Raw genomic sequence first — 115,343 nt, 5'->3', positions numbered from 1 at the left:
CCAGCCCGCCGAGCACCGCCCCGGCGGTCATCAGCGCCACCCCGACGACCAGCGGCACCCGGATGCCGGCCAGGTCGGCCACCCGCCCGTAGACCGCCGTGGCCACCGCGAGCATCAGGGCGTAGAGGCTGATCACCCAGGAGACCCCGCCGGTGCTCAGGTCGAGGTCCGCGGCGATCGCCGGCAGCGTCACGGCGACGGCCGCGGAGCCCATGCCGGCGAGGCCGAAGAGCAGTCCGACGAGCGCAGCGATCCGGCCGGCGTCCGTCGATGAGCCCATGACCGAGCGCCAACTCCGCATCGATGCCGGGTGTTCCCGCGGGCGGTCGTGAGAGCCGCTAAGGGCTAGGGTCTGGGCCCATGACCCGACGCGTCTTCACCGGTGGCCAGGTCCTCGACGGCACGGGCAGCCCGGCGGCGGCCGCCGACGTCCTGGTGGAGGACGGCCGCGTCCTCGAGGTCGGGTCGGGGCTGTCCGGCGACGAGGTGGTCGACTGCAGCGGCGCCACCGTGCTGCCGGGGCTGTTCGACGCCCACGTGCACGTGATGGTCAGCGGCGTGGACACGCTGCGGCACCTGCAGACGCCGTTCAGCTACAGCTTCTTCGAGGCGGTGCACAACCTGCGGCGCACGCTCGTCCAGGGCATCACCTCGGTGCGGGACGCGGGCGGCGCCGACCTGGGTGTCGCGCAGGCGGTCCGCGACGGGCTGATCGCCGGGCCGCGGATGCAGATCGCCATCAGCATGCTGTCCCAGACCGGCGGGCACGGCGACGGCTGGCACGTCTGCGGCGCGGAGCTGCCACTGATGGGGCCGCACCCGGGCCGGCCGGCGACCGTGGTGGACGGCCCCGACGAGATGCGCCGCACCGTGCGCGAGCTGCTGCGGGCGGGCGCCGACGTGCTGAAGGTGGCCACCAGCGGCGGCGTGCTGTCCGCCCGCGACGACCCGCGGCACCCGCACTTCCGGCCGGCGGAGCTGGCGGTGCTGGTCGAGGAGGCCGAGGCCGCCGGCGTCGCGGTGATGGCGCACGCCCAGGGCGCCGAGGGGATCAAGGCCGCCGTCCGGGCCGGCATCCGCTCCATCGAGCACGGCATCTACCTCGACGACGAGGCCGTCGAGCTGATGCTGGAGCACGGCGCCTGGCTGGTGCCGACGCTGGCCGCGCCGCGGGCGGTGCTGACCGCCGTCGCCGCCGGTGCGTCGCTGCCCAGCTCGGTGATCGAGAAGGCGCGCACCGTGCGGGCGGCCCACGACGAGTCCATCTCGCGTGCCGTCGCCGCGGGCGTGAAGATCGCGATGGGCACCGATGCCGGCGTCGGGCCGCACGGTGACAGCCTCGTCGAGCTGGGCCTGATGGCCGACTGCGGGATGACCCCGGAGCAGGCGTGGCACGCGACCACGCTGTCGGCCGCGCAGCTGCTCGGCGTCGACACGGAGCTGGGCAGCCTCGAGCCGGGCAAGCGGGCGGACGTCGTCGTCCTGGACGGCGACGCCCGGGACCTCACCGGGCTCGCCGGCCGGGTGCGTCAGGTGTGGCGGGACGGCGAGCTGGTGGCCGAGGGCGGCGCCGTCGTCGAGCGCGGGATCGTCCCGCAGCGCTGACCCCGGGAGCCCCGGTGCCGCTGGGGCACCGGAGCCCCCGGGGCGCTCGGCGCCTGCGGCGGTCGTCGCTCAGCGGCGCTGGTGGTCCTCGCCGGCAGCGGCCTGGGCGCGCTGCTCGTCCTCCTCGACGGCCGACGGCCGGCCCGGCTCACCGGTGTCGGTGGCCTGCGGGTCGACGGCGGCACCCTCGGCGTCCATGAGCTGACCGCGCGTCTTGATCAGGCTGGCGACGGTGGCGATGACCAGGACGCCCAGGATGATCGACAGCGACAGCCAGATCGGGATCTCGGGCACGGACTCGATGTGCTCACCGCCGTTGATGAACGGCAGCTCGTTGGTGTGCAGCGCCTCCATGACCAGCTTGACGCCGATGAAGGCCAGGATGACGGCGAGGCCGAGCGACAGGTAGATCAGCCGCTTGAGCAGGCCGCCGAGCAGGAAGTAGAGCTGCCGCAGGCCCATCAGCGCGAAGATGTTCGCGGTGAAGACGATGAACGGCTCGCGGGTGAGGCCGAAGATCGCCGGGATGCTGTCCAGCGCGAAGATCAGGTCGGTGGTCCCGAGGGCGAGGATCACCACGATCATCGGCGTCCAGACCTTCTTGCCGTTCTCCGTCGTGCGGAGGTGCGCCCCGTGGTAGTCCTGGGAGATCGGCAGCACCTTGCGCATCCGGCGGATGAACGCGTTCTCCTCGTACTCCTCGTCCTCGTCCCGGTGCCGGACCAGGTTGATGGCGGTGTACACGAGGAACGCACCGAAGATGTAGAACACCCAGGTGTAGCGCTCGATGACCGCGGCGCCGAGCAGGATGAAGATGCCGCGCAGCACCAGGGCGATGATGATCCCGATCATCAGCGCTTCCTGCTGCAGCTTCCGGGGCACGCCGAAGCGGGCCATGATGATCACGAAGACGAACAGGTTGTCCACCGAGAGCGAGTACTCGGTGAGCCAGCCTGCGTAGAACTCGGTGGCGAACTGCCCGTTCGTCACCGCGAGGATCACCACGCCGAAGATCAGCGCGAGGGCCACGTAGAAGGCGACCCAGAGGCCCGCCTCCTTCATGGAGGGCTCGTGCGGGCGGCGGACGACGATGGCGAGGTCGGCGAGCAGCAGGACCGTCAGGCCCACGAACGTCGCGATCTCGAACCAGACGGGGAGCTCCACGGGGTTGGACTCTACGGGGACGGCGCCGGGTGCACCGCCCAACCACATGGACCCCGGCGGACGTCACACCCCCGCAGTCGCCACGGGCCGGGGACGTCGTCGACGTCCCCGGCCCGCCGGTGCGGAGCGGTCAGTCGGTGCGGCTGACGTCCGCCCGCCGCGCGCCGGAGCGGGCCGGCACGTCGCCGGGCATCGGCTGCGACGAGCCGTCCACGGTCACCGGCTGGGCGGACCCGTCGGTGGCCGGGCCGGCGGACGACAGGTCGGCGGGCGCGGTCTCGCGCGCCAGCCGGCGGGCCCGGGTCCGCTTGTCGTGCCGGAGGCTCGCCACGGTGGTGACCAGCAGCGTCACCAGGATCACGCCCAGGGACAACCAGGTGGGGATCTCCGGGATCAGGGTGACGTGCTCGCCGCCGTTGACGAAGGGCAGCTCGTTGGTGTGCAGCGCGTGGATGACCAGCTTGGCGCCGATGAAGGCGAGGATCACGGCCAGGCCGTAGGCCAGGTAGACGAGCCGGTCGAGCAGGCCGTCGATGAGGAAGAACAGCTGGCGCAGACCCAGCAGCGAGAAGGCGTTGGCGGCGAAGACCAGGTACGTCTCCTGGGTGAGGCCGAAGATCGCCGGGATCGAGTCGACGGCGAAGATGATGTCGGCGCTGCCGATGGCGATCAGCGCGATGGCCAGCGGGGTGATGAACCGCTTGCCCTGCAGGGTCACGGTCATCTTGTCGGAGTGGTACTCGTCCGTCGTCGGGAGGACCTTGCGGGTCAGCCGGAGGAGGGCGTTCTCCTTGTACTCCTCGTCGCTGCTGTGCCCCCCGCTCTTCGCCTGGACGTAGGCGGTGTAGATCAGGATGGCGCCGAAGAGGTAGAAGACCCAGCTGAAGTTCTCGATGGCGGCGGCGCCCACCAGGATGAAGACCGTGCGCAGCACCAGGGCGAACGTGATGCCGAAGAGCAGCACCTTCTGCTGCAGCTCCCGGGGCACCCCGAAGCTGGCCATGATCAGCACGAAGACGAACAGGTTGTCGACCGAGAGGCTCTTCTCGGTGATGTAGCCGGCGAAGTACTCCCCGCCGTACTGGGCGCCGGCGAAGACGAACACCAGGATGCCGAAGACGACGGCGATGCCGACGTAGACCGCCGACCAGGTGGCGGCCTCGCGGAGCGAGGGGGCGTGCGGTGTGCGCACGTGGCCGACGAAGTCGAAGGCGAGCATGCCGATGATCGCGGCGACGGTGATCGCCCAGACCCAGAACGGGACGTCCATGTAGTTCCTCCGGTTGACAGCAGGTGTCAGTACCGGAGGTCTCTCCCGTCGGCCACCAGCGGCCGACCGACAGCGCCGGAGGTCATCGGACCTCGTGTTGACGACGATGCCGCGGGGGATACTCCCCTCCACGAAACCCACCGCACAGGCGTCATCGCCGGAGCGCTGGTGGCTTCACAGGGGTAGACGTCCCAGCCCGCCGGTTTGTTCCCGGCTCCGGCGTCGACCGCACATCATCGGCAGGAGGAGGACCGCGCCCCCCTGAGCCCTCGCGCGCTCGCACCGGACCTCGGGGCGAGGCGGGCGAGGCCGGCGAGGGGCGGGGGCACGGTCAGGCCCCGTGCCGGGCCTCGCCGCGAGCTCGCGAGCGGTGGGGGGCACGAGGGTCCTTCAGGCGTGGGCGGCGTCCAGCTGGCGCAGCTCCTTCTTGAGCTCGGTGAGCTCGTCGCGCAACCGGGCGGCCACCTCGAACTGCAGCTCGCGGGCGGCGGCGAGCATCTGCTCGTTCATGGTGGCGATCATGTCGGCCAGCTCGTTGCGCGGCAGGCCCTGGACGTCGATCGCGCCGGCCTTCTTGGCCTTCGAGGACAGCCCCGGGACCGGCGCCTTGCCGCGGGACTGCTGCCGACCGGATCCACCGAGCAGCTCGGTCGCACCCTCCGCGTCCTCGGCGGCGGCGTAGATGCCGTCCAGGATGTCGACGATCTTCTTCCGCAGCGGCTGCGGGTCGACCCCGCGCTCCGTGTTGTAGGCGATCTGCTTCTCCCGCCGCCGGCTCGTCTCCTCGATCGCCTGGGCCATCGACGGGGTGATCTTGTCGGCGTACATGTGCACCTGGCCGGACACGTTGCGCGCCGCGCGGCCGATCGTCTGGATCAACGACGTCCCGGAACGGAGGAAGCCCTCCTTGTCCGCGTCGAGGATGGCCACCAGCGACACCTCGGGGAGGTCGAGCCCCTCCCGCAGCAGGTTGATCCCGACCAGCACGTCGTACTCGCCCTGCCGCAGCTCCCGGAGCAGCTCGACCCGGCGCAGTGTGTCGACCTCGGAGTGCAGGTAGCGGACCCGGATGCCCAGCTCGAGCAGGTAGTCGGTGAGGTCCTCGGACATCTTCTTGGTCAGCGTGGTGACCAGGACCCGTTCGTCCTTCTCGGTGCGCAGCCGAATCTCGTGCACCAGGTCGTCGATCTGGCCCTTGGTCGGCTTGACCACCACCTCGGGGTCGACCAGGCCGGTCGGCCGGATGACCTGCTCGACGAACTCGCCGCCGGTGCGTCCCAGCTCGTAGTGCCCCGGGGTGGCCGAGAGGTAGACGGTCTGACCGATGCGGTCGGTGAACTCCTCCCACTTCAGCGGGCGGTTGTCCATCGCCGAGGGCAGCCGGAACCCGTGGTCGACGAGGGTGCGCTTGCGGCTCATGTCGCCCTCGTACATGCCGCCGATCTGCGGCACGGTCACGTGCGACTCGTCGATGACCAGCAGGAAGTCGTCGGGGAAGTAGTCGATGAGACAGGCGCCGGCCGAGCCGGGGGCCCGGCCGTCGATGTGCCGCGAGTAGTTCTCGATGCCCGAGCAGAAACCGACCTGCCGCATCATCTCGATGTCGTAGGTGGTGCGCATGCGCAGCCGCTGGGACTCCAGCAGCTTGCCCTGGCGGTCCAGCTCGGCCAGCCGCTGCTCCAGCTCGGCCTCGATGGTGGCGATCGCCCGCTCCATCCGGTCGGGGCCGGCGACGTAGTGGGTGGCCGGGAAGACGAACAGCTCGTCGACCTCGCGGATCACCTCACCGGTGAGCGGGTGCAGGTAGTACAGCCGCTCGATCTCGTCGCCGAACATCTCGATCCGGCAGGCCAGCTCCTCGTAGACCGGGAAGACCTCGATCGTGTCGCCGCGGACCCGGAACGTGCCGCGGGTGAAGGAGAGGTCGTTGCGGGTGTACTGCTCGGTGACCAGGGTGCGCAGCAGGTCGTCGCGGTCCCGCTGCTCCCCCACCTTCACCTTGAGCGCGCGCTCCACGTACTCCTGCGGCGTCCCCAGGCCGTAGATGCACGAGACCGTGGACACCACGATGACGTCGCGCCGGGTGAGCAGGCTGTTGGTGGCCGAGTGGCGGAGCCGCTCGACCTCCTCGTTGATCGAGGAGTCCTTCTCGATGTAGGTGTCCGTCTGCGGGACGTAGGCCTCGGGCTGGTAGTAGTCGTAGTAGGAGACGAAGTACTCCACCGCGGCGTCGGGCAGCAGCTCCCGGAACTCGTTGGCCAGCTGGGCCGCCAGCGTCTTGTTCGGCGCCATCACCAGCGTCGGCCGCTGCACCTGCTCGATCAGCCAGGCCGTCGTCGCCGACTTCCCGGTGCCGGTGGCACCCAGCAGGACCGTGTCGGTCTCCCCGGCGTTGACCCGCTCGGCCAGCGCCTTGATCGCCGCCGGCTGGTCGCCGGAGGGCTGGAACTCGCTGACGACGCGGAAGCGCCCGCGGGTGGGGCGGATCTCCGTGGAGGTGGGCACGGGACGACGGTACGACGGGGCTACGACACAACGGCAGGATCGCGCCCCGGGAGGGCTCTGGTGACGCTGCTCCCACCTCGCCGGGACAGGTGTGCCCCCGCCGCGCAGGGGGCACTGGTCCAGCAGAGTTCCGCCCGCCGCGCCTGCGGCACGCTCCCCGGCCCCTGACGAGGGGCCGCCACTGCAGGAGGAAGACACCACCCATGACCACCCAGGTGTGGCCCGGTCAGGCCTACCCCCTCGGCGCCACCTACGACGGCACGGGCACCAACTTCGCCGTCTTCAGCGAGGTGGCCGAGAAGATCGAGCTGTGCCTCTTCGACGACGCGGGCAACGAGGAGCGCATCCGGCTCCCCGAGATGGACGCCCACGTCTGGCACGCCTTCCTCCCCGGCATCCAGCCCGGACAGAAGTACGGCTTCCGGGTGCACGGCCCGCACGACCCCGCGCAGGGCCACCGGTGCAACCCGAACAAGCTGCTGCTCGACCCCTACGCCAAGGCCATCGACGGCGAGATCGACTGGGACGAGGCGGTCTTCGGCTACCGCTTCGGGTCCGGCGCGAAGAACGACGACGACTCGGCGGCGCACATGCCGAAGTCCGTCGTCGTCAACCCGTTCTTCGACTGGGGCGTCGACCGCCCGCCGCGCACGCCCTACCACAAGACCGTCATCTACGAGGCCCACGTCAAGGGCCTGACGATGACCCACCCGCGGGTGCCCGAGGAGCTGCGCGGCACCTACGCCGGCATCGCCCACCCCGCCGTCATCGAGTACCTCACCGAACTCGGCATCACCGCGATCGAGCTCATGCCGGTGCACCAGTTCGTGCAGGACGACACGCTGCAGCAGAAGGACCTGCGCAACTACTGGGGCTACAACACGATCGGGTTCTTCGCCCCGCACAACGAGTACGCCAGCAGCACCGAGGGCGGCCAGCAGGTCCAGGAGTTCAAGGGCATGGTGCGCGCCCTGCACGAGGCGGGCATCGAGGTCATCCTCGACGTGGTCTACAACCACACCGCCGAGGGCAACCACATGGGCCCGACGCTGTCCTTCAAGGGCCTGGACAACTCCGCCTACTACCGCCTGGTCGAGGACGACAAGCAGTACTACATGGACACCACCGGGACCGGGAACTCGCTCAACGTCCGGCACCCGCAGTCGCTGCAGCTGATCATGGACTCGCTGCGCTACTGGGTCACCGAGATGCACGTCGACGGCTTCCGATTCGACCTGGCCTCCACCCTGGCCCGCCAGTTCCACGAGGTCGACCGGCTGTCGGCGTTCTTCGACCTGTGCCACCAGGACCCGATCGTCAGCCAGGTGAAGCTGATCGCCGAGCCCTGGGACATCGGTGACGGCGGCTACCAGGTCGGGAACTTCCCCGCCCTGTGGACGGAGTGGAACGGCAAGTACCGCGACACCGTCCGCGACTTCTGGCGGGGCGAGGAGGCGACCATCGGCGAGTTCGCATCGCGGATCACCGGCTCGGCGGACCTCTACCAGCACTCCGGGCGGCGGCCGGTGGCCAGCATCAACTTCGTCACCGCGCACGACGGCTTCACGCTCAACGACCTCGTCTCCTACAACGAGAAGCACAACGAGGCCAACGGCGAGGGCAACAACGACGGCGAGAGCCACAACCGCAGCTGGAACTGCGGCGTCGAGGGCGAGACCGACGACCCGCAGATCCTGGCCCTGCGCGCCCAGCAGCGGCGCAACTTCATCGCCACGCTGATGCTCAGCCAAGGCGTGCCGATGCTGCTGCACGGCGACGAGCTGGGCCGCAGCCAGGGCGGCAACAACAACGGCTACTGCCAGGACTCCCCGCTCACCTGGATCAACTGGGACGACGTCGACGAGGGCCTGCTGGAGTTCACCAAGCTGGTGACCAAGCTGCGCACCGACCACCCGACGTTCCGCCGCCGGCGGTTCTTCCACGGCCGGCCGGTGGCCCGCGAGGAGGGCGACCCGGTGCAGGACATCGCCTGGATGACCCCCGGCGGCGAGCTGATGACCGGCGAGGACTGGGACGCGGGCCACGCCAAGTCGCTGGCCATGTACCTCAACGGGCACGGCATCCGCTCCACCGACGAGCGCGGCGAGGACATCGTCGACGACTGCTTCTACCTGGCGTTCAACGCGTACCACGAGCCGATCGAGTTCACCATGCCCCCGGCCGAGTACGCCGAGGGCTGGACGGTCGTGGTGGACACCGCCGAGCTCGGCCAGGTCGAGCCGGTCGAGGTCAAGTCCGGCGACCGGCTGACCCTGGCCGCCCGGGCCACCGTCGTCCTGCGCGCCACGGCATGACCGGGCCGACTCCTGGGGCCTCCGGCGGCGACCGCCGCCGGGGGGTCCCGGCCGGCACCTACCGGCTGCAGGTCACCGCCGACTTCACCCTGGACGACGCGGCGGCGGTGTCGGGCTACCTGGCCGACCTCGGGGTGACCCACGCCTACTCGTCCCCGCTGCTGCGCTCCGCGGCGGGCAGCACCCACGGCTACGACACCACCGACCACGCGCACATCGACGAGTCGCGCGGCGGGCAGGCCGGCCTCGACCGGTTCGTCGCCGCACTGCACGACGCCGGGCTCGGCCTGGTGCTGGACCTGGTGCCCAACCACATGGGCGTGTCCGACGCGCACGAGTCGGGCTGGTGGTGGGACCTGCTGAAGCACGGCCGGGACAGCGCGCACGCCGACGCCTTCGACGTCGACTGGGACTTCGGCGGCGGCCGGGTCCGGGTGCCGGTGCTCGGCTCGGGCGACGACCTGCCCAAGCTGGAGCTGGTGCAGGTCGACGGCGAGTGGGAGCTGCACTACTACGACAACCGGTTCCCGGTGGCCCCGGGGACGGCGCAGGCAGGGGACGACCCGGTCGCCGTCCACGACCGGCAGCACTACGACCTGGTCGACTGGCGGCGGGCGGACTCGGAGCTGAACTACCGCCGCTTCTTCGCGATCAACACCCTCGCCGGGCTGCGCACCGAGGACCCGGCGGTCTTCGACGCCACGCACGAGCTGGTGGTGCGGCTGGTGGAGTCCGGCGCCGTCGACGCGCTGCGGATCGACCACCCCGACGGCCTGGCCGACCCGAAGGGGTACCTGGACCGGCTGGCCGGGGCCACCGGCGGCCGCTGGACGGTCGTGGAGAAGATCCTCGAACCCGGCGAGCAGCTCCCCGCCAGCTGGGCAGCAGCCGGGACGACGGGGTACGACGCGCTCGCCGAGGTGGACGAGGTGCTGGTCGACCCGGCCGGCGGAGCGGCGCTGACCGCGCTGGACACCGAGCTGGCGGGCAAGCAGGTGGACTACGCGCAGCTGGTGCACGACTGCAAGCGCGAGGTGACCGACGGCATCCTCGGCTCGGAGGTGGCCCGGCTGGCGCGGATCGTCGGCGAGCTGCCGGGGGTCTCCCCCGCCGAGCTGACCGAGGGCCTGGCCGAGCTGCTGGCCAGCTTCCCGGTGTACCGCAGCTACCTCCCCGACGGCCGCGAGCACCTGGACGGGACGGTGCGCGCGGTCCGGGAGCGGCGGCCGGACCTCGCCGACGCGGTCGACGCCCTGCACCCGCTGCTGGGCGCCGCCGGCACGGAGCTGGCGACCCGGTTCGAGCAGACGTCGGGTCCGGTGATGGCCAAGGGCGTCGAGGACAGCGCCTACTACCGGTGGGCCCGGTTCGTGGCGCTCAACGAGGTCGGCGGCGACCCGGCCCGGTTCGGGACGACGGTCGAGGAGTTCCACGCCGCCCAGCAGCTGCGGGCGCAGCGGCTGCCGGAGTCGATGACGACGCTGTCGACGCACGACACCAAGCGCAGCGAGGACGTCCGGGCCCGGCTGGCCGTGCTGGCCGAGCTGCCCACCGAGTGGGCGCAGCTGGTGCGCGGCTGGCTGGACCGGCACCCACTGGCCGACCGGTCGCTGGCGCACCTGGTGTGGCAGAACCTGGTCGGGGCCTGGCCACTGTCCCGGGAGCGGGCGCACGGCTACGTCGAGAAGGCCGCCCGCGAGGCGGGCACCTCGACCACCTGGACCAACCCCGTCCAGGAGTTCGAGGACCAGCTGCACGCGCTGGTCGACGCCGCCTTCGACGACCCGACGACGCACGCCGAGATCGAGCGGTTCGTCGAGCGGATCGCGCCGGCCGGTCGGTCGAACTCGCTGTCCCAGAAGCTGCTGCAGCTGACCATGCCCGGGGTCCCGGACGTGTACCAGGGCACCGAGCTGTGGGACCTCTCGCTGGTCGACCCGGACAACCGGCGTCCGGTCGACTACGGCCTGCGCCGCTCGCTGCTGGCCCGGCTCGACGAGGGCTGGGTGCCGCCGGTGGACGACACCGGCGCCGCGAAGCTGCTGGTCGTCTCCCGGGCGCTGCGGCACCGGCGGGACACCCCGGACGCGTTCAGCGGCTACACCCCGGTGCAGGCCACCGGCACCGCGGCCGAGTCGGTCGTCGCCTTCGACCGCGGCGCCGCGGTGACGGTGGTGACCCGGCGGCCGGTTCACCTGGCCGGGACGGGGTGGGGCGACACCGCCCTGCAGCTGCCCACCGGTGCCTGGCGCGACCTGCTCACCGGCACCCGGGTGGTGTCCGACGCCTCCGGCGCACCGGTGGGCGAGCTGCTCACCCAGTTGCCGGTGGCGCTGCTCGTCCGCTGAAGGACCCCGTCCTCCCCACCCCTCGCAGGCTCGGGGCAGTGCCCTGGACGGGGCCATACGGGCGTCCGGACTCCCGCGGCACGTCACATGTGGTCACGGGCCGGGGACGCTGCGGCGTTCCCGGCCCGGCCTGTCGCGCGCCGTCCTGGGCCGATGCCCGGAGGGGACGCCGCAGAAGAAGCGGAACCGGCGAGTCTCGTTCACAGTGGGTTCGCGCCCGGGCCGTACCGGACGGGCGTGAGGCACCGGACCGCCCAACCCCGTCCGCCGGCAGCCTGACTCCGACACCACCCAGGACGGGGGCGGGGAACCCACCTATCGACGCGCGCACGCGCGTCTCGGGGTGAAGCCGCACCGTGCCCTCTCCGAGGACGCGGCGGCCGGGCACCGATTCGCCCGAACCCGACAGCTAACCCCGCAGGCGGTGATCGGAGGATCACCCATGTCCAAGCTCTCCCTCAGCCATGCCCGCCGCACGGCGCTGCGCGCCGGCACGGTCGCCCTCGGCACCGCCGCCGTCGGGATCGGCGTGCTCGCCGCCCCGGCATCGGCGTCCGAGTACGACTGGACCGCCGTCGCCCAGTGCGAGTCCGGTGGCAACTGGCAGATCAACACCGGCAACGGCTACTACGGCGGGCTGCAGTTCAGCTCCTCGACGTGGACCGGCCACGGCGGCGGCGAGTTCGCCGCCCGGGCGGACCTCGCCAGCCCGGAACAGCAGGTCACCGTCGCCGAGCGGGTCCTGAAGACGCAGGGCGTCGGCGCCTGGCCGACCTGCGGCAAGCAGCTGCGCCCCGGCACCACGCCGGCCGCGGCACCGGCGCTGGCACCGGCCCCGGCACCGGCCGCTGCCCCCGCGGCGTCGGGGGGCACCTACACGGTGGTCGCCGGCGACACGCTCGGGAAGATCGCCGCGGCGCACGGCACGACGTGGCAGCAGCTGCACGCGCTCAACAGCGCCACGGTGCCCAACCCGCACGCCATCCAGGTGGGCCAGCAGCTGACGCTGTGAGTCGAAGGACCCCCTCGTCCCCCACCGCGAGCGTGCGAGCGGTGGGGGCGAGGGGGTCCTCCACCTAGAACCGGATCGCGTCGATCACCTTCACCCGCACGGCGAGCAGCGCGGGCAGCAGGCCGGCCAGCGCGCCGACCCCCGCCGCAGCGACCAGCCCCTCGACGGCGGCCTGCACCGGAAAGCCGGGCTCGTCGGCGATCGGGATGCCGCCGTTCAGCCAGTCCGCGAGCGGCAGGTTGCGGACCACCACCACGGCCAGGGCCACCGCGGCCAGTCCGGCGAGCACCGTGGCGACCACGCTCTCCAGCATGATGGCGCTGAAGACCCGCGCGGACGTGGCGCCGAAGCTGCGCCGGATGCCGATCTCCCGGATCCGCTGGCGGACCGCCATCATCCCGACGTTGAACACCCCGAGCCCGCCCAGCAGCAGCACCACCGCCCCGACTCCACGGACGGCCAGCCGCAGGGTGTCCAGGGCGTCGGCCAGGCCGGGCGAGTCCTGCCGGAAGGCCTGCACCTCCAGCCCGGGCAGCAGCAGCGGCAGGTCGCTCTGCACGGCCGCGATGACCGCGTCGGCCTGGTCCTCGGGCACCCACAGCTCCAGGGACGGCGGCTGGCCGGCGAACGGGTCGGCCGACGACGCCGCGGCGGCGTCCATCCCGGAGCGGTCCACCCGGTACACCGTCGGCTGGGGGTAGCCGTCGCGGATGACGCCCACCACCGTGGCGGTCAGCGGCCGGGGCCCGCCCAGCACGACGGTCCGGGGCTCGGTGAGCTCACCGCCGCCCAGCATGTCCACCATGAACTCGTTGACGACCAGCGCCGGGGACAGCGCCGTCCGGTCGCCCTCGCGCAGCCAGCGGCCGGCCACCGGCTCGATCCGGTGCAGCGGCCCGTAGGACGGCGACACCTCGATCACCTGCAGGCTCTGCGTGCCGCCCGGCAGCCGGAACAGGCCCTCGCCGTACTTGACCGTGGCGTAGGCAGTGACGCCGTAACGGTCCAGCAGGCCCCCGACGGCGGTGTCCCACGCCCCGGCGTCCGGCGGCATGCCGGTCGCCGGGTCGTAGGCGCTGAGCCCGATGGTCGCCGCCCGGCCGGCCCCCCGCTCGGCCTGCTCCTGCTGCACCTGGGCGACGATCAGGCCCAGCGCGGTCACCGACGTCATGGCGAAGACGGCGAGGAACACCCCCACCAGGGACAGCACGACCCGCGCCTTGTGGACCCGGACCTCGCTCCACGCCTCGGCCAGCACCCCGAGGACGCCGGTCACGGGACGACCTCCGCCGCGACGGTCTCCAGCGGCGACAGCCGACCGGCCTCCAGCCGCAGCCGCCGGTCGGCGAGCGCGGCCACCCCCAGGTCGTGGGTGATGGTGATCAGCGCCGCGCCCTGGGCGGCGGTGGCCTCGGCGAGCAGCGCCATCACCGACCGGCCGGTCTCCACGTCCAGCGCGCCGGTCGGCTCGTCGGCGAGCACCACCCGTGGACGGCGGACCAGTGCCCGGGCGATCGCCACCCGCTGCTGCTCGCCGCCGGAGAGCCGCTCGGGCACCTGCCCGGCCCGGTCGGCCAGCCCGACCCGGTCGAGCACCTCCAGGGCCGCGCGCCGGCGGGTGAGGAAGTCGCGGCCGCGCGCGTACAGCAGCGGCGCGGCCACGTTCTCCGCGGCGGTGCGCCGGGGCAGCAGGTTGAACTGCTGGAAGACGAAGCCGAAGCACTCCCCGCGCAGCCGGGCCCGGCGGCGGCCGCGGAGCCGGTCGGTGGGCTGCCCGTCGAGCAGGTACTCCCCCGACGTCGGGTCGTCGAGCAGGCCGAGCACGTTGAGCAGCGTCGACTTGCCCGAGCCGGACCGGCCGACGATCGACACGTGCTCCCCGGCCCCGACGGTCAGGTCGATGTCGGTGAGGATCGGCAGCAGGCCGCCGTCGGGCAGCCGGACCTCGCGCCCCACCCCGGTGAGCTGGAGCTGGCTCCCGACCGGGTTCATCCGCCGAACCCGCCGTAGACCATGCCGCCCATGTCCCCCATGCCGCCGGGGACCGGGGTGTCGTCGGTGACCGGCACGAACTCCAGCACGGTCTGCCCCTCGGTGACCCCACCGGTGACCTCGATGACGATCCCGTCGGTGAGCCCCAGGGTCACCGGGGTCTCGGTGGGGGTGCCGTCGTCGCCGACGACCCACACGTTGCCGGCCTGCACCGACCCCTGGACGGCGGTGATCGGCAGGATGAGGACGTCGGTGGCCGTCCCGGCCTGGACGGCGACGCCGGCCGCCATCCCGGCGAACACCGGGGTGCCCGAGGGCACGGCGCAGCGGGCCGTGGTCCCGGTGCCGGGGGTGCCGCCGGCGGCCGGGTCGCCGGCCGGGTCGGCGGGCGTGGCCGCCGGCGCGGCGCCCAGGACGAGTCCGGTGCAGCTGAACGGCGCCGGGCCGCCCTGGACGGTCACGTCGGCGGTGGCCGGCGGCCGCAGCAGCCGGAACTGGTCGGCCTGGCTCAGCGGCGCGGTGACCGACAAGGTGCCCGGGGAGATCGAGCCGACCGCGTCACCGACGGCGACCACCTGGTCCACCAGGGCGTCGAAGGTGGTCAGCGTGCCGGCGCTGGGCGCGTTGACGGTCACCGTCTTGACCAGCGGCTCCCGCGGGGTGACCACCGGGTTGCCCTCGGCGTCGGTGCTGGTGACCGGCTCCCGCTCGGTCGTGACGGTCACCTGCAGCAGGCCCTGGCCGGCGGTCACGGCGGCGCCGGGGGCGACGAGCAGCTTCTTCACCGTGCCCGCCGCGGTCACCTTGACCGGCACCGGGGCGTCGGCGACGACGGTCCCGGTCACCGACACGGTGTTCTGCACCGTGCCGCGGACGACCGGCACGTGCGGGCTCTCCAGCTGCACCGCCGCCGGCTGGGCGACGTCGCCGCCGGGGTCCACGGCCCCGCTGCTGCCGCCGCGGAAGGCCAGGACCACGAGCGCGAGGGCGATGACGCTCCACACCACCAGGCGGAGGACCGGGAGGACGACACCACGGAAGGTCTGCACGGCTGCTCATCTCGCTGGTGGGGCGGGCAGGCGAGGACGTTATCGGCAGGATCGGCGCCGGCGGGTCCACCTGCGGGCTGATCTGCGGGGTGTCCCGTCGTCCCCCGGGCTGACCGCGATGGTGGGGCACCGCACGGTTGGCCCCGCCCTCGGCGGGCATGATCGGCCCGGCTCCGCCGGAGCCGCACCGTCGTGATCCGATCAGGAGTCCCCATGGCAGCCCCGTCGCCCACGCCCGTCGAGTTCTCCGTCTGGGCGCCGCTGCCCGAGCGGGTGCGGCTGACCGTCGACGGCGCCGTCCACGACATGCAGCGGGACGACGCCGGCTGGTGGCGGGCCACCGTCGAGGCCGGCCCGGAGGCGGACTACGGCTTCCTGCTCGACGACACCGAGCCGGCGCGGCCCGACCCGCGCTCCCGCCGCCAGCCCGAGGGGGTGCACGGGCTGTCCCGCCGGTACGACCCCTCGTCCTACGCGTGGCAGGACGCGGCGTGGACCGGCCGGCCGCTCGCCGGGGGCGTCGTGTACGAGATGCACGTCGGCACGTTCACCCCGGAGGGCACGTTCGACGCGGCCATCGGCCGGCTCGGCCACCTGGTCGAGCTGGGGGTCGGCTTCGTCGAGCTGCTGCCGGTCAACGGGTTCAACGGCACGCACAACTGGGGCTACGACGGCGTGGCCTGGTACGCCGTCCAGGAGACCTACGGTGGGCCCGAGGGCTACCAGCGGTTCGTCGACGCCTGCCACCGGCACGGCCTGGGCGTGATCCAGGACGTCGTCTACAACCACCTCGGGCCGTCGGGGAACTACCTGCCGGAGTTCTTCCCGGTGTTCGCCGAGGGCGGCGCCAACAGCTGGGGCAACTCGATCAACCTGTCCGGCCCGGACTCCGACGAGGTGCGCCGGTACATCCTGGACAACGTCCTGATGTGGCTGCGGGACATGCACGTCGACGGGCTCCGGCTCGACGCCGTGCACGCCCTGGTCGACGAGCGGGCCACCCACGTCCTGGAGGAGATGGCGGCGGAGGTGCAGCGGCTGTCGGTCGCCGAGGGCCGGCCGCTGACGCTGATCGCCGAGAGCGACCTCAACGACCCGCGCATGGTCACCCCGCGGGTGGCCGGCGGTACGGGCCTGGACGCGCAGTGGAGCGACGACTTCCACCACGCGCTGCACACCCAGCTGACCGGTGAGGGGCAGGGCTACTACGCCGACTTCGACGCCGCCGGCCTCGGGGGGCTGGCCAAGACCCTGACCGGCGCGTTCTTCCACGCCGGCGACTGGTCCAGCTTCCGCCGCCGGCACCACGGCCGGCCGGTGGACACCGCCGCCCTGCCGGGCTGGAAGTTCCTGGCCTACCTGCAGGACCACGACCAGATCGGCAACCGGGCCATCGGCGACCGGATCTCCGCGACCCTCACCCCCGGCATGCTCGCCGTCGGCGCCACGCTGGTGCTCACCAGCCCGTTCACCCCGATGCTCTTCATGGGCGAGGAGTGGGGCGCGGTCACGCCGTGGCAGTTCTTCACCAGCCACCCCGAGCCCGAGCTGGGCAAGGCCACCGCGGAGGGGCGGATCGGCGAGTTCGCCGCGCACGGCTGGGACGCCGCGGTGGTCCCCGACCCGCAGGACCCGGAGACCTTCACCCGGTCCAAGCTCGACTGGTCCGAGCTCGACCGGGCGCCGCACGCGGACCTGTTCGCGGTGCACAAGGCGCTGATCGCGCTGCGCAAGGCGCACCCGGACCTGGTCGACCCGGACCTGTCCGCCGTCGAGGTGCAGTGGGACGACGCCGACCGCTGGCTGGTGGTGCACCGGGGGGCGCTGCGGGTGGTGGCGAACCTGTCCGCCGAGCCGCGCGAGATCGACCTCGACGTGCCGGCGACCGGGGTGCTCTTCGCCAGCGCGGACCTGCCCACCCTGCAGGACGACACGGTGACGGTGCCGGCGGAGAGCGCCGCCGTCCTGACCACCCGCTGAGCGTGCGGCGCCTGCTGCCGCCGGCCGAGCCGGTCGACGGGACAGCGCTCGTCGACGACGCCATGCTGGCCGAGGCCTACCGGCTGCCCGCCGGGCGGCACCTGCGGGTCAACTTCGTGGCCGCGCTGGACGGCGCGATCAGCGTCGAGGGGCGCAGCGGCGGGCTGGGCTCCGAGGGCGACCGGCGGGTGTTCCGGGTGCTGCGGGCGCTGGCCGACGCCGTCCTGGTGGGGCACGGGACCGCCGCCGCGGAGGGCTACCGGCCGGTGCTGCCCGACTCCCCCGTCGGCCGGCTGCGGACGGCGCTGGGCCGCGAGCCCACCGCGCCGGTCGTCGTCGTGTCCCGGCGGGCCTCGCTGTCCCCGGACGCGCAACTGGTCACCGACGCGGTCTCCCCCACCGTGCTGGTCACCTGCGCGGCCGCGGACGCCCGCCGGCGGGCGGCGCTGACCGCCGCCGGCGCCGTGGTGCTGGTGTGCGGGGACGACGACGTGGACCTGCCCGCCGCGGTGGACGCGCTGGCCGACCGGGGGCTGGCCCAGCTGGTCTGCGAGGGCGGGCCGGCCCTGTTCTCCGCGGCGCTGGCCGCCGGCGTGGTCGACGAGCTCGACCTGTCCGTCGCCCCGCTGCTCGTGGGCGGCGGGCCGGGACTGCTGCCCGGGGCCCTGGCCGGTCCCCGCCGCGCCGAACTGCGCCAGGTCCTGGAGGAGGACGGCTACCTGTTCACCCGCTACGCACTGGGGTCCTGACCCCGCCGGTCAGGGACGGCCGCCGACGCCGGCGTCCCGCGCCCGGGCCACCGCCGCGGCGCGGCTGGCGACGCCCAGCTTGAGCAGCACGTTGGACACGTGGTTCTGCACCGTCTTCAGGCTGATGCCCAGGCGCAGCGCGATGGCCTCGTTCGACGCGCCGCGGGACATCCGCTCCAGGACCGCCTGCTCCCGCTCGGTGAGCTGCGGGAAGGCCGGGCGCCGGGCGCCGGCCAGACCGGTCAGCAGCGCACCGCTGACCGCCGGGTCGAGGATGGCCTGGTCGGCGTGGACGGCGGTGATGGCCCGCAGGATGTCGTCCGGGGGCGCGTCCTTGACGACGTACCCGCGCGCCCCGGCCCGCAGGACGTCGCCGACCAGCGAGGCGTCGGCGTGCATCGTCAGCACGAGCACGCGCACCCCCGGCAGCTCGCGCACGATCCGCTCCGTCGCCGGCACGCCTCCCCCACCGGGCATGTCGAGGTCCATCACCACGACGTCGGGGGTCAGCGCGAGGGCCGTGGCGACGACCGCCTCGGTGTCCGCGGCCTCGCCCACGACGTCGATTCCCGGGACGGCGTCGAGGAGCCGTCGCATGCCCAGCCGGAAGACGGCGTGGTCGTCGGCGACCACGACCCGGATCGCGGCGGCGGCGTCGTCCACGGGACCTCCAGGGGGAACGTGGCGTGCACGTGGGTGCCCCCGCCCGGCGCCGGGGCGAGGGTGCAGCTGCCACCGAGCTCGACGGCGCGCCGGCGCATGGAGCCGATGCCGACACCGGCGACGTAGGGGCGGGCCAGGCCGCGCCCGTCGTCGGTGACGGCGACCTCGAGGACCGGTCCGTCCTGCTGGATGCGCACCGTCAGCGCGGTCGCGTCCGCGTGCCGGAGGGTGTTGGTGACCGCCTCGAGCACCAGGGCGTAGGCCGCCTCCTGCACCGCCGCGGGCAGCGGCCCGACACCCCGGACGACCAGCTCGGACGACGGCACACCGGGCAGCGCGGCGAGCCGGTCCAGGTGGTCGCGGACCGCCTCGACCAGTCCGAGCTCGAGCAGGGCCGCCGGCTGCAGCCGGTCGACGATCCTGCGCACCTCCCCCGAGGCGCTGCGCAGCTGGGCGGCCACCTCCTCGAGCAGCCCGGCCAGGTCCTCGCCGGGAGCGCTGCGGCGCAGGCCGTCCACCGTCAGGCCGGTCCCGACGAGCAGCGGTCCCAGGCGGTCGTGCAGCTCCCGGCGCAGCCGCTCCCGTTCGGCCTCGGCCGCCCGGTGTGCCCGGTCCGCGGCCGCCCGGAGCTCGGCCCGGAGCCGGACGGCGTGCGCCGCGGCCGCCACCTGGTGCGCGATCTCGTCCAGCAGCACGGTGTCCGCCCGGCCGAACGGCACCCCGGGCTGCCGCAGGCCGACCAGCAGCGTGCCGAGCAGCTCGGACTGGTGGACCAGGGGGAACTCGGCGGTGTCGGCACCCGCTGGGCCCACCCGGGCCACCTCCCGGGTCTCGCCGTCCCGCAGCAGCCGCAGGGCGACCGTCCGGGTGCGGAGCAGCCGGGGCACCACGTCGGTCACCGCCGCGGCCAGCTGGGTCTCGTCGGTCGCGTCGCGCATCCGGTCCCGCAGCAGTCCGAGCGCGGCGAGCGGCTCGTCCCGGCGACCGAACAGCAGGCCGGTGGTGGCCCGCTGGATCCGGCGCCGGGCCGGCTCGGCCACCGCGGCGACGACCACCGAGGCCGTCAGCGCCGCCCGCTCGGAGGCGGTCGCGCCCAGCGCGGCGGCGACCCCGACGTAGGTGAGGAAGACCAGCCCGGTCACGCCGGCGAATACCACCGTGCGGCGGATCACCACGTCGACGTCGTACAGGCGGTAGCGCAGGACGGCGCCGGCGACGGCGCCGACGAGCAGGAGCGGGACGGCGAGGTAGGCGGCCTGCTCGGCGTGGTAGGGCAGCAGGTCCGCGACGGTGTAGAGCAGCAGCACGAGCAGCCCGGCCAGCAGCAGGTACTTCAGCTGCTGGCGGGCCACGCCCTCCGCCCGCCGCCAACGGACCGCCAGCGCGGCGAGGCCCGCCAGGCCGGCGGCCGTCCACACCGCGCCGGTCACCGGGGCCGCCGTCCCGCCGGCGGCGGCCGCGGCCGCGGCCAGGGCGGTCGCTCCCCAGCCGAGCCAGACGGCCGGGCGCCAGCGCGGCGTGGGCGGCCGGCCGTCGGGGAACAGCACGAAGAGGACGGTGCTGAGCGGGATGACGGCGAAGGCCCACAGCACGTCGGAGCTGATCCGGTCGACGGACCCGACGGCCGGCCACCCGGCGGTGCGACCCACCGCCGCGTAGCCCCCGCCGGCGATCCCCAGGACCATCGCCGTGCCGCCGCCGAACAGCAGCAGCCCGATCCGGCGCCCGTCCCGCAGGCGGGCCAGCGGGGCGCCGACGCCGACCAGCACCAGCGCGACGGTGACGTTGCCGACGATCGCCCAGCTCATCGTCCGTGCCGCACCGTCGGCCGCGACGAGCAGGGCGACGCCCAGCACCGTCGCGGCCCCGGCACAGACGGCGGCGATCCGCACGGGGTCAGGGTGCGGTCGCCGGGACCGGGCTGTCCAGCGTCGCCCGGTCGCGCCCGGTGCTGACCAGCAGCGCCGCCAGCACCGAGCCCACGGCGAGCGCCCCGAACGGCAGCCACGCGGCAGGGGCGAGCAGGACGACCAGCGCGCCCTGCCACCGCGGCAGCCCGCGGTCGCGGAGCATGGCCACGCCGGCCAGGACGATCCCCGGCATGATCAGGTAGCCCAGCCACTCGACCGCCATGAAGCCGGGCGGCAGGTCGCCCCGGCCGGCCAGGCCGTACGCCACCGCGCCGGCCGTGACGACGAGGTACTGAGCGGGCCCGCCGACGAGGTCGAGCCACGCCCCCACCCGGCCCAGCCGCCCCTGCTCGTGACGCCGGCGCGCCCAGAGGGCGAGCACCGCCAGCGGCAGGAGGGCCCAGTACCACTGGACGGTGAGCCGGCCGAGCCACTGCGGCCACTCCTGGTGGCCGGGCTGGTGCACGTGCGCGACGAGGGCCTCGTGCACGGGGATCAGGGCGCCGCCGACGACCAGCAGCGCGGCGACCACGGTGACGGGCAGGCGGGCGAGGGCGTTCCAGATGGCTGTCATGGACGCAGCCTCACCGGGCGGTTTCCCGGGCGGACAGGGAGGAGCACCCCGACCGGCCGGGAGGTGCGCCGGGAGGCCGCCGGGACCGCGCGGCTGCTTGACTGCGGCCATGGACCTGCCCGTGCTGCCGCCGGTGAAGCCGATGCTGGCCAAGCCCGCCACCAAGCTGCCCACCGGCGACGACCTGTACTACGAGCCCAAGTGGGACGGCTTCCGCTGCATAGTGTTCCGCGACGGGGACGAGGTGGAGCTGGGCAGCCGCAACGAGCGACCGCTCACCCGCTACTTCCCCGACGTGGTCGAGGCGGCCCGCGCCCAGCTGCCCGAGCGCTGCGTGGTCGACGGCGAGATCGTCGTCCCCCGCGGGGACCGGCTGCACTTCGAGTCGCTGCTGCAGCGGATCCACCCCGCCGCGTCCCGGGTGGACAAGCTGGCCGCGGAGACCCCGGCGTCCTTCGTCGCCTTCGACCTGCTGGCCCTCGGCGACGAGTCGCTGCTGGAGACGCCCTTCGGGGAGCGGCAGGCCCGGCTGCGCACGGCGCTGGCCGGCGCGCAGGCGCCGGTGTACGTCAGCGGGCTCACCCAGGACGTCGCCGTCGCCCAGCGCTGGTTCGCCGAGTTCGAGGGCGCCGGCCTGGACGGCGTCATCGCCAAGGCCGCCGACCTCCCCTACGCCCCCGACCAGCGGCTGATGACCAAGGTCAAGCACGTGCGGACGGCGGACTGCGTGGTGGCCGGCTTCCGCTGGCACAAGAGCGGGCCGGTGGTCGGCTCGCTGCTGCTGGGCCTCTACGACGACGCCGGAACGCTGCAGCACATCGGGGTGGCGGCCTCGTTCAGCATGGCGCGCCGGGAGGAGCTGGTGGCCGAGCTCGACCCCTACCGGGCCGACGCGCTGAGCGGCCACCCGTGGCAGGACTGGGCCAACGCGCAGGTCGAGACGGACGGCGAGCACCGGATGCCGGGCGCGGTCAGCCGCTGGAACGCCGGCAAGGACCTGTCCTGGGTGCCGCTGCGGCCCGAGCTGGTGGTGGAGATCAAGTACGACCAGCTGGAGGGCAGCCGGTTGCGGCACACCGGGCACTTCCTGCGCTGGCGGCCCGACCGGGAGGCCCGGTCGTGCACCTACGACCAGCTGGAGGTCCCGGTCCGCTACGACCTCGCCGAGGTCCTCGGCGGCTGACCGTTTCGACGGACTGGGGCCCGCCCCGCTCCGGCCGCCCGTTACCCTCGGTGACCATGACCGTCACCCGTCGCCTGCTGGCTGCCGTGGGGCTCGTCCCGGCCACCGTGCTCGCGCTGGCGGGCTGCACGTCGTCCCCGGACGACGACGCCCAGCCGGCCGCGAGCTCCACCAGCGCCGCGCCGCCGACCCCGCGGGCCGACGAGATCGACTGGACCGACTGCGACAGCCAGATCCAGCAGATCGTCGAGGGCCGGCCGGGCGCCGACCGGGACCTCGCGTTCTCCTGCGGCACGACGACGGTGCCGGTGGACCACGCGGACCCCGAGGGCCCGACGCTGCAGCTGTTCCTGGTGCGGGCGGTGTTCGCCGGGCAGGTCGACCGGATCGGCTCGCTGCTGGTCAACCCGGGCGGCCCGGGCATCTCGGCGACCGACGCGGCGATCCAGTCGGCGCTGACCATGCCCGAGGACGTGCTGCGGCGCTTCGACGTCGTCGGGCTGGACCCGCGCGGGGTGGGCCTGTCCACCCCGGTCGAGTGCATCAGCGACGAGCAGAAGGACGCCATCGCCGCCGCGGAGCCGCGGCCGACCAGCGCCGAGCAGCTGGACGCCGCCTTCGCGCTGGCCGAGGAGGTGTCCGCGGCCTGCGCCGAGGAGTACGACACCACGCTGGGCGCCTTCAGCACGGTGGCCGCGGCGCGGGACATGGACCTGGTCCGGCAGGGGCTCGGGGACGAGCAGCTGACCTACCTGGGCTACTCCTACGGCACCACGCTGGGCTCGACCTACGCCGAGCTGTTCCCCGACCGGGTGCGCGCGCTGGCGCTGGACGCGGCGGTCGACCCGGACGCGGACGCCCGCGCCGACGCGGAGGCGCGCGCGCAGGGCTTCGAGAGCGCCTTCGACGCGTTCGCCGCGAACTGCACCGGGCTGGCCGCGGGCTGCCCGCTGGGCGGGGACCCGCGGGGCTACCTGAACGACCTGCTCGGCCGCGCCGCCACCTCCCCGATCCCCAGCTCCCGGCCCGGCGAGACCCGGCAGGCGACCGCGGGGCACCTGCTGACCGGGGTGCAGGCGGCGATGTACCAGCCCAACAGGTGGCCGCAGCTGGCCCAGTCCCTGGCGTCGGCCGCCAACGGCGACTCGGCCGGCATCCTCACGCTGGCCGACACCTTCAGCGGCCGGAACGAGGACGGCACCTACAGCAACGTGATCGACGCCAACGTGACGATCAGCTGCGCGGACACCGAGGAGGAGTTCGCCGACGCGGAGGTGCGGACGCTGGTCGCGGACTGGAGCGCCCGCTACCCGCTGTTCGGCGCCGGCGCCGCCAGCGGTCTCTACACCTGCTCGGTGTGGGAGGCCCCCCGCACGCCGCTGCCGGAGCGGGACGCCGAGGGCAGCGCGCCGATCCTCGTCGTCGGGACGCAGGGCGACCCGGTGACGCCGCTGCAGGGCGCGGTGGACATGGCCGAGGACCTCACCAGCGGGGTGCTCCTGACCTGGCAGGGCAGCGGGCACACCGCCTACCCCAAGACCGACTGCGTGACCGCGGCCGTGAACGCGTACCTGATCGACCTGGCCGTGCCTGCCGACGGGACGACCTGCCCCGCCTGATCGGCAGGGCGGACGCCACTAGGGTCGGCGGATGGGCGACCTCGGGGCCTCGATCGACGAGGTGGCAGCGGCGACCGGCTTCTCCGGCGTGGTCCGCGTGGACCGCGGTGGCCGGGTCGCGTTCGCCCGGGCGTACGGGTCGGCGCACCGGGGCCGGCGCATCCCGAACACGGTCGACACCCGGTTCGGCATCGCCAGCGGCACCAAGGGGCTTACCGCCCTGACCGTGGCGAGCCTGATCGAGGAGGGCCTGCTCGCCCCGTCCACCACAGCGCGCTCGGTGCTCGGCGAGGACCTGCCGATGGTCGACGACGGGGTGACGGTCGAGCACCTGCTGGCCCACCGCTCGGGGATCGGTGACTTCTTCGACGAGGACGCCGTCGAGTCGGACACGGACTACGTGCTGCCCGTGCCCGTGCACCGGCTGACGACCACCGAGGACTACCTGGCCGTGCTGGACGGGTACCCGCAGGTCTCCGCTCCCGGTGAGCGGTTCGCGTACAACAACGGCGGCTACGTCGTCCTGGCGCTGATCGCGGAGCGCGTCGGGGGCGAGCCGTTCGCCGACCTGGTGCGGACGCGCGTGTGCGGGCCGGCCGGCATGCGCGACACCGCGTTCCTGCGCTCGGACGAGCCGGCCGACCGCACCGCCCTCGGCTACCTGGCCAACGAGGGCCTCCGCACCAACGTCCTGCACCTGCCGGTCCGCGGCAGCGGGGACGGCGGGATCTACACGACGGCGGCGGACGTCGCCGCCCTGTGGTCGGCCCTGTTCGCCGGCCGGATCGTGCCGGTCGACCGGGTGGCGGAGATGGTGCGCCCGCACAGCGACGTGCCGTCGGAGTCCATGCGCTACGGGCTGGGGTTCTGGCTGCACCCGACCGGCGACGCGGTGCAGCTGGAAGGGAGCGATGCAGGGGTCTCGTTCCGGACGGTCCACGACCAGGCGGCCGGCGTGACTCACACCGTGCTGTCCAACACGACGGACGGCGCCTGGCCGGTGGCGCGGCGCCTGCGCGAACTGCTCACACCCTGAAGGGTGCTGCCCACCGGGCACCGCAGCGGGCACACTGCCTACCCCACGACCGGCCGCGCGAGCGGCGCGACCGGTCGACCGCCGGAGGAACGGAGCCGCATGGCCAGCAGCAAGGACGCCGTGGTCCTGCAGGTGGACGGGCACGAGGTCCGGGTCAGCAGCCCGGAGAAGCCGTACTTCGCCGACCGGGGCATCCGCAAGATCGACGTCGTCGAGTACTTCGTCGCCGTCGGCGAGGGCATCCTCTTCGCGCTGCGGGACCGGCCGACGACGCTGGAGCGCTGGCCGGGCGGGGTGTTCGAAGGGGCGCGGCTGTCCACCCGGGTGGACAACACCGGCGACGCGTTCTACCAGAAGCGGGTCCCGAAGAACGCCCCCGACTGGGTGCCGACCGCGCACATCACCTTCCCCAGCGGGCGGACCGCCGACGAGATCGCGCCGGACTCCGTGGCCGTCGTCGCCTGGTGCGCGAACCTGGGGACGCTGACGTTCCACCCGTGGCCGGTGTCGAAGGGGGACGTCGAACAGCCCGACCAGATCCGGATCGACCTGGACCCGCAGCCGGGCACCGACTTCTCCGACGCCGTGTGGGTGGCCCCGCACGTCCGGGAGCTGCTGCACGAGTTCGGCATGGAGGGCTGGCCCAAGACCTCCGGCGGGCGCGGGGTGCACGTCTACGTGCCCATACAACCGCGCTGGACCTTCCCGGAGGTGCGGCGGGCGGTGATCGCCTTCGGGCGGGAGCTGGAACGCCGCATCCCGGACCGGGTCACGATGAACTGGTGGAAGGAGGAGCGCGGCGAGAAGATCTTCATCGACTACAACCAGATGGCCCGGGACCGCACGATCGCCAGCGCCTACTCCATCCGGCCGAAGCCGCACGCGCCGGTGTCGGCGCCGCTGACCTGGGACGAGCTGCCCGACGTCTCGCCGTTCGACTTCGACGTGCTCACCATGCCGGCGCGGTTCCGCGAGGTCGGTGACCGGCACGCCGGGCTGGCCGACCACGCCTTCGGCATCGAGCCGCTGCTCGAGCTGGCCGACCGGCAGGAGCGGGACCTCGGGCTGGGCGAGATGCCCTATCCCCCGGACTACCCGAAGATGCCGGGCGAGCCGATGCGAGTCCAGCCGAGCCGGGCCAAGCGTCCCACCAGCGCGGACGGATGATCTGGCGCTCGACGCCAGGGAAGCACAGGCCTCGTTCGACAGACAACTCACGTCCTGCAGGGCACCTGCAGTCTTCCTCCGGTTGCTCCTGCGGGCGGCTGGGCCGCTCCCGAGGCACCGCGGAAGATCGGGCTCTACAGCAGAGCGTCCAACACTAGCCCGCTGACTGACCGACCGCGCCTAAAGGGCGGATTCTCCAGTAGGCCGGACGTACACGATCGCCGAGCGGTTGCCCGACCCGGCGCAGACCTGCCGGACCCGCGGACCGCGCCCCTGCCCTGGCGTGGCCGCGCCCCTGGGGAACATGCGGGGCGCGAACTGACAGAAACATCACACAACGGGCTTCCGCCTGCGCGTGATCTGAGGCACCCTGTTCGGCACACCCCCCGCGCCTCGATCCCTTCGGCGCACATCCGTTTTCGTCAACATCTGTAGACGATCCGAGAGGCAGCCATGACGACCCTCCAGCAGCTCCAGCGGACGCATCCCCTGGACCCGATCGTGTCCCAGGAGATCGAGGAGGTCCGGCGGATCACCGCCGAGGCCGGCCTCGTGGCCGACAGCACCCGCTTCGTCTACGTCGGCCTCGAGGAGCCGGCGAAGGACGCCGTCCTGCGGTACGAGCCGGGCCGGCCGGTGGACCGGCACTTCCGGGTGCTCCTGCTCGACCTGGCGTCCCAGGTGTCCCGGGACGTCGTCGTCGACGTCACCGCCGGCAAGGTGGTCTCGGCGGTCGAGCTGGACACCGCCACCTCCGGCCAGCTGCCGGTGCTGGACGAGGAGTTCGAGCTGGTCGAGCAGCTGCTGTCCACCGACGAGCGCTGGCTGGCCGCGCTCGCCGCCCGGGACCTCGACGTCGCCCAGGTGCGCGTCGCCCCGCTGTCGGCCGGCAGCTTCGCGGAGTACCCCGACGAGGCGGGCCGTCGCGTGCTGCGCGGCCTGGCCTTCCTGCAGGAGAACCCGCACGACTCCGCGTGGGCCCACCCGATCGACGGCCTCGTCGGGTACGTGGACACGATCAACAAGGTCGTCGACCGGGTGATCGACACCGGCGTCGTGCCGGTGCCCACCGGCTCGGGCAACTACGACGACCCCGCGGTCAGCGGCCCGGCCCGCACCACGCAGAAGCCGATCGAGATCACCCAGCCGCAGGGCTCCAGCGTCACCCTCGAGGGCAACCTGCTCACCTGGGAGAAGTGGTCGCTGCGGGTCGGCTTCGACACCCGCGAGGGGCTCGTGCTGCACCAGATCGGCTTCGACGAAGGCGCCGGCGTCCGCCCGATCGTCCACCGCGCCTCGATCGCCGAGATGGTCGTCCCCTACGCCGACCCCAACCCGGTGCGCTCCTGGCAGAACTACTTCGACACCGGCGAGTACCTGGTCGGCCGGTACGCCAACGCCCTCGAGCTCGGCTGCGACTGCCTCGGCGACATCACCTACCTGGACGCCGTCATCGCCGACGAGCGCGGCAACCCGCGCACGCTGCCCAACGCGGTCTGCATCCACGAGGAGGACTACGGGATCCTGTGGAAGCACACCGACCTGTGGAGTGGCTCCTCCCAGACCCGCCGGCAACGGCGGCTGGTCGTCTCCTTCTTCACGACGGTCGGCAACTACGACTACGGCTTCTACTGGTACCTCTACCTCGACGGCACCATCGAGTTCGAGGCCAAGGCCACCGGCGTCGTCTTCACCTCCGCCCACTCCGGTGACGACTACGCCTACGCGTCCCACATCGCCCCCGGTCTCGGCGCGCCGTTCCACCAGCACCTCTTCAGCGCCCGGCTCGACATGACCGTCGACGGTCCGGCGAACCGGGTGGAGGAGGTCGACGTCGTCCGGGTCGCGATGGGCCCGGGCAACGAGCGCGGCAACGCGTTCACGGTCGCGCACACCCCGCTGGCCACCGAGGCGGCCGGGCAGCGGAACGCCGACCCGGCGAAGAACCGGGTGTGGCACGTCGTGAACCCGGAGCGGCGGAACCGCGTCGGTCAGCCGGTGGGGTACGCCCTGGTCCCGGAGGGGCTGCCCACGCTGCTGTCCGACCCGGCGTCCTCCATCGCCAGCCGCGCGGCGTTCGCCACGAAGCACCTCTGGGTCACCCGGTACGACGCGGCCGAGCGCTACGCGGCCGGCGACTTCGTCAACCAGCACAGCGGGGGCTCCGGGCTGCCCGAATACGTCGCGGCCGACCGGGACATCGACGGCCAGGACATCGTGCTCTGGCACACCTTCGGGCTCACCCACGTGCCCCGGCCCGAGGACTGGCCGATCATGCCGGTGGACTACACCGGCTTCAAGCTCAAGCCCGTCGGCTTCTTCGACCAGAACCCCACCCTGGACGTGCCCGCCTCCACGTCGGCGCACTGCGCCGGCTCGACCCGCACCGATGGGCACCACCTCGGGACGGCGGCCTCCGGTGAGTGAGCGCCTGGCCCCGTCTGCGACCACGGGACCATCGGCCCCGAGCAGTGGGGATGCCCCGGACGAGCGGTTGTCCTCTGGCCGGCTCGGCGTCCTGGGCATCGTCTTCTTCGTCGTCGCGGCTGCCGCGCCTCTCGTCGGGATGACCGGCGGCGTCCCGGTCGCCATCGCAGCCGGCAACGGGGCGGGCGTCCCCGGGGCCTACGTCGCCGTTGGCATCGTGCTGCTGCTCTTCAGCTCCGCCTACTCGGCGATGAGCCGGGTGGTCACCAACACCGGCGCCTTCTTCGCCTACGTCGGCCGGGGTCTCGGCCTCGCGCCGGGCGTCGGCTCGGCACTGACGTCGGTGCTCGCCTATCTGGCGATCCAGCTCGCGATCTACGGGTTCTTCGGGGGTCTGCTCGCCGGTCAGCTCAACGCGACCTTCGGGATCGCCGCACCGTGGTGGCTCTGGACGCTCATCGCCTGGGCGCTCGTCCTGGGGCTCTCGGTGCTCCGAGTCGACGTCGGCGCCAAGGTCCTCGGCCTGCTGATGGTGCTCGAGCTGCTCAGCCTGGCCGTGGTCGCCATCGCCGTCATGGCCGACGGTGGCGGACCGGACGGCGCCAGCCTGGCCGCGTCCTTCTCCCCGGCCAGCGTCTTCGCCGGCGGCCTGGCCGGCTCGGCCGGCATCGCCCTGGCCTTCGCGTTCGCCTCGTTCATCGGGTTCGAGGCCACCGCGATCTACGGCGAGGAGAGCAAGGACCCCGAGCGCACCGTCCCACGGGCCACCTACGTCGCCGTCGGCCTGATCACGGCGATATTCGCCGCTGCCTCGTGGGCTGTCGTGAGTGGACTGGGCACGGACGGGGTCGTGGAGCAGGTCCTCGAGATCTCCTCGGTCGACGGCGTCCCGCTCGCCGACCCGGCCGCCGTGCTGTTCGCCGTGGCCACCACGTACGTCGGCAGCTGGCTGGCAACCGTGATGAGCTGGCTCGTCGTGTCCAGCCTCTTCGCCGGCCTGCTGGCCTTCCAGAACTGCACCGCCCGCTACTTCTTCTCGCTGGGCCGTGCCGGAGTCCTGCCCCATGCCCTGCAGCACACCAACCGCCAAGGAGCACCGGCTCTCGGCTCGGTCGTCACCAGCGCGATCACCGGCGCGGTGATCCTCCTGTTCGCCGTCGCCGGTCTGGACCCGGTGCTCAACCTCTTCTACTGGACCTCTGCCATGGCGGTGATCGCTGTGGTGCTGGTCGAGATCCTGGTCTGCGTCGCCGTGCTCGTGCACTTCAGGAGGACGCGCGGAGGCCCCCGGTGGTCGACGCTGGCCGCGCCGATCCTGGCCGGGCTCGGTCTGCTGACCGGCCTGTACCTGCTCGTGAGCCGCTTCGGCCTGCTGGCCGGCACGGTGCCGGAGGGGGTGGACCCCACCGTGACGGCGTGGGTCCTCAGCGCGACCGGCTGGACGCTGGTCCTCCTGCCGTTCGTCGTCTTCCTCGTCGGGCTGGCCTGGGGCACCGCGCTCTCCCGGCAGGGGCACCGCCGCGACACGCTGCGCTCGATCGTGGGCTGACGGGATGACGACGCACCTGGCCGTCTGTGGCATGGGTGCCGCCCTGGCCATGGCCGGGCACTTCCCCAGCCACCCCCGCTTCTGGGTCCCGCACGCCGTCGGGCTGGCCGCGATGCTCCTGGCCTGCCTGCCGGTCGCGGCCCCGGCGGGCCTGCCGGTCGCCCTGGTGACGCTGGCGGTGGTGTTCGGCTGGCAACTGCGCGCCCTCCCCTCGACCCAGGACCGGTGGGCCGGCGGCTCGGACACCGTCGCGATGGCCGCGCTGATCGCGTTGACCTCGGCTGCCGTCCCGTCCGGCTCATCTACGACCGGCGGGACGGCGCACGCCCACGCCCACGCGGCCGTGCAGGCGGCCGGGATCGGCACGGGGCTCAGCCTCGCACTGACCGTGCTGGCCTGCTGGCTGCTGGTCCGGGTGTGCACCTGGCCGTCGGTGGCCGACCGGGCCGAGGGCGGGCACGGCGGCGACGGGCGACGTCGCGCCGGCCTGGTGCGGTCCGGCGGCGGTCTGATGATGCTGGCCGGGATGGCGACGATGGTCGCCTGACACCCGCACACCCCGAGGAGCCCCGTGCCGAAGTTCGTCGACCACGCCGCCCGTCGCACCGAGATCATCGAGGCGGTGTGGTCGCTCATCGTCCGCAAGGGCTTCATCGCGGTGACCATGCGGGAACTGGCGGCCGAGGCCGGGTACGCCAACGGTGCGCTGGCCCGCTACTTCCCCGACAAGGAGTCCGTGCTGCGGGCGGCGTTCCAGCGGGCGTTCGACGCGACGAACGAGCGCGCCCGGGAGGCCATCGGCGACCAGGGTGGCCTGACCGCCTTCCGGTTGCTCTGCCTGGAGATCATGCCGCTCGACGAGCTCCGGCTGGCCGAGGCCCGAGTGGTCATCGGCTTCTGGGACTACGCCGCCGGGCAGCCTCCCCTGGTCGAGTTCTACGACTCGTCGATGGAGACCTGGCGCCAGGAGATGCGCATGTACCTGGGGCAGGCCCGCGCCGCCGGCGAGCTGGACGCCGACCGCCCCGACGACCGCGTCATCGACGCGGTGCTGGCCCTGACCATGGGTCTGCAGATCAACGCCTGCTTCTCCCCCCGGCACAACACCCCCGAACGCCAGACGGCGGTGCTCGACGACTTCCTCACCGGACTCCGCGTCCGGCCGGTGTCTTGTTCCTCTGACGGCGGCTGAGCCAGCACCCAGACGGCACCGGACGTTCCGGCTCACTGCCCCCGATGGACGACTCGTCCGTCCAGGACGGTCATGACGACCCGCATGGTGGGCATGTCGTGCGGGTCGATGGTCTGCAGATCGGCGTCGAGGACGCAGAGGTCGGCCACCTTGCCGACCTCCAGCGTGCCCTTCCAGTCCTCGGCGAAGTCCTGCCAGGCCGGGTTACGGGTGTAGGTCCGCAGGGCGTCCTCCAGACCGATGCGCTGGTCCGGACCGCTCACCGCGCCGCTGGCCTTGCCCTCGCGGAGGATCATCGTGGCGAGGCCCTGGCGCCAGTCGGGCGACGTGACGGGAGCGTCGGAGCTGCTCATCACCGTGACACCGGCCGCCAACGCGGCGCGGTAGGGCCACTCGTACGCCGCACGATCGGGGCCGATGACGCCGACCTCGAGGTCGGCGATCGTCCACTTGATCGTGGGGTTCATGTTCACCCCGATGCCGTGCGCAGCCATCCGGGCCATCGTGGATTCGCTGACCAGGTCACCGTGGATGAGGTAGTGGCGCGGATCCTCCCGGGGGTGCGCCTCCTGCGCCGCGACCATCGCGTCCACCACGGCGTCGATGGCGCGGTCCCCGGTGACGTGGACGCCGACCTGGTGACCGGCCGCGTGCCCGGCCATGATCATCCCGGTCAGCTCGGTGACCCGCTCGTCGTCGGTGGACCCGCTGACGCACAGTGAGCCGTGCCCTCCGTCCACGTACTCGTCGTGCATCCACGCGGTCCCGCTGGGCGGGATCCCGTCGGCGAACACCTTCACGCCCAGCACGGTGAAGCGGCGCGGGTCCGGTGACGGCGGCACCTCGATGCCCGGCAGCGCCTCCCGGAACTCCGCCGCGGACCCGGACATCCCCGTCGGGAGGAGCAGCGCGCCGACCCGGACGCCCAGCTCCCCGCGGGCGGCCAGCTCGGCGTACACCTCGAGGCCCTCAGAACCCATCGCTCCGCCGGCCAACGCTTCTCCGCCGGGACCCAGCGCAGGGTCCGTGATGCTGGTGATGCCGAGCCGCTGCAGCGTGGTGACGGCTGAGCGGATCGCCTGCTCCCGCCGTTCGCGTGTGAGCCGGGGCAGAGCGTTCTGCACCAGGCTCTGCGCTCCCTCCCGGACGATGCCGGTGAGCGCGCCGTCCTCGTCCTTGTCGACGACGCCTCCGGGCGGTACGGGTGTGGTCTCGTCGACGCCGGACAGCGCCAGGGCATGGCTGTTCACCCACGTGGTGTGCCGCGAGTAGTCCTGAAGGAAGACCGGGTTGGCCGGGGAGACGTCGTCGATGTCCGCCCGGTGCGGCAGCCTGCCGGGCTCGGCGCGGCACTCGTCCAGGTACCCGTCGTCCCAACCGGTGCCGACGATCCACTCCCCCGGCTGTGCGGCCGCAACCGCCTCCCGGACGCTGTCGCGGATGTCGGCGATCGACGTCACCGTGGGGTATGACAGGTCCAGGGACATCGGAGGGGTGTCCAGCCCGAAGGCGATGGCATGCAGGTGCGAGTCGTTGATGCCTGGGAGCAGGGACCGGCCATCGAGGTCTACGACCTCCGTCCCCGGACCGATCCAGGAGGCCACCGCCTCGTCGGTCCCGACGGCGGCGATCGTCCCACCGCTCACCGCGAGCGATTCGGCGATCGAGAACGACTCGTCGACCGTGAAGACCTTGCCACCGGTGAAGACGAGTTCGGCGTCTGGCACTGCTGCTCCCCACTGGGCGGCCGGTGCGAAACGGCCGGACCTGATCATGGTTGATGCGGACGATCGCGCTGGAGGTCAGGCTGGGACCGGGGCCTTCCAGACGTCGACGGCGCCCTGCACCGTGGAGAACTGCGCGCCGTGCTCCTTGGCCCGGCGGATGACCCGCTCGAGGATGCGGATGCGGCCGGCGCGGCCGATCGACTGGGGATGGAACGTGTGCGTGAAGACGCCGTGCGGCATCTCCTCGACCATGAAGTCCAGGTCGCCCAGCCAGCGCTGCGCCAGGCCTTCCACGTCGGTCGACGCGGGGACGAGCATGGGCGGGACGAGCGCGAACTCCATGAACGGGAAGTCGTCGAGGGTCCAGGAGACGGGCACCTCGACCAGGTCGATCTCCGGGCCGAACTCCACAGCGCGGTCGGTATGGACCACGTCGCCGGTCCGGCAGCGGTACAGCTCGAAGTCCCGGCCCATCATGCTGCTGTCGTAGGCGAAACCGTACTCGAGGAGCAGCCGGGTGGAGTTCGGCGACAGGTCGAACGCCGGCGAGCGGTAACCGGACGGTCGCACGCCCAGCACGCGGTCCAAGGCGTCGAGACCGCGCTCCAGCACGGCGCGTTCGGCTGGCTCGTCGAGGCTCGTCGGTCCCTCGTGCGCGTATCCGTGGTGGCCGATCTCGTGGCCGGCATCCCGGATGCGCTTGCAGACATCTGGATAGGTGTCGACGTCCAGTCCGGGGATGTACCAGGTGCTGGTCACGCCTTCTCGCTCCAGCAGGTCGAGGATGCGTGGAGTGGCCACGTTGGCAGCGAACTCGCCGCGGGACACGTACGTGGGTGTCGCCGAGCCGAAGCTCCCCAGCCACACCGAGATGGCATCGAAGTCGAAGGTCAGGCAGACGGTGGGTGTGGTGGGCATGGTCGGCTCCGAGGTCGTCAGCGGACGGTGAGATGCGAGGGCCAGGCGCGGTAGCGCTCCGCCCGGCGGCGGCGGTCGGCATAGGTCGTCGCCGCACCGGTCTTGCGGTTCTCGGCCAGTCGCTCCAGGTCGAGGTCGGCGATCGCCACGGCGTCGAGGTTGGGCGGGGTCTCGGCGAGCACCCCGTCGTCGGGCCAGCCGACGTCGCACGGCCCGAGGACCGAACTGGCCGCCCAACTCCCGGGCCAGGGTCCCCGCGCCGGACCGGCCGCGCCGGCGTGGACGGCGTAGACCTGGTTCTCGATCGCGCGGGCCGCCAGGCAGTGGCGGACACGGTAGAAGCCGGCCCGGGTGAAGGTCATCGACGGGCTCAACACCACCTGCACGCCCTGCTCTGCGAGGGCGGCCGAGCACTCGGGGATCTCCGCTTCGTAGCAGGTGTTGACGCCCACGACGGCGAACGGCAGTTCGAGGACGTGCATCTCGTCGCCCTCGGAGACACCGAGGGATGCCTCCGCCGGGAACAGGTGGGTCTTGGCGTGCTCGTGGAGGAGCGCCCCGGTCGGGCCGTAGAGCGGCGCCACGTTCAGCAGGCGGCCGTCTCCGGTCCGCGCCAGGTGGGACCCGGCCAGCAGGTGCTGCCCGCGGCGCGCGGCCTCCGTGGAGGCGAAGTCGCGGTACCTGTCCGCGAACTCGGCCGTGGCGAGGACCGGCGACAGGTCCGTCGCGTCCCGCCAGCCCGGCACAGCCGTCATGAGTTCGAAGGTGACCAACTCCGGCAGCACGACCAGGTCGGCGCCGGCCGCCCGGTCCAGCAGCTCGCGGACGTGGTCGGCGAACTGGTCGAAGTCGCCGACCTCGCGGAATGCCGACGTGCATCCGGCGACTCGGGGCATCTGCGCTCTCCTCACGGACTGGGTTCCTGACCGCCATGCTGGGCCGTGCGCCGCAGGGTCCGCCTCGGTCGGATGACCGACCTGTGAGGGGGGCGCCGGGGCTACCCTGCGCCGGTGGGTGCCCCCTCCGGACACGGGAGCTCGACCGCCACCGTCGTCGTGGACCGCACCGGATCACCACGCGTCCGGCCCGCGCACGGGCTGCACGGCACAGGCCGGCTCATCGACTACCTGCGGGCCGCGGCCCGGCAGACGCCGGTCCCTCCGCTCCGCTTCGTCTGGCTGGGCCAGGACGGCTCCCGCCAGGCTGCCGGCGCGGGGCCGTGCCGCGTCGACATCGCGTCCCGGCGGTCGCCCATGCGCTGCGTCGCCGAGATCACCCCTCTCGACCGCGTGGACGTCGAGGAGCTGACCGACCGGGAACTGCAGGTGCTGACCTTGCTGGCTTGCGGGCTGACCAATCCGGGCATCGCCGACCGTCTGGGTGTGACGCGCCGGACCGTCGCGACGCACATCGAGCGGGTCCTCCTCAAGCTCGGTGTGCCGACCCGGGCCGCCGCCGCCGCGCTGGCCGTGGACCGGTCCCTGCTGGCGCTCCCCCTCCCATCCGGTGGGACCGAGGGCTTGGCGCCGCTCGCCCTGCTGGCGCTGGAGGACGCCGTCGAGTGGACCGGTCCGGCACTGGAGCCGGCCGGCACATCGCAGCGCCGGACCCTCGCGCGGCGTCCGCTGGTGATCGGCGCCGTCTACCCGGCCAACCCGGAGTGGAGCGCCGACGGGCTGGAGATGGAGCGTGGTGCGCTGCTCGCCGTCGAGGAGCTCAACCGCAGGGGCGGGGTGGCCGGCCGACGGGTCGAGCACGTGCCCGTCCGGGCAGACCTGACTGCGCCGGGCGCCGTCGCGGGCGCGCTGCGGACGCTGGTCGACGCCGACGTCGACGCCGTCACGATGGGCTATCTCCTCGACCGCGACCGGACGGGCCTGGCCGCCCAGCTCGAGGTGGTCTCGGCGGCGGGGTGCCCCGTCCTGCACCACTCCACGTCTGCCACGGCCGCCGCCCTCGTCGCCGACGAACCCGATCGGTTCGGCAACGTGTTCCAGGTCTGCGCTCCGGAGTCCACCTACGGCCTCGGCTTCGTCCGGTGCATGACGCAGCTGCGCGACACGGGGGCCTGGCAGCCGACGTCCCGCCGGCTGTTGGTCATCGACAGCACCGTTCCCGGTCTCACCACGTACCCTGCGCAGGCCGCCGACGCCGCGGAGCGGCATGGCTGGCAGGTGAGCGTGGAACGCATCGACCTCCTGCGCCCGGACTGGGCCCGGGCCCTGCAGCAGATCCAGTCGATCGAACCGGCCGCGGTGATGCTGGCCTGCTTCGTGCCCTCGCAGCTCGCCCATGCCGTCCGCCGGCTGTCCGAAGAGCCCACCGGCGCCCTGCTGTACGCCCTGTACTCCCCCTCCGTCTCCTCCTTCCTGGGCGAGGCCGGCCCCGCGGCCGAGGGGCTCCTGTGGGCGACCGTGACCGGCGTCTACCGCGACCGGTTCGGTCGCGAGTTCGGCGAGCGGTTCCGCGCGAGGTTCGGCCGGGAACCGGGGATGTCCAGCTCCGGCATCCACTTCGACATGACGCGCCTGCTCTCCTCGGCGTGGAGCCGGTGCCAGTCGCCGCGGGACTTCCGCGAGGTCGGCGCCGCGCTGCGTGGCGAGGTCCACCGGGGCGTGAACGGCGCGTACCACCTCGGCGGCGCCGGCCAGACGGGGCTGGCCTTTCCCGACGCGACGCCCGACGCCTCGATCTCCCAGGCGCACCTGGTCTTCCAGGTGCAGGACGGCGGCCACCGGATCATCGCGCCCAGCGCCTACGCCGACGCCGCCTTCCGGGCACCGGCCCGCTGACCGCCGGCCACGCTCCGCCACGCCCCGACGTCCACAGCGGCACCGCCGGGGACCGGTGGGGCCGTTCAGGAGGGGTGGATGTCCGCGACGAACTGCGCCACCTCGTCGACCAGCGCCTTCTGGTGCGGCTCCAGGTCGTGGCCGCCCATGCCGCCGACCACGGGCAGGATGCCGTCGTCCATCACGTGCACGCCGGCGAGGGTCTCGATGGTGGCCAGCCCGCAGAACGGCACGTAGACGGGGCTGTACCCGCCCTCCTGCACGAGCACCAGGCGACCCTGGGCCGAGCGCTCCGCTGCGGCCATCACCGTCTCGGTGAGCGTGATGAACCCACGGGTGGTGACCAGCTGACGGGCGAGCGGGTCCATCGCGTTGGGGTCGAACCCTGACGCGACGATGACCAGCTCCGGCGCGAACGCCTCCAACGCGGGGCCGATGACCGTCTGCGCTGCGTACTGGTAACCGCCGTCCCCGGTGCCCACCGGCATCGGGATGTTGACGTTGTATCCCCGGCCGGCCCCCTCACCGCGGTCGGTGACCAACCCGGAGTTCGGCGGGAAACAGCGGTCCTGATGAAGTGAGATGGTGAGCACCGACGGGTCCTCGGCGAAGATGGCCTGCGCCCCGTTGCCGTGGTGGACGTCCCAGTCGACGATCGCGATGCGCTCGATGCCCAGCTCCGCCTGCGCGTGCCGCGCGGCGATGGCCACGTTGTTGAAGATGCAGAAGCCGAGCCCGGTCTCCGGCAGCGCATGGTGCCCTGCGGGGTTGACCAGGGCGTAGCCGTTGTCGACCGTGCCGTTCACGACGGCCTCGGTCATCGCGATGGCACTGCCGGCACCCAGCGCGGCGATGCGGTAGGCGCCCTTCCCAAACGGGGAGATCCCGTCCCCGGCATCACCGCCCTTGGGCTGCTCGCTGTCTCGCTGGATGCGTTCGACGTGCTCGCTCGTGTGCACGCGGAGCAGCTCGGCCTCGGTGGCCTCCCGGCCCTGGACCCGGGTGAGATGGTCGATCAGGCCGGACACGCAGATCAGCTCGTGCATCCGGCGCTTGGTGTCGGGGTGGGCGACGTGGTGCGTGATCGGCTGGTGCCCGCTGAACGGGTCGGCCGGGAACAGCGTCCCGCTCCCCGTGTCGTGCCAGCCGAAGACCTCGTGCCACAGGTATCCGGTGGACATGGTGGGTGCCTCCTCTGAGTCGGACAGGACAGGACGGCTGAGCCGTCCCCGGCAGGGCTCGGTGGGTTCCCGCGCAGTTCTGGGCGGTCGGTCGGGCGGCGGCGACGCCGCGGTACGCCGTCGGCAGCCCGTGAGGACGCGGTCGGCCGGCGCAGGTGCACGGAATCGGATGCCGTCGCCTCACCGGAGGGTCGGTGAGGGCAGCACGATACGACGGCATGGTGGGCTGCGTCACGCCGGCGCCGGCCGCGGACCGGTCGCCGGGGGTTGCCCCTGCCCGCTGCCGTGCGCGACACTCGTCGACGAAATACTGACCGATCGGTCGGGAAACCCGCCGACGTCACCGACTCCCAGCTCGCACGAGGAGCCACCATGTCCCGCCAGCACCCCGAGGTCTTCCTGGTCGACGGCGTCCGCACCCCCCAGGGGCGCTACGGCGGCGCCCTCGCCGCCGTCCGCCCCGACGACCTGGCCGCCCTCGTCGTCGGGGAGGTCCTGCGCCGCTCGGGCGCCCCGGCCGACGCCGTCGAGGAGGTCGTCCTGGGCGCCGCGAACCAGGCCGGAGAGGACAACCGCGACGTCGCCCGGATGGCCGTGCTGCTCGCCGGCCTGCCGGACACCGTGCCCGGGTACACGACCAACCGGCTGTGCGCCTCCGGCCTCACCGCCACGGCCTCCGCTGCCGCATCCATCCGCGCCGGCGAGCTGGACCTGGCGATCGCCGGCGGGGTCGAGTCGATGACCCGCGCCCCCTGGGTGATGGCCAAGCCCGGCGCCCCGTGGGCGAAGCCCGGTGAGGTGACGGACACCGCCCTGGGGTGGCGGTTCACCAACCCCGCTTTCACCGCCCACGACGAGGCCGTCGAACGCCCCGAGGACCCGCGCACCCGGAAGGTCACGCTGTCCATGGGCGAGACCGCCGAGGAGATCGCCGCCCTGGACGGCCTCACCCGCGAGGAGTGCGACGCCTTCGGCGTCAGGAGCCACGAGCGGGCACTCGCCGCGCAGGACGCCGGACGGTTCCAGCGGGAGATCGTCCCGGTGCCGGTGCGCGGGAGGAAGGAGACCGTCGAGGTCACCGCCGACGAGGGCCCACGCCGGGGTTCGTCGCTGGACACGCTGGGGAAGCTCAGGCCGGTGTTCCGGTCCGGCGGCGTCGTGACGGCCGGGAACAGCTCGCCGCTGTCCGACGGCGCGGCCGCGCTGGTCCTCGCCAGCGCCGAGGCCGTCGAAAGGCACGGCCTGACCCCGCGGGCGCGGATCGTGGTCAGCGCCAGCGCCGGCGTGGCCCCCAACGTGATGGGCCTGGGGCCGGTCCCGGCCACGGAGAAGGCACTCGCCAAGGCCGGCTGGACCATCGACGACCTGGACGCCGTCGAGCTCAACGAGGCGTTCGCGGCCCAGTCGATAGCCGTGCTGCGGCGGCTGAAGCTCGACGAGGAGATCGTCAACGCCGACGGCGGCGCCATCGCCCTCGGCCACCCGCTCGGCTGCTCAGGCGCCCGCCTGCTCGTGACCCTGGTCGGGCGCCTGGAGCGCGAGAATGGCCGCCGCGGCCTCGCCACGCTGTGCGTCGGCGTCGGTCAGGGCGTGGCGATGCTGGTGGAGACGCTGTGAGCGCCGTCCCCTCCCGGGTGGGCGTGATCGGTGGTGGCCGGATGGGCGCCGGCATCGCCCAGGTGTTCCTCGGGGCCGGCGCGCGGGTGACCGTGGTGGAGGCCGGGGACGCGGCCGCCGAGGCCGCCCGCGGCCGGGTGGCCGAGGGCCTGGAGGAGGCCGCCCGCCGCGGGAAGCTGTCCGGGGACGTCGGGGCGGCGCTGTCCCGGCTGACATTGGTCGACTCCGCGGCCGACCTCGAACGGGCCACCGGCCTGGTGGTGGAGGCGGTGCCGGAGCGGGCCGACGTGAAGGTCGCCGTGCTGACCGCCGCCGAGTCCGCCGTCGGACCGGACGCAGTGCTCGCCACCAACACCTCCTCCCTGTCGGTGACCGAGCTGGCCGCCGCGCTGCGGCGCCCGGCGCGGTTCCTGGGGCTGCACTTCTTCAACCCGGTGCCGGCGTCGAAGCTGGTCGAGGTGGTGGTGGCGCCGGAGACCGCCCCCGAGGTGGTGGACACCGCCCGGGGGTGGGTGCGGGCGCTGGGCAAGACCGACGTCGTGGTCCGCGACTCCCCCGGCTTCGCCTCCTCCCGGCTCGGCGTCCTGCTGGGCCTGGAGGCCATCCGGATGCTGGAGGAGGGCGTCGCCGACGCCGAGGCCATCGACGCGGCCATGGAGCTGGGCTACCGGCACCCGATGGGCCCGCTGCGGTCCACCGACCTGGTCGGGCTGGACGTCCGGCTGGCCATCGCCGAGTACCTGGCCAGCACGCTGGGCGACCGCTTCTCCCCGCCGCAGCTGCTGCGTGACAAGGTGGCCGCCGGGGAGCTCGGCCGCAAGACCGGCCGCGGCTTCCACGACTACGCCTGAGCGGAGGGGACCGGTCGACGTGACGTCGACCGGTCCCCTCCGCCCGGTCAGCCCGCCTGCGGCGCGGCGGGCGGCCAGGTCTTGGCCACCATCGTGAGCACGTCGTAGGTCGCCACCGGCTGTCCCTGCCCGTCGACCACGACGGCGTCCCACCGGACCTCGCCGTGCTCGGCGCCGCCGCGCGGGCTGATCTGCTTGCAGGTGAGGGTGACCGTGAGCTCCTCCCCCGGCTTGACCGGCGTCAGGAACCGCAGGTTGTCCACCCCGTAGTTGGCCAGCACCGGACCGGGCGCGGGGTCGACGAACAGGCCAGCCGCCCAGGAGACGATGAGGTACCCATGGGCCACCCGGCCCCCGAACAGCGGGTTCGCGGCGGCCGCCGCCTCGTCCATGTGGGCGTAGAAGGTGTCGCCCGTGAACTCGGCGAAGTGCTCGATGTCCTCCAGCGTGATCGCCCGCGGCCCGGCGGTGATCGAGTCGCCGATCCGCAGCTCGGCCAGCGACTTGCGGAAGGGGTGGACGCCGTCGTCCGCGCGGCGTGCGCCGGTGACCCAGCGTCCGCCGACGGCGGTGAGCATGTCCGGCGAGCCCTGGACCGCGGTGCGCTGCATGTGGTGCAGCACGCCGCGGATGCCACCGAGCTCCTCGCCGCCGCCGGCCCGGCCGGGGCCGCCGTGCACGAGCACCGGCAGCGGTGACCCGTGCCCGGTGTTCTCCTTCGCGTCGTCCCGGTCGAGGACCAGGATCCGGCCGTGCGCGTGGGCGGCGCCGAGGACGAACTCGCGCGCGACCGCCTCGTCGTGGGTCACCAGCGAGCCCACCAGGCTGCCCTGACCGCGGACGGCGAGGTCGACGGCGTGACCCACGCCGTCGTAGGGCAGCAGGGTGCTGACCGGACCGAACGCCTCGACGTCGTGCGGCTCGGACGCGGACAGATCGTCGCAGCGCAGCAGCATCGGCGGGAGGAAGGCGCCGCGGTCGCGGTCGGCGCCGACCACGTCGAAGCGCTCCGGGTCACCGACGACCAGCTCGGCGACCCCGCGCAGCGCCTTCAGCGACCGGAGCACCTCCTCGCGCTGGTCGAGGCTGGCGAGAGCGCCCATCGTCACGCCGTCCGCGCCCGGGGCGCCGACGACCACCCGGGACAGCCGCTCACCGGTGGCCTCGACGACGTCGTCCATCAGCTCCCGCGGCACCAGGGCACGGCGGATCGCGGTGCACTTCTGCCCGGCCTTCACCGTCATCTCGGTGACCAACTGCTCCACGAACAGGTCGAACTCGGGGGTGTCAGGCGTGGCGTCGGGTCCCAGCACCGAGCAGTTGAGCGAGTCGGCCTCGGCGTTGAACCGCACGGAGTTGGCCACCACGGCCGGCGTGCTCCGCAGCTTGCGAGCCGTGGCCGCCGAGCCGGTGAAGAAGACCAGGTCCTGTCCGGCGAGGGAGTCGAGCACACCGGCCGCACTCCCGGCGAGCAGCTGCACCGACCCCTCGGGCAGCAGGCCGGACTCGACGACCGCCCGGACGACCGCCTCGGTGAGGTAGGCGGTCTGACTGGCGGGCTTGACGATGGTCGGCACACCGGCGAGGAAGGCCGGCGCGAGTTTCTCCAGGAACCCCCACACCGGGAAGTTGAAGGCGTTGATCTGCACCGCCACGCCGCGCATGGACGTGTAGAGGTGCTGGCCGGCGAACGTGCCGCGTCTGCCGAGCGGCTCGACGGGGCCGTCTAGGACGACGGTGTCGTCGGGGAGCTCACGGCGGCCCTTGCTGGCGTAGGCGAGCAGGGTGCCGAACCCGCCGTCGACGTCGACCGCGCTGTCGCGGTCGGTGGCTCCGGTGCGCCGGGACAGCGCGTAGAAGGCGTCCTTGTCGGCCATCAGCCTCAGCCCGAGCTGCTTGAGCAGCGCGGCGCGCTCGTGGAACGTCAGCTCGCGCAGGGCGGGCCCGCCGACGGCGCGGGCGTGGTCGAGCATCGCCGGCACGTCGAGCCCGGTGCTGCTCACCCGGACCACGGTCTCGCCGGTCACCGCGTCGGTGATCGGCGTCCCGTCGTCCGGGGCTGCGTACCAGCGGCCGGCGACGTAACTCTCGAGCAGGGGTGCGGTCATGGGGGGTGCTCCCTGGGTGGTGTGTGCGGGTGAGGCGGGTCCGGCTCAGCGGGACGTGGTGCGGAGGCCGTCGAAGGTGGTGGCGACGAGGGCGTCGGCGAGGGCACCGGCATCGAGGCCGCGGCCGGGCCGGTACCACTCGGTCAGCGAGTTGACGGTGCCGAACAGCAGTCGGCTGGTGACCGCCGGATCGACGTCGGGACGGACGTCGCCCTGCTCCTCGGCGGCCCGGACCAGGTCGGTGACGATCCGGTCGAACTCACGGCGCCGCTGGAGCGCCGACCGCTCGACCTCGGTGTTGCCGCGCACGCGCAGCAGCAGGGTGACGAAGGGCAGCTCCGCGGCGAGCACCTCGACCGAGCCGCGCACGACGTGTTCCAGGCGGTCGATCGCCGGCCCGGTGGTCGCCCCGGGTTCCCCGGTGACGGCGAACAGCGCGTCCAGGGCCCGGTCGAGGGCGAGGCGGAGCAGCTCGGTCTTGCTGGGCACGTGGTGGTAGATGGCCGACTTGGTGACGCCCAGCCGGGTGGCGAGCTCGTCCATGCTCGTCGCCTCGTAGCCCCGCTCGATGAACGCCGCGACCGCGACGTCCAGCAGGGACTCCAGCGAGTGCCCGGGCCGGCCCCGCCGGGCCGTCGTCCCGGCCGCCGTCATGCGCGCGCCCCCGGCCCTGGGGTCGCTCCCGCGGGGCCTTCCGGTCCTGGTCCCATGCCCCGGGTCGCCTCCGCGGTCGTCCCGGTCCTCACAGCGACGCTCACGCCCCGGACCGCTGGCGGTGGTCGGCCAGGCGCTGCAGCTTGCCCATCGAGCGCGCGAGGGTTTCCGGGTCGACCACGACCACCTCCACGCTGGTCCCGACGGTGTCCTTGACCGCCTTCTGCACCTCCCGCCCGGCGGCATCGCGGCGCTCGGCCGGGCAGTCGGGACGCGCCTCGATCCGCACGATCAGGTGGTCCATCCGCCCGCGGCTGGTCAGCTCCAGGGCGAAGTGCGGGGACAGGCCCGGTGTGCGGAGCACGACCTCCTCGATCTGCGTGGGGAAGAGGTTCACCCCGCGCAGGATGATCATGTCGTCGGTGCGGCCGGTCACCTTCTCCATCCGCCGCATGCCCGGCCGCCCGGTCCCCGGCAGGAGCCGGGTGAGGTCGCGCGTGCGGTAGCGGATGACCGGCATCGCCTCCTTGGTCAGCGAGGTGAACACAAGCTCCCCCTGCTCACCCTCGGGCAGCACCTCCCCGGTGGCCGGGTCGATCACCTCGGGGAAGAAGTGGTCCTCCCAGATGTGCAGACCGTCCTTGGTCTCCACGCACTCCTGGGCGACGCCGGGACCCATCACCTCGGACAGCCCGTAGATGTCGACCGCCTGGATGTCGAGCCGGTCCTCCATCTCGCGGCGCATCTGCTCGGTCCACGGCTCGGCGCCGAAGATGCCGATCTGCAGGCTCGACGTCCGGGGGTCCAGGCCCTGCTTCTCGAACTCGTCGATCACGGTCAGCATGTAGGACGGCGTCACCATGATGATCCGCGGCTCGAAGTCGGTGATCAGCTGCACCTGGCGCGGGGTCATGCCGCCGGAGACGGGAATGACCGTGCACCCGAGCTTCTCCGCGCCGTAGTGCGCGCCGAGCCCGCCGGTGAACAGGCCGTAGCCGTAGGCGTTGTGCAGCTTGTCCCCGGCCCGCCCGCCGGCGGCCCGGATGGAGCGGGCCATGACCGTGGCCCAGGAGTCGATGTCCTTCTCGGTGTAGCCGACGACGGTGGGCCGGCCGGTGGTGCCGGAGGAGGCGTGGACCCGGCGGACCTGGTCCTGGGGGACGGCGAACATGCCGAACGGGTAGTTCTCCCGCAGGTCGGCCTTGCTCGTAGTGGGGAACTTGGCCAGGTCGGCCAGCTCCCGGCAGTCGTCGGGGTGCACGCCGGCGGCATCGAAGGCCTGCCGGTAGTGGGGGACGTTCTCGTAGGCGTGCCTCAGGCTCCACTGCAGCCGCTCCAGCTGCAGCGCCCTGAGCTCGTCGAGCCCCATCCGCTCCGTTCGATCGAGCAGGGTGGGGTCGGGCGCCTGACCGAGGCGCCGGGTGGTGTCGCTGGTCGCAGCCGTCATGGCCGATGCCTCCGTGGTTGCGGCGCCGTCGCCGGGTGGTCGGCACGCGGTGTCCGCCACCCCATTACCGACCAGATGGTCAGGTAATCAACTCCCCGCGGGCACCGCTGTCAAGCCCCGCAGAAGAGTTCACCGGGATGGATTGCGCACCGGGCCGAGGTCGTGCACACTATTACCGACCGATCGGTCAGTAATGACCTCCCGCCGTAGGGAACGAGGGAACGAGATGTCTGCGCCCACCCTGGAACGGCCCGCCCCCGACGAGGCCGCGCTGCAGGAGCAGTTCGACAGCGTGATCGCGGCCGGGCACCGGATCGAGCCGCGGGACTGGATGCCCGAGGGCTACCGGAAGACGCTGGTCCGCCAGATCGCCCAGCACGCCCACTCCGAGATCATCGGGATGCAGCCCGAGGGCGACTGGCTGCTGGCCGCCCCCAGCCTGCGGCGCAAGGCGATCCTGCTGGCCAAGGTGCAGGACGAGGCCGGACACGGCATGTACCTGTACTCCGCCGCCGAGACACTGGGCGCCGACCGGGCCGACCTGACCGACAAGCTGATCGAGCAGAAGCAGAAGTACAGCTCGATCTTCAACTACCCGACGCTGACCTACGCCGACGTCGGCGTCATCGGCTGGCTGGTGGACGGCGCGGCGATCTGCAACCAGGTGCCGCTGTGCCGCAGCTCCTACGGGCCCTACGCCCGCGCGATGATCCGGGTCTGCAAGGAGGAGTCCTTCCACCAGCGGCAGGGCTTCGAGCTGCTGATGACGATGATGCGCGGCACCCCGGAGCAGCGGGCGATGGTGCAGGACGCCGTCGACCGCTGGTGGTGGCCCTCGCTGATGATGTTCGGACCGCCGGACGACGACAGCCCCAACTCCGCCCAGTCGATGGCCTGGGGCATCAAGCGGCACAGCAACGACGAGCTGCGCCAGCGGTACGTGGACATGTCCGTGCCGCAGGCGGAGGTCCTCGGCGTCACGCTGCCCGACCCCGACCTGGCGCTGGACCCGGAGACCGGCAGGTACCGGTTCGGCGCCATCGACTGGGAGGAGTTCAAGCGGGTCATCAGCGGCCAGGGCCCGGCCAACGCGGAGCGGATCCGCCGCCGGCGCGCCGCCCGGGACGAGAACGCCTGGGTCACCGAGGCCGCCACCGCCTACGCCGCCAAGCACGCCGCCAAGGACGCGGCGGAGCACGCCGGGAGCGCGGCATGAGCGACGTGACCGCCGAGGGCGGGCACGGCGCCGTCCCGCTCTCCCCCGACGTCCCCGTCGAGCCGAAGACCGCCGTCAGCCGCCGCGACTGGCCGCTGTACGAGGTGTTCGTCCGCGGTAAGCGCGGGCTCAACCACGTGCACGTCGGCTCGCTGCACGCCCCGGACGACGAGATGGCCGTGCACGCCGCCCGCGACCTCTACACCCGGCGCAACGAGGGCGTGAGCATCTGGGTGGTCAAGGCCGCCGACATCACCGCGTCCAGCCCGGACGAGAAGGACCCGATGTTCTCCCCCAGCGGCGACAAGGTCTACCGGCACCCGACGTTCTACGAGATCCCCGAGGACGTCCCGCACATGTGAAGGACCCCCTCTCCCCCCGCCACCCTCGTTCCTCGGGCGGCGGGTCCCTGAGAGGGGGCCGATTCCAGTGGTCCCTGAGGGGGGCCGATTCCAGTGGCCCCCTCGCGGGGGCCGACTTCCAGTGGCCCCTGAGAGGGGGCCACGGGCTTGAGCCCGAAAAAAAGCACGCGGGCCTGAGCCCGAAAAAGCACGTCGGCCTGAGAGAGCACACGAGAGGCGAGCCATGCACGAGGAGACCGTCTACGAGGCACTGGACCACGCCCATGGGGGCGAGGGGCAGTGGGCGTTCGGCACCGGCTTCGACGAGCCGCTCGCCGGGGTCGACACCACCGTGCCCGAGGGCATCGACCCGGCCGACCTGGGCGTCTACTGCCTGATGCTCGGCGACGACGCGCTGGTGCTGGCCCAGCGGCTGACCCAGTGGGTCACCAACTCCCCGGAACTCGAGGAGGAGGTCGCCGTCGCCAACGTGGCCCTGGACCTGCTCGGCCAGGCCCGGCTGTTGCTGGCCCGGGCCGGCTCGGTCGGCGTCCTCGGCCGTTCCCGGCAGCACGCCACCGAGTCGATCCCGGACGAGGACGCGCTGGCCTTCTTCCGCGACGCCGACGAGTTCCGCAACACCGACCTGGTCGAGGCACCCAACGGCGACTTCGGGCAGACGATGGTCCGGCTGCTGGTCGCGGCCTCGGTGCGGCTGGCGGTGTTCGCCCGGCTGCGCGAGTCGCGCGACCCGGTGCTGGCCGCGATCGCGGCCAAGGGCGTCAACGAGCTCACGTACCACCGGGACCACGCCGCCCGCTGGGTGCTGCGCCTGGGTGACGGCACCGACGAGTCGCACCGCCGGGTGCAGGCCGGCGTCGACGCCGTCTGGCCGCTGCTGGCGGAGCTGTTCACCGCGACCGACGTCGAGCGGCGGCTGGCCGACGCCGGCGTCGCGGTCGACCCGGCCGAAGTCCGCGACGAGGTGCACGGGGTGCTCACCCAGGTCCTCGACCAGGCCACCCTGCAGCGCCCGGCCTGGCCCCAGGACGCAACGCCCCGGGGCCGGGAGGGCGAGCACTCCGCCGAGCTGACCGAGCTCGTCGCCGGCCTGCAGAGCCTGGCCCGCCAGCACCCGGCGGCGACCTGGTGACCGCCATGGCCCGGACCGCGGAAGGCCGGCGTCACGAGCCCGGCGCCCCACAGGCGGACGCGCGGGCGGTCGCGGAGACGGTAACCGACCCCGAACTGCCGATGCTCACCCTGGCCGACCTCGGGGTGCTGCGCGACGTCCGCACCGAGGGCGGCACCGTGGTCGTCGACATCACGCCGACCTACTCCGGCTGCCCTGCCATGGGGGTCATGCGCGCGGACCTGGTGCACGCCCTGCACCGCGCCGGCTTCGCCGACGTCGACGTCCGCACCGTGCTCTCCCCGGCCTGGAGCACCGACTGGATCAGCGCCGAGGGCCGCCGCAAGCTGGCCGCCGGTGGCATCGCCCCGCCCGGGAAGGCGCCGGTCCGCACCGCCGGTCCGGTGCCGCTGTCCCTGGGCCCCACCCGACGCACCGCTTCCTGTCCCATCTGCGGCTCCGCCGACACCGTCGAGCAGAGCGAGTTCAGCGCCACCGCCTGCAAGGCCCTGCGCCGCTGCCGAGCGTGCGGCGAGCCCTTCGAGCACGTCAAGGAGATCTGACCCCGTGACCGCCAGCACCCGCCGCCGCGCCCAGTTCCACCCGCTGACCGTCGCCCGCGTGGAGCAGCTGACCGACGACGCGGTCGCGGTCACCTTCGACGTCCCCGCCGACCTCACCGAGGACTACCGCTTCAAGCCGGGGCAGGCGCTCACCCTGCGCCGGGTGGACGGCGACCGCGACGAACGCCGGTCGTACTCCATCTGCGCGCCGATGGGTGCTGCCCCGCGGGTGGGCGTCCGGGAGGTCCCGGGAGGCTTCTTCTCCTCCTACCTGGTGCACCAGGTGAAGCCCGGCGACACCATCGACGTCCTGCCGCCGTCGGGCACCTTCACCGCCGACCTGTCCGTCCCGGGCGACCACGTGTTCGTCGTCGCCGGCTCGGGGATAACCCCGGCGCTGAGCCTGGCCGGCACCGTGCTGCGCGACGGCCGGTCGACGGTGACCGTCTTCTACGGCAACCGGCGCACCAACACGGTGATGTTCGCCGACGAGCTCGCCGATCTCAAGGACCGGTACGGCACGCGACTGCAGCTGGTCCACGTGCTCTCCCGCGAGCCCCGCGACGCCGAGATCACCAGCGGTCGGCTCGACGCCGACCGGCTGCACACCCTGGTCGGCGCGTTCACCGACCCGGCCAACGTGGACCACTGGTGGCTGTGCGGCCCGCACGGCATGGTGGACGACGCGCGGGCGCTGCTGGCCGAGCTCGGCGTCCCGGCCGAGAAGGTGCACCAGGAGCTGTTCTACGTCGACGACGTCCCCCCGCAGCCCGTCCGCGGCGACGACGAGACCATCGAGGGCCCCAGCGCCCAGGTGACCATCGTGCTCGACGGGCGGGCGACCACGCTCTCCCTCCCCCGCGACGAGCCGGTGCTGGACTCGGGTCAGAAGATCCGCGGCGACCTGCCCTTCGCCTGCAAAGGCGGGGTCTGCGGCACCTGCCGCGCCCGGGTCACCGACGGCGAGGTCGAGATGCGCCGCAACTACGCGCTGGAGGCCGCGGAGGTCGAGGCGGGGTACGTGCTCACCTGCCAGACCCTGCCACTGTCCGACAGCGTCACCATCGACTTCGACGCCTGACCGGCCGCCGCGGTGCTCCCCATCCGTCCCGGCGAGTCGGCCGACCTCGACGTCGTGGTGACGGCGGAGTCGACCGTGCACTGCGACGAGCTGGGACCGGTGCACCCGGTCTACGCCACGTACAGCATGGCCAAGCACTTCGAGGAGGCCGGGCGGAAGCTGCTGCTCCGGCGCCTCGAGCCGGGCGAGGCCGGCATCGGCCGGTCGGTCTCGGTCGAGCACCTGGCGCCGGCCTGGGTCGGGGACTCCGTCCGGGTCACCGCCCGGTGCGTCGGGACCGACCGGAACCGGCTGACCTGCGAGTGCCGGGCCGTCGACGCACAGGGCCGGGAACTGGGCCGCGGCACCACCGTGCAGGTCGTGGTCCTCGAGGAGGTCCTGGAGACCCGGATCGGCGACGCCGCGCGCGAGCGGGCCCGCCGGCCCGCCCCGGGCCCCGGCGGCGCCTGACCAGCTCAGCGCGCGGGGCGCCCGAGGAAGGCGGACAGCCGACCGTACGCATCGGCGTCGGGCGGGACCTCGACCGGGTCGGCGAACACCCGTCCGCCGCTGCGGAGCGATGCCGGGACCAGCCGTTCGCCCACGCGGAGGGCTCCGGTGGCCAGTCGCTGGTCGAGCGACTCCGGGTATCCGGTGGCGACCGTCAGGTCGTGCGTGTGGGCGACCAGCTCCAGGACGAACCCCGACAGGACCGCCAGTCCGGGCAGCGTCCCCCACGGGGCCGGGACTGCCGCCGGAGCGGCCGCGGCCCATGCGTGCCCGGCCTTGCCGGCGGCCGCCTCGAAGCCCGGAGCCCACCGGCCGCGTGTGTCGACGGCGGCGACGGCGGGCACCGGCGAGACCGGTCGGCCGTCGGCGGCCCGCTCGGCCCGCTGGACGACGGCGAGCAGGTGCCCGAGGAGGGCCTGCACGTCCCACTCCGCGCAGGGCGTCGGGAGCGTGAGCTGGTCGCGGGTCACCCGCGCGACCACCCGGACCGCCTGCTCGAGCGCATCGGCGAAAAGCGTGGACATGGATGCGGCCGACTCGGCCGCGGCGGAGTCGAGGCCGGCGGGCCCGGCGGTGGGCACGGGAAGGGGCACGGCCGGCCGCGGCGCCGGGAGCCGGAACAGCCGGCGGGTGTTCTCCTCCAGCAGCGCCCGGAGCGCCTCCGGCGGGAGCTGCCGGGCCAGGGTCAGCAGGCTCTCGTTGTAGTTCTCCACCATCTCGATGTTCGGTGGGGAGCGGACGAAGTGCACCGGCCCGTCGGTCGCGGCGTCCGAGCCGAAGAGGACCCGGTCCGCACCGACCTCGTCGATCAGCCGGCGGACCTCGTCGGAGCGGCACCAGGAGGTCTCCAGGTACAGGTTGGCGAGCTGCTGCGCGTGCCGGGCCGCTCGGCGCCGGCCCTCGGGCGGGCCGAGGAACGTGTGGTACAGCACGAACGGCACCTCGGGGAACCGCTCGGCGAGGCGGCGGACCAGGTCGGGATCCGACGGACCCGGGGCCGTGTGCACGGTGACCGGCACCCCGGCCTCGGCGGCCACCTGGAGGAACGGGTCGAGCCCGGGGGTGTCGGCCGGGTACTCGTCGTAGGAGGGGTGCAGCTTCAGGCCGACCGCACCGGCGGCCAACCGCTCCCGGACCTCCTCGACGCCCGGGCCGCCCGGGCTCACCCAGACCAGCCGGGTCAGCCACGGGACGCCCGCGGTCATCCGGTCGACGAACCCGTTGTCCTGCCACGAGACGAGACCGTGCGTCATGCCGCCGGAGGCCAACGCCGTCCGCAGGCTGTCGAAGCCCATCGACTCCAGGCCGGGACTGCGGACGTGCACGTGCGCGTCGACCGGGTCGACGTCGAGCCACAACCGGTAGTTGGCACCGCCGTTGTTGTCCCACTCGTCGCCGGCGGCGACGGCGCAGTCGAGCAGGACCGCGCCGTCGATGTCGGGCACCTCGGCCGACCAGGAGCCGTCGTCCGCGCGTTCCATGGCGACGTCCTGGAACGGGGGGCCGCCGCCGTCCCGGCCGAGGTGGAGGTGCAGGGCGCCGCCGGCGGCGGCGAGCCTCCCCCGGTAGCGCACCCGGCCACTCGGCGTCCGCTCCCCCACCGGCGCTGCCCACTTGAGCGGGAGGTCGGCACTCGAGGAGGACGGCATGCCCCATCCAATCGCAGTAGGCGCGGGCTACAGCGTCAGGGTCCAGCCGTTCCCGTCGCCCAGGTCCCAGGACTCCGTGTCGTCCTCCGGCCGGGCGCCCCCGGCCCGGACGAGGTGGAAGAGGTACTGCAGGTCGAAGCCGCGTGGCCCCCAGACCAGCCCGCGGAACACGTGCGGCAGGGGCTGTGCCTGCACGAACTCGTGAATGGGCGCCGGCTCCGGCGGCGCGCCGGCACCGGCGGACTCGAACAACAGGCCGTCCATGGCGGCGGACGTGTAGTTCGGCGCCGCCGGCTCCGGGGACTGCGTCGAGACGCCCCAGCCGATCCCGACGTGGGTCCATTCCCCGGTGGGGTCCTCGTAGACCACCTCGCGGGCGACGATCTCCTCGGTCATCACGGGGGAACTGCTCCACTCGGTGCCCCGGACGACGAAGAAGAAGTGGTGCAGCAGGTACTCGGCGCTGCCGCCGACCTGCCGGGGCACCTCGATGACCGTCGACCGCGTGCCCGGGGACGTCTCGCTCGCCGTCATCACCTGCTGGTCGGCCGCCTCCCAGTCCGGCTCCTCGCCGGGGCAGGTCCAGGCGTGGTGCAGCTGCACCATCTCGATCCCGGGCCCGGGGTCGACCCACGTCTTGCGGAGGGCGAAGCGCTGGCCGTCCGCGACGGAGCGCGCACCGGCGACGGCTTCGGACAGTTGGCTCATGGCGACCTCGCGTCTCCGGACGGCGGTGGGATGGTGGCTCGCGCCCTACAGGTGGTGGACCCACCAGTTGCCCCCGGGAGCGGCCCGGCCGTCCGGCCCGAGCCAGAACTCGTCCTTCTCCCACGGCGGGTACATCCGCCCGATGTGGTACTGCTGGACCAGCGTCGCCCCGCGTGGCCCGTACATCCGGGACCGCCACCGGTGCGGCCGTTCCATCCCCTGGAGCATGTGGAACTTGTCGTGGTGGAACCGCTCCTTGTCCTCGTAGGAGTAGTACTTGGTCGACCGGAACTCGGAGTCGCCGGGGAAGCGGGGGTCCTCCATCGGGCTGTACACCGGCGCGCCCCAGTCGCCCACCGACCAGTAGATGCAGATGTTGGTCGCCCAGCCGTCGTCGTCGACGTACTCGAGGTCGCGGTAGACGATGTCCTCGCTGAACAGGTCCGTCGTCCAGCGGTGCCCGTCCTGGAAGACCTCGAAGTAGTAGTGGAACCGGTACTCGGGGGTGGACCACCCCCGCTCGAGGTCGCGGACCTCGCGGGGCATCCGCAGCACCTTCAGCCGGTTCCGCGGGTAGCCACCGCGGTCCTCCAGGACCCGGGCGTCGTGGTCCCAGCTCCAGTCGGGCCACTGGCCTGGTGGGGTGCAGGCGTAGTGGATGACCACCTGCTCCACGCCGTCCTCCTGGTCGGTCCAGCCCTTCGGGTAGTACCAGCTCATCGCTGCCCTCCCACCCCGTCGCCGTCGGGGTCGGCCCCCGCCCAGCCGGCGGCATCGTCGCTCCCGCCGGCCACGACCTCGTACGTGCGGATGCTCGGCGTCCCCATCAGCAGGTCCGGCAGCGCCCGGTAGAACTCCCGGGTGACCTCCAGGTCGAGGTAGCCCTGCAGGTGCTCCTCGCTCTGCCAGCTGGAGACCGCCAGCAGCTGGTCCCCGCTGCGCAGCGCCTGGGCGAACAGGGCCCCGGGGGTGGAACTGACCACCTGGTCGTTCTGCCGGACCAGGAGTTCGGCGAGGCGGTCGACGCAGGCTGGGCGCGCCTTCGCCTCGAGGATGCGGAAGACGGCCATGAGCTCTCCTGAGGGGACGCCGGCGGAGTGGCCACAGACTAGGAGGACCCACCTCCGCCCGCAGCCGGACGCGGGTGCTCCCGCGGCCTCACGAGCCGCACTGTCACGCTCGCATGGCCTGCTCGATCCCGACGCGTGACGGCGACGACGCGGGCCCCGTGCACGACCCCCGGCAGCGGTGCCTGCACGCAGACGGCGGCGATGACCTGACCGTGCTGCCGGACCGGGGCGTTGACCGAGCCGATCCCCGCCGTCCGCTGCGACACCGACACGATCCAGCCCGAGGCCCGGGTACGCGAGCTGGACGAGGAGCATGGAGGAGCATGGAGGCGAGGACGCCCACCGTGCTCGCCGCTGTGAGCGCCCGCCTCGGTGCTCATCACGGGCCATTCTCGATCAGGTCGATGTAGGGGGGCACCTCGTCGTCGACGACGTGCACGACGGCACGCGCTGACGCGGACGTCGGCACAGGTCAGTCCATGATCGTTTCCAGCACGGTGGCGTACTTGGCCGGGCGTCGCGTCCGCAGCCACAGCGCTTGCAGGACACCGAAGACAGGGAACCCGAGCATCAGGAGGTAGAAGAACCACACCCGAGCGGTGAACCCCGCCTCGCCCAGCAGGAGCGGGAAGTTCCTGGCCTGCACGAAGAGGATGAAGACCAGCCCGGCCAGCCCGATCCCCGGCGCGATCCACGTCTTCCACGCACCGGCGTCGATCCGGTTGGTCGTCAGGAAGGCGATCACCGACAGGCAGGTCAGCGCCAGCAGGACGTTCACCGAGAACCCGGCGACGCCGGCGAGCCAGGTGAAGACCTGCAGCACCGGATCGAGCCCGACGGCGACGAACGCCACGAGCACGAGCGCAGCCGTTCCCGTCTGGAGCAGCGACGAGACGTAGGGCGAGCGGTGCCGGCCGTGGACTCGGGACACGCCCGTCGGCAGCGCCGAGGCCAGGGACATCGAGTGCTGGTAGCGCGCGATCACGTTGTGGAAGGACAGCACGCAGGCGAAGAGGCTGGTGATCAGGAGCAGGTTCACGACCTGGGCACCGAAGCTGCCGAGGTACTCGTCGCTGAGCACGATGATGAAGTCGCCGAGATGGTCGGGCAGCCAGGTCGGGAAGCGGTCCGGGCCGGCCGCCATGATCAGCGCCCACTGGGAGAACGTGTAGAAGAGCGCGATCAAGGCCACCGCCCCGTAGGTGGCTCGCGGGATGGTCCTCGCCGGGTCCCGCGCCTCGTTGCGGTAGATGGCCGCCGATTCGAAGCCCAGGAAGCTGCCGATCGCGAACATCAGGCCGAGGGCAGGCGATCCCGAGGCGACGTTCTCCCACTCGAACGGCTCGGGCCCGAGGCCTTCGTGACCACCTTGCAGCACGGCCACGAAGGACAGGAGCAGCACGATGCCGATCTCGCCGACGAGGACCACCCCGAGGACCTTCGCGCTGAGCTCGAGGTGGAAGAACCCGAGCACGCCGACGATGGCCACGACCGCGAGCGTGCAGACCCACCAGGGGACGTCCGGTCCGCCGAGCGTGTCGACCACGAAGGCCTGCAACTGGGTGCCCAGGAGCGCGTACACGGCGATCTGCACCGCCGAGTAGGTGAGGATCGCCAGCCACGCCGCCCCCAGACCGCTGGGACGACCGAGTCCATGGCCGATGTAGGTGAAGAAGGCGCCAGGCCGCGGGATCACCGTGGCCATCGTGGACAGGCCGACGGTCACGAAGATGAGCAGGACCCCGCAGACCAACGTCATGGTCGGGGACCCGACGCCGTTGCCCAGCAGTGCGGCCACCGGGAAGGCGGCACCGACCGCGGTCAGCGGCGCCGCGGCCGCGACCACCATGAAGATGATCGCACCCACGCCCAGCGTCCCTTTGAGCTGCTGGTCGTGGTGGGAGGTGCCATGGGGCGCCGGCGGCAGGATGGTGTGGTCACCTGGCGGATCGATGCTGCTCATCGGGGTTCCTGTCCTTCGAACGGGACATGTGTGCGAAGGCGACGTCAGTCGACCTCTGCGGGGCATGAACGAGGAGGGCGGAGGAGCGCACGAGACGCCGACTCCTGGGGCGGGAAGGTGACAGCGGGGCGCCGACGGCCCTCGTCACGACACGGCGGCTGCGCCGTCAGCGCGGGACCTCGAGCTTGTGGTGCCCGTACGGCTCGGCGACCATGACCTCGTCGCGGTGCTTGGTCACGAGCTTGCCGTCCTCGACGTCGAAGTAGTCCGTGGCGACGTGCTCGAGGGCGTCGCGGTCCTCAATCCTGTCCAGGTCGTAGGCGTCGCCGAACGGACCCTTGGCACGGGCGTGGACCTCCGCCAGCTCGCTGCGGTCCTCGGCGGAGAGCTTGAGGTTGGCGAGCTTGACGTTCTCGTCGACGTGCCGGGCATGGCGCGCGCCCTGGATGACCGCAGCCACCGCCGGCTGGTCGAGGACCCACCGGGAGGCGATGGCCGGGATGGACACGCCATGACGCTGAGCGATCCGGTCCATGGCCCGCAGCAGGTCCTGGTAGAGGTCCCAGCCCCCGAAGTCGACGATGATCCGGTAGTACTTGTCCAGGGAGACGTTCTCGAACCGGGGCGCTCCCGGATCGGGGATGCCCAGCCACTTCGTGCTGAAGAGGCCGCCGGCGATGGTGCCGTAGCACAGGAGCGCGACGTCGTGGTCCTCGCAGTAATCGGCTAGGCCGTTGGCGGGACGGCGGTCCGTCACCGAGTACTGGACCTGGTTGGACACCACGCGAACCCCGGCGTCGATGAGCTCGGCGAGTTTCTCGGTGTTGTAGTTCGTCACGCCGACGTGCTTGATCTTCCCCTCCTCGGCGAGGTCCTGCAGGTGCAGGGCCGCCTCCACGTGACCGGGGATGTCGTAGTTCCACCAGTGGAGTTGCATAAGGTCGATGCGGTCGACCTGGAGGCGGGTGAGCGAACGGTCGACGACCGCCTGGACATGGCTCCGGTCGACGGAGCGCAGTTCGTCCTCGTCCAGGAACGCGGGGATGTACTTGCTGTGCACGGCCACCCGGTCGGCCGCGGCCGCACCGCGCTCCCGGCGCAGACGGGAGATGAACCTCCCGATGCGTTCCTCCACGCCGTAGTAGACGTCCCCGCAGTCGAAGGCGGTGATGCCTGCATCGAGGAACGCCGTCATGTGCTCGTACATCGCGTCGTCGTCGCCGATGGCATCGCTGTGGTCGTCTGCGATCTGCCAGTTGCCCTTGATGATCTGCGGGACGTCGAAGTCGGGGCGGATGGCGGTGCGGGGCATCGTCATGGTCAGGACTCCTGCTTCAGCGGGACGAGCGTCTGCTCGCTGTGGCGGTAGATGCGGCGTTCTTCCTGGGTGACGCGGAAGACGCCGCCGCAATGCGGATCAGGGCAGGCGACGTCCGTGTCGGTCGCCATCCAGTCGTTGGGGTGCAGCTCGCGGGTCTTGGCGGCGAGCATGGGCAGCAGCGCGGCGAGCGGGAAGAGCGGGAAGGAGACACCGGGCGGGAAGGAGATGAGGTCGTCGTCGGTGACGGTGAAGTAGTCCCCGGCCGGGTGCCGACACACCATGGGCCGGCCGTCCTCGGCTGCCCTGACCTCGACCCGGAGGTCGTACAGCGGGAACTCGTCGCTCGCAGCGGTACCTGTCATGTGGCTCGCCTCCCGTGGGGTGGACTGGTGGAGACGGGGCAGCAGGCCCTCTCCGGTGACGTGATAGCGCCGAGCCCCGGAGGGGCGCAGGCGCCTGCCGTGCGTTCGACGACGGGCTCGCTGTCTTCTAGGTCACGTGACCCAGTGACATAGGACACTAGGTCGGCTGACCTAAATCGTCAAGGGCATGCTCGACGTCGCTAGGACGCGCCCGCTGGACGCGCCGGATGCCGCCGACGAGGGGCCAGTTTCGAGCTCGTTCACTGACCCGCTGAATCCGGATGGATGCGGTGCGGAACTAATGTGAGCGCAACGTCATCGACGTCCGATCTCTGACGTCGCGAAGGGGAGGTGTCGACCGTGGCCCAACCGAGCCTGACCAGCCGGGGAGCGGAGACGCGTCGCGCACTGCTCGCGACCTCGCGCGAGCAGTTCGTGGAGCACGGGTACGCGGCCTTCTCGCTGCGCAGCGTGGCCAAGGCGGCCGGGATGAGCCTCGGGCACCTCCAGTACTTCTTCCCCACGAAGAACGCGCTGGTCACAGCCATGCTGACCGACGCCTCGGCCGACTACCTGCGGACCTACAACACGTACACCCGCTCCCTGGACCTGCAGCCATGGGCCAGGCTCGAGGCCGTTCTGCGCTACCTGCTGGACGATGCCCGCAATCCGCGGACCATCCGCTTCTTCGTCGAACTGTGGGCGGTGACCAACCACGACGACGATGCCCACCGGGTCCTGTGCAGCCACTACCGGCGCAACCGGCAGTCCTTCTGGCCGCTGATCCGCGACGCGCGTCCGGACCTCACCGACGAGGCAGCCGAGGCCCTGGCGCTCCAGATCATCGCGATGGTCGACGGTCTGATCGTCTTCGCCCACTCGGAGCGCCCCTCGGAGGCGGAGTTCGACGCCGTGGCACTCCGGGTGATGAGGGATTCCCTGGAGACCGTCCGTCGCTCCTGAGGCCGCCGAGCCCCGACTGCGGAGCTGGGGTGCGCATCCAACAGCTCTGATCGAGATGAACAATGTCTCGGTTCAGCCGAATCTGGTCTTTGCCTCTACACAACGACAACGCTTACGTTGGCTGGGTCACAGAGCCGTGCGTCCGCAGGGCGGCCGGCGTCCGACCGACGGGGGTGAGCGACGTGGAGCTGCGTCAGCTGCGCTACTTCGTCACCGTCGCGCGCACCCGGCACTTCGGACAGGCGGCCGAACGGCTGCACATGGCACAGTCCCCGCTCTCGCAGGCGATCCGCCAACTGGAACTGCAGGTCGGTGCCGCCCTCTTCACCCGGACGACCAGGCGCGTGGAGCTCACACCCGCCGGCGAAGCCCTGCTGCGGGACGCACAGCGGATCCTCGACGCGGTCGAGGCCGCGCAGACCCGTGTCGGACTGGTCGCCGCCGGCAAGACAGGGCTGCTCCGCGTCGGTGCGACGGGACTGGCCGCATTTCGTCACCTGCCGAAACTCGCCCGCATCGCAGCCGAGGAGACCCCGGGCCTCGTCCTGCGCTTCCAGCCGGACCTGCTCACTCCGGCACAGGAACTCGCGCTGGCGGAGAGCCGCATCGACCTCGCCGTCCTCCGCCCTCCGCTGCGGCGCGACGGGCTGACGTGCCGGCTCATCACCCGGGAGCGCCTGACCCTCGCCATCCCCGAGGGCCACCGTCTGGTCGGTGACCAGCCGGTCGCTCTCGCCGAACTCCGCGACGAGGACTTCATCGTCTACAACGCCCCGGACTCGGTGGTGAACACCGCGGTGACCCGGGCGTGCTGGGCCGCGGGCTTCATGCCGCGGCGCACCCACGAGGTCGCTGAGACCTCCATCATCCTCACGCTCGTCGCCGCCTCACTGGGCGTGGCCCTGCTCCCGGAGTCCGTGCACGCCGTCCAGGTGGAGGGGGTCCGGTTCGTCCCCGTGGCGGACGACGTCTTCATCGACCTGGCGCTCGCCTGGCGCAGCGACGACCCCTCTCCCGCTCTGGCGCACCTGGTCGGGGCGCTGGAGGCCCACCAGTTCATCGCCCCCGAGCCACGCCACGCCCCTGCGGTCCCGCCGCGTCCCGCCACCGAGGGAGTCCTCCGTTGAAGATCGTCGAGATCGAGGCGATCCCGTTCGCGATCCCCTACCGGAAGCCGCTTCGCTTCGCCAGCGGTGAGGTCCACGTCGCCGACCACGTGCTGGTCCGGGTCCGCACCGACAGCGGCCTGGTCGGGGTCGCCGAAGCGCCACCCCGGCCCTACACCTACGGCGAGACGCAGGAGTCCATCGTCGCGGTCGTCGAGAAGGTGTTCGCGCCTCAGATCGTCGGGCGCACCCTGCTCGAGCGCGAGGCGGTGCACGCCGTGCTGGACCGTACGATCGGCAATCCCGCCGCCAAGGCAGCCATCGACATGGCCCTGTGGGACGCGCTGGGCCGCACTCTGGAGCTGCCGGTGTCCCAGCTGTTGGGCGGCTGGACCGATCGCATGCGGGTGTCCCACATGGTCGGCTTCGCCCCGGACGCCGAGATGGTCGCCGAGGCGGAACGGGTCCGCGACACCTACGGCATTCGCACGTTCAAGGTGAAGGTCGGCCGGCGCCCGGTCGACCTGGACGTCGGCGCCGTCCGCGCGCTGCGCACTGCGCTCGGCCCGGAGGTGGAGCTGTACGTCGACGGGAACCGTGGCTGGACGGCCTCGGAGGCGGCCCGCGCCCTCGACGCGATGGCCGACCTGGGTCTGACCTTGTCGGAGGAGTTGTGCCCGGCGGACGACGTCCTGGGACGGCGGTGGCTGACGTCCCGGACGAGCGTGCCCACGGTGGCCGACGAGAGCGCCACCACCCCCGGCCAGGTCACCCGCGAACTGCTCGACGGCGCCGCCACGATGATCAGCATCAAGACGGCCCGCACCGGGTTCAGCACGTCGCAGCGGATCCTGCACCAGTGCGAAGGCCTCGGGGTCGAGGTCGTCATGGGCAACCAGATCGACGGGCAGGTGGGCACCGCCTGCACGGTGGCGTTCGGCGCCGCGCACCGCAGCTCCTCCCGTCGCGCCGGGGAGCTCTCGAACTTCCTGGACATGAAGGACGACCTGCTCACCGAGCCGCTGGCGATCGCCAACGGCGAGCTGGCCGTTCGTCCTGGACCAGGGATCGGGATCGAGATCGACCCCGACAAGCTCGCCAGCTACCGCCAGGACACCTGACACTCGGCTTCAACACCCTCCAACCCGCAACGACGCAGGAGAGAACCATGAGCGCACCCACCGAAATCAACCCGACCGCTGCCGGTTCCGGCCGCTCGGCCACCGAGCGGTTTTCCCAGAAGTCGCGCGATGCCGCGTCCGTCGACAAGGCGCGTGTCTCCGACATCGCCACCGACGCCATCACCGCCCTGCACGGGGTGATCCGCAAGCACCGGGTGACCTATGACGAGTACGACGCCCTCAAGGCGTGGCTGATCCGCGTCGGGGAGGACGGCGAGTGGCCGCTGTTCCTGGACGTGTGGCTCGAGCACGTCATCGAGGAGGTCGCGAACGCCGACCGCAAGGGCAGCAGCGGCACCATCGAGGGCCCGTACTACATCCCCGGTGCACCGGAGTTCCGCAGCGAGGCCACGCTCCCCATGCGGGACGGCGAGAAGGGGACCCCGTTCGTCTTCCAGGGCACCGTGACCGACCTCGACGGCACACCGCTCGAGGACGCCCGGGTCGAGCTGTGGCACGCCGACGACGACGGCTACTACTCGCAGTTCGCCCCCGGCATCCCGGAGTGGAACCTCCGCGGCACCATCACCACTGGTCCCGACGGCCGCTTCACCTTCCACACCATCAAGCCCGCCCCCTACCAGATCCCCACCGACGGGTCCTGCGGCGCCCTCATCGCCGCCGCCGGCTGGCACGCCTGGCGCCCGGCGCACCTGCACCTGAAGGTCTCCGCTCCGGGCAAGCAGCTGATCACCACCCAGCTGTACTTCGAGGGCGGCGAGCACGTGGAGGACGACGTGGCCCAGGCCGTGAAGCCCCAGCTCATCCTGCGCCCGACCGCTGCCTCCGCCGGGACCGGCGAGGAGGTCACCTACGACTTCTCGCTGGACCCCGCAGCGTGACCCAGCTCTACGCCGTCCGGATGGACGTCGCGCTGCCGCCGGACATGGACCCGGCGGCGCGCGACGACCTCCTCGCCCGGGAGAAGGCCTACTCCCAGGAGTGGCAGCGGTCCGGGCACTGGCCGCACATCTGGCGGTGTGTCGGCCAGTACGCCAACCTCAGCATCTTCGCCGTCGAGAGCAACGAGCAGCTGCACCAGATCCTCTGGAGTCTGCCGCTGTTCCCCTACATGACCATCGCGGTCACGCCCCTGGCCGCCCACCCATCGGACATCGCGGTGGACCCGGCGGTGACGGGGACAGCGGGCAGGAAGGCCTGACAGCCGGAGTCGGCCGGCCGGTGGGGCCAGCCGGCGCCGGCGTGGACCTGCGTCCACGCCGGAGTCGGCTGGCCCCACCGGTTGCGTCTACGGCGAGCGGCTCCCGCCGTCGCAGGGTGGCGCCGGCCCCGTTCGTCAGCCGAGCAGTGCAGGCCTGTGCTGCTGGACCCATTCGTTGGCGCGCTCTCATGAGCTCGCCAGTTGCAGCAACGACAGCTCGCCGTGGTTGCGGGCGAGCACCTGGATCCCCATGGAAAGGCCCTGGGCGCTGAACCCGACCGGCAGGTTGATCACGGGGCAGCCGGTCAGCGTCCCGAGCGCGGTGACCTCCATCCACCGGTGGCAGGACGACATGGGCACGCCGTCGATCGAGCGGGGCCAGGTCAGGGACGCGTCGAACGGGAACACCTGCGCCGTGGGCAGCACCGCGAAGTCGTAGCTCTCGAACAGCTGCCGGAATGTCTGGTACATCGCCGTCCGCTTGACCGACGCGTTGTAGGTGTCCAGACCGGTGATCGGCGGATTTCCGTCGGCGCCGCTGACGAGGCCTTCGACCTCGTAGACCGCCTCGGGCTCCAAGGCGGCCCGGAAGGTCGGTGGCGTAGAGCGGGGCGATGATCCCGCCGGCCAGCCAGTGCCGGGTAGACCAGCCACAGCGGCCACAGGTCGGCGTTCCCGGCGCAGCCCGGGGACGTCGGCAGCCCGTCCTGGGCGACGACCTCCATGCCGAGGTCGCCGAAGGTCCGCACGGAGTCGGCGCAGAGGTCGAGCACTCCGGGCTCCAGCGGCAGGTACCCGCCGAGGTCGCCGAACCAGGCGACCTTGGAGCCCCGGAAGCTGCGGTCGAGCTGATCGGCGTAGCCACTGACGTCCTGCCCCAGGGACAGCGGTGCCCGCGGGTCGTAGCCGGACATCGTCTGCAGCAGGAGGGTGAGGTCGAGCGCGGGCCGGGGCGATGGGCCCCTCCACCCCGCCCTGCTGGACGAAGGCGTCGGCGTTGTTGCCCGGCACCCGACCGAACGACGGGCGGAGTCCGAGGACGTCGTTCCAAGCCGGCGGGTTGCGGAGCGAGCCGAAGAAGTCGCTGCCATCGGCGACGGGGAGCATGCGGAGGGCCACCGCGGCGGCGGCGCCGCCACTGCTGCCCCCCGTGGACCTGCTTTGATCGTAGGCGTTGAGGGTCGTGCCGAACACGTTGTTGTAGGTGTGCGACCCGAGCCCGAACTCCGGGGTGTTGGTCTTCCCGATGAAGATTGCACCCGCAGCGCGGATGCGTTTGAAGAAGAGTGCGTCCCTGGCCGTCGGCGGGACGTCGAAGGCGACCGGAAGAACCCCGCAGTGGTCTTCAACCCGGCGACGTCAGCGAGGTCCTTGACCGCGTGCGGGAAGCCGTGCATCCACGCCTGGTCCGTGCCGGAGGCGAGCAACCTGTCCTTCTCCTGCGCCTCCGGGAGCACGTCCGCCCGTGGCCGGAGGCCGACGATGGCGTTGGACCTGCGGGTTCAGTGCGTCGATGTGGTCGAGGTGGGCCGTCATCACCTCGACACAGGACACCTCGCGCCCATGGATCGCCCGCGCCAGGTCCGCGGCGTCCAGATCCACGATGCTGCTCGGGTCGTTCCGGTCGAAGTCCGCGCTGACGTTCGCGCCGGCCCAGCCCCCGCCCGACCCCGACGCCGCGGCCGCCGCTCTGGCGGTGACCACACCGGCGGCGGCAGCGGTGCCCCTGCCCGCGCCGTCCTCCGCGTGAACGTCAGCGACGACGTCACATGGCTGGTGACAGCCGCTGGGACCGGTGGGCCGGGGAACTCGGGTTCCGACATGGAGGATCCCTCGGGGATGGACTCGGGGCGGCGGCGGACTCGCCACCGCAGAATCGTCCTCACCAGCCACGGAAGAACCCGGCCAGCGTGGACGTCATCCTGGCCGCATCAGGCAGCCGAGGGGAGGCACGAGCGGGAACGGTGCCTGGCGCTGCTCCGTGACCTCGGGCTCCCACCCCGCTGCCGGACGCGAGGCCCGACCCGGACTACGCCAGCTGCCGCTCGATCCAGCACGCGTGCGTGAGTAGTTCCAGCTCGGTACCGGGCCGCCCGACGACCTGGACCCCCAAGGGCAGCCCCGCAGGGCTGCGCAGTCCGGGGACCGTCACGACCGGGAGGCCCATGGCCTGCCACGGCCGGCTCAGGACCGGGTCACCCGTGGCGGCCAACCCCTCCGGTGCGGGGCCGGGGGCTGCCGGCCCGATGATGACGTCGTACCCGATCAGGAGCTCGGACATCCGCTCGACGGCGGCGTCCACCGTGTGACGGGCCGCCTGGTACTCCTCCTGCGGGGTGGCCGCACCAGTGCGCAGCAGGTCGGCCAGTGGCACGCTGAGCTGGTCGGCGACCTCGAGCTCGGCGGCACGCTCCCGTGCAGCCTCATAAGCCATGATCACCCGGTGTGCCGCCGCTACGTCGACCGCCAACTGCTCGTCGACCAGGTCGTCCACCACGGCACCAGCAGCCCGCAGTCGCTCGCGCCCCTCCGCCAGAGCGGCGTGCATCTCCGCCTCCACGACGGCCAGCTGCGTCGCCGACCACCACAGCACCCGCGGCGGCCGGCCATCACCCGGTCGGGCGTCCGGGCCGACGTCCGGGGCCCCGGTGAGGGCGGACCAGGCCAGCGCGAGGTCCGACACCCCTGCGGCGTACACGCCATGACTGTCCAGGCTCGGGCTCAGGCCGACGACGCCGTCGACGGAGAACCGGCCACGGGTCATCACCAGGGAGGCGACACCGCAGTAGGACGCCGGACGGGTCACCGAGCCTGCAGTCTGGGAGCCGATCGCCAGCGGCACCTGCCCCGAGGCGACGGCCGCGGCCGAGCCACTCGACGAGCCGCCGGGCGTGTGGCCGGGTGCGGCGGGGTTCGCCGTCGGGCCGGGGGCGAAGAAGGCGAACTCGGTGGTGACGGTCTTCCCGAGTGGAGTCGCGCCGGCGATCCGCCAGGCGCTGACGATGGAGGCGTCCTCCGCCGCGGGACCGGCGTCGGCCCGCAGCACCGACCCGCAACGGGTCGGGAGGCCGGCGAGGTCGATGATGTCCTTCACGCCGAACGGGGCGCCCAGGAGCGGCCCGCGGCCCCCCGAGACGTCGGGCACCGGGGCGGTGGCGACCCAGGCCCGCAGTTCCGGCTCCGTCTCGGCGATGCGCGCCTGCGCCCGCTGGACTGCGGCGGCGGCCGTGGTGCGTCCGGAGGCCAGCTCACCGACAAGTTCCCGCAACGACCACGGCTGCCAGTGGCTCACTGGTCGCGCCATGCCGCGTCGGCTTCCCAGTAGTCCATGCCGCTGGCACTGACGAAGTGCCGCCAGTCCGAGGTCCGCTGGAGCAGGGGCTCCAGTCGTGCGGTGACCCGGTCGGCGGCATCGGGGCCGTCCTCGGGGACGCCCCAGTGCACCCAGTTCAGCTCGCGGCCCTCGTCATCGTGGACGAACAGGTCGACGTGCCGCCAACCCCAGCCGTGGGTGTCGTTGTAGCAGGTCAAGGTCATGCGCTGACCCAGAACAGTCATCTTGGCTCCTCCGTGCGACGTCGACGACCGGTTCCGGACGACCGGCGCCGTCCGGGCTCCCGGCCAGCCCCGGTGACCGGACCACCGGAGCGTGCACCGTGCTCGACCCTCTAGTGGCAGGCGGCCTCGCCGGTCGTGGTGTGCTCCTGCGCGCTAGCCGGGACGTCGAGGGCCGGGTTCTTGTCGAAGAAGTTCACCGGGAAGAGGTGGAAGCCCGCCTTCTCCATCGGCATCACCGGCCAGTCCTCGGCGCGCGGGACATGGGTCACGCCCAGCGAGTGCCACAGGACCACGTCGGTGTCCTCGACGGGCCGGTCGGCCTTTGTCCACTCCGGGAGACCGGCGCCCGAGCGGTCCATGTTGGGGAAGTCCCCGGCCGCACGCATCTCGTCAGGCTGATACGGCGTCACCCACACATTGCGGGTCGCGAAGCCGGCCCGCTTGGCGATCAGAGACGGCTGGTGGGCGAGCATGGTCGCGGACGCCCAGCCGGGGAGCAGCTTGTACCCGACCGGCGAACCCCACCGGTTGTGCTTGTGCTGGTTCACGACGGTCCAGTTGCGGGCGGTCTGGGTGTTGGTGATCCAGTCCCCGTCGTTCTCCTTGCCGATCAGCGTCTTGGTGGCGCCGATCGCGTTGCCGTGCGGGTTGTCCTCGCCGGTCGGCAGGCTGTGGGTGTCGTTCTGGTAGACGGTGTTCTGCCAGCCGTCGACCTCCATGTCCAGCCGGAACGAGAACAGGTGCTGGTGGTAGGTCGCGATCAGGTTCGGCGCGACGCGCGTCCCATGGGTGACGGGCTCGTCGTCGGCGACCGCCCGGGTCTGCACGATGCCCAGGAGCTTGACCTCGACCTCGATCGCGGCGTCCTGGTAGAAGTTCCAGTAGAAGCCGTAGTGATAGTTGCCGACCGTGGCGATGAAGCTGACCACGAGCCGCCGGGAGCGGCGGACGTCGACGTTCCCGGTCACCCAGTCGGTGTGCTTCCACAGGATGCCGGCGTCCTCCTCGTGGATGCAGATGGCGTTCTCGATCGTCCTCGGCTCGCCGTTCTCGTCGGCCAGGACGGCGTCGACGTACACGATTTCGCCGAGGCAGTCACAGCCCAGGCGCAGGGAATTGGCCAGGTTCCCCAGCCCGTACTCGCCGACGTCGAAGGCGCTGCGCCAGTAGTGCTCCGGGCTCGGGTCGCCGTATGGCACGACCATCTCCGACAGCGATCCACGGTGCAGAACCGAGCGGTGTTCGTCCCCGTCGAGGTACTCCACGCCGTGGATGACGAGGCCCTCGAGCGGGTGCATGTTGATCCGGAAGCGCCACTTCTGCCAGGTCATCTCCGGGCCGTCCAGCCGGAACCCGACGCCCTCGGGCTGCCGGATCTCCAGCGGTACGACGTCGGTGCGCATCGGTCCGTTGGCATCGGCCGTGTACTGGAACTCCTCGTGGTTCATCGGCCGGACCCCGTAGTCGCGGACCTCGGCGACCTCGTCGGCGACGAGGTCCACCATCGCCACGACGCCCTCGATCGGGTGGGCGTACCCGTTGTCCTCCGGGAAGTGGCGGAGGAAGGAGATCGCGCCGATCAGGCGCTTGCCCTCGACGTCGAACTCCTCGCGGTTGCCCCCACCCCAGGGGTCGATCTGCACCAGGTCGAGCTCGGTGATGCCGCGCTTGGCCAGCGCCTCGACGTACCGGGGATCCTGCTTGACGAGTTCGGTCATCCGTCCGACCTCGGACTCCAACAGCGGGACGCTGCCATGGACGCGCTCGACCGAGGACACCACCTTGTCCGCAGCCAGGTCGACGACCGTGTCGTACGTCTGGCCGGTTCGGCGGTCCAGGACCACGGCCCGGCCCCGTCGGGGCACGTCCTCCCCCGCCCGCAGGAGCCGCTTGTCCGGCTCGTCGGTGCAGATCAGGCCGAAGGCCGGGTTCTCGCCGCCGATCTCCTCGGCGCGGACCGCTCGCGCGACGCGTCGGATCTCCTCCGCGGTGAGGGCGTCGAACAAGGGGCTGTGCACGGGTGGTTCCTCTCCAGAGGTGGGCGGGGACAGACGAGACCACGGGTCCCGAGGAGGGGCTGCCTAGCGCGGCCCCTCCCGGGATGGCCTCAGTACAGCTCGATGACCAGCTTGTCCGACCGGGCCCGTGACACGCAGAGCGCCATCTGGTTGCCGGCCGCCTTGTCGGCGACGGACAGGCAGTTGTCGCGGTGGTCCGGAGTCCCCTCGAGCACGCCGGACACGCACGACCCGCAGATGCCCTCCTCGCAGGACTTGAACACCTCGATGCCGTTCTCCTCGAGGACGGCGAGGATGGACTTGTCCGCCGGGATCTCGAAGGACTCGCCGGTGTCCAACTCGACGGTGAACGGCTTGTCGCCGCTGGTGTCGACCTCGACGGGGACGAAGTGCTCGACGTGCACGTGCTCTCCGCCGACCGCCGGGGAGAGCGCCTCCTCCACCGCCGCCATGAAGGGCGCCGGCCCGCACGTGTACACGTGGCTGGCCGGGGTCAGCCCAGCGTGGAGCCGGGCGAGGGATGCCGGCATCTCGGCCGGTGCGACGTCGAAGTGCCAGTGCACGCGGTCGGCGAACTCGACCCGGTTCTCCAGCAGGTCCACGAACGCGGCCTCGGAGCGCGAACGGGCGAAGTAGTGCAGCTCGAACTCCGCCCCCCAGCTGTAGAGCTCGTAGGCCATGGACAGCAGCGGGGTGATCCCGATCCCACCCGCGACCAGCAGGTGCCGGTCCGCGTCGTCCGCCAGCTGCAGCAGGTTCCTCGGCTTGCTGAGCTTGAGGTGGTCACCGACGGACAGCTGGTGCAGGGCCACCGATCCGCCCCGGGACTCCGGCTCGCGTTTGACCGCGATGAGCAGCGAGGACGGGTCGCCGGGAGGGCTGGCCAGCGAGTACTGCCGGACGATCCCCGTCGGGCCGGTGACGTCGACATGGGCGCCAGCCTTGTAGACGCCCGGGGTGAACGGGTTGCCGTCCAGCCGGACCAGCCGCAGCGTGCGGATCGCCGGCGTCTCCTCGACGATCTCGTCGACCCGGACGACGACGCTCACAGCAGGAACCCCGCAGCCGGAGGGGCTCCCTCGCTGTCGACGAGACGGACCACCTTGCGCACGATCCGGTCCCCTTCGGGACCTCCCGCCGACAGGCGGACCCGGTGCTCGACCTCAGCGGCCCAGATGTCGTGCCGGCCGCGCTTGTAGGCGATGAGGACCTGGGCGGAACGGATCACCACCTGATCGTCGTCGACGGACGAAGGGACGAACCGGGACACCGTGCGGACGGTGCGCGCCGCGTCGACCGCCGCGATGGCGAATCCCTCGATCATCCGGGTCACCCGCATGTCCCGCATGCGAGCGTCGTCGTAGACCATGTTGAGGGTGTTGTCGAAGTCCTCGGTCTCGGGGTCGATCGGCACGATGTAGTGCCCGTCGGCCGCGTAGAGCTCCTTCCAGGAGACGTACTCCTTGCGGTCCAGCAGATCAGCCTCACGCCAGATCAGCTCGATGGCCCGCACGATGCGCTCGTCGGTCAGCGAGGTACGGACGGCGCCGGCCAGGACATCAGTCATCACTCATCATCTCCTTCCACATCGCGTAGGCCTCGCGCATGCCAGTCTCGTCGGTGACGTGGGACGTCGGCCAACCCTCGGAGCTGGCCTTCTCACGGCCGAGGCCGCGGTTGACCATGATCGGCATCTCCGGGGCGGCCTGGGCGCCGCGCTGCACGCGATCCCAGCCCTCGGCGTCGTCGGGGGTACCGAAGCCGAACGGGCCCTGGAAGTGCTCGTGGATCCGGAGCCGCTCACGGTTGACCGGGCCGACGATCTCCGGCGGGCCGTCCGGGCCGAGGGGGATGTGCTCGATCAGCGTCTCGTTGGCCGAGACCGGTCGGAGCACCCGGAGGAACGAGCCGGACATCGACACGTTGGGGAACAGGTTCAGGTTGAACCCGGTGCCGTGCATCGCCCGGACCAGCTTGCGCACCGCGCCGTCGTCCAGGCCGGCCGCCTTGAGTTCCCCAACCAGTCCGTCGAACCGCGCCTGCAGCGGCTCGGTGCCGTCGTCGGCGTCCAGGTCGGAGTGCTCGGGCACCATCTGCATGACGCTGTGCCCGTTGCCGAGGGCGTGGGTGGTGCACTCCTCATTGGTCATGAACGACATCATGTCGGCGGTCTCGGCGTCGACGGAGGCCATCCAGGAGCGGTGCACGATCGGGAAGTGGTAGCCGTCCGTGGTGTTCTCGAGCTGGACCTTCCAGTTGCCGTTGAACTTGAACTGGTGCTTGCCGAGGACCTTGACCGGGTAGCCGCCACCCTGCTTCATGAAGCGGTCGATCCACAGCTTCACGTCGCCGAGGAAGTCCTCGAGGGGCTCGATGTCGTCGTTGAAGGTCGCGAAGACCATCCCGCCGTAGGACTCGGTCCGCAGCTTCCGCAGGGACATCTCGCTCTTGTCCATCACACCCTCGTAGCCCTCCGGGTACGGGATGCCGCGTAGCTGGCCGTCCAGGCTGTAGGACCACGCGTGGTAGGGACAGGTGAAGCCGTTGGCCTCGCCCTGCGGCTTCTCGCAGACGCTCGCCCCACGGTGCCGGCAGCGGTTGAGCAAGGTGTTGATCACGCCCTTGCGGTTGCGGGCCACGAGCACCGGCTGCCGGCCGACGTGCGCCATCTTGAAGCTGCCGGGCTTGGGCACCTCGCTCTCATGGGCTACCCACACCCACGTCCGCTCGAAGATCTTCGTCATCTCCTCCTCGAAGATCTCCGGGTCGGTGTAGAGCCGGCCGGCGACCCGGTCTCCGTGGACGAGATCGGCGGGCGTGGTGCCCGCTTCCACGTGCTGCGCTTCGATGGTCATTGAGTCCCCCTCGGGATGTGAGGTTGCAGGAGGCCCTGCGGCGACCGGTCGTCCGACCGGACCCGTGGGCGCCGAGTACGAGTCACCCGCACGGTGACGTGACGCGCAAGAAAGTGTTCCGCTCAGCGCATGAACACGCCGCCGTTGATGTCCAGGGTGGCACCGGTGATGTAGCCGGCGGCGTCTGTGCACAGGAACCCGACAGCAGCCGCCACCTCGTCGGCCCGCCCGAGTCGGCCGACGGGGATGCCCGCGAGGGCACGCTCCAGCTGCTCGGGGTCCATCGAGTCCATGACCGGGGTGCGGACCGCCGCGGGGGCCACGGCGTTGACCGTGACGCCCGAGGATGCCAGCTCCTTGGCGAAGATCTTGGTCAGGACGAGCATGCCGGCCTTCGAGGCGGCGTAGTGCGCTCCGGCCACCAGACCGCCCTGCTGACCGGCGAGCGAGGACATGTTCACCACGCGCCCCCAGCCGGCCTCGCGCATCGCCGGGGCCAGCTCACGCGTGGCGACCAGGACGCTGCGCAGGTTCGTGGCGAGAACGTCGTCCCACTCGTCCAGCTCGATGTCCCAGACCGGGCGGGGCACGGTGCGACCCGCATTGTTGACCAGGATCTCGGGCGAGCCCAGCGTGGTGCGCACCGACGCCAGAGCGTCGATGAGCGCGCCGGGGTCGGAGACGTCCGCGGCGACACCGATCGCCGTGGTGCCGGTGGGGTCCAGGTCCTTGGCGGCGGCCACCGCTGCCTCGGCGTCGAGGTCCAGGAGAGCCAGGCGGTGCCCCGCAGCGTGCAGGTCCGCGGCGATCGCCGCACCGAGGCCCCGGCCGGCTCCGGTGACGACGGCGATCCGGGAAGTCGTGGCCACTGCCGTGCTCACTCGTTGCCGAAGAAGAGCGCCCGGCCCAGGCGGGCCTCGATCGTGTAGTACTTCCACAGCTGCGCGTCACCGACCGCGTGCTCACGGATGACGCTGCAGAGCTTGGAGGCCGTGGCGTAGTCGGGGACATCGGCCAGGATGTACGCCGTCCACGGGAAGCCCGTGGAAGGTCCCACCATCACCTCGTCGTCGTCCATCGTCCCCAGGACACGGATCCCGAACCGCTCGGAGAGGGCTCCGAAGGCACGCCGCGTCTCCTCGAAGACCGCCTTGCGCTCGTCGGCACCTGCATCGAAGAAGGCGTCTCGGACACCGATGCAGAAGAGGGTGCGGATGAAGGTCCGGTCACCCTCGCGGTGGTCGGTCACTGTCGTCTCCTGTCTGGTCCGTCATCGATGGTCGACGGCTTGGCCGTCGCACTCGGTTGGGGGCACACGGGCCGCGGCGCGAGCCCCGTGGTGGTCGGTGCAACGGTTCGGTCCCGCACGACGGCACCGGGTGTCGGGCACCGCGGGACCGCCCTAGTGCACTCCAGCCAGACCCTCCGAGCGGTCGCCGCTGTCTCGAGCCGCGCCGAAGGACCCTGACCTGTGTGAGTGTTCGGGCTCACAGCGCCCCTGCCAAACAGCAAATATGGGTAGGTTGAATCGCGTTCTGCGATCCTGGAGGTCTGCCCCATGACGCCGCGTCCCCGGTTCACGCTGGCCCAGCTCCAGTACTTCGTCGCGGCGGCGGAGACGGGCAACATCTCCGCCGCCGCCATGCGCCTGCACACGTCGCAGTCCGGCATGTCGACGGCCATCCAGCGCCTGGAGCGCGACCTGGGGTGCGAGCTGTTTCTCCGGCACCACGCACGCGGCATCACGCTGACCGCCAGCGGTCGCCAGCTGCTGGACCGAGCCCAGGACCTCCTGCGGAGGGCGGGCGAGCTCCAGGAACTCGGTCAGCACCTGCAGACCGGCACGTCCGGCCCCCTGTCAGCAGGCTTCTACGTGACCCTCGCACCCTTCTACGTCCCGCTCGTCCTCGCCCGGCTGCGTGCAGCCCATCCCCGCATCACGGTCCAGGTCCTCGAGGCCGACAACGTGGGCCTGCACGAGTCACTCCGGTCAGGTAGCTGCGACATCGCGCTGACCTACGGCCTGGAGCTCGGCGACGACATGGCCTTCGAGCCGATCACCCGGGCGCGGCCGTACGCCTTCGTGTCCGCGCAGCATCCCGTTGCCGGTCGGCCGAGGGCGACGCTGCGCGAGCTCGCGCAGGCCCCGATGGTGCTGTTGGACCTGCCAGAGCTGAGCCGGTACATGCTCGGGATGTTCGAACAGGCCGACGTCCCCCTGCCCGAGATCATCCGCACCACCTCCTTCGAGACCATGCGCGCGCTCGTCGCAGCAGGTGACGGCTTCGCAATCGTGAGCCGCCGGCTCCATCTCTCCAGCGGGCCGGAGAGCGGGATCCGCACCGTGACGATCGAGGGAGCCCAGGACGTGGAGACCGGCCTGCTCCGGGTCGCCGCCCTCCGGCCCAACCGGCGCATGCAGGCGTTCGCCGAGGAGTGCCGCGCCGCGGCGACCGCGCTGACCTGACAGCCGCTGGAGGGACGAGGCGGATTCAGGCATCGGCCTAGGCGAAGAGGAAGCAGCGGACCGAGAGCGGAGCCTGCCCTGGGCCGGCGGCATCCGCCGGCACCCGCCTCGGACCGTGAGCCCCGCGGTGCGGCGCCGACAGCAGCGACGACCGTCGGCGCCGCTTTCGGCGTCCTCGGATCCCGGCGGTCGTCGTCGCCGTACCGCGAAGTGGCATCGCAAGTAGCGATGCAGTGCATCCACACAAGCCGTTTGAGTTCGCTGCCAGTGACGTCCAACACTCATGGCCACACCGGAGAGGCGCGACTGCGGGTCCCACGACCCTTCATCTCGTCGTACCGCCGGCCTCCGCTCCCCTGACCGATCCGTTCTCTCACCTTTGCCCAAGGAGGCTCAGCATGACCGAGATCAGCGAGGAACAGCGCCGGTTCCGCTCCGCGATGGCCAACCTGTCGGCAGCGGTGAACGTGGTCACCACCGATGGCCCGGGTGGCCGAGCCGGCATCACGGTCAGCGCCGTCTGCTCGGTGACCGACGACCCGCCGACGGTCCTGGTGTGCGTCAACCAGTCCAGCTACACGCACGACGTCTTCACGCGCAACGGCCGGATCTGCGTCAACGTCCTCGGCGCTGAGCACGAGGAGTTGGCCATGCACTTCGCGGGAGCCACCAAGATCCCGATGGAGGAGCGATTCGGGTGGGAGATCTGGGATCACGACACCGCGGAGGTGCCGGTCCTCAAGGACGCGCTCGTGGCCCTGGTCGGCCGCATGACCGGACACACGATCCGCGGGTCGCACTCGGTGATGTTCGTCGAGGTCGAGCGCACGATCGTGCGGGAGGACAGCGGCGGCCTGGTCTATTTCAAGCGGCAGTTCCACCGACTCGGCGAGCCCACCGTCACCACGGTGTGAGGGCTCCGCAGTCCGTCCGATCCCTCGCAAACAGTCCGCCCGAGAGCAACCAGGCCGCCCGCCACGCGGGTGACCTGATCACGCCAGACCTACACAGAAAGAGGACCTCGCCATGACGCAGACCACGGACGTGCCGTCCACGCCGGACTACCTGCTCCCCCCCACCATCCTCGACGACGTCCTCGCCGAGGTCGTCGAGCGCCGCGATGAGTTCCGTGCGCAGGGCTATGTGCCCCGGGACATGATCGAGAAGTTCAAGGAGGTGGGCATCTACCGCGCCGCGACCCCCAAGCAGTTCGGGGGTGACGCGCTGCCTCCCTCTGAGTTCCTGCGCATGGTCGAGCGCATCTCGGCGGCCGACGGATCGACCGGCTGGGTCGCCAGCTTCGGTTCCGCCCAGGTGTACCTCGCCGCCCTGCCCCTCGAGACGCAGGCGGAGCTCTACGCGGATGGTCCGGACGTGGCGTTCGCCGGGGGTCTGTTCCCCGTGCAGCCGGCGAAGGACACCGGCTCCGGCTTCCTGGTCAACGGCCGCTGGAAGTGGGCCAGCGGGTGCATGGGCGCCGACGTCCTCGGCGTCGGGATCCCGGGCGATGAGTCGACCGGCGGCAAGCCGCGGACGGTCCTGCTGCGTCCGGACCAGGTGGAGATCGTCCAGGACTGGGACGTCGTGGGCATGGCCGGCACCGGCAGCTTCGACCTCGTGGTCCGTGACGTGGAGGTGCCCAAGGAGCGGACGTTCATCCGCGGCGGGACCCCCACGGTGGACGAGCCGCTCTACCGCTACCCCTCCCTCGCGTACGCCGCGCAGGTGCTCGCCGTGGTCAACCTCGGCATCGCCCGCGCCGCCCTGGACTACGCCGAGGAGGTCGGCGGGGGTGGTACCGGAGTCACCGGCGCGCCCAAGCTGGCCGATCGTGCCTACTTCCGCATCGACATCGCACGGGCCGAGGCCCGGCTCCGGTCGGCACGGGCGTTCTTCTACGAGGCCGCGGACGAGGCCTACGCCGCAGTCGTCGCCGGCTCCGCGGTGACCGACTCCCAGAACGGGCTCCTGCGGCTCTCGGCGACCCACGCGGTCCAGACCGGCGCCGAGGTCGTCCGCTCGGTGTTCGAACTGTCCGGGACCAACGCCATCTACAACGACCACCCGCTGCTGCCCCTCCTGCGCGACTCGCTGGTGCCGACGCAGCACGCGTTCCTGACCTCGGCCATGTACGACGGGGCCGGCGCCGTGCTGATGGGGCAGCCCCCGACCATCCCGGGCTTCCGTTGAGCAGCATCGGCGAGCAGCTCGCCCAGCTCACCCAGGAGGTGCGGCAGCTGCGGGCCGAGGCCGAGGCACGGCGACTGCTCGGCCGTTACATGTTCCTGTGCGACTCCCCGCTGCCCCAGCCCGATGTCTCCGATGAGGAGCGCGCCCGTGCCATCGGCGACCTCTTCACCGAGGACGGGATCTGGGAAGGAGTGGGCGGCACGCACGGCGCCCAGTTCGGCCGCCATGTCGGGCCGGCGGCGATCGCCGCGCACATGACCGGCTTCTACACCGCGAGCAACCCGCGGCAGGTCTTCAACACCCACTACCTGTGCTCCGAGCAGCTGTGGGCCACCGTCGAGGGCGCCGAGGGGCAGTGGGTGCAGTTCCAGCCGTGGATCTACGACGACGGCCACTCCCTCATCCGGTCCAGCCGCCTGCACGTCCGGTTCCGCCCCACCGACGGCGGCTGGCGGATCTCGCACTACCGCACCGAGAACCTCTTCATCGGCGACCTGCCCGACCGCTGGTGGACGACGCACCTCGAGCGGTCCCAGCTGATCGCGCCCGCCCAGGACGCTTGAGCGTCCGGTCGGCCCGAGAGCCCATGACCCCGCGGTCCGGGAACGGCCCTCCGGTCGTGCCGGCTCCCCCCGCCCACCCAATCCACCCCGAGGAGAACCCCATGAGCATCGTCCAGAGCAGCCCCACCGCGGCCGGTTCGGGCGCCAACGCCACCGCGTCCTTCCGGTCCACCGAGCAGTACCACGCGGGCTCGGTGACGGTGCCGTCCGAGCGGGTCAGCGCCGTCGTCAGCGCCGTGCTGACCGGCGTTCACCAGGCCATTCGTGAGCACGACGTCACCTACTCGGAGTTCCAGGCGGCCAAGGCCTGGATGATCGAGGTCGGGGAGGGTGGCGAGTGGCCGCTCTTCCTCGACGTCTTCGTCGAGCACGTCGTCGAGGAGGTCGCCGCCCGCACCCAGGCAGGTACCAAGGGGAGCATCCTCGGGCCCTACTACCTGCCCGGCCAGGAGCGGCTCACCGCCCAGGCCACGCTCCCCATGCGGGACGACGAGCAGGGCACGCCGCTGGTCTTCGCCGGCCAGGTCCGCGATGTCGACGGCGCCCCGTTGGCCGGCGCCGAGGTCGACATCTGGCAGGCCGATCACGAGGGCTACTACTCCGGGTTCGCTCCCCACATCCCCGACGGGAACCTGCGCGGCGTCGTCGTCACCGACGCCGAGGGGCGCTTCGAGATCCGCACCATCCAGCCCGCGCCCTACCAGATCCCGACCGACGGTCCGACCGGCGAGCTGATCACCGCCGCCGGCTGGCACCCCTGGCGCCCTGCCCACCTGCACCTGCTGGTCCGAGCCACGGGGCACCGGACGATCACCACCCAGCTCTACTTCGCCGGCGGCGAGTGGCTCGACAGCGATGTCGCCGAGGCCACCAAGCCGGAGCTCGTCCTCGACCCCCGCGAGCAGGGTGACGGGAGCAACGCCGTCACCTACGACTTCGTCCTCGAGGCTGCCTGACCCCTGGCCGGCCCTGCCGCCGAACCGGCCATCAGCCCATGCGCAGCGACCTGGCGGCTGAGCCGGCCCGTGCCTGACCCAGCCACCCACGACCGGACCCTATTCGAAGGACGATCATGACCACGAACGAGCCACTCACCAGGCCATCGGGTCTGGCGGACGCCCGCAAGATGAACCGCATGGCCTGGATCATCACCGGGCTGCTGGTGGTGTTCCAGATCATCGCCTTCGCCGACAAGGCGGTCCTGGGTCTCGTCGCCACCGACGCGATGGGGGAACTGGGCATCTCGCCGGTCCAGTTCGGCTTCATCGGCAGTGCCTTCTTCTTCCTCTACGCGGTCGTGTCCTTCGCCACCGGCTTCATCGCGACCAGGGTCACCGTGAAGTCGATCCTCCTCGTGATGGGCGTGACCTGGGCGGTCATGCAGTTCCCGATGCTGCTGGGCGGCGGTGCTGCGGTCCTGCTCGCGACCCGGATCGTCCTGGGAGGCGCCGAGGGGCCGGCGACGGCCATGTCCCTCTCGTCCGCCCATGGGTGGTTCCGCCCGCAGGATCGCGCCCTGCCCAGCAACCTCATCGCCGCGGGTTCCACCCTCGGTCCGGTGATCGCTGCCCCCCTGCTCGTCTGGGTCATCGTCGCCTGGGGCTGGCGTTGGGCGTTCGGCGTCCTGGGGATCGTCGGCCTGGCCTGGGTCCTCGCGTGGCTCGTCATCGGCGCGGACGGGCCGTTCGCCAGCCGCCGCACCGCACAGACGGATCGACGCCACGCCGATGAGCCCATCGAACCGGTGATAGAGGCGGTCGACAGCGTCGGGCTGGAGGAGCCGACCGCCGACCAGCTGGAACTGGAGGAGCAGCGCCACAACTTCGACGCCCAGCACCCGGTCCCGCTGCGCGCCATCCTGCTCAGCACGTCCTTCGTCGTGGCCGTCCTCGCCGGTCTGACCAACTTCTGGACGCAGGGCTTCCTCACCACCTGGTTCCCGAAGTACCTGGGCAGCGTCATCGGTCTCGGTCCGGCGGGCGTCGGGTGGGCGACCACCTTCCCATGGGTGTTCGGCGCCGCCCTGCTGCTCGGACTGGGCTTCCTCGGTCGGAACCTGATGCGTGGCGGTCGCTCGGTCCGGACGTCGATCGTCCTGCCCTTCTCGATCTCCCTGGTCGTCGCGGGCGTCTGCTTCCTGCTCGTGCCCATGGTCGGCGGACTCGCCGCCGTTGCCCTCCTCACCATCGGCGCCGGCTGCAGCGTGATCTACCCGATGGCGCCCAGTGCCATGGCCTACGCGGTGACGCCGAAGCAGCGGCCGTTGGTGATGGCCGCCCTGGGCGGTCTCGCCTCCGTCGGAGCGATCATCTCGCCCACCGCCGTCGGGATCTTCATGGACCGGGCCGGCTACCGGGCGGTGCCCAAGGGGCAGCCGGAGACCGCCGAGATGGCGGCGAACATGGCCAGCGGAGTCAACAACGCCTTCGTCCTGGCGGGGGTGATCCTGCTGGTGGGCGGTGTGCTCTCGGCCTTCTTCTTCCGCCCGGACGCCACCGCCCGGCAGCTGCAGCGCCGCTATGCGGCCTCGGCGACGACCGGGGAGTAGTCCTCGACCGACGGCGGAGGTCCCCGGCCGGATCAGACCGACGCCGTGCGCATGCCCTGCCCGTCCCCCGGCACCTCGCCGGCGAAACTCTCCCACCTGTCACCCACCCTGGAGGAACCGATGACCACCCCTGCTGTGTCCGAGCCCGTGGACCCCACCTCGGACACCCCGACCTATGACGCGCTGCTGGCTGCGATCACCGACCCGACCGGCCGGGAGGTGCTGGACCCGGCCACCGGTGAGGTGGTGGGCCGGGTCGCGGAGAAGACCGCCGCCGACCTGGACGCCGCCGTCGCTGCCGCCCGCGCCGCGCAGCCGGGCTGGGCCTCACGGACCGACGCCGACCGGGTCGAGCTGCTCAACCGCGCCGCCGACGCCATCGAGGCCGCCGCCGAGCCGCTGGCCGAACTGCTCTCCCGCGAGCAGGGCAAGCCGCTCAACGGCCCCAACGCCCGCTTCGAGGTCGGCGGCTGCGTCGCCTGGCTGCGGGCCACCGCCGGCACCCCGCTGCCTCGCGAGACCGTGGTCGACGACGAGACCACCCACGCCGACCTGCACTACCGCCCGGTCGGCGTGGTCGGCGCGATCGGCCCGTGGAACTGGCCGATGATGATCACCATCTGGCAGGTCGGCCCCGCGCTGCGGATGGGCAACACCGTCGTCGTCAAGCCCTCGGAGTACACCCCCCTGAGCGTGCTCGCCCTGATCGAGGTGCTCAACCGGGTCCTGCCCGCAGACGTCCTCACCCCCGTGGCCGGCGGCCGCGACGTCGGCGCCCGCCTGTCCTCCCACCCCGACATCGACAAACTGATGTTCACCGGCTCCACCGCCACCGGCCAGGCCATCATCCGCAGCTCCGCGGACACCGTGAAGCGCCTCACCCTCGAACTCGGTGGCAACGACGCCGGCATCGTGCTGCCCGACGTCGACCCCAAGGCCATCGCCCAGGACCTGTTCTGGGGCGCGTTCATCAACACCGGCCAGACCTGCGCCGCGCTCAAGCGGCTCTACGTGCACACCGACGTCTACGACGAGGTCTGCGCCGCCCTCGTCGACGTCGCAAAGGCCATGCCCATGGGCCGCGGCCTGGACGAGAACAACGTCCTCGGCCCGCTGCAGAACAAGGCCCAGTACGACATCGTCACCCGCCTCGTCGACGCCGCCCGCGACGGCGGCGGCACCGTCCTGCTCGGCGGGGACCCCGACCCCGACGCCCCCGGGCACTTTTACCCCACCACCATCATCGCCGACCTCGACGACACCAACCCCCTCGTCGCCGAGGAGCAGTTCGGTCCCGCCCTGCCCATCATCCGCTACGACGACCTCGACCAGGCCGTCGCCATGGCCAACGCCCTCGACGTCGGCCTGGGCGCCTCGGTCTGGAGCAGCGACCGCGACACCGCCCGTGCCGTCGCCGCCCGGCTGCAGGCCGGCACCGTCTGGATCAACTCCCACGGCATGGTCCACCCCATGATCCCCTTCGGCGGCCACAAGAAGTCCGGCTACGGCCTGGAGTTCGGCGTCGAAGGCCTCAAGGCCGTCGCCGTCCCCCAGGTCATCAACGGCTGACCCCACACCAGCGCACCACCGCCCCGGCACCCCTGGCGCCGGGGCGGTGGCACGTCCTCACGGCATCGGCCCTGTTCGGGGCATGCACTCCGACAACGGCGCCCTCCCCATCCGCGGCCGCCGCGTCCGAGCCGTCCGAGGGCGGCGCATCGAGACGTCCTCGGACCAGCGCTCCTTGCCGACGGCTGGGCCGCTCCGGCCGGTTCGGACACCTGATCGGATCGCTCGAGGGCCAGGCACTCGCTCACGCCGCGTCGTACTCGACGGGATGACAGGTGGCTCTCGACCGGGGCTCAGGACACGCGGACACCGCGCCACGGCGAGCGGCGGCCGTCAGCCGCCGAGAGCCGCATTCGTGGACGGGCCGGTCGCCCGCGGGAACCGCTGGCCACGGAGCCCTCGGCCGATGTCGGCGGCGGCGGCCCACAGCGAATGCAATACCTGCCGGTCGTCACGCCGTTCCACGGGCAGCGTGGCGGCGATGGCCGCGATGACCCGATCGGTGCCGCCGAAGACCGGCACCGCCAGGCTCTTGATGCCCGCGACGCAGAGTTGACGGTCTTCCGCCCAGCGACGGTCCCGGATGCTCGCGAGCTCGCTGCGGAGCCTGGCCAGGTCGCTCATCCCATGGGCAGCGAGCCAGTCGAGGTCGGCGTCGTCCATTGAGTCCAGGGCCTCGTACTGGTCGGGGCTGTAGTGGTCATCGCTCCTCCCGATCCGGCTGTCTCCCCTCCGGCCGTGGCAGGAGGAGGCACGGATCGATCCCGTACCCGGAACCGGTGCGCGGCGCGCCGTGGTCCGCGTGGTGGCCATCCCGGGGACTCGGCCGCTCGTCACGCGCCGAACATGCGCCCAGCTGAGCATCCGGTGCAGACGAGCGCGACCTGCCGGTCCGTCCACCGGACTCACCGGTCGAGCGGGCGGCCGGGATGGACTCCAGGGCGCCCTCGGGGGCTCATGATGACCGCGTCGAGCGCGCGCAAGGCCCTGCCGAGGCGGTCCGGACGGCCTGCCGGTCGTCGCCGTCCCCACTCCGGCCGCGGGCCTCCCCCGGGGACCCCGCACGGAGGCGGGAAAGCCGAGGGACGAGCGCCCCGCACCGTGCCGTCGAACACGTGCGGGGCCGACCGTCAGTGGCAGCGGGGAGCGTCGTCCGAGCCGTGCCTGGGCTCGGACGGCGGGACGTCCAACGCAGGGTTCTGGTCGAAGAAGTTGGTGGGGATGAGCATGAAGCTCGCGATCTCCGTCGGCATGACCGGCCAGTCCTCCGAGCGAGGGACGTGCGTCACACCGAGGGTGTGCCACAGGACGACGTCGGTGTTCTCCACCGGCCGGTTCGACGTGGTCCACTCGGGCAGCCCAGCCCCACGCCGACTCCCGTTGGCGTGCTCACCGGCGGACCGCAGCTCGTCCGGCGCGTAGGGCGTCACCCAGATGTTCTTCGTCGCGAAACCGGCTCGCTTGACCATCAGCGAGGGTTCCTGGGCGATCAGGGTGTCCGAGGCCCAACCGGGCAGGAGCTTGTAGCCGACCGGCATGCCCCACTTGTTCCTCTTGTTCGGGTTGACCACCGACCAGCTGCGGGCGGTCTGTGGGTTGGTGAAGCCGTCACCGTCGTGCTCGCTGGCGATCAGGGTCTTGGTGGCACTGATGGCGTTGCCGTTCGGGTTCGCCGGTCCGACGGGAGGGCCACCGACGTCGTTCTGGTAGACGGAGTTCTGCCATCCGTCCACCTCCATGTCGAGGCGGAAGGAGAACAGGTGCTGGTGGTAGGTGGCCGCCAGGTTCTCTGCGACCGGAGTGGCGTGCGCGGGCACCTCACCGGGCTCGATGGCGCGCGTCTGCACGATCCCGAGCAGCTTGGTGTCGACCTCGATGTGGCCGTCCTGGAAGAAGTTCCAGTAGAAGCCGTAGTGATAGTTGCCGACCGTCCCGATGGAGCTGACCACCAGCTTCCGCGCCCGGCGGACGTCCACGTTCCCGGTCACCCAGTCGGTGTGCTTCCAGAGGATGCCCGCGTCCTCCTCGTGGATGCAGATGGCGTTCTCGATGACGGTGGGGTTGCCGTCGTCGTCGGCCATGACGGCGTCCAGGTAGACGATCTCACCGAGGCAGTCGCACCCCAGCCGCAGCGAGTTGGCCAGCTTGCCCAGGCCGTACTCGCCGACGTCGAAGGCGCTGCGCCAGTAGTGCGCGCCGTCGGGGTCGCCGTAGGGCACCAGCATCTCCGACAGTGCCCCCCGGTGCATGACCGACCGGTACTCATCGCCGTCCCGGTACTCGACGCCGGTGATGACCAGACCCTCGAGCGGGTGCAGGTTGATCCGGAAACGCCACTTCTGCCACGTCATCTGCGGGCCGTCGAGGGTGAAGCTGACGCCCTCGGGCTGGCTGATCTCCAGGGGCTTGATGTCGGCCCGCATCGGCTGGTTGTCCTCGGGCCTGTAGTTGTTGCAGATCGGGTTCATCGGCTTCACGCCGTGGTCCTCGATCGCGACCACTTCCTGGTTGACCGTGTCCACGATCGCGACGAGACCCTCGACGATGTGCGCGTACCCGTTGTCCTCCGGGTAGTGCCGGTAATAGGTCACCGAGCACCAGATCCGCCGGCCCGTCAGGTCGAGGTCGGCACGGTTGCCCGCGCCGAACGGGTCCAGCTGAACGAGGTCCAGGTCGGTGATGCCGCGCTTGGCGAGGGCCTCCACGTACCGCGGATCCGCCTTGGCCAGGTCGGCGACGAGCGCGACCTCCTCGGCGAGCATCGGAGCGCCGCCGTCGGTCAGCTGCACCGACGACACGACCGACGTGGTCGCCAGGTCGACGACGACGTCGAAGGTGGCCGCCGTCGTGCGGTCGAGGACCATGGCGCGGGCCCTCCGGCCGACCGTCTCGCCGGCCCGCAGCCGTGCCTTGTCGGGCTCGTCGGTGAAGACGGCGCCGAAGCCCGGCCGCTCGCCACCGATGCCTGCGGCCCGGATCACCTGCGAGACGGCACTGATCTCGTCAGCCGTGAGTGCGTCGAAATGGGGGCTGTGCATGGTTGGTTCCTCTCTCACGCGATCCGGCTACGACACGTCGTCCCGCCTCGGGCGGGCCGCAGTTCACCGTCTCGGGATGGTGATGAGCTGGGGTCAGCTCAGGTTGATGAAGACGCTGCGGGGCTCGGTGAACTCCTCGATCGAGTACGAGCCCATCTCGCGGCCCCAGCCGCTCATGCCGAGCCCGCCCCACGGCGCACCGGGGTCGATGAGCGGGAGCTGGTTCACGAAGACCGTGCCGGACTGGATCCGCTTGGGCAGGTTGTGGGCGGTCTTGAGGTCCTGCGTCCAGATCACCGCGGCCAGGCCGTAGTCGGTGTTGTTGGCGCGGGAGACCGCCTCGTCGACGTCGTCGAACGGCATGATGGACAGCACCGGCCCGAAGATCTCCTCGCGCGCGATGGTCATCTCGTCCGCCACCTCGGTGAAGACGGTGGGTCGGTAGAAGTACCCCTTCTCCAGCTCGCCGCCGACCCGCTCGCCCCCCGTCACCAGCTGGGCACCCTCGGACCTGCCGCTCTCGACGTAGCCGGCCACCCGGTCGAGGTGTTCCTGCGAGACCAGCGGACCGACGACCGTCTCGGGGCGGTGGCCGGGGCCGATGGTGAGCGAGTCGGCTGCGGCGGCGATCTTCGAGGTGAACTCCTCCGCCCGTGAGCGGTGCACGAGGAAGCGCGTGAAGGCCCCACACGCCTGACCGGAGTTGAACAGCGCGCCCTGCAGGTTGCCGACGACGGCGGCGTCGAGGTCGGCGTCGGCGCAGATGATGCTCGGGGCCTTGCCACCCAGCTCCAGCCCGACCCGCTTCAGGTCGTACGAGGCGCTCCGCACGATCTCCTGGCCCACCGCGGTGGAGCCGGTGAAGGAGATCTTGTCGACGCCGCGGTGGGCGACGAGCGCCTTGCCGACCTCGGGACCACCGGTCAGGAGGGTGACGACACCGGCGGGCACGCCGGCCTCGACGCACAGGCGCGCGAGATAGGCCGTGGACAGGGGCGTCTGCTCGGCCGGCTTGAGGATGGCCGCGTTCCCGGTGGCCAGCGCGGGGGCCAGCTTCCAGGCGGCGATGCCGAGCGGGAAGTTCCACGGCGTGATCAAGCCGACCACACCCATGGGGGCGCGGGTCTGGTAGGTGAACTGGTCGGGGATGGAGACCGGCGAGACCTTGCCCTCGAGCTTCGTGGCGAACCCGGCGTAGTACCGGAACACCTGCGCCGACAGGGGGATCGAGACGTTGGTGCTCATGAAGGTCGGCTGCCCCTGGTCGAGAGTCTCCAGGGCAGCGAGCTCCTCGCCGTTCCGTTCGATCAGGTCCGCGATGCGCCACAGCAGCTGACCGCGGGCATCCGGCGACATCGACTGCCAGGCGTCGGACTCGAAGCCCCTCCGGGCCGACTCGACGGCGGCGTCCACGTCAGCAGGCGCGGCCTCCGCGAACGTCCCGATCGGCTCGCCGGTGGCCGGGTCGATCGTGGTCCCGGTCGCCCCGGTGGAGGCATCCACCCACTCCTGCTCGATGAGCAGCTGGACTGCGTGCATCGGCCTCTCCTCCGTCTGCGGCCTCCCTCGCGAGGCCTTCCCACGCAACGTCCCACAGGCGATCACACACCGGCAGTCGAGCGGTCCGGTGACCGAACCCGGTCGCCCGTCAGCCCTTCTGCAGCAAGCGCAGCACATCGCACAGGCGGTCCAGCACGGCCTCGGTTCTCTCCACCGACCGGTAGATCGAGTGCTGCAGGACCAAGCCGTCCAGCGCCGCGAAGACCAACCTGCTGATGGCGCCGTTTGGGTCCGCCATCCCGACCCCGTGCCCCGAGTACGGCGTGACGGACAACCAGCAGCGCATCGAACTGATCCTCGACCTCTATCCCGAGGTCGCGATCTGGGAGGGGGCGGCCAGTACTACGACGACCAGTTCGGTCGAGCTGTCGGCAAGGACCAGTTGCGCGCCCACTTCAACCGGCTCTGGCCGGCGGAGCAGGACCCGGAAGTGATCCTCAACGCCCACTGGCTCACCTCCGAGCAGATCCTCGTGCACGGGAACGAGGCCGACGGTCAGTGGATCCACTTCCAGCCGTGGCTCTTCTCCGACGGGAAGTCCCTGATCCGCGCCAGCCGGCTGAACAACGCCTTCCGCAAGGTCGGCGGGCAGTGGAAGATCACCCTAACGCGCACCGAGAACGTCGCCATCGTCGACCTGCCGGACTCCTTCGCGAGCAGCTACCCGATCAGGTCGGTCCTGTTGAAGGCGCCCGGCACCGACCACACGAACGCGCACGTCGCCGACGCTTGATCGTCGACGTCCTGCGGCAAGTGGCGCTCGACGCGTGCCGCACCGGCACAGGGCTGTCAGTTCGGGACCAGCTGTCGCCCGGAGCCGAGCGGCAGCCCTGCCCCGGACCCGGACCCGGACACCGGCGCGGCTGCCGAGCCGGAGAGCGGGGCGGCTCGGCGGCCGGTCTCCGGCCCGACCACACCGCACGGTCGTGCCGACGACGGCAGTCCGCTCAGCGGTCCGCGCCCTCGCATCGACGTCGCGTACACCAGAGCATCACGGTGCATCGCCGAACTCCAGGAGGACGATCATGGGCGCCACCCACCAGGCACCCACGGAGAAGATGTGGCACTCCGTGCTCGCGGAACTCGCCGAACGCCGGGCGGAGTTCCACGCGCAGGGATACGTGCCCCGTGACTTCATCGAGAAGTTCTTCCCGTTCGGGGTGTACCGGCACGCCACGCCCGTCGAGTTCGGCGGCGAGGTGATCCCGCCGCACGAGTTCCTCAAGATGATCGAACGGATCGGCCGCGTCGACGGCTCCACCGCGTGGGTGGTCGGCTTCGCGTCAGCGAACACGTACCTCGGCGCCCTGCCGATCGACACGCAGGCGCAGATCTACCAGAACGGTCCGGACATCGTCATGGCCGGCGGTCTCTACCCGATGCAGAAGGCTGAGCGGACGGCGACCGGCTTCCGGGTCAGCGGTCGGTGGAAGTTCGCCAGCGGCTGCATGGCCGCCGACTACATCAGCGTCGGTCTTCTCGACCAGTCCGCGGGCGGCAAGCCGCGCGCTGCACTCCTCCCGGCTGACCAGGTGACGATCGTGCAGGACTGGGACGTCAACGGCATGGGTGCGACCGGATCGTTCGACACCGTGCTGGAGGACGTCGAGATCCCGCTCGAGTGGACGTTCATCCGCGGTGGCGCGTCACTCATCGACGAGCCCCTGTTCCGCTACCCCGCCATCGGATACCAAGCGCAGTGCCACGCGGCCATCGGGCTGGGCGTGGCCCAGGGCGCGCTCGACCACGCGCAGAACGCGGGGTCCTACAAGGGGATCACTGATGCCCCGCCCGTCGGCAAGCGCGCCTACTACCGCACGGAGTTCGCCAAGGCGTACGTGGCCCTCCAGTCGGCCCGCGCCTACTTCCTGGACGTGGCGGAGGAGGTCTGGGAGACCGCCAGCGCGGGCGACGAAGCCTCCCCGGAGCAGAAGGCCCGGCTGCGACTCAGTGCGGTCAACATCGCCGACGTCTCCAGTCAGGTCGTACACGACATCTCCAAGGTCTCCGGCTCCGCGGTCATCAACAAGTCGCATGCGCTCAACCTGATCCGTCTCGACGCGCAGGTCCCCCAGTTGCACGCTGCGCTCAGCCAGCACATGTACGACGACGCCGGGGCCGTTCTGCTCGGGCTGGAGCCGACCACGCCGGGCTTCCTGTGACCCGACCTCGCCGGTCCGACCACGACCGAGCGCAGAGGGCCGACGCCATGACGATCGGGTCCAGCGCCGACGACTCCACGACCTCCGGCTCGCTGACCTCCTGCGTGCCGACCCGGTCGCCGGTCGGCGCTAGACGCCGAGCGGCTGCGGCAAGTCCACCCTGATCACCGCGCTGGCCGGCTTCGAGCAGGTCAGTGCGGGGTCGCTGCTGGTCGGTGGCCATGCGGTCACCGGACCCAGCCTGGACACCGGGATGGTGTTCCAGAGCAGCGAGGCGCTGTTCGACTGGCTGACCATCCGTTAGAACATCGAGTACGGCCCAGGATGCGGAAGAAGGCCAAGCCGCAATTTCTTCGAGCCCTACATCGAGTTCTTCCGCTTCGTGCCGCCGATCGCGTCCATCTCCCTGGCGGTCATCTGGTCGGGCTCGGCGAGACGTAGAAGATCGTCCTGATCTTCTACGCGGCGGTGTTCGTGGTCATCCTCAACACGCTCGCGGGTGCCGTCGCGACGGACGAGGACAAGATGCACGCTGCGGCCAGCCTGGGGGCGAGCCGGCTCCAGGCGCTCTACTCCGTGGTACTGCCGTCAACGGTCCCGCAGATCGTCACCGGGGCGCGCCTGGCGATGGGGAACAGCTTCCTCACGTTTGACTCGGCCGAGATCGTCGCCGCCGACAAGAGCCTGGGAGTCTTGATCTGGACCTCACGCCAACTTCGGTCGGATCGACTGGACCTTCGTCGGATCATCACGCTCGGCGTCCTGCGTTCCGTGTTCGACCGCGTGCTGCGCGTGGCGGTCCGGCCACTGGCCCGGTACAAGGCGAAGATCTGACACCTCCAGGGGCCGCTGCGGTCGGCGTCCACCGTGGCCGGCGTCGTCGACCCCTGCGCCAGCGGTCTGCAGATCCGTGGCTCCGCTGCGCTCACCTGGGTGGATGGACGTCAGGAGCTCGCCTACGACCACGTCGATCGGGTTCCCCGAGCCGGTCGGGCCCTGCAACCGTCCCCATCCGGGTTGACGGGTTCGGTGAGCGGAACCGGCCGGTCCGCCGGCTCGATTTCCCTGCGAACCTCAGTCGGTGACCCCGCTCACTTCGCCCGGACCGCCCGCCGCGCCCCGAACTGGCGACTCGTCCCAGCTCGGGGACGGTGGCGTCAGGCGCTCGGTCCGCGGGGCCCTCGAGGACGCCCGGGCCGAACGACGCGTCGCTGAGCCGCACGGCGCTGTCCCGCTGGTCCAGGGAGATGGCGCGCCCGGCGCGGGTCCCGGTGGTCCTGTCCGCGCGCCCGCCGTCGTCGTGAGCACAGGACCGCCTCGACGTCCCATCCCGCCGACCATCCCCCACATGAGGAGCCCCCAGTGACAGAAGCAGCCGACCGCCGATCCGGAGCAGTGGTCGCCGCGGCCGAGACCGGAGGAGACGGCCAGCTGAGGGGCAACATGGGCACCCTCAAGCTCATCCTGACCGTCCTCGCCGTCTCGGCCCCCCTGGGCGCCGTCGCCGGCGTCGTGCCGATCGTCATCGCTGCCGGCAACGGCATCGGCGCCCCTGGCACCTATCTCATGATCGGCGTCATCCTGCTGCTGTTCGCGGTGGGCTTCACGACCATGACGCGGCACATCCCGCGCGCCGGCGCGTTCTACGCCTACGTGACCGCCGGACTCGGCCGCCCCCTTGGACTGGGCGCCGCATTCGTGGCGCAGTTCGGCTACCTGACCCTCCTGCTCGGCGCGTACGGGTTCCTCGGCATCGCCTTCAACGCCCTGCTCGTCTCGTACGGGGTGGCGAGCGTGCCGTGGTGGGTCTACTCGTTGGCCGCCTTGCTGGCGGTCACCGTCCTGGGCCACTTCAACGTCGAGGTGTCCGGGCGGGTCCTTGCCATCCTCATGGTCCTCGAAGTGCTCATCGTCCTCGCGCTGGACGTACCTGTGCTCGTCCAGGGCGGCCCCGAGGGCTGGTCGCTCGAGTCCTTCACCCCTGGGGCGTTCACCTCCGGTTCCGTGGCCCTGGCGATCCTGTTCGCCAGCGCGACCTTCGTCGGCTTCGAGGCCACCGCGATCTACCGCTCGGAGGTGCGCGACCCGCGACGGACCGTCCCCCGAGCCACCTACCTCGCCGTCACGCTGATCGCCGCGTTCTACGTCCTGACCGCCTGGGCGCTGATCACCGCATTCGGCAGCAGTGCGGTGGTGGGCCTGGCGCAGGAGGACCCGACCACGCTCTTCAGCAACGCGATCGGAGCCCGCTTCGGGTCGGCGGCGCAGCAGGTCCTCGCGGTGCTGCTCGTGACCAGTGTCTTCGCGTCCGTGCTGTCGTCCCACAACCCGATCGCGCGGTACGTCTTCTCACTGGGACGCGACGGCGCCTTCCCGAGCGTCCTCGGGCGGTCGCACCGCCGCCACGGATCGCCTGCGCACGCCTCGCTGGTGACGTCCGTCGTCGCCGTCCTCGTCGCGCTCCCCTTCGTCGTGTCCGGCCTCGACCCGGTCAGCTTCTTCTCCTGGATGTTCGGCATCGGCGCCCTGGGATTGCTGGCCTGCATGGCCCTGACCTGCCTTGCCGTCATCGTCTTCTTCCGTCGCAAGCCGGCCCCGGAGCCGATCTGGAACACGCTCATCGCCCCCGGCCTCGGCTTCATCGGGCTGGTCGTGATGCTCGTGATCGTCAGCTCCCGGTTCAGCCTGCTCATCGGTGGGTCCACGACCCTCTCCGTGGTCTTCCAGCTCGTGCTGCTGGGCCTGGCCGTCCTGGGCGTGGTGCTGGCCCGGGTCTGGGCCCGCACGCGGCCGGAGACCTACGCCCGGATCGGCGGCCAGGAGGACCACGACGCCACGGCAGCCACGTCGGACCGGACCTCGACCGTGACGGCCACCTGATCGACCGGGGTGGCGTGGCGAGCTGACGTCTGCAGCGCCGCGGTGGCACGGGTCGATGTACTCGATGCCGCCGGAAGTCGGACAAGCCCGGCGCTCGCTACGCCACGCGTTGACAGACGGCCCAGCTGAAGGCGTTCCTGTTGCCCCCCCAGGCTGACGCACCCCAGGCCGGGACGCTCCAGTCCATCGACGGACCGGCCTCAGTCCATCGACGGACCAGCCTCCCGGGGCGGTTGGACCGGACGGCTGCTGACGCCCCGGGGTCGCACCGCACGTCCTGCAGGACACCTCGCGCGCTCGCTGGCGCGGGACAGCGCTCGGGCTCGGGGGGCGCACCGGTGGTCCCGGTGCGCCCCCCGAGCCCGATGGACGGCTCAGGACCTCTCGTCAGGCCTCTCGGCCGGGCAGGTGGAACAGCCCCTCGGGGTCCCATCGAGCCCGCAGCGAGCGCACCCGGTCCCAGTTGGCCGGGGTGAAGGACCGCGCCAGCCGGCTGGGGTAGGCCTGGTGGTCGGCCTCGCTGATGAAGGCGCCGGTGGAGATCGGCTCCAGGAGCTTCGACATCTCTGCCATCCAGGAGCGGTTCGCGTCATCGGTGGCGGGGTCGTGCCAGAGCGCGTAGGCCATCACCAGGGTGCGTTCGTCCATGGAGAAGGCCGCGTCCTCCGGTGACAGTCCCAACGGCGATCCGTTACCCATCATGAGGGCGACGAAGTTGCTCATGCCGGAGGGGGCTCGGAGGAAGGCCTCCTGCAGGGGCACCATGGCCCCTTCGACGTCCTGGTCGGTCCAGAAGGCATCGGCCAGGTAGCGGTGGTCCTCGGGGTACTCGGCGTCGAAACCCGTCGACAGCTCCTCGAACGGCACGGGCTCGAGGCTCGTGTGCGCCAGCGGCTCGACGCCCGGACCGTCCTCCAGCGGCGCCAGTGCCTTGCGGGCCTCCTCGAGGCTGTTGGCGTAGGCCATGGCGGTGACGCTGACCACGAAGTCGGGGAAGCCCTCGCTCGGGACGTGCTCGTGGCGTTCCGGGCCGCCCGCAGCCGTGAACACCTCGACGTTGGACGGCAGCGAGGCGGACGCCTTGCTCACCCAGCGGGCGACCGTGGCGAGGTCCTCGTAAGCGAACACCCAGGACGACACGCGGGTGTCGCCAGGTCGGTCCTGCAGCTCCACCTCGAACTCGGTGACGACCCCCGGGAAGGCTGGACCGGAGCCGCGGGCGAGCCACAGCAGCTCCCGGTTCTCCGACTCGGAAGCGACCACGAGGTCACCCGCTGCCGTCACGACGCGCAGACTGCGGACGGAGAAGCACGCGGGTTTCCACTGACCGGAGTTGAGCCCGATCCCCCCGCCCAGGAGGTACCCACCTGAGCCCGGCGTCCCGCAGTGCCCGGTCGGGTAGGCCAGGCCCTGCGCGGCCACCGCCGCGATCACCTCGCCGCCGCGGGCGGCCGGCCCGACCCGCATGGTCCGCGCGTCAGCGTCGATCTCGACGTGGTCCAGGGCGGACAGGTCGATCAGGACCCCGCTGTTGCGCACCGCGGCACCGCACCAGCTGTGACCGCCGGAGAGCACGGCGACCTTGTGCCCCTCACGACGTGCGTCCTCGACGACCGCGACGACCTCGGCCTCGGATCGTGGACTCGCCACCACGTCGGGCGCACGACCGAACGCCAGCTTGTTGAACACCAGGTCGGTGAGGTGCCTGTCAAAGCCCTCGTCTCCGCGACCGAGTCGCGCGATGTCCGTGTCCACCGTGTCTCCCATCCGTTGTCGCCCGTGTGTCCTCGCTGGTGCCCCTGGGCGCCCATGCCCACTGGTGGGGGTGGTCCGTCGTTCTGTCAGGGTGCTCAGGCGGTCGGCACGTCGTCGACGACCAACTGCCGCGACTCGTGACAGTGGAAGAAGCGCCATCCGTCGCCCGTCCGCCGCAACCCGAAGCTGTACCTCGCCTCTCCGTCGAACGGCTCTGCGACGCCCTTGATCTGGAAGCTCGTCGCCACCGTGGAGTAGACCAGCGCCACGTCACCGAGCACCGCCACGTCGGACTCGACCTCCCGCCACTCCCGGATGCTCTCCAGGACCTCCGGTATGTGGCTCCAGTAGGCCACGACCTCGTCCCAGGTGCGGCAGGCCTGGGCGTACTCCTCCGGCTGGTAGACGAGGTGCGCGTTGCCCTCATCCCACAGGCGGGCGATCGCCGGCAGGTCCATGGCGCGCATCGCGTCTCCGTACGCCGTGCACATCGATCGGACGGCGTTCTCGTCCTCGGTCATCGGTTCCTCTCTCGACGCTGGATCTGCTGACGCCAGACGGGTCGTGACGACGCCATCAGGAGACGCCCGTGCCACCCTCCTCCGGAGGGCGGACGACGTTGCACGGCCGGTGATGGCCGAGCCGGCTCCCGCTGGGTGATCCTGACGGAGGAGCCGCGGGGCCCTCGGTCACCGGTTCGCTCAACGGACCCAGGTCGGCTCAACGGACCCAGGTCGGCACCTGCCCCGGACATCGACGACTCAGCCAGCTGACAGCTCGATTGAGACCCGTTCCGTCAGTTGCGGGGAATCCCTGTACGGCGCGGTTATACGCATGGAGAATCCTGTGACACCCTTCACAGACCCTCCGGAGCGCCGCATGTCCTCACTCGCCACGATCGAGCGACTCGACCTCGACGAGGGCGACGGCTGCCCCAAGTCGGTCCTCGGCAAGGTGCAGCTGCTCCTCGGGGCCTTCGGCGCCGGTGCGTTCCAGCTGCGCCTGACTGAGCTCAGCCGGCGGTCGGGGGTCCCGAAGGCATCGGCCTACCGGCTGGCCCAGGAGCTCGTCCAGTGGGGGCTGCTCGAGCGCCAGGGTGACAACTACCAGTTGGGCATCAGGGTCTTCGAGCTCGGTCAGCGGGTCCCGGTCATCGCCGTCCTCCGCAGCGTCTCCCGGCCGTTCCTGGTCGACCTCTTCGCCACCACCCGGGCGACGATCAACCTCACGGTGCTCGACGAGGCCCACGTCCTCCTGCTGGAGAAGGTCGCCGGAGAGGCCAACGACCAGGCCTACGCCGAGGTCGGGAGCCGACTCCCGGCGTCCTGCACGGCCACGGGCAAGGTGCTCCTGGCCATGCGCCCGGAGGGAGAGGCGGTGGTGCGGCACTACGAGGCAGCTGGACTGCCCCGCGCCACCTCCCGCAGCGTCGCGACCTCTGCGGCCCTCAGGGGGCAGCTGAGCGAGGTTCGCAGCCGCGGGTACGCCGTGGAGACCCACGAGACGCTCACGGGCTACGGCACTGTGGCCGTACCGGTCACCGGGTACGACGGATTCGTGCACGCCACCGTGTCAGCCACCCTGCCGGCGAACCGGATGTCGGTGCCGCGGCTCGTGCCGCAGCTGCAGGGCGCCGCCGCGGGGATCGGGCGGGCCGTGGACAGACGCCTGGTGGACAGGTACGACGCTGTCCCGGGGCTGTCCAGAGCGTTCTGACTCCCCCCGGAGTCGCGCCGACCGGCCACCGCCTCCTCCCGGGGGCGGCCTGTCAGGAGGTGGCCGACGGCGATCGCCGTCCGGTCGCGGCCCGGTCGGCGAGCATGGTGAGCAGCTCGCGGAGGTGGCCGAGGGCGGCCTCGGTGCGTTCGGGCGCGCTGCGCAGGGCGTCCTGGATGCTGAGGCCGTCGACGGCGGCGAAGATCAGGACCGCCCATGAGCCGTCGGGGTCGTCGATGCCCAGGGCATGCAGCGTCCTGGCGACCTCGGCGAAGTACTGCTCGTAGGGGCGGACCGCCAGGCTGCGGTCGGTGGTTCCGCGGATGGCGCTCAGGGCGATGTCGAACTGCAGGACGCGCCGTGGCCAGCCCTCGTCCCCGGTGGTGATGAGGCCCTCGGCGAAGTCGTCGGCTCGGTCGGTGGCCAGCCGGACATCGTCGATGTCGGCCACGGCGGCCAGTTCGAGTGCTTCCTCGAGCAGCGCCTGCCGGGTGCCGAAGTAGTGGCGGACCAGTCCGTGGGTCACCTGGGCCCGCGCAGCGACCGACCGATGGGTCACGACGTGCGGGCCCTCCCGGCCGGCGATCTGGATGACCGCCTCGAGCAGCTTCTCGCGCGTGGACAGGGCGGTCTCGGACTCGCGGGCCGACTCACCCTGTGATGCGGTCATCAGTGGATCCTCACGGGTTGTCGGGGAATGGACTAGGTGGCGGCGCGCCCGCTACCGAGGTCAACACAACTGAAGCGGCATGGCATCGTCGACGGTGTCCCTACCTGAGACCATGCGGGGTGTCGGCTAGGAGGTACAGCCCGGCCGGATCCGGGCGCGATGAGGAGTCCGCGTCGATCCAGGTCCCCAGGGGTCGGAGGCGACGCGATCGGCCGACGCTGTCGTGTTCCGTGGCGCAGTGGATCGTGGGGCTCGATGCGCGCATGCGGTGTCACCGCGCGTTTAAGACGGACGGTGACCGCCAGGGGTGGGCACATGGTGGGCGCGGCCGCCCTGACGACGATGGCGTCCCATCTGCTCGACATGGCCGCGATCGTCGACCTGCCTTCAGCGAGGCGAGACACCGGTCCTCTGCTCCCTGGATCTCCTCGGAGTGCCACAGCCGCCGTCGTCGTATCAGCTGTTTCCGGACGCTGGCACCAGCCGTCGTGTACGGCATGGCCAACGTATGGCCGGCTGGGCCTCCGACTGAAGCCATGTTCCGCTGAGCAGACCAACTCCACCGGATCGCGCGCACCCGTCGCGGATACGTCCGCCAGCTGGGCCGACCTAGTCGACCGCCAGGCGGGGGACGTCGGCACGATGCGGACGGTTTGGGTCGAGGTCGTTCTCGGCGGGCCCACGTGCCCGGTTGCGGCCACGCCGACACCGGTCGAGCCGCTGGGTCGGGGCAGCGCTCGGGCCGTGATCGGCCCGGGCTCGAACCCCAGACGACACGCGAGTACGGGCCATCGACTTCCGAGCCGACCCGCCGCCGCTCCGGCGGGGTGCCGCTGGCACGGGTCGGCTGTTGCTCGACGCGGGCGCAGGGCGGTCGAGACCCGATGTGCGGCGGTGCGGCCACGCCGTTCCACTCGCACACCCCTCACCAACCAGGAGTGTTGCGACAAGCCGTGGAACCCGCCTGCCGCCAGGGGGTCAGACTTCGCCCGCCGTTGACACGCCGCCCAGTACAGCATGCGTGCCTTGTCAGTTCACCCCTGGGATCAGTGCTGAGCATGCCGGTGATGCCGGTGGGCCCAGCCAGGCTTTCAGTTCCTGACTCCGCCGACCGTGGGGCGGACCAGTCCCCGGCCACGGCGCGGCAGCTCAGGCAGCGGTAGACCAGTCGTGTCGGCTCGCGGGCCTTGCTCGCTGCTGTGTGGAGTGGTGCTCACGGTCCCGCCCATTCGGTCGGGGTCACGATGGGGACCGAGAGGGGATGGGCTCCTCCTCGACCGGCGTGCTCCCCATCCGCGCGTAGCGCGCGGGATCACGTCGGCGAACCAGGAGCGCGAACGCGAACGCGGCCACGAGGGTGACCAGGTGCACCCAGGGCAGCGAATTGATGACCGGCGACTGGCTGCCTGTCAGAGCCGGGTAGTTGACGAACGACAGGAAGGTCGCCACGGCCAGTGCAACAGCAGCGATCGCCGGGGCGATGACGTGCGCGAAGTCCCGCCGTCCCTGCCGCCAGAAGAACACGACGATCGAGAGCGAGGTCAGCGTCAGCAACGACTCAAGGCCGACTGCGCCGAGTCCGGTCAGGGAAGTGGCGAGGTTGAGCAAGGGATCGAGGTCAGCAGCGGCGAACCCGAACACCAGTATCGATAGGACGACGATCTGGGCAATGCTCGCGACGTAAGGCGAACCCCGATGGGGGTGGGTTCGTGCGAGCGGAGCAGGGAGGAAGCGGTCGCGGGCCAGGGCGTAGAAGTACCGGGCGGCGGCGTTGTGGAACGCCAACACCGCGGCGAAGGAACTCGACACCACCAGCACGCCGATGACATCGACTGCCCACGTGCCCAGATACTGGTCCGTCACCGCGAAAAGGAAGTTCCCCGGGTCCTCCCCCGCGGCGGCTCCAACCCGGTCGACCCCTACAGCCGCAGCCAGTCCCCACGCGCACAGGACGTAGAAGACCCCCACCACCGCGACGGCAGCGTACGTGGCACGGGGAACGGTACGCACCGGGTCGCGGGTTTCCTCCGCGTAGATGGCCGTGCCTTCGAAGCCCAGGAAGGACGAGAGCGCGTAGATGACTGCCACCCCGATGGAGCCGCTGGCGATGGCGGTCGGCGCGAAGACCTCGAGGGAGAAGGCCGAGATCCCCGCCTGGAACAGGATGCCGGCGATAAGCATGAGGAGGATGGCGACCTCTAGAAGCAACGCGACGGTCAGCACTCGAGCCGACACCGTGACCTTGCGGAAGGACAGCAGCAGGATCAGCGCGATGCCGATGGCGGCCCAGACCGGCCATGGCAGGTCGATGCCCAGCATCCGGTTGGCGACATCGGCGGCGAAGAACGCGAGCGCACCGCAGGTGGCGGCCGACAGCGCGTTGTAGCAAATGGCCGCCGTGTACGCGGCGACCAGACCGAGCGGACGCCCTAGGCCCTGGGCGATGTAGGCGTAGAAGGCGCCCGCGTTCCGAACATACGGGACCGCCCGCACGTAGCCGACGGAGAACAGGAGCAAGACGAGCGCGGCGAGGAGGTACGTCCCAGGCGTGCCAGCACCGTTCCCCAGTGCGAACGCGATGGGGATGAGGGCGACGACCACGGCCATGGGCGCCGCAGCGGCGAGGACCATGAAGACGACGTGAGGAGCGCTGAGACTGCCAGCGGCCAAGCTACCGGCTCGCTGCCGCGTCTGAGCCGGGTTCCCGGTCTCGGTCGCGGAGCTCGTGTCTTCGTGCATGCGTGCTCCTCGGGGGTGTCATCCGCCTTTGCCCAGTTCGGGCAGGCTGCAGCGAGGGAAGCACCGCACCCCAACCGGAGGGAGGAAGCGTTTCGGTGAACGGACCGGTGCCAGCCCGTGCACGGCACAGAAGTCGCAGCCCCATGCGGCAGCCGAGACGGGGCTTGCGACGTCGCATCACTACAGATCGGTCTGCTCTCACCTGTCGCCAGGGGGCCAGAGTCGCGCGCAGCTGACATCGGGTGGGCCGGAGGTGGCAGCCGGCCTACTCGAGCCCTTCGCGGCCGCGGCGCATGCATCGGTGACGTCCCCGTTGTTGCCGTAGCTGTCGACCTTGTTGCCCACGGAGCAGATGGCGCCGGCGGCGCCGAGCCGGTCGGTGTAGCCGCCACACCTCCGACGCTGACCGCGATGGTCGCCACCTCCATGCCTGATCTGGGGTTGAAGTCCGCCGGCCCGGTGAAGGTCCGGCCGGGCAGGAACGACCGTTCCAAGTAGTCGTGCAGCCGCTCGACCAGCCCCTTGGCCTCCGGATCGGCCGGCCGGCAGACCAACACCTTGGTCGTCAGGGTGCCGAGGAAGCCCTGGCATGCCTCGGTCAGCTCGCTGCGCCCGCCCCGCCACCGGCCGACGGCGCCCTCGCCGTCCCAGACCAGCACCCGCGGCACCGCCCCCCGGTCGGCGATCGGCTGCCTCCAGCCGGCGAACAGGTCCCCCGCGGTGCGCGAGGGGATCAGCACCGCGGCGGCCCAGCGGGAGTAGCCGCAGACCATCGGAAGCTGAGCCGGCGGGCGGGTCTGCCCGCACCCCACCGGCAGGCTGACCGGCGGAGACCCCAGGCGGCTCGACCTCATCCACGATCGAGGGCGCCGGAGCTCGCTCGTACTTCGGCGGGCCGGCGCTGCGCAACGCCGCCTTCACCGTGTTCTTCTAGACCCCCAGCACGCGCGCGATCTGCCTGATCGGCAGCCCCTCGGCCCGGTGCAGCCGGCGGATCTCTGCCCAGTCCTCCACTGCCAGCACCCCGTTCCTCCCCGGCTCGGCTCAAGCCAGGGTCTCGGGAGGGGGTCATTTTCGCCCGTCGCGAGGGCGCCGTTTTCCGGCGCCGTCGACACAGCCGCGTACGACGCTTCCCATGCCCGATCTTCAACCGGCCGGTTCACCTCTGGAGCCCTCCACATCAGCGGACGGGCATCGTCCGCGAGTGCGCCACCAGCCCTCACGACGGCCGAAGCCCTCACCCCTCATGGGAGGGCCGCGCAGGAGCCGCCTCACCGGAGATGAACTAGAGAGCGGCCATGCAGCCTCGTCACCATGACGGCCGACCGCTCCCTGATCGCGCGGCTCGCCGCGCACGAGTCGTGGGCCCACACCGCCGACCCGAGCGCGCGGACGGCGCCGGCACGGCGCGCCCTGCTGGACCGTTTCGAGCGCCAGGTCGACCCCGACGGCATACTGCCGCCGGCCGAGCGTGCACGCCGAGCCGGGCACGCTCCAAGGCCTACTTCGCCCGGCTCGCGCTGCGCTCGGCACAAGCGCGACGAAAGACGCCCGCCGTCGGGAGCGATGCCGATCGCCGGACCGAACAGGACGACGACCAGCCTCAGTAGACGGCCGCGCCTCACCGACTCCTGCGAACAGTCAGCCACCACCCACCGACGGTCTAGCGCCGCGGCGTCCGGCACGTCGCCTGCAGATCGGATGCCCGTGGCCCACTTCCAAGCCTTCGGCCTGCCGGGCGCCGGTGGCGATGCCCGCTGTCATCTCGGTGGCCGCCTTCCGACGTGACTCGGCCATGGCGTACGTAAGCCGGGCCCTGAAGGTTGTGGCCCGGGTCAGCGCAGTCACGCGAGTTTGATGGCGGTGTTGGCGACACTGTCCGGGCGCGACAGGTGCGCTCGAATCGCGTCGTTCTTGATGATTCGTTCGCCGGGTGGCTGCCGCTCTCGACAGCCGGACGGCGCGCAGGACCACAGGAACATGACCGTTGTCGCCACCACTCGACGAGATCGACAATCGGTGGAGTCGGCCGGTCGAGGAGCCGATCGCAAACGGTGACATCTTGCCCTCGACGCCGGCCTCCCTACTCGCCGAGACCCTCAGCCAACTACTCGACGGCGCTCAGGTGGCCATGTCGTCGTTCCGGACATGGCGGGGCCCGGGCTGACCTAGTCGTCGCTCCCCACCCAACTTCTTTCAGCAGATGATCAGAGGCCTCTGACCCGGCAGTCAGAGCCCCCACAACTCAGCGGCGTCAGCGCCGGACAGGCGTGACAGGGCGTCACTGTGTTGCCTCCTTCCCGAGCCGAGGCGTCCGCACCCCAGGCGAGTTCGGTCGGTCACTCAGCGGCGGGAGCCTCCGCCGGCGGTTGGCTCATGGCGACCCAGGTCCGGGTGTTCACGAACTCACGGATGCCGGCCTGGGCGAGTTCGCGGCCGTAGCCGCTGCGCCGAGTGCCGCCGAAGGGCATACGGACGTCGGAAGCGACCACGGCGTTGACGAAACAGGCTCCGGAGGCGATGCGCTCACCCAGCGCCACCCCGCGGTCGAGGTCGGCGGTCCACACGCTCGCCGCCAGTCCGAACGGGGTGTCGTTGGCGATCCGGACCGCGTCGTCCTCGTCCTCGGCCACGATCACCGTGGCCACCGGACCGAAGGTCTCCTCGTCATGGACCGGCATGCCCGGTGACACGTCGGAGAGCACTGTGGGCGCGTAGTAGTTGCCCGACCGGTCCGAGATCGGGTGCCCCCCGGTCAGCACCGTGGCCCCCGCCGCCACGGAAGACCGGACCTGGACGTCGATGCCGTCGACCAGGTCAGCACGCGCCAGCGGCCCGATGTCAGTGCCCGGCGCCTCCGGGTCCCCCACCGTCAGCGACTCGACCGCAGCGACGAAGAGCCGACTGAACTCCTCGGCTACCGGCCGCTCGACGATGAACCGTTTGGCCGAGATGCAGCTCTGGCCCGCGTTCAGGAAGCGCGCCTTCACAGCCAGGGCGGCGGTCCTGGGCAGGTCGGCGTCGGCCAGGACGACGAAAGGGTCCGAGCCACCAAGCTCCAGCACGGACTTCTTGACCGCCCGGCCGGCTGCCACTGCCACGGCGGCGCCGGCCCGCTCGCTGCCGGTCACCGTGACCGCGCCGATGCGCGGGTCCGCGATGAGCTCCGCGGTGGTGGTCGGGACGTCCGCCTCGGCAACCACCAGGGCCGCGAACAGACCGGCCGGGAGACCTGCCTCCGCAAGCACATCGGCGACCACCAGCGCGCAGCCGGTGGTGTTCGGCGAGTGCTTCAGCAGCGCACCGTTGCCCGCCATGAGGGCCGGCACGGCGAATCGGAACACCTGCCAGAGCGGGAAGTTCCAGGGCATGACCGCCAGGACGATGCCGACCGGTTCGTAGCTGATCCAACTGCGGTCAGCCGACGTGGCCACCGGCTCGTCCGCCAGGAAAGCGCCTGCGTTCTCCGCGTAGAAGTCGCACGCCCAAGCGCACTTCTCGACCTCCGCGCGGGACTCGGCCAGCGGCTTGCCCATCTCCCTGGTGATCAGCAATGCCAGTTCCTCGGTGCGTCGGCGGAGCACCGTGGCGGCGGCGGAGACCACCTCGCCTCGTCGCGCCAGGTCCGTGGCGGCCCAGTCCACCTGGGCAGCGGCCGAGGCGGCGACCGCGTCCTCGATGGCCAGCTCGGAGTGCACCGGGTAGACCTCGAGCTCAGCACCGGTGGCGGGGTTGATGGTCGTGATCGCAGCGCGGCTGGTCGTCGCCGTCATGATGGGTTCTCCGGGTCTGAAGGGGACGTCAGCTGGTGGGGAGGGCGCCGCGGTCGCTCGCGGACAGGTGCTCGAAGGTCTCGCCGGTGGCGGTGACGGTGCGGGTGATGTCGCGTCCGCCGTAGACCCAGTAGATGGTCATCTCCCCGTCGCCACGGTTGATGAAGCAGTGCGGGATCCCGGCCGGGACCCAGGTCGCCTGGCCGGCGACGAGGTCGAAGCGCTCCTCGCCGATGACGGCGGTGGCCTCGCCAGCGAAGACCAGCACGGACTCCTCGACGTTGTGCGAGTGCAGCGGGATGGCGGTCCCGGGGGCGAAGATCGTCATCCCGGTGGTGACCCGGTTGGTCTCGTTGGCCGGGGTGTTCCACTTCCCGACGAACGGCAGGGTCTTGACCCCGCTCCCCCGGTCGAACACCTCGATCTGCCCTGGGCGCAGGACCAGACACGGGCCGGTCGCGGGCTGCGCCGATGAGTCGACCGGGTGCGGCGCCGGGACGGGCTGCTCGCCCGCCGCCTGAGACGTGGTCACGCGGCACCTCCCGGCTCGACGGCGCCCGGGGCGGCGACCACCGTTGCGGGGGTTCTCACCTGTGAGCCGGGCACCAGGACCTGGTCGGCCACCGCCCGCCACGCCTTGAAGTGCGGCGAGGAGCGGTGCTCGTCGGCCCACGCAGCCTCGTCACGGTACTTCTCGTAGAACCCGAAGCGCTGTTCGTCCGCGTCCAGTTCGAGGACGTCGAACGTCAGACACCCGGGCTCGTCGCGCAACGCGCTGGCGGCCGCCGTCGAGATCGCCTCCAGGAACACCTCCCGCTTGTCCGGGAGCACCTGCACTGTGACCCACAAGGCGAACACCGCTACCTCATCTCATCGACGGAACCGACGACCGCGCGCCACCGCTGGGCGAGCTGTCGCTCTGGCATTTCTTGGTGGTGAAATACCACGTGCGACCGTACCCTGGTGCTGCCCCGCGGCGCCAGCAGCCCTCCGTGTGACGCCCGCGCGACATGCCGAGCCGCCGTGCCGTGATGCCGTCCCACCGACGCGAGAGGAGCGACCGTGACACCGACGCAGCTCACCCGCCGAGTCGCTGCCGACATCGTCGAGCACATCCGTGACGAGCAGATGCCCCCCGGCACCCGACTGGTGGAGCGGGTCCTCGCCGAACACCTCCGCGTTTCCCGGTCCCCCGTCCGGGGCGCCCTCCGTCTGCTGGCCGACGACGGGGTGGTCGCGCCCAGCGACGCCGGCGGTTACGTCGTCCGGCAGGCGCCCGAGACACTGCCCAGCGCAACCACCCGCCCGCACCCGGCGACCGTGGACGAAGAGCTCTATGCCCGCATCGTCGGGGACCGACTGGACGGGCTGCTGCCAGAACGCGTCACCGAGGCGGCCCTGTCGCGCCGTTACGACCTCACGCCGGCCCAGCTCCGCAGAGTGCTGCGGCGCATCTCCGGGGAGGGCTGGATCGACCGCCTTCCCGGGTACGGCTGGACCTTCCTCCCGATGCTCAGTTCGCTCGCGGCCTACCAGGACAGCTACCGGTTCCGGCTGGCCATCGAACCCGCGGCGATCTTGCAGCCGACGTTCGAGGTCGACCGCTCGGCCATCGAGAAGGTACGGCGGCAACAGCAGGAACTCGTGGAGGGCGGTATCTGGACCGTCGGCAACACCGACCTGTTCGACCTCAACCGGTCGTTCCACGAAGCGGTCATCGCGTGCGCGCGGAACCCGTTCTTCACCGACGCGCTCTGCCGGGTCGACACCTTGCGGCGGCTGATCGAGTACCGGCGATCGCTGCCGCGTGAGCGCGCGATGGTGCGCTGCCGCGAACACGTCGAACTCGCCGACCTGCTCCTGGCCGGCCGGACACAGGCGGCGGCAGCCTTCATGCACGATCACCTCACCACCGTCGGCGAGGAGAAGACCCAGGACCCGGATTGAAGCAAGCGCCGAGACCGGTGGTGACGAGGCTCAGCCGAGCAGACCGCGTACGACGAAGCGCATGATGCCGCCGTGCCGGTAGTAGTCGGCTTCCCGCGCGGTGTCGAGGCGGACGCGGGCCTGGAACGGCCGACCGTCCGCCACGACCGTCACCGTCGCCGGCCCGCCGGCCTGGGCCACCGCCTCGGCCACGCCCCGGACGTCGAGCACCTCGTTGCCGGTGAGCCCGAGGGTGTCGGCGTTCTCGCCATCGAGGAACTGCAGCGGCAGGACGCCCATGCCCACCAGGTTCGACCGGTGGATGCGCTCGAAGGACTCGGCCAGCACTGCACGCACGCCCAGCAGGGCCGGCCCCTTGGCGGCCCAGTCCCGGGAGGAGCCGCTCCCGTACTCCTTGCCGGCGAGCACGAGCGACGGCACGTCGGCGTCGCGGTAGGCCAGCGCAGCGTCGTAGACGGAGGTGATCTCCCCGGTGAGCAGGTCCTGCGTCCAGCCGCCGACCTTGCCCGGGACGAGCTGGTTGCGCAGCCGCACGTTGGCGAAGCAGCCGCGCATCATCACCTCGTGGTTGCCGCGCCGGGAGGCGTAGGTGTTCAGCTCGAACCGTGGCACACCGAGGCCGGCCAGGTACTGCCCGGCCGGGGTGTGTGGCGGGACCGCGCCGGCCGGGGAGATGTGGTCGGTGGTCACCGAGTCGCCGAGCTTGACCAGCACCCGCGCGCCGGAGATGTCCTGAACCGGGAGCGGTTCGGCGGACATGTCGTCCAGGTAGGGCGGACGGCGCATGTAGGTCGAGTCGTCGTCCCAGTCGAAGGTCTCCCCCACCGGCGCGTCGAGCCCCTGCCACCGTTCGTCGCCGGAGAAGACGTCGGCGTAGGCGCGGGTGAACATGTCTGCGTCGATGGACCCCTCGATGACCGCCTGGACCTCTGTCGACTCCGGCCACACGTCGCGCAGGTACACCGGCTCTCCGTCGGAACCCAGCCCCAGGGGTTCGGTCATCAGGTCGACGTCCATGGTCCCGGCGATGGCGTAGGCCACCACCAGCGGCGGTGAGGCCAGGTAGTTCATGCGCACGTCGGGGTTGATGCGCCCGTCGAAGTTCCGGTTTCCGGACAGCACGGAGACGACCGTGAGGTCGTGGTCGTGCACGGCGGCGGAGACCTCCTCGATCAACGGCCCTGATGCCCCGATGCAGGTCATGCAGCCGTAGCCGGCGAGATGGAAGCCCAGCCGCTCGAGGTACGGGGTGAGCCCCGCCTCGTCGAGGTAGTCGGTGACCGTCCGGGAACCGGGCGACAGGCTGGTCTTCACCCACGGCCTGGCGTGCAGTCCCCGCTCGACGGCCTTCTTCGCCAGCAAGCCGGCAGCCACCATCACCGATGGGTTCGACGTGTTGGTGCACGACGTGATCGCGGCGATCGCGACAATGCCGTGAGCAAGCTCCTCGGCTCGGCCGTGCAGGGTGACCGGGACGGTGCCGGACGTCCGCGGTGAGTCCGGCACGTCAGATGCGGGCATGGCAGGCAGGTCGGCGACGGGCGTCTCGGAGTCGATGGCGGGTGCGTCACTGGCCGGGAAGGACTCCTGCGAGGCCTCGTCCACCCAGGAGCGGACGGCGGCGGACGTGGGCGCGTCGTCCAGGGCCAGCGCCGTGGCCAGAGCGGACCGGAACCCCTCTTTGGCCCCGTCCAGCGGCACCCGCTGCTGCGGCCGGCTCGGCCCGGCCAGCGACGGGACGACGCCGGCCAGGTCCAGCTGCAGCAGCTCGGTGTAGCGGGGCACGACCGTCGGGTCGTGCCACAGCCCCTGGTCCTTGGCGTAGGCCTCCACCAGGGTCACTCGCTCCTCGGCACGTCCGGTGAAGCGCAGGTACCTCAGGGTCTCCTCGTCGATCGGGAAGAAGGCGCAGGTGGAGCCGAACTCCGGGCTCATGTTGGCGATGGTCACGCGGTCGGCGAGCGAGGTCTGCGCGACGCCCGGTCCGTAGAACTCGACGAACTTCCCGACCACGCCGTGCGCACGCAGCATCTCGGTGATCGTCAGCACCAGGTCGGTGGCGGTCGCGCCCTCGGGCAGCGCACCGTGCAGGCGCACCCCCACGACCGGCGGCAGCAGCATCGACAGCGACTGCCCCAGCATCGCGGCCTCGGCCTCGATGCCGCCGATGCCCCAGGCGAGCACCCCCAGGCCGTTGACCATGGTGGTGTGGGAGTCGGTGCCCAGGCACACGTCGGGGAAGGCCCAGCCGTCCCGCTCCATGACCACGCGCGCCAGGTACTCGACGTTGACCTGGTGCATGATCCCGGTGCCCGGCGGGACGACGGCGAAGTTCTGCAGGGTCGACTGGCCCCAGCGCAGGAACCGGTAGCGCTCGCTGTTGCGGGCGTACTCGATCTCGACGTTGCGGACGAAGGCATCTGAGGTGCCGAACACGTCGGCGATCACCGAGTGGTCGACCACCAGCTCCGACGGGATGACCGGGTTGACCAGCCCGGCGCGTCCGCGCAGCGCGTGCGCGGCGTCGCGCATGGCGGCGAGGTCGACCAGCGTCGGCACACCATTGGTGTCGTGCAGGAAGATCCGGGACGGGGTCAGGTCCACGGCCGCCCCCGCGGCGCCGTCCTGGCCCCATGCCAGCAGCGCCTGGACCTGCTCGGCCGTGACCCGCACGCCGTCCTCGTGGCGCAGGAGGTTCTCCAGCACGATCCTGAGGCTGATCGGCAGGCCCTCCGGCGCGATGCCGGCGAGCCGGTGGACGGCGTAGCTGCGCTCCCCCACCGCCAGCTTCCCCGCGGTGCCGAAGCTGTTGCGCTCGACGACTGTGCCCTGCGTGCTCATGCGGTGTCTTCCTCCTCCGGCGCGAGCGGCCGGCAGAACGTGTTGATGTGGGTGCCTGGCACCACGCAGCGCGCGGCCACCTGCTGCCAGGCGGCGTAGTGCGGCGCCGAACGGTGGGCGGTGTAGAAGGCGTCCTCGTCGACGTAGACCTCGTGCAGCACGAACCGGGTCGGGTCGTCGACCTGCTGGTGAACGTCGAAGCGGAGGCAGCCCGGCTCGTCGCGGAGCGAGGCGCGGGCGTTCTCCGTGATGCCGGCGACGAACTCCGCCAGCAGCTCGGCGTGCGCGGCGAGGTTCACCACGACGGTGAGCATCAGGAGGTCGCCGCCAGGAGGTCGGAGCTGATCCCACAGCTCGCGCCGAGCTCGCGGAGCTCGTCGACGGTCGCGCGCGGCAGAACGACGCCATCTCGCTGCGCGCGTTCCCCGGCCCGGTTCTCGATCTCGCCCGGGTAGAAGATCTCGGTGGCGCCCTGCGCGAGCGGGACGGCCTTGGTGATGCCGATGAGGTCGTCGATGCGTCGGTCGAACTCGGCCGGCTCGATGACCGCGTCGATGCGCAGCGCCAGGACCAGGTGCCCGCAGCCGCTGCGGCGGTCGGGCACGTAGGGCCCGGCGACGCCGGTGGCGTACGCGCTGCCGGTCAGCACGCCGGACAGGACGTCCATCATGAACGAGATGCCGTAGCCCTTGTGACCGGCCATCGGCAGCAGGAGGCCGTCGATCGCCGCGTGCGGGTCGGTGGTGACGGCGCCGTCGGAGTCCAGCGCCCAGGTGTCGGGGATGGTCTCGCCCCGTTGCACAGCGGCGTAGATCTTGCCGCGAGCGACACCCGTGTTGGCGATGTCGAGCACCACCGGGCCGGAGCTGCCGCCGGGGGTGGCGATCGACCACGGGTTGGCGCCGACGGTCTTCTGCGTCCCGCCCCACGGGGCCATTGCCGGGCTGCCGTTGGTGGTGAGGATGCCGATGCAGCCCGCGGCGGCCATCCGCCGCGTCCAGTAGGCGGCCGTGCCGAAGTGGTTGCTGTTGCGCACCGCGACGACGCCCACCCCGTGCTGCCCGGCCCGGATCACGGCGTCCTGACAGGCCCGGTCGGTGACGATCTGGCCGACGCCGTCGCCCCCGTCGACCACGGCGACCGCACCGGCGTCGATGACCGTCCGTGGGTCCGTCACCGGGGTCATGACGCCCGAGCGCAACCGCGCGGCGTACCAGCTGAGGCGGAGCATCCCGTGCGAGGCATGCCCCCACATGTCGGCGGTCACCAGGCTGTCGCTGACCAGCCGGGCGTCGTCCTCGGGTACCCCGAGGGACGCCAGCACCCGGGTGCCGAACCCGGTAAGGTCCGCGGCGTCGAGCCGCGCGTCTGCCCCGCTCATCGGCGCGCCCCAGCGGTGCGGGCCCGCAGGTCGGCGGCCTGGTCCTCAGACAGCGGGCGGGTCCGGTGGCCCTGCAGCAGCAGGAACAGGCGGGCGGTCTCCTCCAGCTCCTCCACCGCGTCCGCGGCCGCGGCCAGGTCGGCGCCGGCCACGACGGGCCCGTGGTTGGCCAGCAGGAAGGCAGAGTGCCGCCGAGTCGTCTCCTCCGCGAGCGGTCCCAGGCCGTCGTCACCGGGTGCGTGGTAGGGCAGCAGGGGCAAGGTGCCCACCCGCATCACGTAGTAGGCGGTCAGCGGAGGGAGCACGTCGTCGGAGGGCAGGCCCTCCAGACAGGAGACGGCCACCGCGTGGGTGCTGTGCAGGTGCACGACGGCACCGGCGTCCGGACGGGAGCGGTAGACGGCCGCGTGCAGGAACGCCTCCTTCGACGGCCTCGGCCCCTCGACGTGCCGGCCGTCGAGGTCGAGGACGGAGAGGTCACCGAGTGCACCCAGACTCGCGCCGGTCGGCGTGACGAGGACTCGCTCGCCGTCGCGGATGCTGATGTTGCCCGTCCGTCCGAAGGTGAGGCCGCGGGTGAACATCGACGCACCCAACGCGACGACGTCCGCTGCGGTGTCGGTCATCGTGTGGCTCCGCCCACGGCGCGGACCAGGAGGTCGGGCCGGCCGAAGTTCCCGGACTTGAGCAGCAGCGACAGCTGCGGCTCGGTGGTGGTGGTGCACCACGGCACGCCGGGGTCCTCTTCGCCGTGCACGACCACGGAGCGCACGCCCAGGGCGGTCACCACCGCGCCAGAGGTCTCCCCGCCGGCGACGACGACGCGGCGGACACCGAGGTGCACCGCGGCGCCTGCCAGCGCGCCGAGTGTCCGCTCGAGCACCTCGGCGATGCCCGGTCCCATCGCGGCCAGGCCCGCCGCGCGCTCCGCGGCCGGAGCCGAGGAGTACAGGAGGACGGAGCCGTGGCCGACGTTCTCCTCCAGCCAGGCCCGGGCCTTGGCCAGCAGTACGTCCTCGTCCGGGGTGGCGGCTGGGTCGAGGCGGTAGGCGGGGAAGACGGCGCGTGCCTGCGCCACCTGCTCCAGGGTGGCGGCCGAGCAGCTGCCGGCCAGGATGACCGCGGGTCCGGCCGGCATCGCCGCCGGTCCGCCGTCGACCGGGGCCACGCCGCGGCGCAGCACGGCCCCGACCGCCCGGGCCAGGCCCGCCCCACCGGTCAGCAACGGGAGTTCGGCCACGGCCGGGGCGAGCGTGCCCAGGTCGGCGTCGTCGGCGACGTCGGTGACGACGTGCCGCACGCCGTCGGCCGCCAGCTGCAGCATCGCTCCCTGCGCTGCCCGGGTGCCGCCGCGCAGTGCCTGCAGCGGGAGCAACCCCACCCGGTGCGGCGTCTGTCGGGACAGGACCTGCACCAGGTCGGGATCGGTCATCGGGGTCAGCGGGTGCTGCGCCATCGACGACTCGGACAGCAGTGTCGAGCCGACGAACAGGTGCCCCTGGTACACGGTGCGCCCGTGCTCGGGGGTGGCCGGGCAGATCACCGTCACGTCCCCGCCGACCGCCTCGAGCAGCGCGTCGGTGACCGGTCCGATGTTCCCCGCGTCGGTGGAGTCGAACGTCGAGCAGTACTTGAAGTACAGGCGCGGGATCCCGAGACCGGTCAGCCACCGCTGGACGGTCAGGGACTGCTCGACCGCCTCGGCCGCCGGGATCGTCCGGCTCTTCAGCGCCACCACCACCGCATCACAGGCAGGCACCGTCTGCTCCGGCTCCGGTGTGCCGAAGTGCAGGACCACCCGCAGCCCAGCTCGGCGCAGCCCTGCGGCGACGTCCGTGGCGCCCGTGAAGTCGTCGGCGATGCAGCCCAGCAGCGGCGCCGGCAGCGACGAGGTCATGCCTTCCCCACGGTGGTCAGCTGCGCTCGCAGGGTCTCTGCCGCCAGATGGGGAGGGCTGAGCACCGGCACGGACACCGCCGCGGCGACCGCGGACGCTGCGGGCGTGATCGAGAACTGACCGATGACGATCGCGTCGACGTCTCGCTCGACGGTCCGGGCAGCTTCGACCATGCACGCCTCCAGGGACGGCAGGTCGCCGGCGGCCGCGGCCGCCGCAGCGCCGTCCACGACGAGGCCCCGCACGGAGGTCGAGGCGTCACCCAGGTGCTCCTCGAGGCGGCGCACCGTGTCCTGGACACCGGCTGCCACCGGCCCCAGGACCGCGACCTCCTGAGGGGCGAGCGCCGTCACCGCAGCGAACACCGCGTCGTCGGAGGCCATCAGGGGGGCCTGCGCCGCAGCCACCTCGTGCGCCACGGAGCCGTACATCGAGCAGGTCAGCAGGACAGCGTCGGCGCCTCCGTCCCGGGCCTGCTCGATGAGGCGCTCCATCCGCCGGCGGAGGGACGGGGTGATCTCCCCCGCCTCCTCCGCCTGACTGATCAGCAGGTCGTCGAGCAGGTTCCACAGACGCGCCTGGGGGAACCTCTCGGCGAAAGCGGCGCGGGCGGGCGCCATGGCCGCGGGCGTCGCGTGGATCAGTGCGACCGTCGGCGTCGCCGGGGTCATCGCCGGGTCCTCCTTGCTCCTGGTCGGTCCGGCCGCTCAACCGGCCTGGACGGCTGAGACGACTGCAGCGGCGAAGCCGCTGCAGGTGGCGTCGCCGCCCATGTCCCGGGTTGCGGTGCCGGCGGCCACGGTGGCGTCGACCGCGCGCTCGATGCGGTCCGCGGCGTCAGCCAGACGGCCGTCGTCGTGCTTGCCGGCCAGCCAGTCCAGCAGCATGGCCGTGGACAGGATCATGGCGATCGGGTTGGCGATGTCCCGCCCGGCGATGTCCGGGGCGGAACCGTGCGACGCCTGCGCCATCGCGTGGGTGGCCGAGGAGTTGACGCTCGGGGCGATCCCCAGGGACCCGGCGATCTCGCCGGCGAGGTCGGACAGGATGTCACCGAACATGTTCTCGGTGACGATCACGTCGAACGTGTCCGCCCGGCGCACCAGGTGGACGGTCATCGCGTCGATGTGGAAGTCGTCGACGGTCACGTCCGGGTAGTCAGCGGCGACCTCCCGGCAGACGTCGCGGAACAAGCCGGTGGTCAGCCTGAGCACGTTCGCCTTGTGCACGATCGTCAGCTTCTTGCTGCGCCGGCTGGCGAGGTCGAAGGCCTCTCGCGCGATCCGCTCGCAGGCCGGCCGGGTGATGATCCCCATCGCGATGGCCACGTCCGGGGTGGGCATGAACTCACCGGTCCCGGCGAAGGTGTTCCGGTCGGCGTAGAACCCCTCGGTGTTCTCGCGGACGATCACCAGGTCCGTGCCGGGGACGACGGCGCTGCCGCCCTGGAAGGCCTTGGCCGGACGGATGTTGGCGAACAGGTCGAAGTGCTTGCGGATGGTCCCGCTCGGGTTGAGCCGGGACTTGTGCGGCTCCGGATAGGCGGCGCTGTCATGCGGCCCGAGCAGCCAGGCGTCCAGCCCGGCCAGGGTCTCGAGCGTCGACTCCGGCACTGCGGTCCCGTGGGTGTCGATGGCCGAGGCACCGAGCGGCAGCTCCTCCCACGCCACCGGCGGCAGGCCCGCGGCGGCGAAGGCGGCGTCGACGATCGCGACGGACGCGGGGACGATCTCGGGTCCGATGCCGTCGCCGTGCAGGACGCCGAGTCGGTAGGTGCGGGGGGCGGGCGTGGTCATGAGAACCTCTCGTGGCTGGGTCGGGGCGGGACGCTGGGCCGGGACGGCGACATCGCGGCCCAGGGATGAGCAGGTGTCGGATCCGTCAGGCGACGGTGAGGAGCTCCTCGGCCTCGGCCGAGGGCACCTCGGCCGAGGGGTAGAGCAGGGTGGTTGCTGGGTCGAGCACCAACCGGACCGTGCCCGACAGGGTCTGGCGCTTGCTCTCCACCTGCACGATGTGGTCACCGAGCCGCAGGTCGTACTCGTAGCGGGAGCCGACGTAGGAGCTGGAGAGCACCTCGGCGTCGATGGTCGAGCAGCCGTCGGGGGCAGCCTGGTCGGCCGGGAGGATCTCCATCCGCTCCGGCCGGATGGCCACGACGACCTGCTGCCCCGTCCGCACCGACTCCTGAGTGCGCACCGCGACCGTGTCGCCGCTGGCGTCCAGCGTCACGTCCACCAGGCCGTCCCGCGAGTCGGTGACGACGCCACGGAGGAAGTTGCACCGGCCCACGAAGGCGGCGACGGCCGCCGTCGCCGGCGCTTCGTAGATCTCGTGGGGCGTGCCGACCTGCACCATTTCGCCCTCCGACATGACGGCGATCCGGTCGCTCAGGGCCAGGGCCTCGTCCTGGTCGTGGGTGACGTAGACGGTCGTGATGCCCAGGTCGGCCTGCAGCCTCTTCAACCACGCGCGGGCCTGCTCGCGCAGCTTGGCGTCCAGGTTTGACAGCGGCTCGTCGAGCAGCAGCACCTTCGGGGAGTACACCAGCGCGCGGGCCAGGGCGACACGCTGCTGCTGCCCACCCGACAGCTGGTGCGGATAGCGATCGCCCAGGTCTGCGAGCCCCACCTTGTCCAGCGCCTCGTGGATGCGGGTGGCCCGCTCCTCCTTGCCCAACTTCCGGATCTTCAGCGGCATGGCCAGGTTGTCGCGGATCGACATGTGCGGCCACAGCGCATAGCTCTGGAACACCATGCCGAGGTTGCGGGCCTCCGGCGGCAGGAAGACCTTGCGCTCCGTGTCGACGAACGTCTCGTCAGCCACGGTGATCCGCCCGGAGGTGGGCTGCTCGAGCCCGGCGATGCAGTTGAGCGTGGTGGACTTCCCGCAGCCGGACGGCCCGAGGAGGGTGAAGAACTCGCCGTCCTTGATCGTGACGGAGACGCCCTTCAGGACGGCGACATCGCCGAACTGCTTGCGGAGGTCGGAGACGATGACGTCAGGCATCCTTGCGGCCCTTTCTGAGGAGGAGTCCGGCGACGCCGGCGAAGGCGGCCGTGATGAGGATCTGGATGGTCGCCAGCGCGGCGACGGAGCCGGTGTTGCCCTGGACCCAGAGCTCGAGCATCGTCGTGCCGATGATGTTCGAGTCGGCCGACGCCAGGAAGATCGCCGGCGAGTACTCCTTGAGCATCGTCACGAAGGTCAGGACCAGCGCACCCACGAACGCCGGGGTGAGCAAGCTGCGCAGGATGACCGCGAACGTCTTGACCCAGTCCGCGCCGGAGACCCGGGCGGCGTTGTCCAGCTCCTGCCCGATCTGCATGATCGACGGCGCGATCGAGCCGAATCCACTGGGGAGCGCCCGGAGACCGAAGCCGATGATCAGCGCGATCAGCGTGCCCTGGACCAGTGCGCCGGCGTTGAAGGGCGCGTAGGCGAAGGCCCAGAACAGGCCGATGCCGATGATGAGGCCCGGCATCGCCTGAGGCGCCAGCGACAGGTACTCCACCGCCCGCGCGAACCGGAAGGTCGACCGGCGGGCCACCACCACCGCCAGCAGGGCGAAGGCGCTCACGAGCACGGCGCCCACACCGGCGACGATCAGGCTGTTGTAGATCGACCGCACGTACACCGGGTAGGTGACGATGCGGTCGTAGTTGTCGCCGGTCAGCGACTGGAACGGCGACTGCAGGGGCGTGAAGATGCGGGTGAACGAGCGGAACACGAGTCCGCCGATCGGCAGCAGGGCGCCGAAGACCAGGTAGAAGCCGATCAGGCCGACGCTGAGCCACTTCACCCAGCCGAGGTCGAGCTGCCGGGGCCGGGTCGCCTTGCCCCGGACCGAGACGAAGCGCTGAGCGTTCTTCAACAGCTTCGCCTGGAGGAAGACCAGCCCGACCGTGACGAAGAGGATCAGAACCGATGCAGCCCCGAGGATGCCGTAGTCCGGGTTGATGGACTGCAGGCCGTTGGTGTACAGGAAGGTCGAGAAGACCTGGATCCCGACGGGCTGCCCGTAGAGGAGCGGCACGCTGAGCGTCTCCACCGACATGCTGAAGACCAGGATCGAGCTGTACACCATCGGCGGCCGCAGCATCGGCACGATGACGGAGAAGAGGATGCGGAAGGGACCGGCACCGCAGACCTGCGCGGCCGACTCGAGCGAGGAGTCGGACTGCCGGAGCGCGTTGGCGCAGAAGACGTAGGCGATGGGTGCCAGCGCGACGGCCTCGGTGATGGCCATCCCGGGGATGGAGTACAGGTTCCACGGCACGGTGCCCACCAGCTGGCGCACCCAGGTGCTCACGAAGCCGGCCGGGCCGTACATGGTGATCCAGCCGAAGCCGAGGATCAGCGACGAGATGAAGAACGGCCACTGCATGCTGGCGGCCAGGAAGCGGCCGCCGGGGACCCTCGTCCGGACCACGACGACTGCCATCGGTACGGCGATGACGAGCGTCAGGACGGTCGTTCCGAGGGCGAACAGGGCAGTGTTGACGATGACCCGACCGAATCCTGCGTCGGTGAACAGCCGGCCGTAGTTGTCGGCGGTGAGGATGCCGCCCGCCTCGTACAGCGGCCGGTCGGTGAAGGACTGGATGAGGGTGGGGACGATCGGCGCCAGCACGAGCAGCGCCAGGAACCCGAGGACGAGCCAGTGCACCCAGGACTCGCGGCCCGCGCCGAGGATGCGGCGGTAGCGGGGCGGTGACATGTCGGGGACGTTGCCCGACAGGGCGGGTGCGGCGAGGGGGTCGGTCAGGACCGCCATGGTGGTGCTCCGATCGGCCGGGCGGCGGGTGGTTCGGGTGGGGGCCCGGGGTCCGCGGGCGCGCGTGGACGCTCGCGGACCCCGGTGGTGAGGGGCTCGATGGCCTCGTCCAGGGCCCCACGCCGAGCGGAGCGAGGGGCGGGGAGGACGAGGTCCTTCCTCAGCCCTCGAGGAGGCCGTTCCACCGCTCGGTGAAGGCGGCGATCTCCTCGTCGGAGATCAGCTCGTAGGGAGCGATGATCACGTTCTCCTCACCGACGGCGTCCACGACCTCCTGATAGGTGTGCAGACCCTCGGTGGCCTGGACGCTCTCGCGGTAGGCGGTGAGACCGCCCTCGGCCACGGCCGCCTGGCCCTCCTCCGACAGCACGAAGTCCAGGAACAGCTTCGCGGTCGCCGAGTGAGGCGCCCCCGGGGCGATGCCGATCCCGCGGGGCAGCACCACGTCGCCGTCCTCGGGGAAGACGACGTCGAGCAGTCCACTGCTGTCCTCGACCACGGGGTACGTGGGCGCGGCGTTGATGTTGATGCCCGCCTGGTACTCCCCGGCGACGATCTTCTCGATCTGCGTGCCCGAGCTGGTCTCCGGGCGCGACAGCGGCAGGATCTGCTCCATGGACGACCAGAGGTCGGGATTGCCCTCCATGAGGTTGTAGGCGACGGTGAAGCCGAAGGCGCCGCCGATGTCACGCACCGTGATCTGGTCCTGGAACTGGTCCGGGTTCTCGGAGACGATCCGCGCCAGGTCCGCGTAGCCGGTCGGCGCCTCGGCCAGCAGCGACGTGTTGTACGGGATCACGATGGGGTCCATCGAGAAGCCGTACACGTTCGGCATGAGCGTGGCGAAGTCGGGCAGCTCACCGAGTTCGGGCGACTCGTACGTCATCACGTTCGCGGGGTCCTGGCCGTACTCGGCCCACGCCTGCGCAGCATTGGACACCAGGATGTCGGCCGGGCTGCCGCCCGTGGCCTGCTCGGAGAGGACGCGCTGGAAGACCTCGTCGCTGTCCAGGTTGTTGGCGTTGATGGTCTCGACCCAGTCGTACTTCTTCTGGAAGTCGCGGAAGATCGGGGCCCAGTTCTCCTGGTCGGTGTTCGAGTAGATCTCGAGCTCGCCGCCCTCCTCCTTGGAGGCGTCGATGAGCTCCTGGTAGTCCGCGGGGTAGTAGTCCGGCACCTCACCCACGGTGATCTCGTTCTCCGGGGCCTGAGCGGTCTCGGTGTCCCCGCCGCCACCACAGGCAGCGAGCGTGGACATGACGACGAGGGCGGACAACGGGCCGACGGCGGCGCGGCGAGCGAGCGACCGCTTCCGCAGAGGCGATGAGTGGCTCACGGTTCGACTCCTGGAGTGAAAGGGCGACACCACTGTCGCCGGCAGCCCACTGTGATGCTTATAACCTATGACTGTCAAGCCCTGATCGCCTTCAACCCAGACATCGCACTGGAGGTGAGGCAGCCTGACAGCCTTGTCTGTCTCAGAACCCCCGGGTCTGTAGCGTCACCACGCTGGAGTGTTGCGCTTGGCTTCGACGGCGCGGTGGGTTATAACCGACTGACCGACAGGAGGCACCATGACCCAGCCCGCAGAGCTCTACGCGACGAAGAGCGACTTCGCGTACACCCGGGTGCGCGAGCTGATCCTCTCCGGCGAGCTGGAGCCCGGCTCGGTGATCAACCAAGCGGTGCTGGCCAGGGAGATCGGCATCAGCACCACACCGTTGCGTGAGGCGCTGCGGCGGCTGATGCAGCTGGGCCTGGTGGAGCTGGACGCCCACCGGGACGCACGGGTGACCCAGCTGAACGCCGAGGAGGCGCGGGACCTCCTGGAGGTCCGCCGGTCCCTCGATCCCATGGCCGCCGGCCTCGCCGCTGAGCGGCGCACCCGACAGGATCTGGTCGAGATCCGGACCAGCCTCGATGGCCTCGAGGCCCTCCCCAGCAACCCCACGGTCACCCAGCTCATCGCGCACCGCCGCTTCCACACCGCCATCTACCGCGCCTCGCACAATGCGCTGCTCATCGAGATGCTCGACGGCCTCTGGGACACCGCGGACCGCTACCGCCGGCACGGTCTGCAGGTCGAGCGCAGCGCCGAGGAGCGGGCCATGAAGGCCCATGAGCACACGCTGCTGTTCCAGGCCATCGAGGAAGGCGACGCCGACACCGCCGCCGACGTGATGCGTGCCCACATCCAGACCAGCCTGGGCGCGAAGTCTGCCTGGCGTCTGGCGAAGCCGGGCGCGGCGTCGGACGACGTGTGACGGGTGCGGCCGCGGGCACGGCAGGGGTCCCGGGGCGGCGCCTGCTCGGGGTGCTGCTGGTCCACTCGGTGCTGACCCAGGTCATCACCTTCGTCGTCCGCCCCGCCGTGACCTACCGGGCCATCGAGCTCGACGTCCCGACTGCATGGCTCGGCGCGCTCGCCGCGTCGTTCGCCGTCGTGCCACTCGTGCTGGCGGTCCCCTCGGGCCAGGCCACCGACCGGTTCGGAGAGCGCCGGGTGATGCTCGCCGGCGCGCTGCTGCTCAGCCTGTCGGCCGGGATCCTCGTCCTCGGTGGCGGATCTCCGGCCGGCCTGGTCGCCGGCATAGTCGTCCTCGGCACCGGACACCTGCTCTGTGTCGTCGGGCAGCAGGCGGCAGTCGCGAACGCCGCGCCCAGCGGCTCCCTGGACGCGGCCTTCGGCTACTACACCTTCGCCGCGTCGCTCGGGCAGGCCATCGGCCCGGGGCTGATCATCGTGGCCGGTGGCCAGCAGCAGGTCCCGGACACCGGCGCGCTGTTCCTCGCATCAGTCGGCATCGGCGTCCTCCTCACGCTCAGCGCCGTGCTCATCAGGATGCCTGCCCGATCGACCCCGGCGCAGGAACAGGAGGCCGGCGGCATGCGGACCCTCGTCCGCCTGCCCGGCCTCGTGCGGGCGCTGTTGGTGAGCTCCATCGTCCTCGCCGCGGTGGACATCACGCTGGTCTACCTGCCCGCCCTGGGCGCGGACCGCGGACTCGCTGCCGGTTTCATCGGGCTGCTGCTGACCCTCCGGGCTGTGGCGTCGATGACCTCCCGCTTGTTCCTCGGTCGGCTCGTCACGCTGCTGGGCCGGCGCCGGCTCATGATCGGCACGGCGGTCCTGTCGGCGCTGTCGATGGCCGCGCTCGGGCTGCCGCTGCCGCCGGTCGCCATGGCGGGCCTGGTGGTCCTGCTCGGCCTCGGCCTGGGCGTCGGACAGCCCTTGACCATGGCCTGGCTGGCGACGTCGGCGCCGGCCGGCATGCGGGGCCGGGCCATGTCCCTGCGGCTGACCGGCAACCGGCTCGGGCAGGTGGTCATACCCAGTGCGGTCGGAGCTGTCGCCGCCGGCGTGGGCGCCGCCGGGGTCCTCTGGACGACCGCCGTCGCTCTCACGGTCGTCGCCAACCTCGCCCGGGGATTCGCTGGAGAGACCGGACCCCCGACCACCACCTGACCCGCACCACCCATCGATGGACACGACAGACGGAGGAGTCCCCATGGAGTTCACGACGGCCG

Annotated in this window: 100 protein-coding genes, 2 pseudogenes and 1 riboswitch (2 of these 103 only partly in view); of the genes and pseudogenes, 46 read left to right on the top strand and 56 right to left on the bottom strand. The window is 71.6% G+C overall.

Annotated features, from left to right (window positions below; all coding sequences use genetic code 11):
* Positions 1-280, bottom strand: the 5' portion of a protein-coding gene (locus ACWIX6_RS09305) for an MFS transporter (RefSeq protein ID WP_448616560.1). Its footprint begins 1,043 nt before the window's first position; only the first 280 of its 1,323 coding nucleotides appear in the window; the start codon lies at positions 278-280; its stop codon lies beyond the left edge, outside the window.
* A gap of 80 nt (positions 281-360) precedes the next feature.
* On the opposite strand from ACWIX6_RS09305, the gene ACWIX6_RS09300 reads away from it, so the two are divergent.
* On the top strand, positions 361-1,605 hold the full coding sequence (locus tag ACWIX6_RS09300) for an amidohydrolase family protein (RefSeq protein WP_448616559.1): 1,245 nt from the start codon (positions 361-363) through the stop codon (positions 1,603-1,605).
* Between the two features lie 69 nt (positions 1,606-1,674).
* Here the strand turns inward: ACWIX6_RS09300 and ACWIX6_RS09295 are convergent, their stop codons facing one another.
* The 3 genes from ACWIX6_RS09295 to uvrB all read right to left on the bottom strand — a co-directional run bounded on the left by ACWIX6_RS09295 (position 1,675) and on the right by uvrB (position 6,544).
* Positions 1,675-2,769, bottom strand: a complete 1,095-nt coding sequence (locus tag ACWIX6_RS09295) for a TerC family protein (protein ID WP_448616558.1) — start codon at positions 2,767-2,769, stop codon at positions 1,675-1,677.
* A 130-nt stretch (positions 2,770-2,899) separates the two neighbouring features.
* Positions 2,900-4,039, bottom strand: coding sequence for a TerC family protein (locus ACWIX6_RS09290; RefSeq protein ID WP_448616557.1), 1,140 nt, complete (start codon positions 4,037-4,039; stop codon positions 2,900-2,902).
* Between the two features lie 390 nt (positions 4,040-4,429).
* Entirely contained in the window at positions 4,430-6,544 is a 2,115-nt protein-coding gene (gene uvrB / locus ACWIX6_RS09285; RefSeq protein WP_448616556.1) for an excinuclease ABC subunit UvrB, read from the bottom strand.
* Positions 6,545-6,747: 203 nt separating this feature from the next.
* Here uvrB and glgX point away from each other — a divergent pair, with 203 nt between their 5' ends.
* From glgX to ACWIX6_RS09270, 3 genes are all read left to right on the top strand, one after another.
* Positions 6,748-8,859 carry a glycogen debranching protein GlgX gene (gene glgX / locus ACWIX6_RS09280; RefSeq protein WP_448616555.1) on the top strand — a complete coding sequence of 704 codons (2,112 nt, stop codon included), beginning with the start codon at positions 6,748-6,750 and terminating at the stop codon, positions 8,857-8,859.
* Positions 8,856-11,207 carry a malto-oligosyltrehalose synthase gene (gene treY, locus ACWIX6_RS09275; RefSeq protein WP_448616554.1) on the top strand — a complete coding sequence of 784 codons (2,352 nt, stop codon included), beginning with the start codon at positions 8,856-8,858 and terminating at the stop codon, positions 11,205-11,207. Before glgX ends, treY begins: the two co-directional genes overlap by 4 nt.
* Before the next feature lie 275 nt (positions 11,208-11,482).
* A riboswitch (cyclic di-AMP (ydaO/yuaA leader) is annotated at positions 11,483-11,646 on the top strand.
* Between the two features lie 3 nt (positions 11,647-11,649).
* Entirely contained in the window at positions 11,650-12,219 is a 570-nt protein-coding gene (locus ACWIX6_RS09270; RefSeq protein WP_448616553.1) for a LysM peptidoglycan-binding domain-containing protein, read from the top strand.
* A gap of 64 nt (positions 12,220-12,283) precedes the next feature.
* On the opposite strand, the gene ACWIX6_RS09265 is transcribed toward ACWIX6_RS09270, so the two are convergent.
* The 3 genes from ACWIX6_RS09265 to ACWIX6_RS09255 are packed head-to-tail and all read right to left on the bottom strand — an operon-like array spanning position 12,284 to position 15,260.
* A complete protein-coding gene (locus ACWIX6_RS09265) occupies positions 12,284-13,495 on the bottom strand; it encodes an ABC transporter permease (RefSeq protein WP_448616552.1) in 1,212 nt (403 codons plus the stop codon).
* A complete protein-coding gene (locus ACWIX6_RS09260) occupies positions 13,492-14,211 on the bottom strand; it encodes an ABC transporter ATP-binding protein (RefSeq protein ID WP_448616551.1) in 720 nt (239 codons plus the stop codon). The genes ACWIX6_RS09265 and ACWIX6_RS09260 overlap by 4 nt, the downstream gene beginning before the upstream one ends.
* Positions 14,208-15,260 carry a hypothetical protein gene (locus ACWIX6_RS09255; RefSeq protein ID WP_448616550.1) on the bottom strand — a complete coding sequence of 351 codons (1,053 nt, stop codon included), beginning with the start codon at positions 15,258-15,260 and terminating at the stop codon, positions 14,208-14,210. The genes ACWIX6_RS09260 and ACWIX6_RS09255 overlap by 4 nt, the downstream gene beginning before the upstream one ends.
* A 213-nt stretch (positions 15,261-15,473) precedes the next feature.
* On the opposite strand from ACWIX6_RS09255, the gene treZ reads away from it, so the two are divergent.
* On the top strand, positions 15,474-17,240 hold the full coding sequence (gene treZ, locus ACWIX6_RS09250; RefSeq protein ID WP_448616549.1) for a malto-oligosyltrehalose trehalohydrolase: 1,767 nt from the start codon (positions 15,474-15,476) through the stop codon (positions 17,238-17,240).
* Positions 17,241-17,242: 2 nt separating this feature from the next.
* Positions 17,243-17,989: a dihydrofolate reductase family protein gene (locus tag ACWIX6_RS09245; protein WP_448616548.1), complete on the top strand. Its 747-nt coding sequence runs from the start codon at positions 17,243-17,245 to the stop codon at positions 17,987-17,989.
* A gap of 9 nt (positions 17,990-17,998) precedes the next feature.
* Here the strand turns inward: ACWIX6_RS09245 and ACWIX6_RS09240 are convergent, their stop codons facing one another.
* From ACWIX6_RS09240 to ACWIX6_RS09230, 3 genes are read right to left on the bottom strand one after another with little or no spacing between them, the layout of a single operon-like run.
* Positions 17,999-18,586 carry a response regulator gene (locus ACWIX6_RS09240; RefSeq protein ID WP_448616989.1) on the bottom strand — a complete coding sequence of 196 codons (588 nt, stop codon included), beginning with the start codon at positions 18,584-18,586 and terminating at the stop codon, positions 17,999-18,001.
* Entirely contained in the window at positions 18,496-20,544 is a 2,049-nt protein-coding gene (locus ACWIX6_RS09235) for a sensor histidine kinase (RefSeq protein WP_448616547.1), read from the bottom strand. The genes ACWIX6_RS09240 and ACWIX6_RS09235 overlap by 91 nt, the downstream gene beginning before the upstream one ends.
* A 4-nt stretch (positions 20,545-20,548) precedes the next feature.
* Positions 20,549-21,136 (bottom strand): hypothetical protein, encoded by a 588-nt coding sequence (locus ACWIX6_RS09230; RefSeq protein WP_448616546.1) that lies wholly within the window; start codon positions 21,134-21,136, stop codon positions 20,549-20,551.
* Positions 21,137-21,245: 109 nt separating this feature from the next.
* Here ACWIX6_RS09230 and ACWIX6_RS09225 point away from each other — a divergent pair, with 109 nt between their 5' ends.
* The 8 genes from ACWIX6_RS09225 (at position 21,246) to ACWIX6_RS09190 (ending at position 31,309) form a co-directional block, all read left to right on the top strand.
* The gene (locus tag ACWIX6_RS09225; RefSeq protein ID WP_448616545.1) at positions 21,246-22,319 is read left to right on the top strand and encodes an ATP-dependent DNA ligase; all 1,074 of its coding nucleotides are present in this window, start codon (positions 21,246-21,248) and stop codon (positions 22,317-22,319) included.
* 56 nt (positions 22,320-22,375) lie between these two features.
* Positions 22,376-23,938, top strand: a complete 1,563-nt coding sequence (locus ACWIX6_RS09220) for an alpha/beta hydrolase (RefSeq protein WP_448616544.1) — start codon at positions 22,376-22,378, stop codon at positions 23,936-23,938.
* 31 nt (positions 23,939-23,969) lie between these two features.
* Complete coding sequence (locus ACWIX6_RS09215) at positions 23,970-24,974, top strand: serine hydrolase domain-containing protein (protein WP_448616543.1); 1,005 nt, start codon at positions 23,970-23,972, stop codon at positions 24,972-24,974.
* A 99-nt stretch (positions 24,975-25,073) separates the two neighbouring features.
* Entirely contained in the window at positions 25,074-26,141 is a 1,068-nt protein-coding gene (locus ACWIX6_RS09210) for a DNA polymerase domain-containing protein (RefSeq protein ID WP_448616542.1), read from the top strand.
* Between the two features lie 453 nt (positions 26,142-26,594).
* A complete protein-coding gene (locus ACWIX6_RS09205) occupies positions 26,595-28,568 on the top strand; it encodes a primary-amine oxidase (RefSeq protein WP_448616541.1) in 1,974 nt (657 codons plus the stop codon).
* Between the two features lie 67 nt (positions 28,569-28,635).
* The gene (locus ACWIX6_RS09200; RefSeq protein ID WP_448616540.1) at positions 28,636-30,117 is read left to right on the top strand and encodes an APC family permease; all 1,482 of its coding nucleotides are present in this window, start codon (positions 28,636-28,638) and stop codon (positions 30,115-30,117) included.
* A gap of 4 nt (positions 30,118-30,121) precedes the next feature.
* The gene (locus ACWIX6_RS09195) at positions 30,122-30,664 is read left to right on the top strand and encodes a hypothetical protein (protein WP_448616539.1); all 543 of its coding nucleotides are present in this window, start codon (positions 30,122-30,124) and stop codon (positions 30,662-30,664) included.
* Between the two features lie 24 nt (positions 30,665-30,688).
* Positions 30,689-31,309 carry a TetR/AcrR family transcriptional regulator gene (locus tag ACWIX6_RS09190; protein WP_448616538.1) on the top strand — a complete coding sequence of 207 codons (621 nt, stop codon included), beginning with the start codon at positions 30,689-30,691 and terminating at the stop codon, positions 31,307-31,309.
* Positions 31,310-31,341: 32 nt separating this feature from the next.
* Here the strand turns inward: ACWIX6_RS09190 and ACWIX6_RS09185 are convergent, their stop codons facing one another.
* The 3 genes from ACWIX6_RS09185 to ACWIX6_RS09175 form a co-directional block, all read right to left on the bottom strand.
* Positions 31,342-33,036, bottom strand: coding sequence for an amidohydrolase (locus ACWIX6_RS09185; protein WP_448616537.1), 1,695 nt, complete (start codon positions 33,034-33,036; stop codon positions 31,342-31,344).
* Between the two features lie 75 nt (positions 33,037-33,111).
* Positions 33,112-33,954 carry a polysaccharide deacetylase family protein gene (locus tag ACWIX6_RS09180; RefSeq protein ID WP_448616536.1) on the bottom strand — a complete coding sequence of 281 codons (843 nt, stop codon included), beginning with the start codon at positions 33,952-33,954 and terminating at the stop codon, positions 33,112-33,114.
* Between the two features lie 17 nt (positions 33,955-33,971).
* Entirely contained in the window at positions 33,972-34,850 is an 879-nt protein-coding gene (locus tag ACWIX6_RS09175; protein ID WP_448616535.1) for a nitrilase-related carbon-nitrogen hydrolase, read from the bottom strand.
* Positions 34,851-34,964: 114 nt separating this feature from the next.
* On the opposite strand from ACWIX6_RS09175, the gene ACWIX6_RS09170 reads away from it, so the two are divergent.
* On the top strand, positions 34,965-36,746 hold the full coding sequence (locus ACWIX6_RS09170; protein WP_448616534.1) for an ABC transporter substrate-binding protein: 1,782 nt from the start codon (positions 34,965-34,967) through the stop codon (positions 36,744-36,746).
* A gap of 65 nt (positions 36,747-36,811) precedes the next feature.
* Here the strand turns inward: ACWIX6_RS09170 and ACWIX6_RS09165 are convergent, their stop codons facing one another.
* Positions 36,812-37,927 (bottom strand): class II histone deacetylase, encoded by a 1,116-nt coding sequence (locus ACWIX6_RS09165; protein WP_448616533.1) that lies wholly within the window; start codon positions 37,925-37,927, stop codon positions 36,812-36,814.
* Between the two features lie 372 nt (positions 37,928-38,299).
* Between ACWIX6_RS09165 and ACWIX6_RS09160 the strand changes: the two genes are divergently transcribed.
* Together ACWIX6_RS09160 and ACWIX6_RS09155 are read left to right on the top strand one after the other, a co-directional pair.
* Positions 38,300-39,544, top strand: coding sequence for a thiolase family protein (locus ACWIX6_RS09160; RefSeq protein WP_448616532.1), 1,245 nt, complete (start codon positions 38,300-38,302; stop codon positions 39,542-39,544).
* The gene (locus tag ACWIX6_RS09155) at positions 39,541-40,395 is read left to right on the top strand and encodes a 3-hydroxyacyl-CoA dehydrogenase family protein (protein ID WP_448616531.1); all 855 of its coding nucleotides are present in this window, start codon (positions 39,541-39,543) and stop codon (positions 40,393-40,395) included. The genes ACWIX6_RS09160 and ACWIX6_RS09155 overlap by 4 nt, the downstream gene beginning before the upstream one ends.
* Positions 40,396-40,442: 47 nt before the next feature.
* On the opposite strand, the gene paaZ is transcribed toward ACWIX6_RS09155, so the two are convergent.
* From paaZ to paaK, 3 genes are all read right to left on the bottom strand, one after another.
* Entirely contained in the window at positions 40,443-42,503 is a 2,061-nt protein-coding gene (gene paaZ, locus ACWIX6_RS09150) for a phenylacetic acid degradation bifunctional protein PaaZ (protein WP_448616530.1), read from the bottom strand.
* Between the two features lie 45 nt (positions 42,504-42,548).
* Entirely contained in the window at positions 42,549-43,157 is a 609-nt protein-coding gene (locus tag ACWIX6_RS09145; RefSeq protein ID WP_448616529.1) for a TetR/AcrR family transcriptional regulator, read from the bottom strand.
* Between the two features lie 100 nt (positions 43,158-43,257).
* Positions 43,258-44,604, bottom strand: a complete 1,347-nt coding sequence (paaK, locus tag ACWIX6_RS09140; protein WP_448616528.1) for a phenylacetate--CoA ligase PaaK — start codon at positions 44,602-44,604, stop codon at positions 43,258-43,260.
* Positions 44,605-44,830: 226 nt separating this feature from the next.
* Between paaK and paaA the strand changes: the two genes are divergently transcribed.
* The 6 genes from paaA to ACWIX6_RS09110 all read left to right on the top strand — a co-directional run bounded on the left by paaA (position 44,831) and on the right by ACWIX6_RS09110 (position 49,387).
* Positions 44,831-45,820: a 1,2-phenylacetyl-CoA epoxidase subunit PaaA gene (paaA, locus tag ACWIX6_RS09135; protein ID WP_448616527.1), complete on the top strand. Its 990-nt coding sequence runs from the start codon at positions 44,831-44,833 to the stop codon at positions 45,818-45,820.
* Positions 45,817-46,182: a 1,2-phenylacetyl-CoA epoxidase subunit PaaB gene (gene paaB, locus ACWIX6_RS09130; protein WP_448616526.1), complete on the top strand. Its 366-nt coding sequence runs from the start codon at positions 45,817-45,819 to the stop codon at positions 46,180-46,182. Before paaA ends, paaB begins: the two co-directional genes overlap by 4 nt.
* A 223-nt stretch (positions 46,183-46,405) precedes the next feature.
* The gene (paaC, locus tag ACWIX6_RS09125; RefSeq protein ID WP_448616525.1) at positions 46,406-47,314 is read left to right on the top strand and encodes a 1,2-phenylacetyl-CoA epoxidase subunit PaaC; all 909 of its coding nucleotides are present in this window, start codon (positions 46,406-46,408) and stop codon (positions 47,312-47,314) included.
* 5 nt (positions 47,315-47,319) lie between these two features.
* The gene (gene paaD / locus ACWIX6_RS09120; protein WP_448616524.1) at positions 47,320-47,856 is read left to right on the top strand and encodes a 1,2-phenylacetyl-CoA epoxidase subunit PaaD; all 537 of its coding nucleotides are present in this window, start codon (positions 47,320-47,322) and stop codon (positions 47,854-47,856) included.
* A 4-nt stretch (positions 47,857-47,860) separates the two neighbouring features.
* Positions 47,861-48,937: a 1,2-phenylacetyl-CoA epoxidase subunit PaaE gene (paaE, locus tag ACWIX6_RS09115; RefSeq protein ID WP_448616523.1), complete on the top strand. Its 1,077-nt coding sequence runs from the start codon at positions 47,861-47,863 to the stop codon at positions 48,935-48,937.
* Positions 48,938-48,949: 12 nt separating this feature from the next.
* Positions 48,950-49,387 (top strand): thioesterase family protein, encoded by a 438-nt coding sequence (locus ACWIX6_RS09110; RefSeq protein ID WP_448616522.1) that lies wholly within the window; start codon positions 48,950-48,952, stop codon positions 49,385-49,387.
* 5 nt (positions 49,388-49,392) lie between these two features.
* On the opposite strand, the gene ACWIX6_RS09105 is transcribed toward ACWIX6_RS09110, so the two are convergent.
* The 7 genes from ACWIX6_RS09105 to ACWIX6_RS09075 all read right to left on the bottom strand — a co-directional run bounded on the left by ACWIX6_RS09105 (position 49,393) and on the right by ACWIX6_RS09075 (position 56,499).
* Positions 49,393-51,075 (bottom strand): TIGR03086 family metal-binding protein, encoded by a 1,683-nt coding sequence (locus ACWIX6_RS09105; RefSeq protein WP_448616521.1) that lies wholly within the window; start codon positions 51,073-51,075, stop codon positions 49,393-49,395.
* A 27-nt stretch (positions 51,076-51,102) separates the two neighbouring features.
* Positions 51,103-51,783 (bottom strand): hypothetical protein, encoded by a 681-nt coding sequence (locus ACWIX6_RS09100; protein WP_448616520.1) that lies wholly within the window; start codon positions 51,781-51,783, stop codon positions 51,103-51,105.
* A gap of 45 nt (positions 51,784-51,828) precedes the next feature.
* Positions 51,829-52,503 carry a hypothetical protein gene (locus tag ACWIX6_RS09095; protein WP_448616519.1) on the bottom strand — a complete coding sequence of 225 codons (675 nt, stop codon included), beginning with the start codon at positions 52,501-52,503 and terminating at the stop codon, positions 51,829-51,831.
* Positions 52,500-52,853 carry an antibiotic biosynthesis monooxygenase family protein gene (locus tag ACWIX6_RS09090; protein WP_448616518.1) on the bottom strand — a complete coding sequence of 118 codons (354 nt, stop codon included), beginning with the start codon at positions 52,851-52,853 and terminating at the stop codon, positions 52,500-52,502. The genes ACWIX6_RS09095 and ACWIX6_RS09090 overlap by 4 nt, the downstream gene beginning before the upstream one ends.
* 472 nt (positions 52,854-53,325) lie before the next feature.
* A complete protein-coding gene (locus tag ACWIX6_RS09085) occupies positions 53,326-54,816 on the bottom strand; it encodes an APC family permease (RefSeq protein ID WP_448616517.1) in 1,491 nt (496 codons plus the stop codon).
* A gap of 166 nt (positions 54,817-54,982) precedes the next feature.
* Positions 54,983-56,134: an aldo/keto reductase gene (locus tag ACWIX6_RS09080; protein ID WP_448616516.1), complete on the bottom strand. Its 1,152-nt coding sequence runs from the start codon at positions 56,132-56,134 to the stop codon at positions 54,983-54,985.
* 2 nt (positions 56,135-56,136) lie between these two features.
* Positions 56,137-56,499, bottom strand: coding sequence for a TIGR04076 family protein (locus ACWIX6_RS09075; protein WP_448616515.1), 363 nt, complete (start codon positions 56,497-56,499; stop codon positions 56,137-56,139).
* Positions 56,500-56,859: 360 nt separating this feature from the next.
* On the opposite strand from ACWIX6_RS09075, the gene ACWIX6_RS09070 reads away from it, so the two are divergent.
* From ACWIX6_RS09070 to catC, 5 genes are all read left to right on the top strand, one after another.
* Positions 56,860-57,462 carry a TetR/AcrR family transcriptional regulator gene (locus ACWIX6_RS09070; protein ID WP_448616514.1) on the top strand — a complete coding sequence of 201 codons (603 nt, stop codon included), beginning with the start codon at positions 56,860-56,862 and terminating at the stop codon, positions 57,460-57,462.
* 182 nt (positions 57,463-57,644) lie between these two features.
* Positions 57,645-58,589, top strand: a complete 945-nt coding sequence (locus tag ACWIX6_RS09065) for a LysR substrate-binding domain-containing protein (protein ID WP_448616513.1) — start codon at positions 57,645-57,647, stop codon at positions 58,587-58,589.
* Complete coding sequence (locus ACWIX6_RS09060; RefSeq protein WP_448616512.1) at positions 58,586-59,689, top strand: mandelate racemase/muconate lactonizing enzyme family protein; 1,104 nt, start codon at positions 58,586-58,588, stop codon at positions 59,687-59,689. The genes ACWIX6_RS09065 and ACWIX6_RS09060 overlap by 4 nt, the downstream gene beginning before the upstream one ends.
* 47 nt (positions 59,690-59,736) lie before the next feature.
* A complete protein-coding gene (gene catA / locus ACWIX6_RS09055; protein ID WP_448616511.1) occupies positions 59,737-60,591 on the top strand; it encodes a catechol 1,2-dioxygenase in 855 nt (284 codons plus the stop codon).
* Positions 60,588-60,911 carry a muconolactone Delta-isomerase gene (catC, locus tag ACWIX6_RS09050; protein WP_448616510.1) on the top strand — a complete coding sequence of 108 codons (324 nt, stop codon included), beginning with the start codon at positions 60,588-60,590 and terminating at the stop codon, positions 60,909-60,911. The genes catA (ACWIX6_RS09055) and catC overlap by 4 nt, the downstream gene beginning before the upstream one ends.
* Before the next feature lie 186 nt (positions 60,912-61,097).
* Here the strand turns inward: catC and ACWIX6_RS09045 are convergent, their stop codons facing one another.
* Together ACWIX6_RS09045 and ACWIX6_RS09040 are read right to left on the bottom strand one after the other, a co-directional pair.
* Positions 61,098-61,490 carry an amidase family protein gene (locus tag ACWIX6_RS09045; protein ID WP_448616509.1) on the bottom strand — a complete coding sequence of 131 codons (393 nt, stop codon included), beginning with the start codon at positions 61,488-61,490 and terminating at the stop codon, positions 61,098-61,100.
* Between the two features lie 384 nt (positions 61,491-61,874).
* Positions 61,875-62,207, bottom strand: a pseudogene (locus ACWIX6_RS09040) (amidase family protein); the annotation flags it as partial.
* 307 nt (positions 62,208-62,514) lie between these two features.
* Here ACWIX6_RS09040 and ACWIX6_RS09035 point away from each other — a divergent pair.
* Positions 62,515-62,661, top strand: coding sequence for a hypothetical protein (locus ACWIX6_RS09035; protein ID WP_448616508.1), 147 nt, complete (start codon positions 62,515-62,517; stop codon positions 62,659-62,661).
* 279 nt (positions 62,662-62,940) lie between these two features.
* Here the strand turns inward: ACWIX6_RS09035 and ACWIX6_RS09030 are convergent, their stop codons facing one another.
* The 8 genes from ACWIX6_RS09030 to ACWIX6_RS08995 all read right to left on the bottom strand — a co-directional run bounded on the left by ACWIX6_RS09030 (position 62,941) and on the right by ACWIX6_RS08995 (position 70,591).
* Positions 62,941-64,215 carry an amidase gene (locus tag ACWIX6_RS09030; protein WP_448616507.1) on the bottom strand — a complete coding sequence of 425 codons (1,275 nt, stop codon included), beginning with the start codon at positions 64,213-64,215 and terminating at the stop codon, positions 62,941-62,943.
* The gene (locus tag ACWIX6_RS09025) at positions 64,200-64,469 is read right to left on the bottom strand and encodes a hypothetical protein (RefSeq protein WP_448616506.1); all 270 of its coding nucleotides are present in this window, start codon (positions 64,467-64,469) and stop codon (positions 64,200-64,202) included. The genes ACWIX6_RS09030 and ACWIX6_RS09025 overlap by 16 nt, the downstream gene beginning before the upstream one ends.
* A gap of 110 nt (positions 64,470-64,579) precedes the next feature.
* Positions 64,580-66,487 carry a primary-amine oxidase gene (locus ACWIX6_RS09020; RefSeq protein ID WP_448616505.1) on the bottom strand — a complete coding sequence of 636 codons (1,908 nt, stop codon included), beginning with the start codon at positions 66,485-66,487 and terminating at the stop codon, positions 64,580-64,582.
* Between the two features lie 89 nt (positions 66,488-66,576).
* Positions 66,577-67,536, bottom strand: a complete 960-nt coding sequence (locus ACWIX6_RS09015) for a PDR/VanB family oxidoreductase (protein WP_448616504.1) — start codon at positions 67,534-67,536, stop codon at positions 66,577-66,579.
* Positions 67,533-68,054 (bottom strand): aromatic-ring-hydroxylating dioxygenase subunit beta, encoded by a 522-nt coding sequence (locus ACWIX6_RS09010; RefSeq protein ID WP_448616503.1) that lies wholly within the window; start codon positions 68,052-68,054, stop codon positions 67,533-67,535. Before ACWIX6_RS09010 ends, ACWIX6_RS09015 begins: the two co-directional genes overlap by 4 nt.
* A complete protein-coding gene (locus ACWIX6_RS09005; protein ID WP_448616502.1) occupies positions 68,047-69,342 on the bottom strand; it encodes an aromatic ring-hydroxylating oxygenase subunit alpha in 1,296 nt (431 codons plus the stop codon). Before ACWIX6_RS09005 ends, ACWIX6_RS09010 begins: the two co-directional genes overlap by 8 nt.
* 122 nt (positions 69,343-69,464) lie before the next feature.
* Positions 69,465-70,211, bottom strand: a complete 747-nt coding sequence (locus ACWIX6_RS09000) for an SDR family NAD(P)-dependent oxidoreductase (RefSeq protein ID WP_448616501.1) — start codon at positions 70,209-70,211, stop codon at positions 69,465-69,467.
* An 8-nt stretch (positions 70,212-70,219) separates the two neighbouring features.
* The gene (locus ACWIX6_RS08995; RefSeq protein ID WP_448616500.1) at positions 70,220-70,591 is read right to left on the bottom strand and encodes a hypothetical protein; all 372 of its coding nucleotides are present in this window, start codon (positions 70,589-70,591) and stop codon (positions 70,220-70,222) included.
* Between the two features lie 309 nt (positions 70,592-70,900).
* On the opposite strand from ACWIX6_RS08995, the gene ACWIX6_RS08990 reads away from it, so the two are divergent.
* The 7 genes from ACWIX6_RS08990 (at position 70,901) to ACWIX6_RS08960 (ending at position 78,679) form a co-directional block, all read left to right on the top strand.
* Positions 70,901-71,809: a LysR family transcriptional regulator gene (locus tag ACWIX6_RS08990; protein ID WP_448616499.1), complete on the top strand. Its 909-nt coding sequence runs from the start codon at positions 70,901-70,903 to the stop codon at positions 71,807-71,809.
* A 398-nt stretch (positions 71,810-72,207) separates the two neighbouring features.
* Positions 72,208-72,723, top strand: a complete 516-nt coding sequence (locus tag ACWIX6_RS08985; RefSeq protein ID WP_448616498.1) for a flavin reductase — start codon at positions 72,208-72,210, stop codon at positions 72,721-72,723.
* A 112-nt stretch (positions 72,724-72,835) separates the two neighbouring features.
* Complete coding sequence (locus ACWIX6_RS08980; protein WP_448616497.1) at positions 72,836-73,999, top strand: acyl-CoA dehydrogenase family protein; 1,164 nt, start codon at positions 72,836-72,838, stop codon at positions 73,997-73,999.
* The gene (locus tag ACWIX6_RS08975; RefSeq protein ID WP_448616496.1) at positions 73,996-74,562 is read left to right on the top strand and encodes a nuclear transport factor 2 family protein; all 567 of its coding nucleotides are present in this window, start codon (positions 73,996-73,998) and stop codon (positions 74,560-74,562) included. Before ACWIX6_RS08980 ends, ACWIX6_RS08975 begins: the two co-directional genes overlap by 4 nt.
* Before the next feature lie 101 nt (positions 74,563-74,663).
* Entirely contained in the window at positions 74,664-75,518 is an 855-nt protein-coding gene (catA, locus tag ACWIX6_RS08970; protein ID WP_448616495.1) for a catechol 1,2-dioxygenase, read from the top strand.
* 116 nt (positions 75,519-75,634) lie between these two features.
* Positions 75,635-77,110 (top strand): MFS transporter, encoded by a 1,476-nt coding sequence (locus ACWIX6_RS08965; protein ID WP_448616494.1) that lies wholly within the window; start codon positions 75,635-75,637, stop codon positions 77,108-77,110.
* A 120-nt stretch (positions 77,111-77,230) separates the two neighbouring features.
* Positions 77,231-78,679 (top strand): aldehyde dehydrogenase family protein, encoded by a 1,449-nt coding sequence (locus ACWIX6_RS08960; protein ID WP_448616493.1) that lies wholly within the window; start codon positions 77,231-77,233, stop codon positions 78,677-78,679.
* A gap of 333 nt (positions 78,680-79,012) precedes the next feature.
* Here the strand turns inward: ACWIX6_RS08960 and ACWIX6_RS08955 are convergent, their stop codons facing one another.
* The 4 genes from ACWIX6_RS08955 to ACWIX6_RS08940 form a co-directional block, all read right to left on the bottom strand.
* Positions 79,013-79,342: an IclR family transcriptional regulator domain-containing protein gene (locus ACWIX6_RS08955; protein ID WP_448616492.1), complete on the bottom strand. Its 330-nt coding sequence runs from the start codon at positions 79,340-79,342 to the stop codon at positions 79,013-79,015.
* Between the two features lie 467 nt (positions 79,343-79,809).
* Positions 79,810-81,717, bottom strand: a complete 1,908-nt coding sequence (locus tag ACWIX6_RS08950; RefSeq protein WP_448616491.1) for a primary-amine oxidase — start codon at positions 81,715-81,717, stop codon at positions 79,810-79,812.
* A gap of 93 nt (positions 81,718-81,810) precedes the next feature.
* On the bottom strand, positions 81,811-83,256 hold the full coding sequence (locus ACWIX6_RS08945) for an aldehyde dehydrogenase family protein (RefSeq protein WP_448616490.1): 1,446 nt from the start codon (positions 83,254-83,256) through the stop codon (positions 81,811-81,813).
* A gap of 109 nt (positions 83,257-83,365) precedes the next feature.
* On the bottom strand, positions 83,366-83,563 hold the full coding sequence (locus ACWIX6_RS08940) for a hypothetical protein (RefSeq protein WP_448617029.1): 198 nt from the start codon (positions 83,561-83,563) through the stop codon (positions 83,366-83,368).
* Between ACWIX6_RS08940 and ACWIX6_RS08935 the strand changes: the two genes are divergently transcribed.
* From ACWIX6_RS08935 to ACWIX6_RS08915, 5 genes are all read left to right on the top strand, one after another.
* Positions 83,525-84,010 carry a nuclear transport factor 2 family protein gene (locus ACWIX6_RS08935; RefSeq protein WP_448616988.1) on the top strand — a complete coding sequence of 162 codons (486 nt, stop codon included), beginning with the start codon at positions 83,525-83,527 and terminating at the stop codon, positions 84,008-84,010. The two genes, ACWIX6_RS08940 and ACWIX6_RS08935, sit on opposite strands and share 39 nt — an antisense overlap.
* Before the next feature lie 292 nt (positions 84,011-84,302).
* The gene (locus tag ACWIX6_RS08930; RefSeq protein WP_448616489.1) at positions 84,303-85,439 is read left to right on the top strand and encodes an acyl-CoA dehydrogenase family protein; all 1,137 of its coding nucleotides are present in this window, start codon (positions 84,303-84,305) and stop codon (positions 85,437-85,439) included.
* Between the two features lie 160 nt (positions 85,440-85,599).
* The gene (locus ACWIX6_RS08925) at positions 85,600-85,743 is read left to right on the top strand and encodes a hypothetical protein (protein ID WP_448616987.1); all 144 of its coding nucleotides are present in this window, start codon (positions 85,600-85,602) and stop codon (positions 85,741-85,743) included.
* A 140-nt stretch (positions 85,744-85,883) separates the two neighbouring features.
* Complete coding sequence (locus tag ACWIX6_RS08920) at positions 85,884-86,273, top strand: ABC transporter permease (RefSeq protein WP_448616986.1); 390 nt, start codon at positions 85,884-85,886, stop codon at positions 86,271-86,273.
* A 528-nt stretch (positions 86,274-86,801) separates the two neighbouring features.
* On the top strand, positions 86,802-88,319 hold the full coding sequence (locus ACWIX6_RS08915) for an APC family permease (protein ID WP_448616488.1): 1,518 nt from the start codon (positions 86,802-86,804) through the stop codon (positions 88,317-88,319).
* 387 nt (positions 88,320-88,706) lie between these two features.
* On the opposite strand, the gene ACWIX6_RS08910 is transcribed toward ACWIX6_RS08915, so the two are convergent.
* A complete protein-coding gene (locus ACWIX6_RS08910) occupies positions 88,707-90,074 on the bottom strand; it encodes an FAD-binding oxidoreductase (protein WP_448616487.1) in 1,368 nt (455 codons plus the stop codon).
* Positions 90,075-90,169: 95 nt separating this feature from the next.
* Positions 90,170-90,595: a YybH family protein gene (locus tag ACWIX6_RS08905; protein ID WP_448616486.1), complete on the bottom strand. Its 426-nt coding sequence runs from the start codon at positions 90,593-90,595 to the stop codon at positions 90,170-90,172.
* A 358-nt stretch (positions 90,596-90,953) separates the two neighbouring features.
* Between ACWIX6_RS08905 and ACWIX6_RS08900 the strand changes: the two genes are divergently transcribed.
* Positions 90,954-91,790: an IclR family transcriptional regulator gene (locus tag ACWIX6_RS08900; protein ID WP_448616485.1), complete on the top strand. Its 837-nt coding sequence runs from the start codon at positions 90,954-90,956 to the stop codon at positions 91,788-91,790.
* Positions 91,791-91,842: 52 nt separating this feature from the next.
* Here the strand turns inward: ACWIX6_RS08900 and ACWIX6_RS08895 are convergent, their stop codons facing one another.
* From ACWIX6_RS08895 to ACWIX6_RS08870, 6 genes and pseudogenes are all read right to left on the bottom strand, one after another.
* Entirely contained in the window at positions 91,843-92,460 is a 618-nt protein-coding gene (locus ACWIX6_RS08895; RefSeq protein WP_448616484.1) for a TetR/AcrR family transcriptional regulator, read from the bottom strand.
* A 1,239-nt stretch (positions 92,461-93,699) separates the two neighbouring features.
* Entirely contained in the window at positions 93,700-95,199 is a 1,500-nt protein-coding gene (locus ACWIX6_RS08890; protein ID WP_448616483.1) for an APC family permease, read from the bottom strand.
* 440 nt (positions 95,200-95,639) lie between these two features.
* Positions 95,640-96,222: pseudogene (locus ACWIX6_RS08885) on the bottom strand (IS21 family transposase); the annotation flags it as partial.
* 1,316 nt (positions 96,223-97,538) lie between these two features.
* The gene (locus tag ACWIX6_RS08880) at positions 97,539-98,972 is read right to left on the bottom strand and encodes an NAD-dependent succinate-semialdehyde dehydrogenase (protein ID WP_448616482.1); all 1,434 of its coding nucleotides are present in this window, start codon (positions 98,970-98,972) and stop codon (positions 97,539-97,541) included.
* Between the two features lie 28 nt (positions 98,973-99,000).
* Positions 99,001-99,504, bottom strand: coding sequence for a cupin domain-containing protein (locus tag ACWIX6_RS08875; protein ID WP_448616481.1), 504 nt, complete (start codon positions 99,502-99,504; stop codon positions 99,001-99,003).
* Positions 99,501-99,830, bottom strand: coding sequence for a putative quinol monooxygenase (locus ACWIX6_RS08870; RefSeq protein ID WP_448616480.1), 330 nt, complete (start codon positions 99,828-99,830; stop codon positions 99,501-99,503). The genes ACWIX6_RS08875 and ACWIX6_RS08870 overlap by 4 nt, the downstream gene beginning before the upstream one ends.
* Before the next feature lie 204 nt (positions 99,831-100,034).
* On the opposite strand from ACWIX6_RS08870, the gene ACWIX6_RS08865 reads away from it, so the two are divergent.
* The gene (locus ACWIX6_RS08865) at positions 100,035-100,919 is read left to right on the top strand and encodes a GntR family transcriptional regulator (RefSeq protein WP_448616479.1); all 885 of its coding nucleotides are present in this window, start codon (positions 100,035-100,037) and stop codon (positions 100,917-100,919) included.
* Positions 100,920-100,949: 30 nt separating this feature from the next.
* Here the strand turns inward: ACWIX6_RS08865 and acnA are convergent, their stop codons facing one another.
* The 10 genes from acnA to ACWIX6_RS08815 form a co-directional block, all read right to left on the bottom strand.
* The gene (gene acnA, locus ACWIX6_RS08860) at positions 100,950-103,760 is read right to left on the bottom strand and encodes an aconitate hydratase AcnA (RefSeq protein ID WP_448616478.1); all 2,811 of its coding nucleotides are present in this window, start codon (positions 103,758-103,760) and stop codon (positions 100,950-100,952) included.
* A complete protein-coding gene (locus tag ACWIX6_RS08855; protein ID WP_448616477.1) occupies positions 103,757-104,074 on the bottom strand; it encodes a putative quinol monooxygenase in 318 nt (105 codons plus the stop codon). Before ACWIX6_RS08855 ends, acnA begins: the two co-directional genes overlap by 4 nt.
* Entirely contained in the window at positions 104,074-105,141 is a 1,068-nt protein-coding gene (locus ACWIX6_RS08850) for an Ldh family oxidoreductase (RefSeq protein ID WP_448616476.1), read from the bottom strand. The genes ACWIX6_RS08855 and ACWIX6_RS08850 overlap by 1 nt, the downstream gene beginning before the upstream one ends.
* Positions 105,138-105,767 (bottom strand): 3-oxo-tetronate 4-phosphate decarboxylase, encoded by a 630-nt coding sequence (gene otnC / locus ACWIX6_RS08845; protein WP_448616475.1) that lies wholly within the window; start codon positions 105,765-105,767, stop codon positions 105,138-105,140. The genes ACWIX6_RS08850 and otnC overlap by 4 nt, the downstream gene beginning before the upstream one ends.
* On the bottom strand, positions 105,764-107,038 hold the full coding sequence (otnK, locus tag ACWIX6_RS08840) for a 3-oxo-tetronate kinase (protein WP_448616474.1): 1,275 nt from the start codon (positions 107,036-107,038) through the stop codon (positions 105,764-105,766). The genes otnC and otnK overlap by 4 nt, the downstream gene beginning before the upstream one ends.
* On the bottom strand, positions 107,035-107,709 hold the full coding sequence (locus ACWIX6_RS08835; protein WP_448616473.1) for an AroM family protein: 675 nt from the start codon (positions 107,707-107,709) through the stop codon (positions 107,035-107,037). The genes otnK and ACWIX6_RS08835 overlap by 4 nt, the downstream gene beginning before the upstream one ends.
* A gap of 36 nt (positions 107,710-107,745) precedes the next feature.
* Positions 107,746-108,834: an isocitrate/isopropylmalate dehydrogenase family protein gene (locus ACWIX6_RS08830; protein WP_448616472.1), complete on the bottom strand. Its 1,089-nt coding sequence runs from the start codon at positions 108,832-108,834 to the stop codon at positions 107,746-107,748.
* Between the two features lie 85 nt (positions 108,835-108,919).
* Positions 108,920-110,047 carry an ABC transporter ATP-binding protein gene (locus ACWIX6_RS08825; protein ID WP_448616471.1) on the bottom strand — a complete coding sequence of 376 codons (1,128 nt, stop codon included), beginning with the start codon at positions 110,045-110,047 and terminating at the stop codon, positions 108,920-108,922.
* On the bottom strand, positions 110,040-111,815 hold the full coding sequence (locus ACWIX6_RS08820) for an ABC transporter permease (RefSeq protein ID WP_448616470.1): 1,776 nt from the start codon (positions 111,813-111,815) through the stop codon (positions 110,040-110,042). The genes ACWIX6_RS08825 and ACWIX6_RS08820 overlap by 8 nt, the downstream gene beginning before the upstream one ends.
* 160 nt (positions 111,816-111,975) lie before the next feature.
* A complete protein-coding gene (locus ACWIX6_RS08815; protein ID WP_448616469.1) occupies positions 111,976-113,073 on the bottom strand; it encodes an ABC transporter substrate-binding protein in 1,098 nt (365 codons plus the stop codon).
* A 316-nt stretch (positions 113,074-113,389) separates the two neighbouring features.
* On the opposite strand from ACWIX6_RS08815, the gene ACWIX6_RS08810 reads away from it, so the two are divergent.
* The 3 genes in view from ACWIX6_RS08810 to rraA are tightly spaced (at most 50 nt apart) and all read left to right on the top strand, a layout consistent with a single transcriptional unit that may run on beyond the window.
* A complete protein-coding gene (locus ACWIX6_RS08810; RefSeq protein WP_448616468.1) occupies positions 113,390-114,079 on the top strand; it encodes a GntR family transcriptional regulator in 690 nt (229 codons plus the stop codon).
* A 50-nt stretch (positions 114,080-114,129) separates the two neighbouring features.
* A complete protein-coding gene (locus ACWIX6_RS08805) occupies positions 114,130-115,281 on the top strand; it encodes an MFS transporter (RefSeq protein ID WP_448616467.1) in 1,152 nt (383 codons plus the stop codon).
* Positions 115,282-115,324: 43 nt separating this feature from the next.
* Positions 115,325-115,343: the 5' end (the start) of a ribonuclease E activity regulator RraA gene (gene rraA / locus ACWIX6_RS08800; protein ID WP_448616466.1), read on the top strand. The gene runs 458 nt beyond the window's last position; 19 of the gene's 477 nt are visible here — the first part of the coding sequence; its start codon is at positions 115,325-115,327; the stop codon falls past the right edge of the window.

Source organism: Modestobacter sp. URMC 112, from assembly GCF_053502575.1.
The sequence above is the reverse complement of the archived record's forward strand: the minus strand, read 5'-3'. Positions and strand labels throughout refer to the sequence as shown.

Coding starts and splice junctions, on each gene's coding strand:
- ACWIX6_RS09300 (WP_448616559.1), top strand. CDS start 361: ATGACCCGACGCGTCTTCACCGGTGGCCAGGTCCTCGACGGCACGGGC.
- ACWIX6_RS09290 (WP_448616557.1), bottom strand. CDS start 4,039: ATGGACGTCCCGTTCTGGGTCTGGGCGATCACCGTCGCCGCGATCATC.
- glgX (WP_448616555.1), top strand. CDS start 6,748: ATGACCACCCAGGTGTGGCCCGGTCAGGCCTACCCCCTCGGCGCCACC.
- treY (WP_448616554.1), top strand. CDS start 8,856: ATGACCGGGCCGACTCCTGGGGCCTCCGGCGGCGACCGCCGCCGGGGG.
- ACWIX6_RS09270 (WP_448616553.1), top strand. CDS start 11,650: ATGTCCAAGCTCTCCCTCAGCCATGCCCGCCGCACGGCGCTGCGCGCC.
- ACWIX6_RS09260 (WP_448616551.1), bottom strand. CDS start 14,211: ATGAACCCGGTCGGGAGCCAGCTCCAGCTCACCGGGGTGGGGCGCGAG.
- treZ (WP_448616549.1), top strand. CDS start 15,474: ATGGCAGCCCCGTCGCCCACGCCCGTCGAGTTCTCCGTCTGGGCGCCG.
- ACWIX6_RS09240 (WP_448616989.1), bottom strand. CDS start 18,586: ATGCGACGGCTCCTCGACGCCGTCCCGGGAATCGACGTCGTGGGCGAG.
- ACWIX6_RS09230 (WP_448616546.1), bottom strand. CDS start 21,136: ATGACAGCCATCTGGAACGCCCTCGCCCGCCTGCCCGTCACCGTGGTC.
- ACWIX6_RS09225 (WP_448616545.1), top strand. CDS start 21,246: ATGGACCTGCCCGTGCTGCCGCCGGTGAAGCCGATGCTGGCCAAGCCC.
- ACWIX6_RS09220 (WP_448616544.1), top strand. CDS start 22,376: ATGACCGTCACCCGTCGCCTGCTGGCTGCCGTGGGGCTCGTCCCGGCC.
- ACWIX6_RS09215 (WP_448616543.1), top strand. CDS start 23,970: ATGGGCGACCTCGGGGCCTCGATCGACGAGGTGGCAGCGGCGACCGGC.
- ACWIX6_RS09210 (WP_448616542.1), top strand. CDS start 25,074: ATGGCCAGCAGCAAGGACGCCGTGGTCCTGCAGGTGGACGGGCACGAG.
- ACWIX6_RS09205 (WP_448616541.1), top strand. CDS start 26,595: ATGACGACCCTCCAGCAGCTCCAGCGGACGCATCCCCTGGACCCGATC.
- ACWIX6_RS09195 (WP_448616539.1), top strand. CDS start 30,122: ATGACGACGCACCTGGCCGTCTGTGGCATGGGTGCCGCCCTGGCCATG.
- ACWIX6_RS09180 (WP_448616536.1), bottom strand. CDS start 33,954: ATGCCCACCACACCCACCGTCTGCCTGACCTTCGACTTCGATGCCATC.
- ACWIX6_RS09175 (WP_448616535.1), bottom strand. CDS start 34,850: ATGCCCCGAGTCGCCGGATGCACGTCGGCATTCCGCGAGGTCGGCGAC.
- ACWIX6_RS09165 (WP_448616533.1), bottom strand. CDS start 37,927: ATGTCCACCGGATACCTGTGGCACGAGGTCTTCGGCTGGCACGACACG.
- ACWIX6_RS09160 (WP_448616532.1), top strand. CDS start 38,300: ATGTCCCGCCAGCACCCCGAGGTCTTCCTGGTCGACGGCGTCCGCACC.
- paaZ (WP_448616530.1), bottom strand. CDS start 42,503: ATGACCGCACCCCTGCTCGAGAGTTACGTCGCCGGCCGCTGGTACGCA.
- ACWIX6_RS09145 (WP_448616529.1), bottom strand. CDS start 43,157: ATGACGGCGGCCGGGACGACGGCCCGGCGGGGCCGGCCCGGGCACTCG.
- paaK (WP_448616528.1), bottom strand. CDS start 44,604: ATGACGGCTGCGACCAGCGACACCACCCGGCGCCTCGGTCAGGCGCCC.
- paaA (WP_448616527.1), top strand. CDS start 44,831: ATGTCTGCGCCCACCCTGGAACGGCCCGCCCCCGACGAGGCCGCGCTG.
- paaB (WP_448616526.1), top strand. CDS start 45,817: ATGAGCGACGTGACCGCCGAGGGCGGGCACGGCGCCGTCCCGCTCTCC.
- paaC (WP_448616525.1), top strand. CDS start 46,406: ATGCACGAGGAGACCGTCTACGAGGCACTGGACCACGCCCATGGGGGC.
- paaD (WP_448616524.1), top strand. CDS start 47,320: ATGGCCCGGACCGCGGAAGGCCGGCGTCACGAGCCCGGCGCCCCACAG.
- ACWIX6_RS09105 (WP_448616521.1), bottom strand. CDS start 51,075: ATGCCGTCCTCCTCGAGTGCCGACCTCCCGCTCAAGTGGGCAGCGCCG.
- ACWIX6_RS09100 (WP_448616520.1), bottom strand. CDS start 51,783: ATGAGCCAACTGTCCGAAGCCGTCGCCGGTGCGCGCTCCGTCGCGGAC.
- ACWIX6_RS09095 (WP_448616519.1), bottom strand. CDS start 52,503: ATGAGCTGGTACTACCCGAAGGGCTGGACCGACCAGGAGGACGGCGTG.
- ACWIX6_RS09090 (WP_448616518.1), bottom strand. CDS start 52,853: ATGGCCGTCTTCCGCATCCTCGAGGCGAAGGCGCGCCCAGCCTGCGTC.
- ACWIX6_RS09085 (WP_448616517.1), bottom strand. CDS start 54,816: ATGAGCAGCATCGATCCGCCAGGTGACCACACCATCCTGCCGCCGGCG.
- ACWIX6_RS09080 (WP_448616516.1), bottom strand. CDS start 56,134: ATGACGATGCCCCGCACCGCCATCCGCCCCGACTTCGACGTCCCGCAG.
- ACWIX6_RS09075 (WP_448616515.1), bottom strand. CDS start 56,499: ATGACAGGTACCGCTGCGAGCGACGAGTTCCCGCTGTACGACCTCCGG.
- catA (WP_448616511.1), top strand. CDS start 59,737: ATGAGCGCACCCACCGAAATCAACCCGACCGCTGCCGGTTCCGGCCGC.
- ACWIX6_RS09035 (WP_448616508.1), top strand. CDS start 62,515: ATGCTGCTCGGGTCGTTCCGGTCGAAGTCCGCGCTGACGTTCGCGCCG.
- ACWIX6_RS09030 (WP_448616507.1), bottom strand. CDS start 64,215: ATGGCGCGACCAGTGAGCCACTGGCAGCCGTGGTCGTTGCGGGAACTT.
- ACWIX6_RS09025 (WP_448616506.1), bottom strand. CDS start 64,469: ATGACTGTTCTGGGTCAGCGCATGACCTTGACCTGCTACAACGACACC.
- ACWIX6_RS09010 (WP_448616503.1), bottom strand. CDS start 68,054: ATGACTGATGTCCTGGCCGGCGCCGTCCGTACCTCGCTGACCGACGAG.
- ACWIX6_RS09005 (WP_448616502.1), bottom strand. CDS start 69,342: ATGACCATCGAAGCGCAGCACGTGGAAGCGGGCACCACGCCCGCCGAT.
- ACWIX6_RS08990 (WP_448616499.1), top strand. CDS start 70,901: ATGACGCCGCGTCCCCGGTTCACGCTGGCCCAGCTCCAGTACTTCGTC.
- ACWIX6_RS08985 (WP_448616498.1), top strand. CDS start 72,208: ATGACCGAGATCAGCGAGGAACAGCGCCGGTTCCGCTCCGCGATGGCC.
- ACWIX6_RS08980 (WP_448616497.1), top strand. CDS start 72,836: ATGACGCAGACCACGGACGTGCCGTCCACGCCGGACTACCTGCTCCCC.
- catA (WP_448616495.1), top strand. CDS start 74,664: ATGAGCATCGTCCAGAGCAGCCCCACCGCGGCCGGTTCGGGCGCCAAC.
- ACWIX6_RS08965 (WP_448616494.1), top strand. CDS start 75,635: ATGACCACGAACGAGCCACTCACCAGGCCATCGGGTCTGGCGGACGCC.
- ACWIX6_RS08960 (WP_448616493.1), top strand. CDS start 77,231: ATGACCACCCCTGCTGTGTCCGAGCCCGTGGACCCCACCTCGGACACC.
- ACWIX6_RS08955 (WP_448616492.1), bottom strand. CDS start 79,342: ATGGACGACGCCGACCTCGACTGGCTCGCTGCCCATGGGATGAGCGAC.
- ACWIX6_RS08950 (WP_448616491.1), bottom strand. CDS start 81,717: ATGCACAGCCCCCATTTCGACGCACTCACGGCTGACGAGATCAGTGCC.
- ACWIX6_RS08945 (WP_448616490.1), bottom strand. CDS start 83,256: ATGCACGCAGTCCAGCTGCTCATCGAGCAGGAGTGGGTGGATGCCTCC.
- ACWIX6_RS08940 (WP_448617029.1), bottom strand. CDS start 83,563: ATGCGCTGCTGGTTGTCCGTCACGCCGTACTCGGGGCACGGGGTCGGG.
- ACWIX6_RS08930 (WP_448616489.1), top strand. CDS start 84,303: ATGGGCGCCACCCACCAGGCACCCACGGAGAAGATGTGGCACTCCGTG.
- ACWIX6_RS08905 (WP_448616486.1), bottom strand. CDS start 90,595: ATGACCGAGGACGAGAACGCCGTCCGATCGATGTGCACGGCGTACGGA.
- ACWIX6_RS08900 (WP_448616485.1), top strand. CDS start 90,954: ATGTCCTCACTCGCCACGATCGAGCGACTCGACCTCGACGAGGGCGAC.
- ACWIX6_RS08895 (WP_448616484.1), bottom strand. CDS start 92,460: ATGACCGCATCACAGGGTGAGTCGGCCCGCGAGTCCGAGACCGCCCTG.
- ACWIX6_RS08890 (WP_448616483.1), bottom strand. CDS start 95,199: ATGCACGAAGACACGAGCTCCGCGACCGAGACCGGGAACCCGGCTCAG.
- ACWIX6_RS08880 (WP_448616482.1), bottom strand. CDS start 98,972: ATGACGGCGACGACCAGCCGCGCTGCGATCACGACCATCAACCCCGCC.
- acnA (WP_448616478.1), bottom strand. CDS start 103,760: ATGAGCACGCAGGGCACAGTCGTCGAGCGCAACAGCTTCGGCACCGCG.
- ACWIX6_RS08855 (WP_448616477.1), bottom strand. CDS start 104,074: ATGCTCACCGTCGTGGTGAACCTCGCCGCGCACGCCGAGCTGCTGGCG.
- ACWIX6_RS08850 (WP_448616476.1), bottom strand. CDS start 105,141: ATGAGCGGGGCAGACGCGCGGCTCGACGCCGCGGACCTTACCGGGTTC.
- otnC (WP_448616475.1), bottom strand. CDS start 105,767: ATGACCGACACCGCAGCGGACGTCGTCGCGTTGGGTGCGTCGATGTTC.
- otnK (WP_448616474.1), bottom strand. CDS start 107,038: ATGACCTCGTCGCTGCCGGCGCCGCTGCTGGGCTGCATCGCCGACGAC.
- ACWIX6_RS08835 (WP_448616473.1), bottom strand. CDS start 107,709: ATGACCCCGGCGACGCCGACGGTCGCACTGATCCACGCGACGCCCGCG.
- ACWIX6_RS08830 (WP_448616472.1), bottom strand. CDS start 108,834: ATGACCACGCCCGCCCCCCGCACCTACCGACTCGGCGTCCTGCACGGC.
- ACWIX6_RS08825 (WP_448616471.1), bottom strand. CDS start 110,047: ATGCCTGACGTCATCGTCTCCGACCTCCGCAAGCAGTTCGGCGATGTC.
- ACWIX6_RS08820 (WP_448616470.1), bottom strand. CDS start 111,815: ATGGCGGTCCTGACCGACCCCCTCGCCGCACCCGCCCTGTCGGGCAAC.
- ACWIX6_RS08815 (WP_448616469.1), bottom strand. CDS start 113,073: ATGTCCACGCTCGCTGCCTGTGGTGGCGGCGGGGACACCGAGACCGCT.
- ACWIX6_RS08810 (WP_448616468.1), top strand. CDS start 113,390: ATGACCCAGCCCGCAGAGCTCTACGCGACGAAGAGCGACTTCGCGTAC.